Source organism: Fibrobacter sp. UBA4297 (assembly GCF_002394865.1).
Taxonomy (GTDB): domain Bacteria; phylum Fibrobacterota; class Fibrobacteria; order Fibrobacterales; family Fibrobacteraceae; genus Fibrobacter.
The window spans coordinates 35,656-150,998 of sequence record NZ_DGUZ01000013.1; the positions used below are offsets into that span (position 1 = coordinate 35,656).

The 115,343-nt window shown below is 47.7% G+C and carries 90 protein-coding genes and 4 tRNA genes (1 of these 94 running past the window's edge); 45 read left to right on the forward strand and 49 right to left on the reverse strand.

Annotated features, from left to right (window positions below; translation table 11 throughout):
• The 4 genes from B3A20_RS06990 to B3A20_RS07005 form a co-directional block, all read right to left on the reverse strand.
• On the reverse strand, nt 1-1,547 hold a 1,547-nt coding region (locus B3A20_RS06990; RefSeq protein WP_290763116.1), incomplete at its 3' end, for a glycoside hydrolase family 3 N-terminal domain-containing protein.
• A gap of 90 nt (nt 1,548-1,637) precedes the next feature.
• Nucleotides 1,638-2,132, reverse strand: a complete 495-nt coding sequence (locus B3A20_RS06995; RefSeq protein WP_290763118.1) for a type IV pilin protein — start codon at nt 2,130-2,132, stop codon at nt 1,638-1,640.
• Nucleotides 2,133-2,233: 101 nt separating this feature from the next.
• Nucleotides 2,234-2,307, reverse strand: a tRNA-Ile gene (locus B3A20_RS07000).
• Nucleotides 2,298-3,731: a glycogen synthase gene (locus B3A20_RS07005; RefSeq protein WP_290763120.1), complete on the reverse strand. Its 1,434-nt coding sequence runs from the start codon at nt 3,729-3,731 to the stop codon at nt 2,298-2,300. The genes B3A20_RS07000 and B3A20_RS07005 overlap by 10 nt, the downstream gene beginning before the upstream one ends.
• Before the next feature lie 157 nt (nt 3,732-3,888).
• On the opposite strand from B3A20_RS07005, the gene B3A20_RS07010 reads away from it, so the two are divergent.
• The gene (locus B3A20_RS07010; RefSeq protein ID WP_290763122.1) at nt 3,889-4,944 is read left to right on the forward strand and encodes a hypothetical protein; all 1,056 of its coding nucleotides are present in this window, start codon (nt 3,889-3,891) and stop codon (nt 4,942-4,944) included.
• A gap of 527 nt (nt 4,945-5,471) precedes the next feature.
• Here B3A20_RS07010 and B3A20_RS07015 read toward each other — a convergent pair.
• Nucleotides 5,472-6,605, reverse strand: coding sequence for a hypothetical protein (locus tag B3A20_RS07015; RefSeq protein WP_290763123.1), 1,134 nt, complete (start codon nt 6,603-6,605; stop codon nt 5,472-5,474).
• 162 nt (nt 6,606-6,767) lie between these two features.
• Between B3A20_RS07015 and B3A20_RS07020 the strand changes: the two genes are divergently transcribed.
• From B3A20_RS07020 to recF, 4 genes are read left to right on the forward strand one after another with little or no spacing between them, the layout of a single operon-like run.
• Complete coding sequence (locus B3A20_RS07020; protein ID WP_290763125.1) at nt 6,768-7,400, forward strand: LolA family protein; 633 nt, start codon at nt 6,768-6,770, stop codon at nt 7,398-7,400.
• Nucleotides 7,401-7,418: 18 nt separating this feature from the next.
• Nucleotides 7,419-9,047: a hypothetical protein gene (locus tag B3A20_RS07025; RefSeq protein WP_290763127.1), complete on the forward strand. Its 1,629-nt coding sequence runs from the start codon at nt 7,419-7,421 to the stop codon at nt 9,045-9,047.
• Nucleotides 9,044-10,087: a hypothetical protein gene (locus B3A20_RS07030; RefSeq protein ID WP_290763129.1), complete on the forward strand. Its 1,044-nt coding sequence runs from the start codon at nt 9,044-9,046 to the stop codon at nt 10,085-10,087. Before B3A20_RS07025 ends, B3A20_RS07030 begins: the two co-directional genes overlap by 4 nt.
• A gap of 8 nt (nt 10,088-10,095) precedes the next feature.
• On the forward strand, nt 10,096-11,319 hold the full coding sequence (gene recF / locus B3A20_RS07035; protein ID WP_290763131.1) for a DNA replication/repair protein RecF: 1,224 nt from the start codon (nt 10,096-10,098) through the stop codon (nt 11,317-11,319).
• A 180-nt stretch (nt 11,320-11,499) separates the two neighbouring features.
• On the opposite strand, the gene mscL is transcribed toward recF, so the two are convergent.
• Entirely contained in the window at nt 11,500-11,949 is a 450-nt protein-coding gene (gene mscL / locus B3A20_RS07040; protein WP_173564911.1) for a large-conductance mechanosensitive channel protein MscL, read from the reverse strand.
• An 88-nt stretch (nt 11,950-12,037) separates the two neighbouring features.
• Here mscL and B3A20_RS07045 point away from each other — a divergent pair, with 88 nt between their 5' ends.
• The 3 genes from B3A20_RS07045 to B3A20_RS07055 are packed head-to-tail and all read left to right on the forward strand — an operon-like array spanning nt 12,038 to nt 13,904.
• Complete coding sequence (locus B3A20_RS07045) at nt 12,038-12,907, forward strand: DMT family transporter (protein ID WP_290763134.1); 870 nt, start codon at nt 12,038-12,040, stop codon at nt 12,905-12,907.
• Between the two features lie 28 nt (nt 12,908-12,935).
• Nucleotides 12,936-13,568, forward strand: coding sequence for a dephospho-CoA kinase (gene coaE / locus B3A20_RS07050; protein ID WP_290763135.1), 633 nt, complete (start codon nt 12,936-12,938; stop codon nt 13,566-13,568).
• A 12-nt stretch (nt 13,569-13,580) separates the two neighbouring features.
• Entirely contained in the window at nt 13,581-13,904 is a 324-nt protein-coding gene (locus B3A20_RS07055; protein ID WP_088640469.1) for a DUF3392 family protein, read from the forward strand.
• A 76-nt stretch (nt 13,905-13,980) separates the two neighbouring features.
• Here the strand turns inward: B3A20_RS07055 and B3A20_RS07060 are convergent, their stop codons facing one another.
• On the reverse strand, nt 13,981-15,549 hold the full coding sequence (locus B3A20_RS07060; RefSeq protein ID WP_290763138.1) for a carboxypeptidase-like regulatory domain-containing protein: 1,569 nt from the start codon (nt 15,547-15,549) through the stop codon (nt 13,981-13,983).
• The gene (locus tag B3A20_RS07065; RefSeq protein ID WP_290763140.1) at nt 15,546-16,397 is read right to left on the reverse strand and encodes a DUF4423 domain-containing protein; all 852 of its coding nucleotides are present in this window, start codon (nt 16,395-16,397) and stop codon (nt 15,546-15,548) included. The genes B3A20_RS07060 and B3A20_RS07065 overlap by 4 nt, the downstream gene beginning before the upstream one ends.
• Before the next feature lie 402 nt (nt 16,398-16,799).
• Between B3A20_RS07065 and B3A20_RS07070 the strand changes: the two genes are divergently transcribed.
• On the forward strand, nt 16,800-17,810 hold the full coding sequence (locus B3A20_RS07070; protein WP_290763142.1) for a hypothetical protein: 1,011 nt from the start codon (nt 16,800-16,802) through the stop codon (nt 17,808-17,810).
• Between the two features lie 194 nt (nt 17,811-18,004).
• Here B3A20_RS07070 and B3A20_RS07075 read toward each other — a convergent pair whose 3' ends face one another.
• Genes B3A20_RS07075 through B3A20_RS07085 form a run of 3 tightly spaced genes read right to left on the reverse strand, consistent with a single transcriptional unit; the run spans nt 18,005 to nt 22,781 of the window.
• On the reverse strand, nt 18,005-20,926 hold the full coding sequence (locus B3A20_RS07075) for a glycoside hydrolase family 44 protein (RefSeq protein ID WP_290763144.1): 2,922 nt from the start codon (nt 20,924-20,926) through the stop codon (nt 18,005-18,007).
• A 40-nt stretch (nt 20,927-20,966) separates the two neighbouring features.
• Nucleotides 20,967-21,692, reverse strand: coding sequence for a ribonuclease domain-containing protein (locus B3A20_RS07080; RefSeq protein WP_290763146.1), 726 nt, complete (start codon nt 21,690-21,692; stop codon nt 20,967-20,969).
• A gap of 60 nt (nt 21,693-21,752) precedes the next feature.
• A complete protein-coding gene (locus tag B3A20_RS07085) occupies nt 21,753-22,781 on the reverse strand; it encodes an acyltransferase family protein (RefSeq protein ID WP_290763148.1) in 1,029 nt (342 codons plus the stop codon).
• A 173-nt stretch (nt 22,782-22,954) separates the two neighbouring features.
• On the opposite strand from B3A20_RS07085, the gene B3A20_RS07090 reads away from it, so the two are divergent.
• Together B3A20_RS07090 and B3A20_RS07095 are read left to right on the forward strand one after the other, a co-directional pair.
• Nucleotides 22,955-23,410, forward strand: a complete 456-nt coding sequence (locus B3A20_RS07090; protein WP_290763150.1) for a hypothetical protein — start codon at nt 22,955-22,957, stop codon at nt 23,408-23,410.
• A gap of 34 nt (nt 23,411-23,444) precedes the next feature.
• On the forward strand, nt 23,445-24,380 hold the full coding sequence (locus tag B3A20_RS07095; RefSeq protein ID WP_290763152.1) for a bile acid:sodium symporter family protein: 936 nt from the start codon (nt 23,445-23,447) through the stop codon (nt 24,378-24,380).
• 1 nt (nt 24,381) lies between these two features.
• Here the strand turns inward: B3A20_RS07095 and B3A20_RS07100 are convergent, their stop codons facing one another.
• The 15 genes from B3A20_RS07100 to B3A20_RS07170 all read right to left on the reverse strand — a co-directional run bounded on the left by B3A20_RS07100 (nt 24,382) and on the right by B3A20_RS07170 (nt 43,722).
• Complete coding sequence (locus B3A20_RS07100) at nt 24,382-25,116, reverse strand: acid phosphatase (RefSeq protein ID WP_290763154.1); 735 nt, start codon at nt 25,114-25,116, stop codon at nt 24,382-24,384.
• Nucleotides 25,117-25,175: 59 nt separating this feature from the next.
• The gene (locus B3A20_RS07105; protein ID WP_290763156.1) at nt 25,176-25,667 is read right to left on the reverse strand and encodes a hypothetical protein; all 492 of its coding nucleotides are present in this window, start codon (nt 25,665-25,667) and stop codon (nt 25,176-25,178) included.
• A 240-nt stretch (nt 25,668-25,907) separates the two neighbouring features.
• On the reverse strand, nt 25,908-26,609 hold the full coding sequence (locus B3A20_RS07110) for a M48 family metallopeptidase (RefSeq protein ID WP_290763158.1): 702 nt from the start codon (nt 26,607-26,609) through the stop codon (nt 25,908-25,910).
• On the reverse strand, nt 26,609-29,704 hold the full coding sequence (locus tag B3A20_RS07115) for a type I restriction endonuclease subunit R (protein WP_290763159.1): 3,096 nt from the start codon (nt 29,702-29,704) through the stop codon (nt 26,609-26,611). The genes B3A20_RS07110 and B3A20_RS07115 overlap by 1 nt, the downstream gene beginning before the upstream one ends.
• A 67-nt stretch (nt 29,705-29,771) precedes the next feature.
• Nucleotides 29,772-30,626 carry a helix-turn-helix domain-containing protein gene (locus B3A20_RS07120; RefSeq protein ID WP_290763161.1) on the reverse strand — a complete coding sequence of 285 codons (855 nt, stop codon included), beginning with the start codon at nt 30,624-30,626 and terminating at the stop codon, nt 29,772-29,774.
• On the reverse strand, nt 30,627-32,519 hold the full coding sequence (locus tag B3A20_RS07125) for an AAA family ATPase (protein ID WP_290763163.1): 1,893 nt from the start codon (nt 32,517-32,519) through the stop codon (nt 30,627-30,629).
• A gap of 10 nt (nt 32,520-32,529) precedes the next feature.
• The gene (locus tag B3A20_RS07130; protein WP_290763165.1) at nt 32,530-33,732 is read right to left on the reverse strand and encodes a restriction endonuclease subunit S; all 1,203 of its coding nucleotides are present in this window, start codon (nt 33,730-33,732) and stop codon (nt 32,530-32,532) included.
• Entirely contained in the window at nt 33,729-35,915 is a 2,187-nt protein-coding gene (locus B3A20_RS07135; protein WP_290763167.1) for a P-loop NTPase fold protein, read from the reverse strand. Before B3A20_RS07135 ends, B3A20_RS07130 begins: the two co-directional genes overlap by 4 nt.
• On the reverse strand, nt 35,905-36,900 hold the full coding sequence (locus B3A20_RS07140; protein ID WP_290763169.1) for a DNA-processing protein DprA: 996 nt from the start codon (nt 36,898-36,900) through the stop codon (nt 35,905-35,907). Before B3A20_RS07140 ends, B3A20_RS07135 begins: the two co-directional genes overlap by 11 nt.
• Nucleotides 36,897-38,930, reverse strand: coding sequence for a RecQ family ATP-dependent DNA helicase (locus B3A20_RS07145; RefSeq protein WP_290763171.1), 2,034 nt, complete (start codon nt 38,928-38,930; stop codon nt 36,897-36,899). The genes B3A20_RS07140 and B3A20_RS07145 overlap by 4 nt, the downstream gene beginning before the upstream one ends.
• Entirely contained in the window at nt 38,927-39,148 is a 222-nt protein-coding gene (locus B3A20_RS07150) for a hypothetical protein (RefSeq protein WP_290763173.1), read from the reverse strand. Before B3A20_RS07150 ends, B3A20_RS07145 begins: the two co-directional genes overlap by 4 nt.
• A gap of 5 nt (nt 39,149-39,153) precedes the next feature.
• Nucleotides 39,154-40,065, reverse strand: coding sequence for an ORF6N domain-containing protein (locus B3A20_RS07155; RefSeq protein ID WP_290763175.1), 912 nt, complete (start codon nt 40,063-40,065; stop codon nt 39,154-39,156).
• 6 nt (nt 40,066-40,071) lie between these two features.
• Entirely contained in the window at nt 40,072-41,625 is a 1,554-nt protein-coding gene (locus B3A20_RS07160) for a type I restriction-modification system subunit M (protein ID WP_290763177.1), read from the reverse strand.
• A gap of 2 nt (nt 41,626-41,627) precedes the next feature.
• Nucleotides 41,628-42,224, reverse strand: a complete 597-nt coding sequence (locus tag B3A20_RS07165; protein ID WP_290763179.1) for a restriction endonuclease subunit S — start codon at nt 42,222-42,224, stop codon at nt 41,628-41,630.
• A gap of 160 nt (nt 42,225-42,384) precedes the next feature.
• The gene (locus tag B3A20_RS07170) at nt 42,385-43,722 is read right to left on the reverse strand and encodes an ATP-binding protein (RefSeq protein WP_290763180.1); all 1,338 of its coding nucleotides are present in this window, start codon (nt 43,720-43,722) and stop codon (nt 42,385-42,387) included.
• Between the two features lie 131 nt (nt 43,723-43,853).
• On the opposite strand from B3A20_RS07170, the gene B3A20_RS07175 reads away from it, so the two are divergent.
• The 3 genes from B3A20_RS07175 to B3A20_RS07185 all read left to right on the forward strand — a co-directional run bounded on the left by B3A20_RS07175 (nt 43,854) and on the right by B3A20_RS07185 (nt 46,790).
• The gene (locus B3A20_RS07175; RefSeq protein WP_290763270.1) at nt 43,854-44,135 is read left to right on the forward strand and encodes an addiction module antidote protein; all 282 of its coding nucleotides are present in this window, start codon (nt 43,854-43,856) and stop codon (nt 44,133-44,135) included.
• A 296-nt stretch (nt 44,136-44,431) separates the two neighbouring features.
• Nucleotides 44,432-46,369, forward strand: coding sequence for a threonine--tRNA ligase (thrS, locus tag B3A20_RS07180; protein ID WP_290763182.1), 1,938 nt, complete (start codon nt 44,432-44,434; stop codon nt 46,367-46,369).
• A 127-nt stretch (nt 46,370-46,496) separates the two neighbouring features.
• Nucleotides 46,497-46,790 (forward strand): diguanylate cyclase domain-containing protein, encoded by a 294-nt coding sequence (locus B3A20_RS07185; protein WP_290763184.1) that lies wholly within the window; start codon nt 46,497-46,499, stop codon nt 46,788-46,790.
• Between the two features lie 53 nt (nt 46,791-46,843).
• On the opposite strand, the gene rd is transcribed toward B3A20_RS07185, so the two are convergent.
• The gene (gene rd / locus B3A20_RS07190) at nt 46,844-47,005 is read right to left on the reverse strand and encodes a rubredoxin (protein WP_290763186.1); all 162 of its coding nucleotides are present in this window, start codon (nt 47,003-47,005) and stop codon (nt 46,844-46,846) included.
• A gap of 68 nt (nt 47,006-47,073) precedes the next feature.
• Between rd and B3A20_RS07195 the strand changes: the two genes are divergently transcribed.
• Nucleotides 47,074-47,811 carry a 4'-phosphopantetheinyl transferase family protein gene (locus tag B3A20_RS07195; RefSeq protein ID WP_290763187.1) on the forward strand — a complete coding sequence of 246 codons (738 nt, stop codon included), beginning with the start codon at nt 47,074-47,076 and terminating at the stop codon, nt 47,809-47,811.
• Between the two features lie 35 nt (nt 47,812-47,846).
• Here the strand turns inward: B3A20_RS07195 and B3A20_RS07200 are convergent, their stop codons facing one another.
• Nucleotides 47,847-48,797 (reverse strand): glycoside hydrolase family 16 protein, encoded by a 951-nt coding sequence (locus B3A20_RS07200; RefSeq protein ID WP_290763189.1) that lies wholly within the window; start codon nt 48,795-48,797, stop codon nt 47,847-47,849.
• A gap of 24 nt (nt 48,798-48,821) precedes the next feature.
• A complete protein-coding gene (gene ybaK, locus B3A20_RS07205) occupies nt 48,822-49,325 on the reverse strand; it encodes a Cys-tRNA(Pro) deacylase (RefSeq protein WP_014546744.1) in 504 nt (167 codons plus the stop codon).
• Between the two features lie 144 nt (nt 49,326-49,469).
• On the opposite strand from ybaK, the gene B3A20_RS07210 reads away from it, so the two are divergent.
• A complete protein-coding gene (locus B3A20_RS07210) occupies nt 49,470-50,339 on the forward strand; it encodes a sensor domain-containing diguanylate cyclase (RefSeq protein ID WP_290763192.1) in 870 nt (289 codons plus the stop codon).
• A gap of 7 nt (nt 50,340-50,346) precedes the next feature.
• The gene (locus tag B3A20_RS07215) at nt 50,347-51,252 is read left to right on the forward strand and encodes a Gfo/Idh/MocA family protein (protein WP_290763193.1); all 906 of its coding nucleotides are present in this window, start codon (nt 50,347-50,349) and stop codon (nt 51,250-51,252) included.
• A gap of 120 nt (nt 51,253-51,372) precedes the next feature.
• Here the strand turns inward: B3A20_RS07215 and B3A20_RS07220 are convergent, their stop codons facing one another.
• Together B3A20_RS07220 and B3A20_RS07225 are read right to left on the reverse strand one after the other, a co-directional pair.
• A complete protein-coding gene (locus tag B3A20_RS07220; protein WP_290763194.1) occupies nt 51,373-53,847 on the reverse strand; it encodes a glycogen/starch/alpha-glucan phosphorylase in 2,475 nt (824 codons plus the stop codon).
• A 162-nt stretch (nt 53,848-54,009) separates the two neighbouring features.
• Nucleotides 54,010-54,633, reverse strand: a complete 624-nt coding sequence (locus tag B3A20_RS07225) for a GNAT family N-acetyltransferase (RefSeq protein ID WP_290763196.1) — start codon at nt 54,631-54,633, stop codon at nt 54,010-54,012.
• A gap of 294 nt (nt 54,634-54,927) precedes the next feature.
• Here B3A20_RS07225 and B3A20_RS07230 point away from each other — a divergent pair, with 294 nt between their 5' ends.
• From B3A20_RS07230 to B3A20_RS07245, 4 genes are all read left to right on the forward strand, one after another.
• Complete coding sequence (locus B3A20_RS07230) at nt 54,928-56,004, forward strand: histidine phosphatase family protein (protein ID WP_290763198.1); 1,077 nt, start codon at nt 54,928-54,930, stop codon at nt 56,002-56,004.
• Nucleotides 56,005-56,020: 16 nt separating this feature from the next.
• Nucleotides 56,021-56,743, forward strand: coding sequence for an NAD(P)H-binding protein (locus tag B3A20_RS07235; protein ID WP_290763199.1), 723 nt, complete (start codon nt 56,021-56,023; stop codon nt 56,741-56,743).
• Between the two features lie 194 nt (nt 56,744-56,937).
• Nucleotides 56,938-58,479 carry a sodium/proline symporter PutP gene (gene putP / locus B3A20_RS07240; protein WP_290763201.1) on the forward strand — a complete coding sequence of 514 codons (1,542 nt, stop codon included), beginning with the start codon at nt 56,938-56,940 and terminating at the stop codon, nt 58,477-58,479.
• A 332-nt stretch (nt 58,480-58,811) separates the two neighbouring features.
• A complete protein-coding gene (locus B3A20_RS07245; protein WP_290763202.1) occupies nt 58,812-59,561 on the forward strand; it encodes a transporter in 750 nt (249 codons plus the stop codon).
• Nucleotides 59,562-60,266: 705 nt separating this feature from the next.
• Here B3A20_RS07245 and B3A20_RS07250 read toward each other — a convergent pair.
• From B3A20_RS07250 to B3A20_RS07260, 3 genes are all read right to left on the reverse strand, one after another.
• A tRNA-Gly gene (locus B3A20_RS07250) sits at nt 60,267-60,339 on the reverse strand.
• Nucleotides 60,340-60,742: 403 nt separating this feature from the next.
• Nucleotides 60,743-60,815: transfer RNA gene (locus B3A20_RS07255), tRNA-Gly, on the reverse strand.
• Nucleotides 60,816-61,160: 345 nt separating this feature from the next.
• Nucleotides 61,161-61,233: transfer RNA gene (locus tag B3A20_RS07260), tRNA-Gly, on the reverse strand.
• A 92-nt stretch (nt 61,234-61,325) separates the two neighbouring features.
• Here B3A20_RS07260 and B3A20_RS07265 point away from each other — a divergent pair.
• Nucleotides 61,326-62,486, forward strand: coding sequence for a coproporphyrinogen-III oxidase family protein (locus tag B3A20_RS07265; protein WP_290763204.1), 1,161 nt, complete (start codon nt 61,326-61,328; stop codon nt 62,484-62,486).
• A gap of 82 nt (nt 62,487-62,568) precedes the next feature.
• Here B3A20_RS07265 and B3A20_RS07270 read toward each other — a convergent pair whose 3' ends face one another.
• From B3A20_RS07270 to B3A20_RS07285, 4 genes are read right to left on the reverse strand one after another with little or no spacing between them, the layout of a single operon-like run.
• The gene (locus B3A20_RS07270) at nt 62,569-63,732 is read right to left on the reverse strand and encodes a glycosyltransferase (protein ID WP_290763206.1); all 1,164 of its coding nucleotides are present in this window, start codon (nt 63,730-63,732) and stop codon (nt 62,569-62,571) included.
• Between the two features lie 9 nt (nt 63,733-63,741).
• The gene (locus B3A20_RS07275) at nt 63,742-64,758 is read right to left on the reverse strand and encodes a hypothetical protein (RefSeq protein ID WP_290763208.1); all 1,017 of its coding nucleotides are present in this window, start codon (nt 64,756-64,758) and stop codon (nt 63,742-63,744) included.
• 8 nt (nt 64,759-64,766) lie between these two features.
• Nucleotides 64,767-65,597 (reverse strand): glycosyltransferase family 32 protein, encoded by an 831-nt coding sequence (locus tag B3A20_RS07280; protein WP_290763209.1) that lies wholly within the window; start codon nt 65,595-65,597, stop codon nt 64,767-64,769.
• A gap of 23 nt (nt 65,598-65,620) precedes the next feature.
• Nucleotides 65,621-67,096 (reverse strand): oligosaccharide flippase family protein, encoded by a 1,476-nt coding sequence (locus B3A20_RS07285; protein WP_290763210.1) that lies wholly within the window; start codon nt 67,094-67,096, stop codon nt 65,621-65,623.
• 142 nt (nt 67,097-67,238) lie between these two features.
• Here B3A20_RS07285 and B3A20_RS07290 point away from each other — a divergent pair, with 142 nt between their 5' ends.
• From B3A20_RS07290 to B3A20_RS07300, 3 genes are read left to right on the forward strand one after another with little or no spacing between them, the layout of a single operon-like run.
• Nucleotides 67,239-67,751, forward strand: coding sequence for a hypothetical protein (locus B3A20_RS07290; RefSeq protein WP_290763211.1), 513 nt, complete (start codon nt 67,239-67,241; stop codon nt 67,749-67,751).
• 4 nt (nt 67,752-67,755) lie between these two features.
• On the forward strand, nt 67,756-69,675 hold the full coding sequence (locus tag B3A20_RS07295) for a UbiD family decarboxylase (protein ID WP_290763212.1): 1,920 nt from the start codon (nt 67,756-67,758) through the stop codon (nt 69,673-69,675).
• Nucleotides 69,676-69,684: 9 nt separating this feature from the next.
• Complete coding sequence (locus tag B3A20_RS07300) at nt 69,685-71,301, forward strand: hypothetical protein (protein WP_290763213.1); 1,617 nt, start codon at nt 69,685-69,687, stop codon at nt 71,299-71,301.
• A gap of 48 nt (nt 71,302-71,349) precedes the next feature.
• On the opposite strand, the gene B3A20_RS07305 is transcribed toward B3A20_RS07300, so the two are convergent.
• On the reverse strand, nt 71,350-72,162 hold the full coding sequence (locus B3A20_RS07305) for a sigma-70 family RNA polymerase sigma factor (RefSeq protein ID WP_014545470.1): 813 nt from the start codon (nt 72,160-72,162) through the stop codon (nt 71,350-71,352).
• 351 nt (nt 72,163-72,513) lie between these two features.
• Between B3A20_RS07305 and B3A20_RS07310 the strand changes: the two genes are divergently transcribed.
• From B3A20_RS07310 to B3A20_RS07335, 6 genes are all read left to right on the forward strand, one after another.
• Nucleotides 72,514-73,290 (forward strand): class I SAM-dependent methyltransferase, encoded by a 777-nt coding sequence (locus tag B3A20_RS07310; protein ID WP_290763214.1) that lies wholly within the window; start codon nt 72,514-72,516, stop codon nt 73,288-73,290.
• Between the two features lie 8 nt (nt 73,291-73,298).
• The gene (locus tag B3A20_RS07315) at nt 73,299-74,444 is read left to right on the forward strand and encodes a glycosyltransferase family 4 protein (protein WP_290763215.1); all 1,146 of its coding nucleotides are present in this window, start codon (nt 73,299-73,301) and stop codon (nt 74,442-74,444) included.
• On the forward strand, nt 74,441-75,451 hold the full coding sequence (locus B3A20_RS07320) for a lysylphosphatidylglycerol synthase transmembrane domain-containing protein (protein ID WP_290763216.1): 1,011 nt from the start codon (nt 74,441-74,443) through the stop codon (nt 75,449-75,451). The genes B3A20_RS07315 and B3A20_RS07320 overlap by 4 nt, the downstream gene beginning before the upstream one ends.
• A 151-nt stretch (nt 75,452-75,602) precedes the next feature.
• Nucleotides 75,603-77,816, forward strand: coding sequence for a UvrD-helicase domain-containing protein (locus B3A20_RS07325; protein ID WP_290763217.1), 2,214 nt, complete (start codon nt 75,603-75,605; stop codon nt 77,814-77,816).
• The gene (gene murI, locus B3A20_RS07330) at nt 77,800-78,609 is read left to right on the forward strand and encodes a glutamate racemase (protein ID WP_290763218.1); all 810 of its coding nucleotides are present in this window, start codon (nt 77,800-77,802) and stop codon (nt 78,607-78,609) included. Before B3A20_RS07325 ends, murI begins: the two co-directional genes overlap by 17 nt.
• A 102-nt stretch (nt 78,610-78,711) precedes the next feature.
• Complete coding sequence (locus B3A20_RS07335; protein WP_073423419.1) at nt 78,712-79,350, forward strand: hypothetical protein; 639 nt, start codon at nt 78,712-78,714, stop codon at nt 79,348-79,350.
• 117 nt (nt 79,351-79,467) lie between these two features.
• On the opposite strand, the gene B3A20_RS07340 is transcribed toward B3A20_RS07335, so the two are convergent.
• The 3 genes from B3A20_RS07340 to B3A20_RS07350 form a co-directional block, all read right to left on the reverse strand.
• Nucleotides 79,468-79,830 carry a hypothetical protein gene (locus B3A20_RS07340; RefSeq protein ID WP_290763220.1) on the reverse strand — a complete coding sequence of 121 codons (363 nt, stop codon included), beginning with the start codon at nt 79,828-79,830 and terminating at the stop codon, nt 79,468-79,470.
• Between the two features lie 163 nt (nt 79,831-79,993).
• Nucleotides 79,994-81,793 carry a hypothetical protein gene (locus B3A20_RS07345; RefSeq protein WP_290763221.1) on the reverse strand — a complete coding sequence of 600 codons (1,800 nt, stop codon included), beginning with the start codon at nt 81,791-81,793 and terminating at the stop codon, nt 79,994-79,996.
• A gap of 96 nt (nt 81,794-81,889) precedes the next feature.
• Nucleotides 81,890-82,831: a lysylphosphatidylglycerol synthase transmembrane domain-containing protein gene (locus B3A20_RS07350; protein WP_290763223.1), complete on the reverse strand. Its 942-nt coding sequence runs from the start codon at nt 82,829-82,831 to the stop codon at nt 81,890-81,892.
• A 245-nt stretch (nt 82,832-83,076) separates the two neighbouring features.
• Between B3A20_RS07350 and B3A20_RS07355 the strand changes: the two genes are divergently transcribed.
• From B3A20_RS07355 to B3A20_RS07370, 4 genes are all read left to right on the forward strand, one after another.
• Nucleotides 83,077-85,749, forward strand: coding sequence for a LamG-like jellyroll fold domain-containing protein (locus tag B3A20_RS07355; protein WP_290763225.1), 2,673 nt, complete (start codon nt 83,077-83,079; stop codon nt 85,747-85,749).
• Between the two features lie 76 nt (nt 85,750-85,825).
• Nucleotides 85,826-86,803: a glycosyltransferase family 2 protein gene (locus tag B3A20_RS07360; RefSeq protein ID WP_290763227.1), complete on the forward strand. Its 978-nt coding sequence runs from the start codon at nt 85,826-85,828 to the stop codon at nt 86,801-86,803.
• A gap of 113 nt (nt 86,804-86,916) precedes the next feature.
• Nucleotides 86,917-90,774: a DNA polymerase III subunit alpha gene (locus B3A20_RS07365; protein WP_290763229.1), complete on the forward strand. Its 3,858-nt coding sequence runs from the start codon at nt 86,917-86,919 to the stop codon at nt 90,772-90,774.
• A complete protein-coding gene (locus B3A20_RS07370) occupies nt 90,761-91,927 on the forward strand; it encodes a lipid-A-disaccharide synthase (RefSeq protein ID WP_290763230.1) in 1,167 nt (388 codons plus the stop codon). The genes B3A20_RS07365 and B3A20_RS07370 overlap by 14 nt, the downstream gene beginning before the upstream one ends.
• Here B3A20_RS07370 and mutL read toward each other — a convergent pair.
• Entirely contained in the window at nt 91,889-93,844 is a 1,956-nt protein-coding gene (mutL, locus tag B3A20_RS07375) for a DNA mismatch repair endonuclease MutL (RefSeq protein WP_290763232.1), read from the reverse strand. The two genes, B3A20_RS07370 and mutL, sit on opposite strands and share 39 nt — an antisense overlap.
• 101 nt (nt 93,845-93,945) lie before the next feature.
• On the opposite strand from mutL, the gene B3A20_RS07380 reads away from it, so the two are divergent.
• A complete protein-coding gene (locus tag B3A20_RS07380; RefSeq protein ID WP_290763234.1) occupies nt 93,946-95,244 on the forward strand; it encodes a hypothetical protein in 1,299 nt (432 codons plus the stop codon).
• A gap of 553 nt (nt 95,245-95,797) precedes the next feature.
• On the opposite strand, the gene thrC is transcribed toward B3A20_RS07380, so the two are convergent.
• Nucleotides 95,798-97,138 carry a threonine synthase gene (gene thrC / locus B3A20_RS07385; protein ID WP_290763236.1) on the reverse strand — a complete coding sequence of 447 codons (1,341 nt, stop codon included), beginning with the start codon at nt 97,136-97,138 and terminating at the stop codon, nt 95,798-95,800.
• A 415-nt stretch (nt 97,139-97,553) separates the two neighbouring features.
• On the opposite strand from thrC, the gene B3A20_RS07390 reads away from it, so the two are divergent.
• The 8 genes from B3A20_RS07390 to B3A20_RS07425 all read left to right on the forward strand — a co-directional run bounded on the left by B3A20_RS07390 (nt 97,554) and on the right by B3A20_RS07425 (nt 108,226).
• The gene (locus tag B3A20_RS07390; RefSeq protein ID WP_290763238.1) at nt 97,554-99,020 is read left to right on the forward strand and encodes a hypothetical protein; all 1,467 of its coding nucleotides are present in this window, start codon (nt 97,554-97,556) and stop codon (nt 99,018-99,020) included.
• A complete protein-coding gene (locus B3A20_RS07395; protein ID WP_290763240.1) occupies nt 99,020-100,261 on the forward strand; it encodes an OmpP1/FadL family transporter in 1,242 nt (413 codons plus the stop codon). The genes B3A20_RS07390 and B3A20_RS07395 overlap by 1 nt, the downstream gene beginning before the upstream one ends.
• A 22-nt stretch (nt 100,262-100,283) precedes the next feature.
• Nucleotides 100,284-101,570 (forward strand): DUF4912 domain-containing protein, encoded by a 1,287-nt coding sequence (locus tag B3A20_RS07400; RefSeq protein ID WP_290763241.1) that lies wholly within the window; start codon nt 100,284-100,286, stop codon nt 101,568-101,570.
• On the forward strand, nt 101,570-103,201 hold the full coding sequence (locus B3A20_RS07405) for a glycoside hydrolase family 57 protein (RefSeq protein ID WP_290763242.1): 1,632 nt from the start codon (nt 101,570-101,572) through the stop codon (nt 103,199-103,201). Before B3A20_RS07400 ends, B3A20_RS07405 begins: the two co-directional genes overlap by 1 nt.
• A 20-nt stretch (nt 103,202-103,221) precedes the next feature.
• Nucleotides 103,222-104,637 (forward strand): hypothetical protein, encoded by a 1,416-nt coding sequence (locus tag B3A20_RS07410; protein ID WP_290763243.1) that lies wholly within the window; start codon nt 103,222-103,224, stop codon nt 104,635-104,637.
• Between the two features lie 21 nt (nt 104,638-104,658).
• A complete protein-coding gene (locus B3A20_RS07415; protein ID WP_290763244.1) occupies nt 104,659-105,636 on the forward strand; it encodes a hypothetical protein in 978 nt (325 codons plus the stop codon).
• Nucleotides 105,637-105,757: 121 nt separating this feature from the next.
• Nucleotides 105,758-107,185, forward strand: a complete 1,428-nt coding sequence (locus B3A20_RS07420) for a hypothetical protein (protein WP_290763245.1) — start codon at nt 105,758-105,760, stop codon at nt 107,183-107,185.
• 21 nt (nt 107,186-107,206) lie between these two features.
• Nucleotides 107,207-108,226, forward strand: coding sequence for a hypothetical protein (locus B3A20_RS07425; protein WP_290763246.1), 1,020 nt, complete (start codon nt 107,207-107,209; stop codon nt 108,224-108,226).
• A 49-nt stretch (nt 108,227-108,275) separates the two neighbouring features.
• Here B3A20_RS07425 and B3A20_RS07430 read toward each other — a convergent pair whose 3' ends face one another.
• From B3A20_RS07430 to B3A20_RS07440, 3 genes are all read right to left on the reverse strand, one after another.
• The gene (locus B3A20_RS07430) at nt 108,276-108,572 is read right to left on the reverse strand and encodes a hypothetical protein (RefSeq protein ID WP_290763247.1); all 297 of its coding nucleotides are present in this window, start codon (nt 108,570-108,572) and stop codon (nt 108,276-108,278) included.
• 184 nt (nt 108,573-108,756) lie between these two features.
• The gene (locus B3A20_RS07435) at nt 108,757-109,440 is read right to left on the reverse strand and encodes a PD-(D/E)XK nuclease family transposase (protein WP_290763248.1); all 684 of its coding nucleotides are present in this window, start codon (nt 109,438-109,440) and stop codon (nt 108,757-108,759) included.
• Between the two features lie 261 nt (nt 109,441-109,701).
• Nucleotides 109,702-110,451: an MBL fold metallo-hydrolase gene (locus B3A20_RS07440; RefSeq protein WP_290763249.1), complete on the reverse strand. Its 750-nt coding sequence runs from the start codon at nt 110,449-110,451 to the stop codon at nt 109,702-109,704.
• 223 nt (nt 110,452-110,674) lie between these two features.
• Here B3A20_RS07440 and B3A20_RS07445 point away from each other — a divergent pair, with 223 nt between their 5' ends.
• Nucleotides 110,675-112,150: an amidophosphoribosyltransferase gene (locus B3A20_RS07445; RefSeq protein WP_290763250.1), complete on the forward strand. Its 1,476-nt coding sequence runs from the start codon at nt 110,675-110,677 to the stop codon at nt 112,148-112,150.
• Between the two features lie 133 nt (nt 112,151-112,283).
• Here the strand turns inward: B3A20_RS07445 and B3A20_RS07450 are convergent, their stop codons facing one another.
• Together B3A20_RS07450 and B3A20_RS07455 are read right to left on the reverse strand one after the other, a co-directional pair.
• Complete coding sequence (locus tag B3A20_RS07450) at nt 112,284-113,882, reverse strand: hypothetical protein (protein ID WP_290763251.1); 1,599 nt, start codon at nt 113,880-113,882, stop codon at nt 112,284-112,286.
• 558 nt (nt 113,883-114,440) lie between these two features.
• Nucleotides 114,441-115,343, reverse strand: the 3' portion of a protein-coding gene (locus B3A20_RS07455) for a valine--tRNA ligase (RefSeq protein WP_290763252.1). 1,860 nt of this gene lie beyond the right edge of the window; 903 of the gene's 2,763 nt are visible here — the last part of the coding sequence; the start codon falls outside the window, past its right edge; it ends in the stop codon at nt 114,441-114,443.

Sequence of the window (115,343 nt, forward strand, 5' to 3'; positions counted from 1 at the left end):
CCGGGGACGTTTTCCATGGTGCCTTGCCAGCCTAGAGTCCATGCACCGCATTGTAAGCCAGTGTTGTTGGCGTGGCTACCGGTAACGAAAATCTTGTCTGTTGTCTTAAGCGGGAGAACTTTTTTGTTTTTCAAAATGACGAGGCTCTTTTGCACGGCTTCGCGGGCGAGCTTGCGGTGCTCTGCACTGCCGATGTTCTTTATGACGCCAACGTAAGCGGCTGGGCCGCTTGGATTGTCGATTCTTCCCGCGCGGATTTTGGCGCGCAAGATTCTGCGGCATGCGTCCTTGACGCGTTCTTCGCTGATTGCGCCCGATGCGACGAGTTCCTTCATGCTCTTGACAAAGCTTTCGGCGGATTGCGGGACCATCGCCATGTCGAGACCTGCGTTGATGGCGTTCTTGATGGCGTCTTTCGAAGAAATTCCGGTGACGAGCCCGGGCGAGTAGTCGCCTGCGGCGCCTGGCGTTGTGGAGCTTTCGATGCCTTCCCAGTCGGCGATAACGTAACCGTCAAATGCAAGTTCGGTCTTGAGGATGCCTGTGATTTTTGCGGAGTCTACGTGCTGGTGGATGCCATTCACCTGGTTAAAGCTTGCCATGACGCTTAATGCGCCTTGTTCAATGCCGGCTTCGTAAGGCGGCAAATACTTTTGGCGGAGAACTTTGTCTGTCATGGTGGCGTTCCCGCGGTCGTAACCATTGTCTGTGGCGCCGTCGCCAATGAAGTGTTTGAGGGTTGTAATGACGCGCCATTCGGCGTCATTGTTGTCGCCTTGCTGACCGCGTACAAATGCGGCTCCGAGGTCAACGGCAAGTTCCGTTGTTTCACCAAAGCCTTCGTACACGCGGCCCCAGCGTTCGTCCTGCGGAACAGTGATGGCTGGTGCAAAGTTCAAGTCAATGTGTGCAGCCCACATTTCTTCGGCGACGGCTTGCCCGATTTTACGGACGAGTGCGGAATCTCGCGTGGCGCCGAGCCCGATGTTGTGCGGGAAAATCGTTGCGTTCTCTACGTCGGCGACGCCGTGGACGTTGTCCTTGCCGTAGGTGACTGGGATTTTCTGTTTCCACGCGTTGGCGTAAAAGTCTGCCGTGTAAGCGCCGCCGCCCTCGAGTGCGGACCCGCAGATACTGTTGCCGCATTTTACGGTCGGGGCTTTGGCTTGCGCCATTTGTGCAATCATGTCGTCGAGCGTCATTTTTGCCATGATGCTGTCTATGCGGTTTTCAATCGGGGCGCGCTTTAGCGTGATGTTGCCGTAATTCTTTTTGCCAGGAACGACGCTGAGCGTTTCGGGTAAAAATCCTGCTTTGCGTACGACGATGCTTTGGCCTTTCTTGGCGTTGCCCAAGCTGAATGCGCCGTTGTCGTTTGTGAGTGTTCGCGCGTTGGCGATGAGCTTCGGAAGCGTCCTGACGGTGACTGCCGCATTGTGGACGGGAGCGCCCGATTCGTCGACGATGGTTCCTTTGATGCTTGCCTGAACTGCAGTGACGGCCACTAAAGTCGAAAATGCAAAGATGCCGATTTTTGGAAAGCTCATAATTTACCCTTTTACAACATCAATCTATATTCGATATGGTAGCAGTGAGCGCGCGCACTCCTAATTTGCTGTGTACGTCTGGAAACAGCTTTAGTTTTTTCCACCGGGCGTTGTGATTGGGGTGGCTGTGTTGCTCAGGTGCTTGAAACTTGGGGTCAGTCCTTCTATGCAGTCGGTGACGTTGTCGCTAGATGCCCAGAATTTGATGTTGTGCGCCCCTTCACTAAGGGAGTAGTTGATAAACCACTTGTTGCCTTTGGGGCAGTCGTTTAGGCTTATGGTGGATTCAACGGACCAGTCGTAATAGAATCCTGTGGCGTCGTAGGTGAAGTTTGTGGTGCTTGCGATTCCGCGGCTGTTGCCGGCGGGAGATTTGTACCCGATGTCGTGCCAGTTCCCGCCTTTTCCATGCTCGAACGTGTAAGTTTCTTGCATTTTCATGTATGTGCCTGCGGCTACGCTGATTTCGGAGGCTTTGGATTTGTCAATAAAGCCGAATAGCTTAGGAACGGCTACTGCCGATAGGAATCCTAAAATGACGACAGTGACCATCAGTTCGATGATGGAAAACCCTTTTTGCTCCATATAGCTCCCTCTGCTTTTCCTTATAAAATAGGATAATTACAGTTGGAAATTATGGGAAAAATGTAAAAAAATAGCGTTACCTTGTTAGATAACGCTATTCGTGGGGCCTCCCGGACTTGAACCGGGAACCAACGGGTTATGAGTCCGTGGCTCTAACCGATTGAGCTAAAGCCCCAGTTCACCCAAAATTAGTAAATATTTCGAAATTGTCTTCGCCCATTCGTAGTGGAATCCGCTGTAGGCATTCACGACGCATTTGTCCCAATCTGCGACTTCCGTGTTGTACACGTTGATGGCGTCCTTGATGCGGCGAAGCATCTGATGCGGGGCGTTTGCGTCATCGACGAGGAATGCGTTGGCTTCGCCTGCGGTCTCGAGGGTGTAGTCGGTGAGCATGCTTGCGATGCCGACGTTACGACCTGTGAGGGGGAGTGTGCCAGCGGCCATGGCCTTGAGGATAATCGAGGCGGACGGCTCTTGCAAGTTTGCAGCAAACAGAAGGTCCGATGCGGCAAGCGTGTTGCGCAATTTTTCCCTGTTGTTCGCTTCTTCGGAGTCGAACTGGAGGATGCGGATGAAGTTGCCGTACTGGTGCGAGACATCCTGATAGTAGTTCCATTCGGGGTGTTCCGGCGAAATGCCTACGATGATGAGGACGTTTTCTTTCGCGATGTCCGAAAGAATTGTCGCAAGCGTTTCGGAGGCGTTGCCCGATTCCATGTCCATGTGGCTGTAAATGATAAACTTGTTCGAGAGGTCCATCTCGAACTGGCGACCGAGGCTTGCCTTGGCAATGCGCTTTGCTTCCTTGATAGGGCGTTTTGCTTCGTCGTTAAAGTCCCAGAACTTGTAGTTTACGCCGAACTGGATGCCGAGGAGCTTGCTGCTGTTGCGGTTCAAGAATCCGCTGAGTCCGCCGGGGAGGTTCGTGTTGAGCATGGCGTCGCGGTAGCCCGACGATGGGAACAGCACCTTGTTGGCGTACAGGATGCCCGCTTTGAGGAGGCTGACCTTGCCCCAGAATTCATAGCCGTCCATGTTGAAGTCCTTGCGCGGAAGGCCGATTTTTTCGATTTCGCTCGGCTGCACGTGGAAGTCGTATGTAATGTTATGGACGTTGAAAAAAAACGGGATGTTGTGGAATGCTTCCTGGTAGACTGTGTGGCAGAGCGCACCGACGAGGGCTCCGCCCCATTCATGGCCGAGAATGGCCTGGAACTGGATGCCGCTTTGTGCACTGTAAGTGAGCACCGCCGATGCGAACATGGCAAATCTCAGGTGGTTGTCGCTGTAGGGAAGGGCGTGCGGTGGTCCGTAAACGTAAGGTCTACCGAAGTATTCCTCGTTGTAGATGTAGGTGTGGAGCGGGTCGTCTTCGGAACGCCAGACCTCGAACGGCTTGTTTTGTAGCGCTTCGACGCCTTGATAAACACAATGATACTTGTCGGGATCGATAATATGGTCTTTATAGAACGGCGAACAGGTAATAACCTGGGAACCAGCGTTGGCAAAAGCCTGCGTCATGCAGTTGACTGCGGTTGCGAGGGGGCTCGGTACCTTCCAGTTCCCCGCTTCTGGAGTTACGACGAGTATATTCATTGGTTTTTATACACTCCAAATAAAAATTTACCTATAAAAATAGGTATGTATAAATTTATTTATTTAAATTTCAACTGAAAGGGTGAATTTTATTTTTTAACCTGATAAAGAGTCCTTTTCAATATTTTCTGTTAAAACTTCATCTGAAGGATACAAAATGAAGAAGATTTTCATTGCTGCTTTGGCTACTGCCGTCGCCTTGACGATGACTGGCTGTAAGGGTACTAACGAAAAGCGTGGTGACGAACACCTTAAGGAAGGTCGTTTCCGCAATGCTATCAACTCTTATCTTGAGGCAAAGAAGAAGGGCAAAATGTCCGATGAATTCTTTGACAACTTCACCCTCGCTCTTGTGCGTGCCGGTGATATGGAATCCAAGAAGGACTTGAGCAGCGACCTCATCAACAACTACTTTGAAAAGGCTGCATCCAACATCGGTAAGGTCAAGGAAGACGCCACCGTTGAAGAATATGTGAAGACGCTCGGTGAAATCGGTAAGCGCCAGGCCGCCCAGGAGGGCGTGGACTACGCAACGATCATCAACGCATTTGCAAAGATTGACTCTGCTGAAGTTGTCGCCAAGACCCGCCACGTTGCAGAATCTGCCATCAAGAGCATCCGCGAAGAAACTGAAAAGCTCTATGTCTCTCGCAACTTGCAGGAAGCCTTGGGCGAAGACGATCCGGTCGTGAAGGAATACATGCTCCTCCGCATGGCTGAAATGGCTCCGACGAATCAGGAAATCCAGAATGCTTTGAACAAGAGCCGCAAGGCCACTCGCGGTTACTTCCTCATTTTTGGCGAAAACGTTCCGGACTTGAGCGGCAAGCAGCGTGTGGACAAGTGGGGCTACGTAATGGCTCTCCCGACTATGAAGCAGTCCAAGAATGGTTTCTCTTGCGAACTCCAGTTCTGGGCATCTACGGGTAACAATACGGAACTCGACCCGTCCCAGATCAAGCTTGTTTCTACCGATGGCAAGGAAGTCTATGCCAAGGGTAATACGGGTTGGTGCGAAGCCGAAGTTCTCGTTGGCAAGAAGGGCGACGAAAAGATTGAAAAGAAGCAGAAGAAGTTCAAGGGCAAGGGCAAGTTGATGAACGAATTCCAGTGCTCTGTGAATGTCAGCTTCTCTTACCCGAAGGGCTTTGTTCCGGACTACATCGAATACAAGGATAACTTCGGCATTGGCCGTAAGTACCTCGGTCACTAATTCGTAACGGAATTAAGGAATGTGAAAGGCTCGCCGCGGATGCGCAGCGGGTCTTTTTTTCGTTATGCTGATGCTGGGGCATGGTTTGAAATGTCGTCTTGAAAGAACGGTTTATATAAACTAAAATGCTGTTTTCTGCTATTTTTACGTGAAAAGATGGATAAAACGAGTGCTTTTCACGTAATTTTAAATACAAACTAAATGAAATTGGCTGGATTTTAGTTTTTGGGGTTCCCTGAAGGAGTTCTTGAGTATTTTTTTGGGATAGTTTAGGTTGCCAAAAAGGTAATAAGATGTTTAAAGTCATCTTTTTTACGTGAAAAAGGGCAAAAGGGTTGATTGTTTCACGTAAAAAACGGCTTTTTTCAAAAATTTTGTTTTTTTACAGATGTGTTATGTTGTTTGCATCCCTGATTGCAAGGCTTCTTTGGATGAACAAAAAAATCCCCGGCAGTATTGCCGAGGAACTAATTACAATCGTCTAATAGCTATTGACCAATAACCAATGACTATTGACTAACCACTGACTAGAAATCTGCGTGGGCGCTCATGCCAAGGGAGAACTTGGTTGCTTCGCCGACGACCGGGTTCTTGTCCTTGCTGAAGTTGTAGCCGAACCAGAACGTGACATTCGTGTTGAGTGTCGGGTAGAGGTAGAAGTTCATGCCGAGGAACTTGAATTCGTCCTTGCTGATTTCGGAATCCGGATCGTGGTATTCAAAGCTTACGCCGAGAGAGAACTTCTTGGTGATGTTAAAGCTTGGTTCAATGGCGAAGAGCATCTGGTCATCCGTGAAAATCTGGTCCGCGGCTTTGTAACCTTCGCCCTTGTTGACGATGGCGTAGAAGTAATTGAGACCCAGGTTGAAGATGCCGTAGTTTAAGCTCGGCTCGACGAGGAAGGAGTGGACGGCGTCGCCTTTGTACGGATGGATGCCGTAAACGGCGTAGACGCTATAGTTCAGGATTTCAAGGCTTTTGGAGTAGTCGAGTTCTGTGCCGAAGAAGTAGGTGTAACCGCGGCCAACTTCAGAACCGAAGACCCAGTCCACGCTCGGGGTGATAGTCAAGTGTTCGTCCGGGCGGTTCAAGAGCTTGAGGGCGTAGGTTCCGAATACGGCGATTGCAGCCTTGCTGTCGTCGGTTGCACCGATGTAGAACTTACCGTCGCCGAACTTGTTGTTGCCGACTTCGACACCGAAACCGCGAACGCTCTGGTCACGGGAAATGGCGGCGTAACGGCTCGGATCGCGCCAGAAATAATAGTTGAATGTACCTGCGTTGTAGGTCAAGTCACCGAATACGAAGCTCACATCCTGGAACGGCTTCCAGCGGAGTTCCACGCCGTCGAAGTTGAATGCGGTGTAGCGGTCTTTGTCGCTAGTGATGGCGGTTGAACGCGGAAGACCATGGCGGATTTCAGAAGCCTGGTCGGAGTTCGTGATGTTGCTCTTGGTGTTCGTGAAAACGGTGACGGAGACATTTTCGTCGAGGTTTGCCGTCACGGACAAGTCGATGTCCTGGTTTGCGGCGTTGGTGGGGTCAAAATCCTTGTCGAAATAGCTGGCAAAGTCAAAATCGACGTTTCCGTGAATTTCGACGTCGGCGGCCATGGCAAAACCGGTGGCGGCAAGGGCAATCGGCAAAATGAGTTTACGCATACAATCCTTCCAAAAAGATTTGTTTGATTTTACGTGCAAAAGATAGAAATATCTTTATCGCAAGACCAATGTTTGGCTCCATCTTCCCTTAAAAATACGAATATGTTACGCCTTGACGGATTCAGTTTTGTAAATTTACAAGCGTCTTTAAAAGAGGTGGATATGAAATTCTCCCCCCGTTTTTTTGTTTTCTTATCGTTTGCCCTGGTGCAAGGTGTTTGGGCGTTGACGGCGGAACAGGTTCTGGACAAGTCCAAGGCTTGGTTCAAGTCGGGTAAGGCCTGGAGCCTTAACTTCAGAGCTCAGGTTTTTCAGTCGGATTCCCCGGATATCCAGACGCAGTCGGGCAGCCTCGTTGTTGCCGAAGGCGACAAGTTCAAGCTGGACTTGCTCGGCATCAAGTTCTTTAGCGATGGCGAAAGCCTTTGGCAGTGGAACGTGGAACAAAAGCAGGTGCTCATCAAGGCGGTGGAGGACTTATCTAGCTCGCTCCATCCGTCGGAACTTTTGTTCAAATACTTGAACTGCAAGGCGCTTGGCATGAGCGAAGGCGAATTTGCCGGCCAGAAACTTTGGGTCTTGAAGCTTGACCCGTCAAAGTATGCGGGGCAGTTTACCAAGATGGAAGTATGGTTATCCAAGAAGGATTTTTCCCCGGTGCGCCTCTTTACGGAGGACCCTGCAGGAAATGCGACCTGGTATAGCATTATCGACATGAAAGTGGTCAAGAAAATTTCTAATGATGATTTCAAGTACAAGCCTGTTGCAGGCGTTGACGAAATCGATATGAGGTAGCTTGTGAAAATGGGCACGATGAAAAAATTTATGGCGGGCCTCCTTATGGGGGGAGCGTTGTGTACAAATGCTCTTGCGGGCGAAACGCTGTTCAGTAACTACGTGTATGCTGTAGGACCGGCTGGGAGTACCGGCTCGTTGTGGGCTTTTTCTCGAGACAATTCCTATAGCGGAGTGACACTCCTGAATTTTAGAGTTACCGATAACGGTGTTGTGACTACGGAAAGTACGCGGCATGCGCAGGTCGAAACGGATACGCTGACTGCTGTGCAAGATGGAATTTTTGAAGACGCCCTTGCGGAACGTCGTCGAATTCCGGCCGTCTTTGCGGGGGGTGGGCTTGGACTTGTGCTTCCGATGTTTGCCATGGACGATAACGACCGTTTCCGAAAACCGGCTGGCTTTTATACCTTGCGCGATTTGGACAACGTTATTGAAAATCCGATTAGCATCCCCTCGGTTGCCGAGGACTTGGATACCTTGGAAAAAAATCCGATGATGTATGCCACTAGCGGCTTTGCTTACGATTCTACGGCGAAACGTCTTTGGGTGGCACGTGGCGCCTTGGGCGTCATGGTTCACGACTTGTCTGGAAAGAATGGCGCTAAGGATACAACGTTTATCCTAAATTCAAAGTCGGGAAAGCTTGAAGAACTTAAGAAAAGTACAGAACTGGACTTGAACGAAAATTTGGAAATTTTCGATGTTCGTTTGCATCCCGAAACTGGAGCCGTTTGGCTTGCGACGGCGAAGGGAATCTGGGTCCAGTCTTCGGGCGGTTTCAAGAATTTCTCGAAGAGTCTCAAGGATTCTCGCGTAACAGGACTTTGGATGGGCGGTGAGCCTCTTCAGGTGATTGCAGAGACTGCCTACAAGAAGAACGATGATGTTATCGGCGGTCTTTGGCGCATGAGCGGGAAGGCTGGCGATTTCTCGAAGGTGGATTTCTTGGATACTGCAGGCAAGGTGCAAAAGAAAGACCTCTATGACGAAGCCGATTACACGGTGGGCGATATCGCATTTGTCGGTAAGACTGCTTTGGTGCTTGTTCGCGCTGTGGGTGGCTCTATCAGTGGGTTTCTCAAGCTGGATTCGCTTGGCGCGCGTGCCTGGGAAGATGACGGTAAAAACAAGTGGCTGTATGGCTATGAAACAGGCGTGACAGACCGTAAGATGACGCTTATGTCGATGTGCACGTTCATGCTTTCGAAATCTCGTTTGGGGCTTGCTGTTGCAACGGAAGGCAACGGCATCTCCGTGTCGGCGGATTCTGGCAAGACATGGAATGTTGTTTTAAACCACGCCCGTCTTGATAATAATCTGGGTTCAGTCCGCATGGTGCCATCCGTGATTACACCGGGCGACGATGCTACAAATCAGTCCCTGGTTTCGTATAAGGTTGGCCGCGAATCCAAGGTTACGATTGAAGTGTTCAGTTACGACATGCGAAAGGTCCGCACCATTGTGAAGGATGCGGTTCGCTATGCAGACCCGTCCCGCAGTTCGAATCCGAAGGAAGACTTTTGGGATGGACGCGATGATCATGGCAAGGATTGTACGATGGGTGTCTATTACATCAGGGTAAAGGATAATCATGGTCACATTGGCTGGGGCAAGGCGATGACGCTCGGAGGTAACTTCAGATGATTAATTTTAAAAGTCTTATAGTTACAACGCTGGCCGTTGGTGCTCTTGCTTCTGTGGCGATGGCAGGACCTTTTACGAAGAAGTCTGAACTTGGTGGCTTTGACGGTTTTGTGGAACGTATGGGCGGCGGTGTCCGTGAACTTGGTCGTGGTAATACTGGTTCGGCCGATACGGCTGCAATGCCTGCGGCTTACTGGAACCCGTCTTTGCTTGGTTTCCGTGAAAATATTGGTATTACGGTGAACTTTGAAAAGCGTGACTTGGACCGTGTCGGTGGCGCCTTTGGTGTCGAAGGCAAGGTCGGAAAGCGCATGGGCGTTGGCTTCGCCATGCTCTACCGTGGTGATACGGACTTTAAGGTTATTGACGACGATGATGAAACGCTCGGCTCGGCGGAACCGTTTTTCTCGATGTTCTACCTTGGATTTGCTTTCCGTGCGACGCGACAGGATGCGTTTGGCCTTTCGCTATCGATGAGCTATGACAATATGGACATTGCGCAGTACTACGATGGCGTTGAAGAGGCGTTCCGTAGCCCGGTGACCATCAACTTGAGCTGGTTCCGCCAGTGGAACGATAAATGGTCCTCTTCTGTTATCATCCGCAACTTGAGCTTTAGTAAGAACTTGTCTGCAAAATGGACGAAAAACCCGAGCCGTGATAATACATTGAGCTCGACGGAAGGCGTGCGCCCGAAGGTGTTGCAGATAGGTCTTGGCTACCGTTCTAAGATTATGGGCAAGCCTGTTTATGCTTGGATGGAAGCGATTGACTATCAGGTTGCTGATACGCTTTTGGCTTTTGACCCGCAGCTTCATGTTTGGACTGGTCGCGTCGGTTTTGAATGCGAGGCTATTCCTAATGCGACGTTCCGCGTGGGTATGGACGATTTGAACTGGATGCTCGGTGCTGGCTACAAGTTTGAAATTCGCGTGGGTAGGAGAAGGTTCCCGATTGAAGTGAACTATGCGTTCCTTTACGAAACGAGTGCGGGAATTTGGTCTCCGTTCAGTCTTGGCTTGCGGGGATACATTCCTTGATCTCTAAAGTGTTCATTTCGAAGGTGCGCAGTCTAGAATCGATGGACTGCAACTTCGATGCTCACATCAATGTGATTTGCGGACCGAATGGCTGCGGCAAGACGACGATTTTGGAGTCGATTTATTTGCTTGCGCAGGGATTCTCGTTTCGGTCGCGTGATTTGCGTGAACTGATTACATGGAAGCAGAACGAACTGATTCTGCGCGGTGAATTTGAAGATGAGGGGCGCGAGCGGAAGCGAGCGCTTCGCGTGTTTTCTCGCGGGAGCGAGGTTCGTGAAAACGGTGAATCGCTTAAGTCTCCGACTGCGTTTTTCGGGACGTGCCCGGCGGTGATTATGCAGCCTTCGGACATTGAACTTTTGCGTGGCGGGCCGGAGGTTCGCAGGCACTGGCTCGATGAAATTCTCTGTTTCCGTTCTTCTGCAAATTCTTTAGTGTTGCGCAATTACAAGCGCGTGCTGCAACAGCGTAACAAGTGGCTTAAGGAATTTAAGCAGAAGGGTTCTGCGGTTGGTGGCGAAGACTTGTTCCGTGTGCTCACGCAACAGCTGATTGAACTTGGCGCAAAACTTTGGGTCGCGCGAATTGCACTTTCGAAAGAAGTCTCGGAAATTATTACGCGGTACTATCGCAAGCTTTCGGGCGGGGTGGATGAAATCACTTGCGCTTACAAAAGCTCGATTCTCAAGACGCTGGATGCGCTCGATGCGGCGGACCCGCTATCCGATGAGATGATGGATGAATTTCCGGCGGGTGCGATGAGTGCTAGCGGGGAGTGCGCGGAATGTTTTGCGGACGGTTCTGGGAATGTCGCCGGGAGTGCGGCGGACGGCTCGGATGTCGTGAGCGAAGACATGCTGCGGAATGCGTTTGCGCGAAAACTAGCGGATTTGGAATTTGTGGAACGCTTGCAGGGAATGACAATGGCGGGGCCGCACCGTGACGACTTGGCTCTGTGTGCGTCTGGTTACGAGATGCGTTCTGTCGGGTCGCAGGGGCAATGCCGTTCGGCGGCAGTTGCGATGCGTTTTGCGGCGGTCGATGTGGCGTCACGCTATTTGACGAAACCGATTTTGCTTTTGGATGATATTTTCGCCGAGCTCGATGTGAACCGCCGTGATGCGGTGGCATCGCTCATTCGCGAAAAGCAGTGTCAGGTCGTGATTGCAACGCCGCAGTCGGAAGATCTGCCATTTAAAGCAGATGCAATGTTTGAATTAAAGATTTAGTTAATGGTTGATAGTCATTAGTCATTAGAATTTATTTCGTATTACGAGATGGCGACCCCGCAACAGGTGCGGGGTGACAATGTAGCCGAGGCTGAAATCAGGGGGAGGCCTCCCCCTCCCTCAGTAAACAAAAAAAATTGCGATTGCTTTTCTGTCTACTTCCTACAGTCTACCGACTACTTATTTATTCTTCAGCAAATCACGAATTTCGGTGAGGAGCTTTTCTTCGGCGCTCGGTGCCGGAGGTGCTGCCGGAGCTGCGGCTGCTTCTTCAGCTTTCTTCTTGCGCATGTTCTGCATAAAGCCGAGGAATTTCTTCATCATGAGGAACACGGCGAATGCGACGATGAGGAAGTTCAGGACTTCACCGATGAACGTGCCGTACGGAATGGCGATGCCTTCGGAGGTCGTGTAGACGAGCGTCTTGATGCCTTCGCCTGCGTTCTGGCCGCCGCACTTGGCAATGACTGCAGTGACGAGCGGCATGACGATGTCGTTCACGAAGGAGTTAACGATTTTACCGAAGGCGGCACCGATGATGATACCGATGGCCATGTCGACGATGTTGCCCTTGAAGGCAAATGCCTTGAATTCTTCAATGAGTGAAGCTGCTTTGTTTTTGATTCCCATTTCTTTCTCCTTGTTGGGTTGTTTAACGTTATTAAATAATAGGAAAAACCTTTGATTATTGGCTAGCAATTTTTAAATTTGGCGCGTTATGTCATGGTTAATATTGGCTTTTGCTTCGGCGGTTTTTCTTGGCTTTTACGACTTGGCTAAGAAGAAATCGGTTCAGGATAACGCTGTCCGTCCGGTACTTTTGCTCTGCAGCGTTTTTTACGCGCTTTTGATGTTGCCGGTACTTTTGTCCGGGCATTGCGAGCCGCTGACTTTGCATGACCACCTGTTTTTGATGGTGAAGTCGGTGATTGTCGGCGGGAGCTGGCTTTTCACGTACAGCGCGATTGCGCATATGCCGCTCAGCATCTCGACGACGATTCGTGCGCTTGCTCCTTTGTTTACAATCATGATTGCGGTTGGCTTTTTGGGCGAGCGTCCGCAGGTGATGCAGTGGGTGGGTATTGCAGTTTGCGTTTGTTCGTACATCGGGCTATCGCTTGCGGGTCGCAAGGAAATGGGGCATTTCTTTAGCAACGGCTGGGTCGTGGCGATGCTACTCGGGACGATTTTGGCGGCTTGCAGCGGCATTTACGATAAGCTGATTTTGCAGCGCATGAATTTTGAACCGTTGACGGTTCAGGTTTGGTTCAGCATTTACATGTGCGTGGTGCAGTTCTTTACGACGATGTTCACGTGGTACCCGACGCGTAAAAAGACGACTCCGTTTCAGTTCCGTTGGTCGTTCTTGGCGGTGGCGGCGCTCTTGATCATCGCTGACCGTTGCTATTTTTTGGCGGTGAGCGATTCGGATGCGTTGATTTCTATCATTACGGTGCTGCGTCGCTCGAGTGTGTTCATCAGCTTCTTGGCGGGAATTCTTATATTCAAGGAACGCAAGAGCAAGACGAAGTTTTTTGCGATGTTGGGCGTGGTCATTGGCTTGTGCCTGATTTCGCTCGGACGTTGATTTTTAATGGTCGCGGAGTAGTGGCGTTATGCTAAAGATTGGAATTACGGGTTCGATAGGTGCAGGCAAGTCCTTTATGGGACGGTTGCTACGTGCGCGTAATTTCCAGGTGCTTGATGCCGATTGCAAAGTGCATGAACTTTACCGCGATTCGGCGGGGCTGCGCGCTGAAATGGCTACGTACTTTGGCGAAGAATGCTTGACGCCGACGGGCGTGAATAGTGCGCTGATTGCGGACCGCGTTTTTGCGGATGCTAATGCTCGCGTGAAGTTGGAGCAGATTGTTTACCCGTACTTGAACCGTGCCGTGGCGGAATTTTTTACAGGGGAGGCCGCGGACTCTTCTAGTGAAAGTGCCATGCAGTTGACGAAAGTCGCGGACAAGTGCCGGTTCGTGGAGGCTGCGCTTTTCTCGCGTGCGCCCGAGCTTGTAAAAATGCTTGACGAAATCTGGATTGTCGATGCGCCTGAATGCGTTCGCTTGGAACGCCTGGTGCTGCGTGGCCTCAGCGAAAGCGATGCTAAACGCCGTATTGAAAATCAGCGTGGCGCCTGTGCTCCGGAGCTTTTCCCGGGCAAGCGGATTCGCACGGTTATGAACGATGGCGATAAATTGCACGTGGAACAGCAGCTTGATGAACTGCTAAGAGACTTACACTAATTTATTGGAATTATGCAACCTTATATTCACCAGTTCGCGAATTTTTTGAGAGCCCATTTGAATTCAATTTCGGTCGGGCTGATTGCAACGCTTTTGATGCTCTATGGCGCCTGCATCAATAACTATTTCAAGCGCATCACGAAAAGCATCCCGTTCATCGGGCGCTTTGCGTTGTTCGTAGTGTTGTGCAGCGTGGGGTATGCGTTTGCGAGTTCACAGATGGTGCGCCTTTTGCGCATGGTGCTGCGCGAGCTTTCGGACCTCCCGTTGATTGGGGTGGTCGCGGGATGTTTTGTGCTGCTCGCCTTCCTTGCGAAAAGCGGGAAAGACATTTGATACTTAGTCAATAGTCAATGGACAATAGTCATTAGCTTCAACCAATAACTATTAACTAATGACTGATGACTAATAACTAGTTGAAATTATCGTGGTTTACTCCGTATAAAATAACGTCATCAATCCACATTTCGCTTTCGTCTACAATCCAGATGGTGAAAGTTGTGACGCGCGGCTTGACGAAATCCCATCCCATATTCCCGAACTCGCCATCGCCTTCGACAAAATCGCTTGGCGTAAAGCTGAAGCGTTTCCAGGTGGAATCGAGATAGTCCACATACTTTGTTTTTCCGGTCGGCTCGTCGAGAACTTCTACCGCAAAACCGAGCTCGCCCTTGCCTTTGGCGTAGAACGCAATGGAATCGATGCCTTCTAGGCTAGACGGAACGCGGCTTACGCGTGAGCCTATCATCGACCACTTGCCTCGCGATTTGGATGAACTCTTCCAATGGAAAACGTAGCCGCCACGTTCCTTGCTGGATTCAAAGGCGTCCTGGACGTTTTCGCTTGAGGGCACTGTTGTGACGTTTGTGTCTTGTGGATGGAAGTACCATTCGCGCGGACCGTCGCCGTAGTCAAATGCGGATTCGAGTTTTTGATTTTCGAAGTCAATCAGCGTGATGGAATGGATGGCTTTTACGAGCGAGTCGGGGAGGCTTGCCCAGATGTCGTTGCTTGCGCTTGCGTCGAGTGCTGCGGTTTTGCCCCAGTACATTTCGAGACTTTCGACGTTTGATGAGCCGTCGATGCGGATTTGGAATTCTGCGGACTGCGGAGTGTCTGGAGTGGTGCTGTTCCAGAAAGCTCGCTTGAATGCGAGTCGGTTCCCGCTTTGGTCGGTGAATCGGATGTCGTTTCCGTTGTCCATGGCTTCGCTAAAGTCGAAGTTCGTTTCGTTTAATCGCACAAAGACAACGGTAGTTTCTGCGATGGGTTTCATCCAATCCGAGATTGTAGAATCAAGCGGAATGGTGCGAACATGTGCCCATTGCTCTAATTGTTCATTTTCGAGAGTCGGTTTTGCTAGCGCTTGGATATCGCTCTTTTCGCCAGCAGAAATTGTAATGGAGGCTTCGCCGATGGTTTCTTGTTCGTCAGGCAAAATGGCGCGAATCTGGTAGCTTGCGGGCGGGAGTGAATCGAGTGTGAATTCGCCGTCTTTGTTGGTCTTTACGATTTTATCGGTGCCGTAAATCTGGACCCAGGCGTAGTCGGTTCCTTCAGGGAGCTCTGCCTTGCCGGTGACGGAACCGAGTTCTTCCATTTGCATGGTTGTTAATTTATTCTTCTTTAAGTCGCTAGAGGCAATAGCTTGGAAAACGCCGGAATTGCCATCAATGATTTCAATGTAGCCTTTATCGAAGTTGATGGAATCCATGACGATGTTGCCGAGTGAATCTGCGGCGACTTCTAATGTTGCGTCTTGTATATTATTTTGCGTGACGGCGGAATCCGATGAAACTCCTTCCACGTACCAAAGCGGACGGATCCTTGCGACGACGTTGGCAGCCGGTTTAGAATCGATGCTTACAACGTTGATGATGCAAGCGTTTTCGGTTTCAACGGTGCTAGCGCCTGCGAGATTCTTATCCGAGGAGCAGGCGAATAGTAATACACAGGATAGAGATGCTAATAATCTTTTCATGCTATCCTCGCTTTTTCTTTAGATGTTTCTTTGTCAGAAATGTCGGCGACGGGGTATAGCGAAAAAATGAACTGCATGACTTTCTTGGGCTCTGCAACTTCGGCAACGCGTTTTTGAACTTGTCTGCGAAATTCACAAGTCATCTCGACGAGGTCTTCAAGACATTCGTCATCAACGCAAGCGAGAATTGATGAAATGTTGCGCTCGCTTGGCGGAATGTTGACAAGTGCGTTTTGTGCAAGCGTAAGCAGTTGATTCTGGTAACTGCGAATGGCGGTAACTTTGGTTGCTCCTGCCGATGTAAAATTGACGGTCGAAACGGCGTAGCGCTCGGAGGCGAGCGGCGTAATCATCTTGAGTTCTTTCAAGACTCGAATGGCTTCTTTCACCTGGTCCTCGGAAACGGCGGGCGTAATCTGCTTAACCAAGGTGCGGACATCGGCCTTGCCGCCATTGATTTCGATAATCGAACGAACAACGGGTATCCACCAGCGGCTGAGGAATAAAATTTCGTTGGAATTCAGTTTGCGGAGGCTCACGTCTTGCAATGCGAGTGCCATCTTGTAAAGCTTGTCTTTTTTTGCTTTGGATTTTGTGCGCGATGCCGCTACCAAAATCTCAAAAAGTTCTCCATCGCGGCCTTTGAGCCCGAGCAATTTTTTGGAGAGCGGGATACTCTGCGCGGGGAGGTGGGATTCCTTATTCAATACACGGAAAACCTGGCTCGTTTCGAGTCCAAGTTTTTGTCCCATCATCTTATAGGAAAATAGCGGAAACTCCAATTTCTTCTGCACGAAGAAATTTTTCAGTAGATCTCTGTAATCGCCAATTTCGTCTATGTTTAGCATGGTGAACCCTCTACTATGAAATAGATTTTTTACAATGTCATGGGGACGTTTTTTTTGAAGTTTTATTGACGAATTGACAATATGGTGTATGATGTTTATCACGGATTATTTTTGTAAAAATGATGTTTTTCTTACATCGGTACGGTTCGCTCTCTAAAAATTTAATTTAAGAAACAGAAAACAGAGAGGTAGCTATGCAGAAAGAAGACATCGTTGTTTTACGGCAGGTTGTGATTTTTTCACTGATTGCTATTGTCCTTGGCTTTGTTTACGGCTAATCTTTAAGTAAAATTTGGTGTATAGGCATAAAGCTGGTGCGGTTGAGAGCTGCACTGGCTTTTTTGTTTATAAAAGATGTTATATTGTTCTAGCCTTAAAAAGATTAAAAAGGGATTGTTAAAAATGCCAGCAGAAATTAAAATTCTTGAACGTGCTGAAATGTATTTGCGAAAGCTTTCTTGTGGGGTGAATCCTTTGACTGAGGAATCTTTGCCGGAAGCAGATGTTTGTAAGCAGGAACGTATTAGCAAGTGTCTTGCTTATGTGGCGGATTATTTAAAGCAAAAAGTGATGCCGGTGATGGAACGCCTTGAAAAGCCGATTGCACCGAGGCCGCAAAAGGTTGTGAAGCCGCGTCCAGTTCGTGAAGTGGTAACGCAGGAACTCGTCTTCACGCCTGAAATGTTGTCCAAGTTCGAAATTTCTGTTGAACCGGTTTCTGTGTCGGGCGTTGTTCGTCGCCTAAACTTTTTGATTCCGCATGGGAGTGGAATGATGCCGCTTGTGTATGCGGATGTTGCTGAAGTGCTTTCGAGAGAAGGAATCCTTTTGAAAGAAGAAGGCGATAAGGGTAAGGACTTGAATTTGCCGACTCCGCGTGGTGAAGAACTTGGCTTTGCAAAGGTCGAAGCGGATATCCGTGGGCACCATTCGATTTACACAAAGTGCAATGCCGATGCTCAGAAGTTTATCTTGAATAATATTGACAAATGCGTGGCGCAGGCGAATGAACGCTTGGCTAGGCGTAAGACTCGTGCCGAATTGGGTGAGACTGGCCGTAGTGGTAAGGAAAAATTCCATGTGACCGAAGAACAGCTCAAAAATTATCCGACGGATGAATCTCCTGTGCCGGTCAGCGAAATTGCTAGACGCTTGAACGATTTGCTCCCGCAGGATTCGAATGTGGAAAAGATTTATTTCAAGACGATTCGCGACTGGTTTGTCGCTCAGAACATGCTTGAAGAAAAGAAGACCGCTCTTGGCAAGATTTATTTTGAACCGACGGAAGCGGGTGCTCAGAACGGCATAGTGACGGAATCGCGCGTGGGCAAGAATGGTGAAAACTATGATGCCGTCTTGTACAATGGTGCTGCACAAAAGCTTGTGCTTCAGCACGTGAACGAACTCGCGTAATTAGTCATCCTGGAGCCGAAGGCGATAGGATCCATAATATGAAAATCGCCGCCCCTGCTTTTCGCAAGGACGGCGTTTTCGTTATGCAGTCATCCCGGCCCTAGTGCTCTTTGACTACTTGCAGCTATGCTGCTTAGTAGTTATGATCCGCGAATGGGGACGGGATCGGTTTACACGTCTCGAATTGCGGGTTTTTACCGCAATCTGCGCAGGCCTCTTGGCATCGGGACTTCCTTACCATTTTCCCCGAGCAAGTAGATGTTGTCGAGGTTGATGAATCCCTTGCCGCTGTAGCGAGCGCGGAATGCGAAGTTCTTGATCTTGGTCGGGTCGAGCTGCGGAATAGTCTTGCCCCAACCTTCCTGCTTCATGTTTTCCCAGATGAGCGTGTCGCGAACCCAGTTGCCGCGTGTGTTCTTGAGGCGTACCATGAATTCGTCGTAGTCTTCGACCTGGCTCGACATGATTTGCAGTTCGATGTAGCCCTGCGGATTGTTGTGCGATGTGGCGTAATCGAAAACGATACCGACGGAATTTTTGATTTCTTCCGGCACGTTGTAGTAGGCACCGGAGTAGTTCGGCCAACCGAGATTAGGCGGTTGTTCAACGATGAAATCATGGCGGATGTAGCCGCCGAGAGGCGGGTTGCCGTTGAAAACCTTGGCGTCCATTGAGGTGGCGTTGTCTCCATTCACGACCGGGAACCACGATACGTTGTCTAAACCGTTATCGAAGTTCTGCATCACGCTTGTGGTGCGGTAAGCGCCACGGACGCGGAATGGAATATTGAACGATGTCTGTTTTTTGTTCTTGCCTGTGATGGTGACTTTAATTTCCTTATTACCGATTGAGACTTTTTCGGTGAGCGGAATTTGCAAGTGGAAACTTTCGATAGAAGAATTCCATTTGCCGTCATCCGGTTTTGCCTGAACTGTGAGCGGACCGTTCTTGTCCCATTTCTTAATTTGAACTTCTGCACCGGCGAGCTCACCACCTTCTTGCACGGCGGTTACAAAGAGGTCGAGCGTATCACCGACGACAAGGACCTTCTTTTCAAGTGCTGCGGCGAGAACTTCGGGTGCGCTGTTTTGCTGAGCCGGGTTCATGCGGACAACGACAGTTCCAAACGGCGGCACTTCGATATCGCGATTCTTGCCTTCGATGCGGCGGCCGCTCGGACCCATTTTCGGGTACGGGTAAGCGTCGCGCTGGTCTCCAATCCACTTGAACTGTTCTGCGCCAAACACGTCAACTTCTACGCGTGCATTGCTCGGCTTTTTCTTTTCGCTCTTGCGATCTACCTGCACAATTTGCTTGGTGTCGGTGAGGTTCACGAGAAGAACGTTGCAGCTGTTGCCTTTGCAAATGGCGTATGGCACGATGGATTCTGTAGTGCTCTTGACGGGAACGACGGCGTAACCGCTTTCGAGGAATCGCTTGAACGTCATGTAGACACCGTAATATTCGGCGGTGGGTTCAAGGCTTGCCCAACGGTTCCAGGATCCATCCTTGACTAGAGCTGTCATGCTGATGACGCCCCATGTGTGGTCCGGGCCTTCAAACACGTTGCCAAAGGCATCCCACGGGAGAGCCTGGAAACGGTCGCCAAAGCGGACGGCGTATTGTGCAAAAATGTTTGCCATGCCGGCCGCCTGCGGGTAGTCCATCCAAATTTGAGAGCCTTGTACGGACGTGCTGAATTCTGAGAGGAATACGCGGCGTTTGCCTTCAAGATATTTGTTCATCCAGGCATTGAGTGTATCGGCGTTGTGAGCGACATCGAGGCTCGCCTTGAGCATGTCTGCGGCATTCAGGTTGTTCGGTGCCCAGTACGGATAAGTGTGCAAGTCAACGACGTCGAGATAACGCTTGCCATCGGCTTTTTCTGCTTCACCAACGATGCGCAAAAATTCAGCCATCCAGTATTTGCCATCCATGAGACCTGCGCCTTTTTGCAACATCTTGTGTGTGCTGAGAAGCGGGCCGTGCAAGATGATGCTCGGATCAACAGCCTTCATGGCGCGGGCGTATTCGATAAAGCGCGCTGCATATTGCCTTGCCGAGAGCGGACCGGACTCTTCCCATTCTCCATCAAGTTCGTTGCCGATTTGCCATTGCTTGATGTTGTATTTTTTGACTTTGTTGGCGTAGCGCACCCAGGCGGCTGCTTCCTTAGAGGTTCCAGTGCCTGCGTTGACGCAAATGACGGCTTGAGCTTTTTGATCATTGACAAGTTTCGGGAGCTTGTTGATGTAGGTCATGAATTCTTCGAAATGCCATTTGATGTTGGTCCAGTCGGTGCGCGGCTTGTCGCCGTTGCGAGTGGACATCGCAAAGAACTTGTAGTCGTTCCCGGCGAGCAAATCGTCAGAGCCGCTATAAAGCTTCATTTCTCGGATTTGTACGCCTTTAGACGGTAAGTCGGTCGTCTTGAATCGGAGTGCTACATAGCGAGCGCGCGTTGTGGCAAACTTGTATTTTGTTTCGCCGCTTGTGACCTTGACCGTACCCCATCTCTTTAACTTGTTTTCGAGATTCTGGTGAACGCCCGGGTATTCGGCATATTCGTCCGTCCAGTACGAAAGTTCAAAAGACTTCGGACGGAGATTACCCCATTCGACGATGATGGAATCGAGGTCTTTCTTTTCGGGAAATTCTATGACGACCCAAGGTGGATCTTTCGGGTCCAAAATTTCGCCCCACCACATGGTGTTCATGTTGTTATCGGCAAGGTGACTGCGACGGATAAAACCATAGTTGTCCTTGGTCGTGCCACGGTAAATCGTTTCTCCGAGGAATCCTGGAGCCCAATCTGTGTCGCTTGGCGTCCAGAGGCCGGTGCTGTCGTATTTGCCGGCGCCGTTCCAGTGGTAGTCATTGCTCAAGCTCCCGTTCGGGAAACGGAAAATCGTGTAGCCGCCATCAACGAGGGCGGGCGTCATGTCGTAATAGCGCGTAGGCGGATTCCAAATGGCAAGATCCGCGCCCATCATGTTTTGCTTGTTGATGACAACGCCCGGATGCGCATCGTCAATCTCGATGATGTTCTGTGCTGCAAGCGCGGAAATTGTCGAAATTGCAAGTGCTGTGCTGCACAAACGTTGTTTGAAATTCATTTGACCTCCTCGAAAATGGGGTAGGGTGCACTGTTGAAATTTATTGGATTTCTAGCTTGCTAAAAGTTTCGTAATGGTCAGCGGTGTAGTAAATAACGCAATCGCTTTGATAGACAAGTCGCTTGGTGCCTCGGTTCTTGGTGGAGTATTCGATATCTGCTTCGTGGTAGGAGCCTTCTGGCAATGTTGCATGATAGTTGCTTGCGTTGGATGCGTAATTGTTGAATTTGTCACCACCAATCATCACGCCGATGGTTGTCCACGGGTTGAAATTCCACTTTTCAAATGTCTTGCCGGTCTTGGATTCGTAAAGTTGTTGGCCTTCGTCTTTGCCAACATAGTTGCTTGGCAACTTGTCGAACTTGCACAGGTATGCCGCCACGGAATCGCGAGTCGTGTATTTGCCTGATTCTTGAACCGCTTCGTAGATACTTTTGACTTCGACCGAAGAAGAACTCGCTACGCTACTAGACGAGATTGCTTTTGTACTGGAAGAACTTTTGGCTTGGCTGCTTGATGATGTTGCTTTGGAGCTAGAGGATTTTTCTGTAAAACTACTGGATGATATTTTTACGCTTGACGAACTTTGGGCTGTACTGCTTGATGAAATCTTCTTGGTGCTGGAAGAACTTGAAACAGGGCTGCATGAAGAGGAAGAGTTTTCTTCATATTCATCGTTGTCGGCGGGGGCCGAAACGCTGCAGGCGACCGTGGAAATGGAAATGGCGGTGACGAAAAATAATGTCAGGATTTTTTTGATTTTCATGTTTTAAAATGTACTAAAAACGATTTTTACAACATGGACTTTGCATAACCTCGAATGGCGTTAGGGCCTAATTCTAATGTTTGTTCTTCTTGACAAGACTTTTTTGTTGACGATGTACAATAGGTATGCCGCAAAAAATGAAATTAGCATGGTCAAAATGTTCGAAGAATCTTTATCGAGAAAGTCTATGAAATCAAAGAATAATTTGTATATAAATATGTGGCACAAATACAACTCTAATGACATTAATCCAAAGACGGTAAATATTTTATCGATTGTTTTGAATTTTTCAAAAAATTTTGCAAGGAGAATGCAAAGAACAGGCGTTATGATAATGTAGGGGAGGTAGGCGAGGGAACAGGTCTGCAGAGCGTAGAAAAAATAGGTCTGGAATATGAATAAAATAATCGTTGCGATAAACGCGGCAGCCAATCCGATTGCTTTTAGCTTTTTTGTGAGTCTAATGTTGCAACCGTCTTTTGCCCAGTGGCCAAAAATAGCGCCTATGAAAAATATCGGAATCCTTGCGTAAGTGAGGATGATGAATCCGCCGTAGTTCTTGTTGTTGTAGCAAAGAATGCAGGTTAAGGCGTAGATTAACATTAATGAAAGTCCTGCCCCGATGAAATAGAAGGATGCTTTAATCCCATATTTTTTGAACAGCTTAAAGTAAATGGGGTATATTGCGTACAAAAAAATAATGCATGAGATAAACCACGTCTCATCACGGTATCCAATCCAATAGCCTAATGTTGTTGCCTTGCATATCAACAAATAAAACGCTCTGGTGCTAAAATCCATTTGAGCTAAGAAAACGATGCCTGTCACAACCCAAAATTCGGGAATGATACGGAAAAATCGGCTCTTATAATATTTCTTTAAATCAAAATTTTTTCTGGATAGCGAATAGTAAAGACCGAAACCGGACAAGAATAAGAAAATGTCTACGCCGCCATAACCGACAGACCTGATAAAGTCAATGAGGGCTATGTCTGTGGGCACGCGTAAATGAAACAGCATCACCCATATTATTGCAAGCCCCATAATGGCGCTTCGGTGTTTTGATAACAATTGGAGTGTTTCGTTCATTTGAATCTCGTCCCTTCGCTGGTACAAATAAATCTAATTGCAAAAAGGAAAATGAAGTGATAATTGAGTGTAAAAAGTTTTATTTTAAGACGTAAATGGAATGATAAACTGGAAAATTGAAGAAAATATTTTTATTAAAAATTATATTTCATACGTAAAACAAGGAGGATTTTATGCAAATGAGTTACGTTGAATGGGTTTGCCCGGAATGCAAAACGAAAAATCGTGAATCGTGCAACAGTTGGATGTACGGGAGCCCGATTCGTGAGTGCAAGGCCTGCCGTAGCGAATATTTGGATCGGCGGTGGCGCGAAGTCGCTATAGACGGATTTGACCCGCGCAGTAATAACTCTAGTTTTTTTCTGAAAGGTGCTTTGGTCCTTTTGGCAATTGCGGCCATTTGTGGTGCCCTTATTTGTTTCCAATCGGGTGGGGGAGGCTTTTCGATGAAAATTTTGCTTGTGGGCGTGTTTAGTGCCCTTGGGGCTCTATTCTGCATGTTTAATTTTTTGCGAATCAAACTCGGTTTCCAAAGCAAGGATGACGACAAGTTTATGGCTGAATCCAAGGCTCGCTTGAGTGATTCGCTGTATGTCGAGAAATTGCGGAAGTATGGCTACAAAGTCTAGGGCGAAACTAGCGTAATTATCATAAGGTCTAAAAATGCGCATTCTTGAAAAAATTAGTGAATTTATCGGTAAGTGGATGGTGATTGTAGTTCTCGCGATTGCGGCACTCTCGCTATTTGTTCCGAAATCGACTCTCTGGATTGAGCTCAGTTGGGTGAATTACCTTTTAATGGTTGTGATGTTTGGTATGGGGCTTACGCTCAGGCTCAGCGACTTTGCGCTCGTATTTGCACGCCCGAAAGAAATCATTATTGGATGCGCGTCGCAGTTTGTCGTGATGCCAGCTCTTGCGTTTTTGCTTTCGAAGGCGTTCGGGCTTGATGCCGCGCTGATGGCAGGTGTCGTTCTCGTGGGCACATGCCCGGGAGGCACTTCGAGTAACGTCATCACGTATCTTTCGAAAGGCGATGTTGCACTTTCTGTTGGCATGACGAGCGTGAATACGCTGCTCGCTCCCGTGCTGACTCCGGCGATTACCTATTTGCTGCTCAGAACAACGGTCAATGTCGATGTGATGGCGATGTTCCTCTCCATCGTGAAGGTCGTGATTGTGCCGATTGCGTTAGGGTTTGTTATCAACAAATTCTTTGGCAAATGGACGGCGCGGGTGGTCAAAGTCTTGCCGCTCATTTCTGTGGTTGCTATTGCGATGATTGTTGCGGCTGTCGTTTCGCACAATGCAGCGAAGATTCTCTCTACGGGCGCTATCGTGTTCGCGGTGGTGATTTTGCACAATTTGCTCGGTTACGGTTGCGGCTTTGGACTTGGAAAATTGCTGAAATTCTCGACGCCCAAAACTAAAGCGCTTTCCATCGAAATTGGCATGCAGAATTCAGGGCTTGCCACAAGTCTTGCAGCGACCGCGTTCTCGGGCCTTGCCATGGCGACAGTCCCCGGCGCCATTTTCTCCGTATGGCATAACATTTCCGGTGCGATTCTCGCGAATGTTTACCGCCGTTGGGACAAGTAAGTTATTTCTTCTTTGCAGATAACTTCTTGAATTCAGTGCGGGCCTTTTTCATGTCGGCGAGGAAAGTCTCGTCATTATGCAGACTTGCAAATGCAGCCGACACGAGAACCTTCGAGGCATCAACATCGCTTTGCCAGTGGAACCCGGCAATCACGCGGCTTTGTCCCCATTCATAAGCGTACTTCAACAACGCATCTTGTGCGGATGGATTGATTTCAACAAGCAACATTGCCATGGACCATGCAAGAATCGTATGCCCTGACGGGTAAGAGCCATTCTTTCTTAAGAGTTCTTCATCTTTAGGAACGAGCGTCGGTTCATTGAAACGGTCGAACGGTCGACGCCTCATGTAGTGCTTCTTCGGGACTCGGCCTACTTGGCGGAGCGTTGCTATTCCGCGCTCAATTACGTTCATGATGGCGGGAGTCTTTTTTGCAGAAATCTCCAAGCCGAAAGGTTCGCTGAACATCCGAAGCATATCTTCTATATTGTGCGTCGATTGTGCAATTGCGAGTGCTGCACGTGCGGAATCGGCTCGCATCGCCTTGCCCCACATGTATTGCGAGATGTCGTACATGAACTGGACGGACGTTGTTTCGGGCGGCGCGGGGTAGAAATTGAGCGCGTTCGGAAGCGCGTCTGCCTTGACGTATGGTTTGACATCGGTTGCGAAACTGCAAAGAGTTGCTCCGCAAATGGCGAGGGCGAAGATTGATTTTTGAAGAATTCTAATCATATTTTAAAGATATATTTTTAAAAATCGCATGAACGCTTGTTGCTGCAATGAAATGCGCATTAATCGCGTTCGTAAAAAAGTTGCGTGTTGCGGTGCCAAGCCACTTTGCGGTAAACCGGCTCCAATAGTGAATCGTTTTCGTTCAAAAAGAACATGTGCCTTTTCGTGCACATAGACACTAATTGCACGCAATAACGCGCTGTCGCTTCTGTGTGATGCTTTCTGTGGAAGCACGAAAGCATCAGCAAGTGGTCGTTTTCCATTGCTTTTTCAATGGTGCCACGGTAAATGTGGGGGAGGTTGCAACCGCGAATCCAGACTGCAAATGCACCGTTCGCAAGTGCAATGTCCAAAATGCGACGTTCCGCATCCGAATGGAACGTGCCCACAAGGCACTGGTGGAACCGCCCTGCTTCTGCGGCCCATTGCTCCAGTCGATAATCATCTGCGTCAAAGTCTCTCGACGCGAAAACACCGATTTTCGTTTCTGGCCCATACCACAAGCGTTTCGCCCCTGCTGTGTTGATGCCAATAAGTTTGATTTTGTTCATATTTTTGCTCCCTTAAAAAATAAAGACCGCCCCGCTTGCGCGGACTGCGATCTAATAACATCACCCTTTCTGGTGCTGGGTGAAATATACAATTATAATTTGGGAAAAACAAGTGTTACAAATTATGGGTAAAACGGCGAGCGTATTTGCGAAGTCTCTTGCATCGGGCGAAAAGAACTGTAGCCAAAGACCGTTTTCAGAATTTCAAGTGGAGTTTGCATATTATCCTAATTATCGATATCACCCTTCCAGTCGTTTTTTCCGTTCTTCCCAGTCGGGCATGAACGTCGCTAGTTGCTGATAGAATTTTTTTGAATGATTCGGGTATAGGAAATGCGTAAATTCGTGCGTAACGACATATTCAATGCACGACACTGGCATAGCGATTAGTGCTGTATTGAATGTCACAAATCCCTTTTTCGGAGAACAGGAACCCCAGCGAGAAACCATTTCGCGGAGCTGGATTTCTGGGAACGCGACGCCATATTTTTTTACTTGTGGATAAACCTTCTTGCAAATAGCCGTTATTTCATCTTTGCATTTTTTGCGGAGCCATGTTTCAAGCACACGCTTTTTCAAATCGGCATCTTGCACATCCTTAACATATAACGTCACGTAACTTTCGTCTGATTCTACTTTACTGCGCGATGCATTCTTTATTTTGAGACGCAAGTTGCGGCCCAAGAACTTGACCGTTTCGCCATTGACAAATTTGTTCTCTGAAACAGTCTCACGGTTTTTGTCCTTGAACTTTTTGAGTGCGCGCAATATGTATGCCGATTTTTCCACAACGAATGCGTCAACCATCTTCGCAGCCACATCTTTGGGTGCCGACACATAAACACATTGGTCGGCACGGATACGCAGATTAATATTCTTGACAGGCTTTCGCTCAAGCGTATAACTTATCGCGTTGCCTTCGGCCTCAACGGTACGGAGCATCAAAATCTCCTCATGGCGACATTCAGTACGCTTTCTGTGATTTTGTCGATATCGTCAAAATCTACGGCAAAGCCCTTGTCGTTTTCCAGCTCATAGAACAAGTCGTCGATATCCTGCCTAATACGGTTGTGAATGTCGATATTCGTTTTCCAGTCAACGGTATCATGCGCTCGCACGATCTGCGTTATCTTCTGCGAAATAGTCGCGATGGTTTCAGAATCCATATTGTATTTTTCAGAAAGCACGGGCATGGTAACGCCATAAAATGCTTGCGCATCCAAATCACCCGCAATCTTTTCCGGGAACTTCTGTTTGGTATCGCCCCTACGGAAATCACCTAATACCTCAAACATCTGCTTGAGGTATTCCTTTTCCGAAAGAATTCGATTCTTGAATTCTTCCAAGACGGCGTTGATTCTCTTGGAGAAACTGTCGTAAAAGGCAGGGTCTTCATCGCGGTTCAGTTTTATACGTTTTGTAAGGTGCGATACAATCGCATCGGCCTTAGACCTGTCCGACGGCAATTTGTTAACGACCTTGTCGAAATCGCCGATATTCATAATATCAATCGGTTCGTAAATCTGCTGTACATCCTTCACTGACATGTAAGTATCCAGCAGGTTTCGCATTTGCGGTTCGTATTCCGAATTATCGAGCGCATCGGCATAGCGGATTTTCACGCTGCGGCGAATCTTCGAGAAAAATACGAAGGTATCGCGGAACATTTCGATTTCTTTGCGTTCGAACGCGGCAAAAGCCTTCACGGAGTTCATCACCATTGTAAAAGCGCGGCCATATGCGCAGAGAGCATCGTAAAATTTGGCACGGACTTCTGTATCTGCCAAAAAGATTTCAATCTCTTCCGTATCCTCCTTGTTCTTGACCGGTGCGAAAACATCCCATAGTTGCGAATAGGTCTCGCGGAGGCGCGCCACGCAAGTCATGACATCGACAACGACACCCTTGATGTCCGCCGAATCGTAATTTTCAAGTCCAGCACCGCTATACACTTCCATGGCGGCGTCCAACTTGCTAATTAGCCCTCGATAATCTACAATCAGGCCGAAATCCTTGCCTTCGTAAAGACGGTTTGTGCGGGCAATGGCCTGTAGCAGCCCATGATCCTTAAGTTCCTTGTCTATGTAAAGAACTTGCGTTCTCGGGGCGTCGTAACCCGTAAGCAACTTACTGCAGACAATCAAGATGTCTATTTCGCCATCGTAGAACTGGCTTTTCAGCGTATCTTCGTAGTCGTCGGCATCGTCATACTGCTTCATCATCTTGTTCCAGAAGCTTACAACAAGGTCATCGGAACTTTCGTCAACATCGTCATGGCCTTCACGCATATCCGGGGCCGAAATCACCACCTCAGTCCTGATGTCGCAAAGGGTATCGAAAATTTGCTTGTAGCGCACGGCATCACGTTTAAAATTACACGCCAGCATCGCCTTGAATCCCGATTCCTTGAAACCGTCCATAAAATGCTGGTAAATATCTATTGCCACACGCCTAATGCGAGAATCACTAGATGTAAGTTTTTGGATGCTGCTCCACTTCGCTTTCAGTTCTGCAATCTGCGATTTGTTCAGCTTTTTCGTCACCATCTTGAACCACAAATCGATATTTTCTTCATCGACTTTCTGGTCCACAAAGCGACCTTCGTATATCAGCGGGACAATCGCCTTGTCCTCGACGCCATCCTTAATCGTGTATTTGTGAATCAGCTTGCCGAACTTATGCAAGGTGTTCTTTTCGTTTTTCAGAAGCGGCGTGCCGGTAAAGCCGATGTAGCAGGCGTTCGGGAATACCGTTCGCATCTTGGTCGCGAGCGAGCCGTAGTTCGAACGGTGGCTTTCATCGACAAGGACAAAAATATCCCTAGAATTATTCTTGACGCCCTGATTATCTACCGTATTGAACTTGTTGATAATCGAAGTGATAACATCAGCCTTGCCTTCGTTAATCAGGTCGCAAAGGTTTTTGCCGCTTGTAGCACGGGCCGGCGTCAAGCGTGTGTGCGTAAACGTCTTTGCAATCTGCTTGTCAAGTTCCTTACGGTCGGTCACGACAATCACTTTGGGACTTACCGAACTCAGTTCTTCAAGAATATACTTGGAAACCATCACCATGGTGAGCGACTTACCCGAACCTTGCGTATGCCAGATGACGCCACTCTGACGGTTGCCCGCCGGGTCATTTTCGGCAATGGTCTTCATAATCGCCTCTACCGCAAAGAACTGCTGGTATCGGCAAATCTTTTTGATGTTGGCATCGTAAACGACAAAATACTTCGCGAACTTGCGCAAGCGTTCTTTTTCAAACAGCGAAATAAGCGTCTTGTCTTGTTCCGTCGGAGTGCGCCCCGCCACAATCTGATCGACAAGGTTCGTTTGCCATTCCGTGTCCTGCTCGCGCCATATATTCCAGAATTTTTTCCCGGTACCCACAGTCGCGTACTTGACCGCATTCTTGTTTGTCGCGACAATCATCTGCACGTATTTGAACAGTTGCGGAATATATTCCGCTTTTTGGTTGCGGATATTCTGCTCGACACCCTTTTCTTCAGAAATATCGGGAGCCTTGCACTCGATAACGGCAAAAGGAATTCCGTTCACAAACACAACAATATCGGGGCGGGCGTTTTTCTGTTTGTCCCAACTGTCGCAAGAGAATTCCTCCGTCACATGGAAAACATTGTTTTCGAAATTGTCCCAATCGATATAATTCAGGTTGAAACTTTTCGTTGTCCCGTCCACCAGTTTTTCCTGATAACTCTTGCCAAGCATCAATGCATCGTAAATGCGTTCGCTCGTTTTTACCAGGCCCTCGGTTAACGGGACATCAAGTTCTGCGATAGCCCTTTCGATATTCTCGGCGGAGAACTTGTATGCAATGCCATTATATTCAAACTGGTTTATTTTCTGGAGCTGTTTGCGGAGGATTTCCTTGAGCAATACATTGTATTGCGTGCCACGCTCTTGGGCCGCATCTTCGGGCGAAATGTAGGTATAGCCCAGCTTCGCCAGCACTTCGATTGCGGGGTACTTGCTTGCATTATCTTCAAGCATCAAGTCTGATTGATTTGTAAAACTCATAAACCTCGTTCCTTTTAACCTAATGTGCCAAAACAATCTGCCATTTTATCCGCCAAGCATAGTCTTACTAACGATCGCTTCGAAGATTTCCGTGCATTTCCGCGTAGATTTTTAAAGTTTGCTTGAATATTGCAACATCTTCAGAGTCTTCAAAATCAATAAAATTTGGACTTCCACAATACAGCCGTTCGTTCAACTTTAGGCATATTCCTCCACGGCCGTTCCACACCTCTTCAATAAACGATATCGGAATATCGATAGATCTATATCCATTCTGATCAAGGCGAATTTCATTTTCTGAATTATGGACCCATTCAAATCGCCATTCTATCTTGTTATTCGCTATTGGAGCAGGGTATACATTCACTTTTCCACCAGAAGGAATATATTTCTTTAACTTCAGATACATTGCCCTAGTTTTATTATCGACCATTCTCTTTTCAACCTCTTCAAATGTCATAAACTGATTGCCAAATTCCGTTCGATACGGGAAACTATATTGTCGCCGATCTCTATCTAGGCAAACACCGACAAGATTTATAGACGGTTCAACATTTATTGCTACAACAAGATTGCCAGAAACTTCAATCGGTACGACTTGAACATCTATTTTAGGGGAGATAATTTCAGAAATGTGTGTATGGACTGTCTTTCTGATTTCTTCAACATTTATGCCGGGAACAAAGCCCGAAGCAACTTTCTTTACTCCATCGGTTTTTTCCGCCACGCCAATTAGCAAAGTTCCACCAAATGTATTGGCGAAAGCTGCCAAATCAATAGCAAAATCTTCTGATTTTTTAGGGCTGAAATATTGCTTATAATCCCAATGAATACTTTCTGATGTCTCACCCAAACGAATGAGTCCTTCAAAATCCTGTGCTGTTTTAAATGGTCTGTAAAGCATCGTCTGACTTTTCTCCAATCACCCCATCTCCTCCAAACACAGTGTCGCATTTGCCAACTGTTGTGTCCAGAATGCATGAGCCATACCATTTTTATATGTCTGTTTCTGCATTCTTATTTGTTTTATATTCCTTATTGAGGTTGCTCGCAAATCATCAAATGCTGTTTGCATAGTTTGGTTAGTAATTTTATCCAAATAGCAAGCAGGAATTAAATGGGCCATTAAACGCCCTGGTTCACTATCCGGGCGAGCATCGTTAGCTATGAAAGATTGTTCCGAAGCAGGAATTGCAAACAAGTCTTTCAAATGAAGAGAATTCAAAACAACAAAACCCTTTTGGTGCGGCAATTCTCCCACAGGGATTTTGCAATCTTCAATTAGCAATAATTTTCCATCATCTTTAAGCAACCGTTTTAAATCTTTAAAAAGAGGAATCCATCTGTTATGAGGAATTTCGTGTAAAACATTACACATCAAAATTAAATCAAACGATTTATCGTCCCTCTTTGTCCGTAACGCTTCCATTGTGTTAAAATATCGAATTTCCGCATCACTATAGAAACATCCGATATTTTTAATACAAGTATTTTTATTTGCGTCATACTCATCAAATGCAACATAATCCAACATTTCTGTATTTATTCTTGAATTCTCTGACAAATTGGAAATCATTCGACCTTTCCCAGCACCATAATCAAGCAAGGAAATTTTTTCCTTACCGCCAGACCATATACTTTCAAGAATTTCTTTTAATTGTCCAAATTGCGGATCTGTTACGTCAGAATCTGCTACACCAGGAGGCAAAAGACATTCAAAAGCAAATCGGTTCGTAGCAAACTCATCCGGAAGATCTATGAACGAATGAAGGCGTTGAATATTTTCTTCATTGCCTAAAAGACCTTCTAAGACTTGTTCCGGTTTTCTGCCTGAATACGAGACCGATCCATCTTTAACATACCAAATACACGACGGATCAAAATGCGAGAGCAGGGCTATTGAATGGGTCGCAATCCAAATTTGTCCCTCAGGGTTCAACTCTCTGATTTTGTCTATCATTTCAATTACTGCTGATGGATGAAGATGTTTTTCAGGTTCGTCCATTACAAGAATATAATCAGAAATTTTAGCCCCTTGTGCATAAATTGCTACGCATAATTGCAAAAGTATTTTTTGGCCATCTGATAATTGCGCTTGTGCAATTGGTTTATCAAAAAGCGTTACTTCCCCATCTGCGTTTCTATCCAATGAAACTTCAAGAAAGCGTTTTACAATACCTTGTAATCGATTTAAATCTTCATTCGCGCGTTCTTTTTCACCATTTTCTCCGTGAAAATGCTGATGAGAAGTATTCCAATATCGATCATAGACATTTTGAATTAAAGAAAGAGATGACTCATATAGATTATGGCATCCCAACGCCTCTGCTTTTTTAGCATTTTGCTTCCATTCATATTGCGGCAAATTACGCCAATCTTTCAATTCTACACGTTTAGGCACATAATCAACTATTTTAATAGTTTCATTTTCCGATAATCCAATATCAATGGGAAAGGGCTTTTTATATTCTGATTCATAGTAACCTTTTTTCTGTGTTAAATTATCTATCTGTTCTTTTAATGCGACAAGGTCGTCTTTCTTTTCAGGGATCCGACTACATTGATCAAACATCTGCTGTAAATTTTGCACACTTAGAGCAGCATCCGTTATTTCTCTAGATAAATTTCGTCTCCTCGCAAAATAATTTTGCCGGTCATTCGCTTGTTGTCGTAACAGTTGCAAAACTCTCGATTTACCAGAGCCATTTTTACCAGCCAACAAAACAACATTGCCCAATTTGGACATTTTAAAAGCTTTTAAGCCCAACCTATCTTTTTCGTCGATATATTCTGTATTAAATTCTGTAATTTTCATACAGTCCTCCTTATTTCACTCGCCATTGACCGATGAGGAGTTTTTGCATCAAGCCTTGTTTCTGCTTTTTGTAGTTTTCGAGGATTTCCTGCAAAACAGCCATTTCCTTTTTTGTAGTTTGAACAAACTGCGCGATTTTCTTTTGCTCTTTTATATCTATTGGCAATCGTAACTTTGCTGACAAGAACTTTTTATTTGTTATGTTAATAGTATTTTTAGCGCCCTTTTGAGCGACCGGATGCAAGTAGTTATTCGCATTTATAGGACTAGAAAAATAGAAGTCCAATATTGCACCTAATTCAAAAGTTTTTGGAGTGAATACGCCATAAAGCGGAGACACAATCACATCTTCTTTAACTAGGCTCTGCTTTACTATTCCCAACGGAAAATCGCCTGTCGGACTTTTGGTGTAAACAATATCGCCATAGTGGACACGATTATAATTAGAAGTATCTTTAGCGGCGAATGATCGTCCCAAATGTTCGATCTGATTTACTAAGCCCTTGTGAACGGAAACAGAAAATACTTCTTCTTTGCCAGTACTTTTATCTCCATGTTCATTTAACACATCAGACAAGGCAATGGTGGACCAGTTCTCATTTTGTCTTTGTTCAGTCCGTCCAAAAAGTTCCTTGCCATATTCCGTTAGTAACGACTCCTTCGCGTCAATGAGTTTTTCCATTTTTTCAATGGCGGAGTCCCAGACCGAAAGCGTCGCTGCAATCTTCTTCTGCTCTTCAATCGGTGGCAAAAGGAAACTAAATGATGCTATTTGCTGGAAATTCAAGCCTTGTCTTCCGCCGCCAACTGATAATAATTCTATTTGTTTTTGAACATCTTTTGACAAAATAAGATTACATACATAACAAGCGTCAGCGCATTCTTTCAACCTTATTATGCAAACATGCTGATTCACATTTGCCGTTTTCACTGTTGCAGGGACAACGCAAGAACGACCAATAGATGCACCTGTAATATTCAATAAAATGTCGTTTGGATGAACCCATGTCCCTTTCATTTTACTATGCTGTTCATCTGAAATAAAGGCTACATCATTTAAATCAAGAAAACCGTTTAAAACATTCTGGCTTCTAATAATGGGAATTCCTGCGTTAAGATAAACTTCTCTTCCGCCTTTCGGAGTAGAGCCACTACCTATCTTATTGCAGATTTCACCTAACTTTATTTTTTTCCATCCATTAGGCAAACTCATTCGTCAGCCTCCTCGTTTACAAACAAATTTTTGAGATTTTCAATTTGTTCTATCTTTTCAATCATCTGTTTTAACGTAAAAATACTCGGCAAAGGCACGTCATGTTTTTGATTTACTCGTTTTAGGCAAGTTTCTTTTAAATCATCCAAAAACTTTTTCTCTTTTTTTAAATCATAATCCTTGGGAATATTCAAATAACGATGTTCCATTATTTGGAGTATTTCATGCTTCTTATAACTTTCAAGCAAACAGAAATTATCAACAAATTTTTTTACATCTACCATAAACCACTGGAAATCCGTTTCAGAGTGAGATATGTGCTGAATAGTATTACAAGCCTGGTTAAAAGCGTTGATATCCTCAGATGTCAAATCCTTGAAAAATTGAGATTCACTTTTTGCAAAAATATTTGTTCTTTCGTTGAAAATCGCTAGCAACCGATTTCTAAAAGAGTCCAGCAAAACTTTATCGTTTTCTTCAAGAGAATAATTTCGCACTAATGAATCAATGCTTATAATTTTTCCAAACTCTATTGCGTCAGAATGATTGTCTAAATATTGGTTCAATAATTGTTTGGCGTCAATGTTTACAGATGCTTCTTTTGCCACCAAATTCAAAATAGCAAAAAGTTTCATTAGTAAAGTTGGATCTTTAATCAGTTTTTCATTATCATTGTTCTCGCAATTCAACGATTCCTTTATTGCATTATAACATTCCGTCGCTTGTTCATCAGACAAGCTCCACCACGATTCACACATCAAACCAATCAAATATATTGGTCTCCCTGCAAACCAACTAGATGAACGGATATCATTAAAGGTTTTTTCTCTATCAAAATAATTCAGCATTAACCATTCCCGCATTGGGAATTCATCAATAGTATAAAAACTATAACATACCTTTACAAAACAATGCCAATTTGATAAAGAATTTTCCTTTGACGGAAATTCATGATTTTGCAATTTTAGGCCAGTCCAAGCAGGTCGGTTGTCACCGATTGTATTGGCATCTAAAATTCCAATAGTTGCGCCATACTTCATTATTAGAAAATAACGAAGAAAACGTTTAAGATAGCCCAATTCTTTTGATTTTGGAGAAAGAATTAATTCACCTAAAGTTGGTGCAAAATAACAACATAAATGATTAAAGTCTTTTATTGTTTGTTTTAATGCACGATAATTTCGATTAGGCATTTTCAGGACATATTCTTTCATCTGTTCTTGATCAAATCTATTCTGTTCCGATTGTTGTAAGGATAAGTCTTCTTCTATTTTTGAATATTTATTTTTTGCATTATCAAAAGCTGAAAACATTTCATATAGTATGCCCCGATTTTCCCACCATGCATTCTTTATTTTGGAATCAATTTCAAGGCATCCATTTTCAGGATTTAGCCATGCATTTACAACATCTTCTACAGACGTTTGTATTTGAAATTCTTTGCCAATGACCTTTTCTTTGGTGCTGGACAAATGATGAAGTGTAGATTTGTCTTCCTGACATTTTTGCGCTTCTTCCCATTTATCTTTGTCAGCGAGTAAAATGCAAGGAACATGTAGATGCTCTACATATTCGTTCAAATAGCCCAACAATTCAGGAAGTGGCATATCAGCACGTTCGACATCATCGAAAATGACAATCAACCTTTTCTTTTTATTTTTTATTTCATCGATAAAATCAGATGTAAATACATCTTTGTTCTTTTTTCTAGAGAAAAATTTTTTGAAAAAATTGCCAAGAGCGTTTCCTGTCGCAACCCCTGCTGGAACGGCATATGGAGCCACAGAACCTACCGTGGCTATTGTTGTCGTTGCGGCAATTGCTGTACCAACAGCTATTCCCGCCAAGTTACTCACTAGCGAAATTGCATCTGGCAAATATTCAAAATTTTTTGAATTTATTTTCGGATGTAGAATTCGTTCAATATTTTCATTTATATCATCACGATTTTTTGCTCCAAATAGGCTGACATAAACAACCGTATATTTCTCAAAGCCAGTCAACCAATCAAATATTTTAACAACATCTTTTCCCGCTGCACCATTTTTTTCTAGGAACTGTCTAATAAAATATGTCTTGCCAGAGCCCCAACAGCCTGTAATCAACACAGCATAGTCGGGAGACTGCTCCTTGTTCAGGTAGTAGTCTAAGAATTCTTCAATGTGCTTGTTGCTATTCTCCATCTCCGCCCCCAAATAAGTCTAGCGTTTCTGAATCTTTTTTCTTTTTTGTGCTGTATTTTGCCTTTTTCTCCGAAACATGCTGTAAAGGCGGAATAGTCTTCGCTAGTTCAATGATATTGTCTTCTATTTTTATGGGGATGCATCCTTTTTCTATAAGTGCTTTGTTAGCATTTTTTTCGTCTGCACCGGGCTCGCGGATAAAAATCTTCCTACCGCGTTTCAGACCTTCCATAACGCCAGACCACGTGCCACCACCATTATTCGATTCTGCAACATAGATTTCATCGGCCATGCCATAAATCAGCGTGTTTCTGTCCATCGCTAACCAAGTGGACCAAGGCATTTTCGGGGCATACGCACTTACCACCAGCACTTTGCCTTCTACGATTTGCCTGTAGTACTGCTTAAAACCGATCGAGAAAGTCAATATTCCTTGCGGCAATACGATTATGCTAGAGCCTTCCGCTTTGACAGCAGCATCCAATGCTTCGCGATCGACACCCTTGGCAAAGCCGCTTACAACAACCTTGCCTTCTTCGGCAACTTTTTTTGAAATTTTTCGAGTGAAGTCAATTGAAATTTCACTGGCTGCGCGGGCACCGACAACGGCTGCTGTCGGCTGGTTCAACAAAGCGATGTTCCCCTTTGCATAAAGCAAAACAGGGCAACCGTTCATTTTCAGGTTCTTCTTAAGTGTCTGCGGGAATTCTGGCGACATGGAAGGAATTAGCGAATACCCCTGATTGATTAGGTTTTCTGCCATAAAGGCGTTATTGGGCAGCTGTTCTTTTGCTCTCGAAAGGGCGTCAATATCCTTGATATCAAGACCGAGTTCGGAATTCCACTCAGATTCGTTCAGACCAAAAAAGTCAATAACCGTCTTTTTTTGCTTATGGCACCAGCTGAGTATATCGTTTTTTACCGCAGTCTTGATTGCAGCGTGGGCAAGGGCCATCCAGTAGGCATATTCGTTCAGATTGTTCATAAATCGCCTCCAACGGTTTTAGCGATAACTACCGGAGTTATGGTTGCAGCACCTTTTTCTTTCAACATTTTTGCAATCTCGTTCAATGTCGCACCACTATCATAGATATCATCTAGCAAAAGAACGTTTTTCCCTTCGAGTATTTCGGGCGAATCGAAGTCGAACGCATCTTCCACATTTTTTCTTTTCAAAATAGCATTCTGGGGAATCTTCTGTGCCGTTGTCTGTCTCATCTTTTTAAGATTATGGCATACGGGAACGCCCAACAATTCGCCAACTTTTACAGCCAAGTTCTTGACCAGGTCACCCGATTCAGTCGGCGGGACATAAAGCAGCATATCTATCTTGTTGCCCATCATCTTCTTTTGGATCATTCGCGCCATTCGCCGAACGATATCATCCGGGAAATCTCCCGCACCTTCGTATTTGCAATTATGCACTATCTGGCCTATTTCGCCATCTTCTAGGGAATAATTAGCCAACGCAAATCCAAGCTCAAGTTTGGAGGATTTCTTCTTTGCTATTTCCGGAAAATAGTCCTGCTTGAAATTACGCAGCTGGAGCCAAGTCTCTTCGGAATAGCGTTTTGGCATATAGTCCACCAGATTGGTGTTATCACAATTTTTAGAAGGTACCGTTATCGTGTCACCGAGATACTTGCGGAGATAATCCATGCGGGGAGCCGATGTTTCGATATAGCCCATCATGGCGTCCAAATCGTTCATCTTGGATTGACGAAGTTCCTCAAAAGATCTTGTATCAAGTTCAGGTGCGTCAAACCGATATTCGTATTTACCTTTTTCATTGCGCACGGCGATTTTCTGTTCGAGCAAGTCAGCAAGAATTGTCCTTACGGGAGTCTGCCTCATATTCAATTCGCGCATTACGTCCCGTTCGCCAAGGGGAGCATTTTTCAAGGCGTTTATAACGCGTCCGTAATCTGCCGTTTTGGGTTTTGCTCCGTTGATAAAACTGAGGGGCAACATTTTGTCGTAAGGAACTCCGTCTTTATCCACATTCTCGTTGTAAAACAGAATGATGTCTGAAGGCTTGCCGTCACGACCAGCACGACCGATTTCTTGGTAATAATGAATTGGGGACTGCGGCATCTGCGTATGGATGATGAATCGGATATCCGGCTTGTCTATGCCCATACCCAAAGCATTCGTTGCGACAATAGCCTTCCAGCGGTTTTCTTTAAGCCCCTGTTCTATCCGAATCCGGTCTTCGCCCTCCAAAGAGGCGTTATACATTTCAGCATTTATTCCTACAAACTTCAACCAGTCCGCATATATTTGCGTGTTGACGCGAGTTCCCGTATAAATAAGGCCAGAACCATCGCAATGCTGCAAGTATTCTGCAATGCGGATTTTCTTTTCGTTTTCCGATTTGACTTTAACAACAAACAGGCGAAGATTCTCTCGCAGGAGGTTGCCGCGCAAGACAGTCATGTTCTTGCCGATTTGCTCCTGGATATCGTTCTGGACACGCTCCGTCGCTGTTGCCGTCACAGCCAACACAGGGACGTTTTCAGGCAAGATTCTAACAAGGTCAACAATACGTCGAAAATCCGGGCGAAAATCATGCCCCCATTGCGAAATGCAATGAGCCTCATCAACAACGACCATGGCCACCTTGATTTCACGAACGGTTTCCTGCCATGAGAGGTTGCCTTGGCGTTCGGGAGCAATATAGAGAATCTTTATATTTCCATTCTTTGCATCTTCAAGAATCTGTTCGTTTTCTTCGGGAGTCTGGTTCGAGTTGATGCACTTAGCGACAATTCCTTTCTCATTGAGTGAATTCACTTGGTCACGCATCAAGGCAATCAATGGGGAAAAGACAATTGTGAGGCCATCAAGTTGTGTTGCCGGGAACTGGTAACAGAGAGACTTGCCAAAGCCAGTCTTTTGAATCATCAAGACGCGTTCATTATTTAAAATTTTTTTAATCGCCGCCCACTGTGCGTCGTAAAAATGGGCGAATCCAAAGATTTCCTTTAACTTTTGCTCAGCTTCTTGACGGTTCATTTTTTACTCCCATATTTTTTACCCAATGGCCATTTTTTCGCAAAAAGCCCAAACTTTTGGTTAAACGTATCGAATTCGGTACGTTTAAAACAGATGTCATCTGGTGAAGTCACAAATTGTGACTTCATGATCACCATATTGCCAATGCCGGCAAAATGGTCCCCAAATGTTTTGTTGACGCCAACAAGACATTCTCTTTTTTCGCACACAACCATCATGCTCTTTACACCTTCTCCAAAATATCAGCGATAAACTTGGAATCCAACAATTCAAAAGCAAAGCACTTCTTGCCCAAATCCTTCAGCGATGCTCCAATATGGTACAAAATTTTCCCGTCAATGATCATAAAACGGTCATGCATCTTTTCTGTATATTTCAAATCAAGTTGCGGATACTGCTCGTTGAATTTCTTCACATCCTGCTCTTTCAATTTTGCCTTTGAAGACGTGTAAATCTTTACCGTGACTCCTTCTTTTTTCGTCACGAGCCGTTCAAGAACAGACAAGTCAACATAGCCATCAATCAACACAATTTCTTTTTTTGCTTGAGCAATAAAATTTTCAAATTTTGCATACGCATCGAAAATTTGGCCTTGAAAAAAGATTCCTTGGGTATTATCAATTGAATATTTGTCCATTCGGCAAAACAGCTCGTTTATTTTCTTGTCTGATTCAACCTGACGCATTTCAAGTGAATCAAGGCGGTTAAAAACCTGTGCATTTGCCAACAAGAACTTCCGCATGGCAACAAAGGCTTTCATAATCTGGACACTAGCTTTCACTGCCGTTTCACTTTTCAACACCGCAGAAAGCATCGCGACGCCCTGCTCGGTAAAAACATAGGGCATATATTTAATGTTCGAACCACGTTTTTTTTCAATGTTCAAGGTCGCAAATTGCGACCTTGAACGATTATCGAAAGGCAATGCCGTTGTTTGCGACATTAAATCCTGAAGTTCTACAACTGACAGCTGGAAACAGAATTCTTTCGGAAAACGCTCAATATTACGTTTGACTTGCTCATTCAAACGTTTAGTTTCAACGCCATACAATTCTGCTATATCGCGGTCAATCATCACCTGTTGACCACGCACAGCAACAATTTTGTTCTGTATTACGGAGATTTCGTTTTCCATTTTCTCCTATCCCCGCTTAATCTCCTTCAGTTTTTGGGCCATCTGCTTACGGACTTCGGCGAGTTCCTTTTCAAGACGGTCGATATCCTTCTGCACCGCATCCACATCTATCGGGGCTTCTTCTTCGAAGGTATCCACGTAGCGCGGAATATTCAGGTTGTAGTCGTTTTCCTTGATTTCGTCGAGGGTCGCCACGTAACTGTACTTTTCTTCACCGCCAAAACTCAAATCTTCAAGATACGTCTTGTAGGTTTCTACAATTTTTTCAACATCCTGTTCTCGGAGAGCATTCTGATTCTTTCCCTTTTCGTAATGCTCGTCGCCGCTGGCATCGATAAACAGCACGCGATTGCTGGCACCACGACTTTTGCGGAATACTAGAATGCACGCAGGAATACTCGTTCCATAGAACAGGTTCGCCGGGAGTCCGATAACCGCATCCAAGAAGTTGAACTTCTCGATAATCGTCTGGCGAATCTTACCCTCGCTTGCACCACGGAACAGCACGCCATGCGGAAGCACAATGCCCATACGGCCCGTCGCGTCATCGAGGCTATGGAGGAAATGCATCACGAAGGCGTAATCACCCTTGGATGTCGGCGGAACGCCCCAGTCAAAACGCTTATACGGATCGAGGTCGGCGGACATTTTCGCCTTCTTGTCGTTCTCGGACGCATCGCCCAAGAAGCCGCTATCCCATTTGTCCAAGGAGAAGGGCGGATTGGCCACGATGCATTGGAATTTCATCAAGTGATCGTTTTCGATATTGCCTGGATTTGAGAGTGTGTCGCCCTGCCAAATCACGGCATCGTCAACTCCGTGCAAGAACATGTTCATGCGGCAGAGAGCCCAAGTCTGCATGTTCTGTTCCTGGCCGTAAATACGAGCCTTGCGGTTCTTGATTTGCGCAAATGCCTTGAGCAGCAAGCCTCCGCTTCCGCAGGTGCCGTCGTAAATGCGGTCGTTTTCCTTGGGCTTCACCAAGCGCGCGACAAGTTCAGAAACCTTGTTCGGGGTGTAGAATTCGCCGCCTTTCTTGCCCGCATCCGATGCAAAGTTTGCAATCATGTATTCGTAGGCATCGCCGATAATATCGGCATTGTCCAACTGCGACGGGCGCAAGTCAAGGTCATTAAAATCTTCAAGAAGGTTTTTTAATACGGCATTTTTTTCCTTAACATCACCAAGATTCACTGACGAATTGTAATCAATCGCCCGAAACACATTATGCAACTTTGCGCTATTACTGTTCTCAATTGCGGCTAATGCCACATTAATCTTTTCTCCAATTTTATTATCGTTTCTGTTCTTATACAGATAATCAAATGTAGAGGCTTCGTCCAATACAAAGCGCTCTCGGCTCATGGCGCGCGCCACTCGCTGCTTGTCGCCCTTGTACTGTTTCTCGTATTTCTCTCGGGTTTCCTTATATACATCGCTCAGATACTTCACGAAAAGCATCGGCAGAATATATTCCATGTAAAGCGAACTATTGATTTTCCCGCGGAAACTGTCGCATGCGTTCCAGAGGACTTTTTCGATGTTTTGTTTTGTCGTCATTGCTATTTTCCTTTACTTAAACTTTTGTACGCATTGACCATTATCGCCATGTTCAATTCCGCTTTCGCCCTCGCGAGTTCCGAAAGCAGGGCCTGTTCCCTTTCCGAAAGCTTCAGGATTGCACCGATCAACCGCTGCTTTTCTAGCGGGATGATGTCGATTTTCAAATCGTTGAAGAAACTGGAATTGATTGTGCCGAACGCGATGGTTCCGCTTACATTCTGGTAGATTTGCTTCAACGTGGATTGCTGGCGCAAAATCCACAGCACATAAGCAGGATCCACCTTCGACTTGTCAACTCGGATGATAGCGAAATGCGACGGCACCACATAGCTGGTCGATTCATTGCTGACCAAGGCCGCCGTGTAGGGGGCACTAAGACGAACCAGGATGTCGTCCTGCTGGGTCAAAAACTCCTGTTTCAGTTCGTCGTTGGCGGCGTAGGGTTCGGCAAGGCCCACGTCCAAGACGCCTGGCTCCTTGATGCAGCGCAGGCTGAGCAGGCGATATTCCCGAAAATCGCCGTTTTCGGGCCCTTTTGCCTGTTTTCGGGCCGTAACCAACCCTGTTCTTATATTCGAAACTTCCTTTAAAAACATTTTGCAACGGTTGTTTTGTGATTACGCAATGGTAATATAAGTTAATTCGGTCAAGAATGCAATAGTTTTTTTGAAGATTTTTTTGTTATGGAGGATTTGTGATTTATTTTGGGGCGATTGTAGCGAAAGTCTAACGCATTCCCCCACCAATTTATAAAAATCACTCCAGAAACATAGCCATGTAATACGGCAGTGTAACCATCTTGCCTGCAACACCGATGTTGTTTTCGGAAAGCTTGTAGCAAACCTTGGCTGCGTAGTTATCGTTATTCAAAACGGTCTTTGCCGACTTGGAACGTCCCGTTGTCGCCTTGACTTCAATAATGGCGAGTTCGCCGCCGACATTTTCTACAAAGTCAATTTCTAGCCCGGATTCTTTGCGGAAGTAGAACAGCTTGCGGCCTTGTTTAGAGAAACAATCTGCGATGATGTTCTCGTAGATGGCGCCTTTATAGAATCCCAAATCACCGCTTAAAATCTTGGCCGCGGTGCCGCGTTCCAGCATGGCGACAAACAGGCCGGAATCCTGCACATAAATCTTAAACGTATTCTCGATCTTGTAGCCTTCAAGGGGTTCTGCGATGTTGGTCAGGTTGTGGCAAATGTTGATTATGCCGCAGTCGTAGAGCCATTGGATTGCGGTTTGGTAATTTTCGGAACGGCCTTTCTTTTCTAGTTGCGAATAAACAAACTTGTTATTTTCCTTCGCAAGTTGGGCGGGAATTGAATCAAAAACGCGATTGATGCGGCCAAGAAGCGTGCGGTCGATTTCCTCATTTTCGTTCTCGTCAAGGTGCTTGCCAAAATCATCCTTGTATTCTTCGAGAATGTCCTGCTGTTCCTGCCAAACAACGTTCATGTCGTTCGTCTCGACAAATCGAGAAACGACATAAGGGAGCCCGCCTACACAAAGGTATTCCTTGAAATAGCGGAGCATGGCGTTGTGCGTCGCCTCGCTTACGGGTTCTTTTTTCTCGTAGCAGTCCTTCAGGTATGCGATGACGTTTTCGCCAATGCCCTTTGCCCACAGAAATTCCTCGAAATCCATGGGTTTCATATAAATTATTCTTTCAAAACCGGTTGGGACGCCTTTCCCTTTTTTACGATTGTATCCTTTAATGCCTAGCAGGGAACCGGTACAGATGACGTCGTAGCGACCGTCTTCCATAAAAGGCTTAATGCTTGCGCGGGCGTTTGCACATTCCTGAATTTCATCGAAGATGATGACGGTCTTGTTCTCGACAAAATGCGCATTAGGGAAAAGCGCGGAAAGGTCTATGGTAATCCGGCTCACGTTCAGGTCGCCCTCGAAAACCTTCTTCGCATTTTCATTTTCCTTAAAGTTGATATAGACGACGCTCTCGTAGTTGCTGCGGGCGAATTCCAGGACACTGGATGTCTTGCCGATTTGACGCATTCCCTTAACGACCAGGGCCTTCTGTTTGCCCCCCGAAATCTTCCAATTTTCAAATTCTTTAAGGATTTTTCTCTTGAACATACCCTAAAACTACACTTTTCCGACCGAATCGTCAATAATGAAACGCACTTTTTCAACCGAATTAGTGCATTAAAGTCGCACTTTTTCCACCGAAAAAGTGAAAATTTGCCGATTTTACGTAAATTTCGTCAATTTTAGTCAGCGAATCTGATGACCCCGCGCTGTTTCTCCGAGCCATCGGCCACATCGCGAGAAGCAAGGGAATGTCGCAGATAGCTGAAAAGACAGGACTCGGCCGTGAAAGTCTTTACAAGGCTTTAGACGAAAAAGCCCATCCGCGCTTTGAAACAATTTTCAAGGTGTTAAACGCCATGGGAATCCAGATGACGCTTGACCCTAAAATGAGGCTCAGAAAACGCAGCAAACAAACAGAACTTTGCGTCGCCGAGAAAAGGGCGCTATATAGGGTGTAGAGTTTTATCGGGGGTTTTAGGGGCCGGGCCCCTAGGCGAAAGGGTAGCGGAAAACGCCGAAGGCGGTTGAAGCGAGGGGAAGGCTTTCCCCTTTGTATAATCAGGACTAGATTCTTCGACTTCGCCCTACGGGCTCCGCTCAGAATGACACGTTTAGCCCCTAACGCTGTACTCCAGGGTGACAATCGGGACAGTATTATTTGCCGAAACGCAAGCCAAATGCTACATTTGCGCGCACCGCCAGATGTCGTATTTCTGGGGAACCGGGCGAGAACCGCCCACAAAAAGGATTAATTATGTCTCAAATCGAACTCACCTTCCCCGATGGCTCCGTACGTTCCGTAGCATCGGGCACCACCGGCCTCGAAATTGCGAAGGGCATTTCCGAAGGTCTTGCACGCAAGGCTCTTGGCGTTAAACTCGGCGAAAAGGTTTTGGACCTTACCCGTCCGCTCACCGAAAGCGGTTCCATCCGCATCATCACCCCGAGCAACGACGATCCGGATGCATTGATGCTCCTCCGTCACAGCTGCAGCCACGTGCTCGCCGAAGCCATCTGCGACTTGTTTCCGGGCACAAAGCTCGCTTACGGTCCGGCAATCGACAAGGGTTTCTACTACGATTTGATGACACCGACTCCGCTCAAGGAAGAAGACTTCCCGAAGATTGAAAAGCGGATGAAGGAAATCATCAAGGAAGACCGTCCGTTCACTCGTTGCGAAGTTAGCGCCGAAGAAGGCCTCGCTCGCACGGAAGGCGACAAGTACAAGCACGATAACGCTGAACGTGCTCTCGCTCGCGAAGGTTCGGATGGCAAGTTGAGTTTTTATGTAACGGGCGAACCGGGCAAGAACTGGGAAGACCTCTGTGCCGGTCCTCACGTGCCATCTACGGGCAAGCTTAAGGCTTTCAAGGTGCTTTCGATTTCCGGTGCTTACTGGCACGGCGACCAGAAGAGCGACCAGCTCACTCGTGTTTACGGTACCTGCTTTGCTGACAAGGAAGGTCTCGAAACTTACGTGAAGTTGCTCGAAGAAGCCGCCAAGCGCGACCACCGCAAGATCGGCAAGGAAATGGACCTCTACCACATCGAAGACCATTCTCCTGGCATGGTGTTCTGGCACCCGAAGGGTACCAAGATGGTGAACGCCCTCAAGGATTACATCCGTGGCAAGATCGACCATCGCGGCTACCTCGAAGTGATCACTCCGGAAATTGTGAACAAGACTTTGTGGATCAAGTCCGGTCACGCTGACAAGTACAACGAAAACATGTTCAAGACGATGGCTGGCGATGTCGAAATGGCTGTGAAGCCGATGAACTGCCCGTGCCACATTTTGATTTTCAATTCTCAGCTCCGTAGCTGGCGTGACCTCCCGATGCGCCTTGCCGAATTCGGTAAGTGCCATCGTTACGAACCTGCCGGTACGATGCACGGCCTTATGCGCGTGCGTGGCTTTGTGCAGGACGATGCTCATATCTTCTGCACCGAAGACCAGATTGCAAGCGAAGTGGCTGACTTCTGCCACTTGGTCAAGGAAATCTACCACGACTTCGGATTTGACGATGTGAAGGTGAAGTTCTCGACCCGCCCGGCAAAGCGCGTGGGTTCTGACGAAATCTGGGACAAGGCTGAAGCCGCTCTCGCCGAAGCAACAAAGCTTGCTGGTCTTGACTACGTGCTGAACCCGGGTGAAGGTGCCTTCTACGGCCCGAAGCTCGAATTCACGCTCAAGGATAGCCTCGGACGTGATTGGCAGTGCGGTACGATTCAGGTGGACTTCAACTTGCCGCAGCGCCTTGGTGCTGAATATGTCGGCAAGGACAACCAGAAGCACATTCCGGTGATGCTGCACCGCGCCGCCGTGGGTTCCATCGAACGCTTCCTCGGCATTTTGATCGAAGAATTCATGGGCGATTTCCCGCTGTGGCTCGCTCCGGTTCAGGCCCGCGTGCTCCCGATTTCCGAGAAGTTCGTGGATTACGCCAAGAAGGTGCAGGACGAACTCGTGGCTGCCGGCGTGCGTACTGAAATCGACGAATCCAACGAAAAGTTGGGTTACAAGATCCGCCAGTGCGAACTCCAGAAGGTTCCGTATCTCCTCATTGTAGGCGAAAAGGAAGCTGCAGAAGGTCTTGTTTCTGTCCGTAAGCGTAAGGATGGCGACAAGGGCCAGATGAGTGTCCAGGCATTCATCGACATGACTGCCGATGACCGCAAGGTTGTGCGCTAGTCGATTACCGAATACTATTCGCTAACGCAGGTTCCTCGTGAGCCTGCGTTTTTTTTGTGTTTGTCTGCAATATTATTTCTATGGTATTTCAACCATCTGGGTAGGGATTGCAGTCGGCTTTACGAGTATGGTTCTAGCCTTGCAAAATGAAAATATTTTTCTGGATAAACTTACAGGCCTGTTCAATCGTTATTATTTGGACCGAATTTCGCGCGAACTGATGGTGCACCCGAAACTTGCAATAATGATGATTGATATGAATGGATTCAAGGGGATTAATGATAACTTTGGTCATTCAGAAGGTGATGATGCCTTGGTCTCGAATAGCGTTGATGAAATTATGGAAGTTATTGACGCCCGCATGTACGAAGACAAAAAATCGTATTACGAATCCACGGGACACGACCGACGTAGACGTTGACGATAAAATTGCTTAGAAAAATGCCAGGATGCGTATTGCTCCTGGCGATGATTTTATTCTTCCTTGACGAACATGTCCTTGCCGACACCGCAAATGGGGCAGGTCCAATCATCGGGGATGTCTTCGAATGCTGTGCCGGGGGCGATACCGCTATCCGGGTCGCCGACTGCAGGGTCGTAAACGTAACCGCAAGCTTCGCATTTGTATTTTGCCATAGTATTTTCTCCTTGCTGAAAAACTCTTATCTAATCTATATAATAAGTTTCAAAAAGAGTGAGGCGCGATGAAAATTATTTTTAAGTCGTGCGAAAAATGCGAAATTTTTTATATTCGCGATATGGAACTTTTGACTCGAATCTACATTGCCGATATTTCTGCGTTGAAAGAGACATCCGTTTTTGAGCGTTTTTTGGGGCAAGTTCCCGAATATCGTCAAAAAAAGGCAATGTCGTTTAAGTTCCCTAAGGGCAAAATGCAATCGCTTGGCGTTGGCCTTTTGCTTAAGCAGGCATGTCGCGATGCTGGGTTTGATGGGGCGGACAATCATATTGCGTATGGCGAAAACGGCAAGCCGTATTTGCTGGATTTCCCGGATGTGCATTTTAATTTGTCGCATTCGGGCGAGCGCGTGATGTGCGTGATTTCGCCGTTCGAAGTCGGCTGCGATGTGGAAATTATCAAGGGCGACCGTGGCAAGCTCGCCGAGCGTTTTTTCAAGCCCGAAGAATCCGCATGGATCAAGCATTTCGAAACGCTTGAGGCGCAGTCCGAGGCGTTTTACAGACTGTGGACGCTCAAGGAATGTTATATGAAAGTAACGGGTCGAGGCTTGTCGCTCATGCCGGATATGTTTGCGTTGCACATGGACGAGCGCGAAAATGTTTTGCTATTTCACGGTGGTGACCGCTTAGAATATTCATTCCGGGAAATCGACCTGCACGACGGCTACCGCTATGCCTATTGCATCAAAAACGACGGCTTTATAGCTCCGTCCGAAATAAAGTGTGTGGATTTGCAGTAGCAGCAAACTTTCTACAGCTTACTAACCACCAACCACTAATCACTAACCACTCTAATGTAATCGACGAGCATTTCGTTCGGGAACTGCGAATCGTCTACTTCAAAACCGGGCCAGCTGCCTGCCACGGCGACATTTAGGATAAAGAATTGCGGTTTGTGGAACGCTTCTAGGCCGTCCTTTGCGCTCTCGATGTCAATTTCCTGATATTTGAATTCGTCAACGTACATCGCAATGAGCTTCTCGTTCCACACCATCTTGTACGTGTGAAACTGCGTGATGTCGAGTTCTTTGCTTGTTCCGTAGTAGTCTTTTGTGTTGTTGCCGTAGCTTGCGTGATTGCCGTTGTATTGCCAGTGGTGCGTTCCGTAGACAATGTTTTCGTCGTTGATGGTTTCGATGATGTCAATTTCGCCACAGGCGGGCCAGCTCACTTCGTTGATGTTTTGTCCGAGCATCCAAAATGCAGGCCAGATTCCCTTGCCGGTCGGGAGTGCAATGCGCGCTTCTACGGTGCCGTAAGTAAAGGCGAACTTGTCTTTGGTTATCATGCGCGCGGACGTGTACTTTTGGCCTTCGTAGTCCTCTTTTTGGGCGCGAATGTGCAAGACGCCGTCCTTGATGTAGGCGTTCTCTTTACGGCTTGTGTAATATTCCCATTCGTTGTTGCCCCAGCCGCCTGCGCCCGTTCCGATTTCGAAAGTCCATTTGCTTGTGTCAATTGTCTCGCCGTCGAATTCATCATGCCAGAGGTATTGTGCGGCGGGCTCTGCGCTGCTTGAAGAAGTTGTTTCGGCACTGCTGGAAGATTCAATTGTCATGCTGCTTGAAGATGCCGCGGAGCTTTTGATTACGCTTTCGCTAGAGCTCGAAAGGAGATTCCCGCTCGAGGCGGGAATGACATATGCCGATGGTGACGCATCATCGGAACATGCTGCCAAAGCGACGATTGAGGCGGCACATCCCATTACAACAAATTTATATACCATAAAACCAACCCCTTACTTTTCTAATTACTTTGCGTCTGGATCTTCCGGGTGGACACGTGCAATCACGCCAACTGTGGCTCGCGTTGCCTTAACCAAGTCCGCTGGCGCCACTTTCAACTGCAAACCACGTTCGCCTGCGCTCACGTAAATGTACGGGAACTGCATCGCTGTTTCGTGAATGAAAATGGGGTAGTTCTTTTTGAGTCCGAGTGGGCTGCAACCGCCACGAATGTAACCCGTCAGCGGAGTCAAATCCTTGAGCGGGACGGTGTCGATTTTCTTGTTGCCGCTTACTTTGGCGGCGCCCTTCAAGTCCACTTCGAGATTGCCTGGAACAACGCAAATAAGGTAACCAATCTTGTCTCCATGCACGAGAATCGTCTTGAAAACCTGATTGATGTCTTCGCCCAGGCTGTCGGCCACGTGCTGTGCGCCAAGGTCATTTTCGTCAACCTTGTATGGGATTAGTTCGTATTGAATCTTCTGCCTGTCCAAAATGCGGGCGGCATTAGTCTTTTTGATGTCCATAAATTCCTCAAAAACGGGTGTTTTGCCCTTGAATATTCCAATTTCAAATATAAATCTTTGAGGGTGCCGGTTGCAATAGTCCTTAGTGAAAGCTAAATTAAAATAGTCTAGTTGTATGGTGTTTCGGTGGAGAAGGAGTATTCTATGGACGTAATGAAGATTGACTATGACTTGTTCAAGAAAATCTTGAAAGAGATTCCATCGAATATTTTCTTCAAGGACACCGAATGCCGCTACGTTTTTTCGACGCATTACTGGCGCCACCTTCAAGGGGCCGAGGACCCGTCGTGGGATATTGCCGGCAAGACCGACCTGGAAATCCGCAAGGATAAGGAAAATGCAAAACTCGCGATGGAACAGGATCGCGAAATTCTCCGTACAGGCAAGGGAACGCAGTACGTCATTGAAATCAATCAGGATGGTGTGACTGAATTTTTGGAACTCATCAAGAATCCGGTTCGCGATGACGATGGCAATATTATTGGTATTGTCGGTCTTATCAACAATGTGACCGAAAAAGTCTTGCTCGAAAAGAAACTCGAAAAGTATGCCCACACCGACATGCTCACGGGCTTGTACAACCGTAATTATTTCGAAGAGTGGGTTTCGAGTCCTGTAAAGCCAGAGATGTGCCCGATGTGCGTGATTTCTGCGGACTGCGACGGTTTAAAGAAAACGAACGATACGTACGGACATGCTATCGGCGATGAACTGATTCGCCTGACGGCATCGCTGTTCCGCGTGGTGCTCCCGGAAAAAGCAATGATGTTTCGCGTGGGTGGTGACGAGTTCTTCCTTGTGCTCCCGAATACGACGCAAGATGAATGCAAAAAATATATCGATAACATGAATGAAGTTTCTCGTGCGTTGCTTTTGAAGGGCAAGCCGATTTGCGTTTCTTTGGGTTCTTGCGAAATTCCGTCGCCATCGCTCAACTTTATGCAGGCTATGGAAATTGCGGATAAGCGAATGTACATGGAAAAGAGTACAAAGTACTCTGAACCGAAAGAGTAGAAATTCCATGAAAAGAGATTACAAGGCCGTGCTGTTTGGCAATGGCACCATGGGCGAACGACATCGCAAATTTTTTGAATATTCCGGTGTACAGTTTTTAAAAATTTTTGACTTGGGAGATTTAGATGGCACAGGGAATGTGCGTACTTCGCTTGTCGATGAATTTGTTTCTAAAGATAAGGTTGATTTTGCCGTGATTGCATCTCCAGCGACATCGCATTACGAGTATGCAAAACTTTGTTTGGAACGCGAAATCTCTGTATTTGTAGAAAAACCGCTTGCAACGCTTGGTGCGCAAGCGCAAGAATTGGTGGATTTGGCTATCCGCAATAATGTGATTTTATTTGTGGCTCAGTCGGAATGTTTTAATTCGGTGTTCTTGAATTTCCGCAAACATTTTATGAATGAAATCGGAGCCGCGGGTTCGTCGTTCCGTTTGGAATTCCGTCGCGAACACAAGTATTCTGCACGTTGCCGCGATGTGAATGTGGCGCTCGATTTGTTGGTGCATGACTTGAGCCTTTGCCTTTCGATGTTCCGCTATGAAGATTTGAAAGTGGAAAAGTTCACGATTTCGAAAAACGAAGACCGTGCGCAAATGCAGATAAGCATTGTAAAAGGCGCTCATGCTGGGGCTGAACTCGACTTTATTGTAGACCGCAATAGCGATATCGATGTGCGGACAATTTCTGTGGAGTTCAGGGGCAATGGTGGCCCGGCTTGCGATTACTCAGTGAGTCTTGCTCCGCATAACGAAAATGGCGAAGTCATCCACATCTCGGATTCGCTCGAAAACGAACACAAGTTCTTTTTGAAGTTGATGGCAGGCGCCTGTACTGAATGGGGTAGGCGAGCCGCACAAAGCGCCGCGAACGCCGTCAAGCTCGCGACAATTACCACCGCGTCGTCCTAAACGAAACAATTATTCGTCACTAAAAAAGTCCGCGACTTTCATCGCGAACTTTTTAGTCTCGTCAGACAGCGAAGCTGTGATTATTTTACTAACCACGGCCTACTTCCTACTGTCTACTAATTACAGCTCAATGCTGCAAGGCTTGGCATTCCAGATTTCTTCGGCGTACTGCTTGATGGTACGGTCAGAGCTGAACTTGCCCATGCGAGCGACGTTGAGGATTGCCATTTCTGCCCAGTGCTTCTTGTCCTGGTAAGCATCGGCAACCTTCTTCTGCATATCCACATAGCTGCGGAAGTCTGCGCAGAGCATGTACGGGTCATGCGACAAGAGCTTTTCTGCAATGTGCTTGAAGGTTTCCGGATGATCCGGGCTGAAGAAGCCAGAAGCGATGAGGTCAATCACGCGGCGGAGATCATCGTCATGCTCGTAGAAGTCGCGCGGACGGTAACCCTTAGCGAGAAGGTCCGTCACTTCTTCAACGGTGAGACCGAAGATGAAGATATTGTCGTCACCGACTTCTTCCTTCATTTCCACGTTAGCGCCGTCGAGCGTGCCAATTGTGAGTGCGCCGTTCAAAGCAAACTTCATGTTACCCGTACCCGAAGCTTCGGTACCGGCGGTAGAAATCTGTTCGGAAAGGTCTGCAGCCGGAATGATCTTTTCGGCGAAGGACACGCGGTAGTTCTCGAGGAACACCATCTTGAGCTTGCCCTTGCAATCCGGATCAGCGTCGATGATAGAAGCCACGGCGTTTGCAAGACGGATAATCTGCTTGGCCATCCAGTAACCCGGAGCGGCCTTACCACCGATCATGATGGTGCGCGGCATGATTTCCTTGCCGTCCTTCACCTGGATGTAAAGGTGGATGGCATGGAGAATGTTCAAGAGCTGGCGCTTGTATTCGTGAATACGCTTGACCTGCACGTCGAAGAACGTGTTCGTGTCGACATCGACATTCTGCGTTGCCTTGAGGTACTTGGCAAGGCGTTCCTTGTTCTGCTTCTTGACTTCCATGAATTTCTTCTGGAAATCGGCGTCCTTGGCGAACTTTTCGAGCTTCTTCAAATCGTCCAAATCCTTGACCCAGGATTCACCAATCTTAGAAGAGATGAGTTTGGACATAGCCGGGTTAGCCTTGCGGACCCAGCGACGCGGCGTCACGCCGTTCGTCTTGTTGTTGAACTTTTCAGGCCACAGTTCGTAGAAGTCCTTGAAGAGCGTCGTCTTGAGGAGGTCGGAGTGGAGTGCTGCCACGCCGTTCACAGCAAACGAACCCACGATGGAGAGGTATGCCATGCGGACCATCTTGCAGCCGCCTTCTTCGATAAGGCTCATGCGGGCGAGACGGTTGTTGTCGCCAGGCCACTTCATGGAAACCATGCGGAGGAAGCGAGCGTTGATTTCGTAAATGATCTGGAGGTGACGCGGCAAGAGCTTTTCGAACAAGCTGACCGGCCATTTTTCAAGAGCTTCCGGCATGAGCGTGTGGTTCGTATAAGCGAACGTGTGTGTCACGATGTCCCAAGCTTCGTCCCATTCGAGGTTTTCGATGTCGAGGAGGATGCGCATCATTTCGGCGATAGAGATTGCCGGGTGCGTATCGTTCAACTGGATGGCGACCTTTTCCGGGAAGAGCTTCCAGTCGTTGTTGTGAAGCTTCTTGAAGCGCTTGATGATGTCCTGCAAAGAAGCTGAGCAGAGGAAGTACTGCTGCTTGAGGCGGAGTTCCTTACCGTTCATGGATGCGTCGTTCGGGTACAAGACCTTGGAAATCGTTTCGGAAAGTTCCATGTCCTGCACAGCGGCGATGTAGTCACCGTTGTTGAAGTAGCTAAGACCGAAGTCGTCAGCGGACTTGGCGCTCCAGAGGCGGAGGTTGTTCACCGTGTTGTTCTTGTAACCCGGGATCGGCGTATCGTACGGAAGGGCCATCACGTAGTCCTTCGTTTCCCAGCGGTTGCGGAGGCGACCGTTTTCGTCCATCCAGCTGACCACGTAGCCGTAGAACGGCACCTTGATGGCGTTAGCCGGGCGTGCGATTTCCCACGGGTTCGGGAGACGCAGCCAGTTGTCCGGCTGTTCTTCCTGTTCGCCATTCACAATCTTCTGGCTGAACATGCCGTATTCGTAACGGATGCCCATACCCGTTGCCGGAAGTTCGAGCGTTGCCATGGAGTCAAGGAAGCAAGCTGCCAAGCGGCCAAGACCGCCGTTGCCAAGCCCTGCGTCCACTTCCTGTTCGCGGAGTTCTTCGAGCGTCATGCCGATTTCGTCAAGAGCTTCTGTGACGGCGCTTTCGACATCGAGGTTCAACACGGAGTTGCCGAGCGTACGGCCAATCAAAAATTCGAGAGAGAGGTAATAGACGCGCTTGACGTCTTTTTCGTAATAGGTGTTCTGCGTCTTGATCCAACGGTCAACAAGACGGTCACGCACGGCGTAAGCCACAGCGAGGAACTTTTCGTGGTCCGTCACCGTGTATTTGCTGCGGGCGAGCGTGTGGTGGATGTGGTCGGTAAATGCCTTGCGGAAGGCTTCCGCATCGGTACCGAGCACGGTAATGTCACTTGCTTTCTTGGTAGTTTTAGCCATAAATCTAACCTGCCTGGTGTTGGTTATTTAATCCATGGAAAGTTTAGAAATTTTTACGAGATTTGCAATACGTTAATTCTGTAAACCATAGTTGTAAGCCTTTTCAGGATGTGTAAGTTTTAAATAAAAGTGCAGCCCGCATCTCGCGAGCTGCACTTTCGATTACAATTGTCCGGGGAGCACTAGCTTTTTCTTAGGCGGAAAGTTTGCTTCGTACTTCTCGAATTCTTCGGGCATTCGTTCGGTCACGAAATAGCCCTCGGGGTCTTTGTACGAACCCGTCACTCCGTCCAAGAATCCCTCGTCGAGTTCCTTGCACAAGAAGTATGGCGCGTCGCTGTTCGGGTCGTCGGCGTAGCGGATGCTCTTGGTGTAAGCGGGGACGAATCCGCTCTTGCCGTAGAATCCGATGTTTCCGACGATGAGCAGGCAACCGGCGCCCATTTGGCGCGCGAGTTCCATGGAATAGTCGAGGAGTGCCTTGCCGTAGCCCTGTCGCTTGTAGTCCGGATGGATGCTGATGGGCCCGAAGGTCATCATGCGGATTTTGCGTCCGTCGTCATCATCGATTTTCGACCACGCGTACATTACGTGTCCGATAATTTGTCCGTCAACTTCCATGACAAGCGAGAGCTTCGGGATAAAGCTTGGATCGTTCCTATAATGGTGGAGGACAAAATGCTCCACGCAGCCGGGACGGTAAACGTTCCAGAAGGCTTCTCGGGTGAGATTTTCGACGATTTTAAAGTCGCGCGGTTGTTCCGTGCGGATATTGTATTTTTTCATTGTTTATCTCCAAAATTTTTGTGTGAATCGGCACAAACACCTTGGAAGACCGCCTTGAAAACATTTGTCTTCCAAGGCGCTAAACAATGAACCAATATTTACTAGATAACATCCAGCCTCTGATAAAAGTGATGTACTAAATATAAATAGTTTAGCGAAGTTTGGGGTGAAAATACGTTTTTTTTGATGAATTGCAAATTTTAGGTGTTGTTATACAGTGTTTATGAAACTTTTACGAGGAAATTTTTCGGAAAAATCTAAATTTCAATGTTAGTATATAAGGATTTTTTGAAAATGAAAAATATTTCCGCTAAGTATCTTGTGAGCGCCCTTTTTGTGGGGCTTATGTTTGCCGGCTGTGGTGATGATTCTACCAGCACTTTCCCTGCCGCTCCGAATACGGGGGCTGTATCTTCGTCAAGTGTCGATCAGCCGCAAAGCCAGCCTGGTGATGCCCAGTCTTCTTCAAGCGAAAATATCGCTTCTAATCCGGTGTCTAGTTCGTCGGTTCTTGCGGAATTGGGATCGTCGAGTTCGTCTGTGGAAACTTCTACTCCGGCGTCAAGCGCTGGTGAAATTCCGCCCGGCACGGAATTCTATACATTCGAGACAACTCCGGGTGTTCTTGCGCTTGCTCCAGATGACGATGGATTCTATGATGCTGGCGATGTTTATAAGGCCGTTCCAAAGACTAGCAAGATTGCATTTGTTCTTCGCCATTCCAAGCGTTCCAAAAACAATACGGGTAAGGAGTCCCAGCTGACTCCGATTGGCGTTCAGATGGCACAGACGCTAGGAACAAAGCTTGCTGGCGATGAAACTTTCTACTATGCTTCGACGGACTTTGTACGTACGCGCGCGACCTGTGAAAATATTGCTACGGGCCGTGGTGAAGCTGATGTGAATGTTGCTACGTGGGACGGCATTAATGGTAGCTATTTCTTGACGGTGCCTAGCGATACGCTTGATGCACTTGTGGCTAAGCGCGGCGGCAATCCGCGATATATCGCTCAATACGCTTATGGCGTTCCGTATACGAATGCAGCTGTTGCTGCTGTTATCCCAGCGTATTTCCACGACTTTTTTCAACGCGGAAATCAGTTTATCAATGAGGTGATTGTTGCCAACATGCCTTCTTGGAAGCGTGTAAGCGTCCTCGTAAGCCATGATATGCTGGTAGCTCCGCTTATTATCCTCGTCTCGAAGAGAACGGTCGACTTGAAAATTTATGAAACGGCAAACCACTGGGTCAATTACCTCTCGGGCATTGCTGTGATTGTCGATGAGGCTGGCGTGGTGACGGCGCTCCCTGTCCGTGGCGATTCCGTTGGCTGGATGATTCCAAGAGAAGAAGTCGACGAAGGCGTTTAAGGCTTTTGAGGTTTCGATGAAGGTCGCACTCCTCGGTTCTACGGGCCTTGTCGGCAAGAATGTCGCCCGGCTGCTCGCTCAGTTGGACGAGGTTGATTGCGTTTTTTGCCCGGTGCGTTCGGTCCCAGACTTGAATGCGCTGGGCATTTTTAATGGCTCCTCGAAGTTCAATTTTGAGGCGGTGGATTTTGATGCCTTGCTTAGCGCAAAACCCGAAGAACAATGGGCGTCTAGTGTTTGCAAAAACTTTACCGGTTGCGATGCCGTGATTTGCTGCTTGGGAACGACGCTCAAGCAGGCGGGGAGTAAGCCTGCCCAGGAAAAGGTCGATTTGCGTTTGCCGCTTACGCTTGCTGCACTTGCGAAGCATCAGGGCGTCAAGCATTTTCTGTGCATCAGTGCCATGGGCGCAAATTCACACTCGCCGTTCTTCTACAACCGCTTGAAAGGTCAACTTGAAGAAGGCCTCACGATGATGGGTTTTGAATCGCTTACGCTCGTGCGTCCGTCACTGCTCTTGGGCAAGCACAAGGACAAGCGCTTTGGCGAAGAGCTGATGCAAAAGCTTTTCGGGGCGCATCCGGAATGGGTGCCGGCGCATTTTCGTCCGGTGCGTGCAGAAACCGTTGCCGCTCATCTCGTGGCGAACTTGCTCAAGCCTCCTGTGGACCACGTTTGCGCAACCGATGGCGTAAAAGGCAAGCGCATCGTCTATAACCGCCAACTCCGTGAACTGTAATGTCGTCATGCTCGTCATTTAATGCGAACGTGCCCGCTGTTTAAAGTTGTCATGTTCGTCTTTTAATTCTGTCATGCCCGCTGTTTAAAGTTGTCATGTTCGCCTTTTAATTCTGTCATGCCCGCCTCCGAGCGGGCATCTCCTTTTTATAGCAGAATATTTTTAATTTTTATAAAAAATTTAACGGAGGTCTCATGACGTTAGTCGTCTTTATTCTTTACTTGCTGATGATGCTTGGCATCGGAGCGTATTTCTCTCGCAAGGCGAACAGCCTGAACGCCTATTACCTCGGCAACCGCGGTATGAACAAGTGGGTGGTCGCCATGTCCGCCCAGGCGTCTGACATGAGCGGCTGGATGCTGATGGGCCTCCCGGGCGCCGTGTTCGTGAGCGGTTTTTCCGAAGCTTGGATTGGTATCGGTCTTGTTATCGGTACGTACTTCAACTGGAAAATCGTCGGTCGCAGGCTCCGCAAGTACAGCCATTTCTGCGGTGACTCCATTACTCTCCCGGACTTTTTCTCGAACCGTTTCCGCGACAATAAGGGTATCATCCGCGTGATAGCCTCGATTTTCATTCTCGTGTTTTTCCTGTTCTACACGGTTTCGGGCTTTGTCGCCTGCGCTAAGTTGTTCGGAACCATCTTTGGTATGAACTACACGACGGGGCTTATCCTTGGTGCGGTCGTGGTGGTGAGTTACACGTTTATGGGTGGCTTCTTTGCCGTGTGCTGGACAGACTTTATCCAGGCTTCGATGATGCTTATCGCAGTCCTCGTGATTCCGCTGATGATCATGAGCGGCTCGGGCGGTTTTGCCTCGACGATGGATGCGGTGAATGCCCAGAATCCGTACTTGATGAGCCTTTTCACGAACGCAACGACGGGCAAGTCCATTGGCCTTATCGCGCTGATTTCTAGCCTCTCTTGGGGCCTTGGCTACTTTGGCATGCCGCACATCCTCGTGCGCTTCATGTCCATCAAGAACGCCGAAGAAATCAAGGATTCCCGCCGTATCGCCATGACTTGGGTGATTATCTGCCTTGCCGCAGTCGTGATGATCGCTCTCCTCGGTCGCTATTACGTGACGGCTCACGGTATCACCGTTGATGACCCGGAACGCATTTTCATGATTCTCTGCCAGGCTCTTTGCCACCCGGCGATTGCTGCCATCCTTATGGCCGCCATTCTCGCCGCTATCATGAGTACCGCAGACTCCCAACTCCTCGTGTCTGCATCTGCATTCAGTAACGACCTTTACAAGCACTTGTTCCGCAAGAACGCAAGCAACAAGGAAGTGATGTGGGTGAGCCGTGGCGTGGTCGTGGTGATTACGCTTATCGCTGTGATTGTCGCAATGCAGGGCGCTCCGAGTGCCGACGGCGTGAAGCACGGCAAGAGCTTCCTTGATGTGGTGATGAGCCTCGTGAGCTTTGCCTGGGGCGGTTTCGGCGCAACGTTTGGCCCGATTATGTTGCTTGCCCTCTTCTGGAAACGCACGACTCTTGCAGGCGCTGTCAGCGGTATGCTCGTGGGTGGCCTTACGACGTTTATCTGGAAATTCTACCTCTCCGGTTTTTCTGCCGAAATCTTCCAGATTTACGAACTCGTGCCGGGCTTTATCCTCTCCTTCGTGACGATTGTCGTCGTGAGCCTTTTGACCAAGGAACCCTCTGCCGAAATCCAGCTGGAATTTGACCGCGTGGAAAGCACGAGACTTTCTGACATTAAACTATAAGTTGACAAATGCGTCAGGCGAGCGAAGCGTCAATGCTTGCATTGACATTTCCGAGCCTAGCATTTGGTACTTGAGCATAGCGAAAGTACAAAGCACTCGCCTGAGCGATATGAAGTTGTAGGTGAACAAAGGCGTAATCCTAACGCCTGATTGTTCAATTGTCATTATTTTGTGTAGGGCTGGTCATGAATGTGACTGGCCTTTGTTTTTTGTTTGTAATGGCTGTGAATTTATACAAAAAGACTTTTCTATTAGTAGCATGATTTTGTAGTTTCGCCGTCACATGATAATCAAATGATTTTCATTGCGAACAATTTATAAGGAGGTTTTGTATGTTCAAAAAATTAGTTCTCGCCGCTGCATTTTGTGCAACCGCATCTTTTGCAACTTGGGACAAATTCCCAGTCCTTGAAGATCACAAGGGAGAAATGGTTGTCGGTACTGAATTTAACAGGCGGGGAGAATTCGATCTCTTGCAGCTTACGCCTTATTTAGGCACTCGTTTTACGGTTTTGCCAAATTTGGAATTGGCCATGTTGCTCCCATACTATGTGAATTTGAACATGAACAACGATAACGGACTTTCAAATCCGAAACTTATGGCGCGATACCAGATTACGCCATCTGTGAACGTATTCTTGGATGCCTCAGTTCCTGTAAGTGAAGGGTACTTTATTTACAAAGCGTGGGTTTTCAATTTCGGTGCTCAATTTTCTCAGAACTTCGGAATTGTTAATCTCGGCGCGGAATTGGGCTTTGCTTTGAACACGGAGGGGGATAATGATTTTACACCTCCGTTTAGACTTAATTTTGGCGTTGAAACTGATTTTAAGCTAGGCGCGTTCACTCCATTTGTCGGTGCCGATGTTCTGATGTTGCTCGGCAAGTTCACTGAAGATGGAGAAAATGTTGGAAAAAGTTATACGGGGGAGTCCGTGGTCTATCCATATCTCGGTTTAAAGTATGCAATCACCCCGAATGTTAGCGTGCAAGCTTCCGCAAAGACTGCGTTCGGTCATGAGGATTTGACTGGTTCGGATACTCCGGTTATAGCCGACCTTAGTGTTAAAATGGCGTTCTAATAAATTAGATGGTGGGGGAAGTCTCCCCCTCGCTTCCATCGGCATTCTCAGCGGACCAAGGTCCTTGAGCCTGCCGAAGGGTCGCTACCCCTTCTAACGGGCTTCAGGCGCCAGCCCGTAACGCCTGGCTTATCGCTACGCGATAATTCCTAAATTCTTTCCACGGGCTTCGCCCACGAAAGAATTTAGTCGCACCTTCGACCCCGAGGGGTCTCGTGTCCAGTCAATTTCAGTATAAAACAAAAAAGACGTCGTTAGGACGTCTTCTTTGTTTTAGAGCGGGAAAAGGGAATGATGGCTGCACCAGTCACCTTGCTTACGCAAGGCTGGCTTGCCACCCTTTGGGCTTATCGCTACGCGATAATTCCTAAACAACTCGTATGCACTTTGTGCATCTCGTTGTTTAGTCGGCCCCTCTTCTCGGGTCCTCGTCCAGCATCTGACTACAAAACAAAAAAAAGACGCTTTGCAGCGTCTTTTTTTAGAGCGGGAACGGGAATGTCAAAGTCCAGTCCCCGCTTCGCGGCTGGACTTTGACCCTTCGGGCTTGCGCTCACAGCGTTCGCGTCAAGCGCAAAATTCGTCTCTTCGCACTTCGTGCATGAGCCGAATTTTGTCGCACCCTCGACCCCAAGGGGTCGAACATCCGACCCATATCAACACAAAAATAAAAGAACCACTCTGAAAGTGGTTCTTTTATTTTAAAGCGGGAAAAGGGACTCGGACCCTCGACCCCGACCTTGGCAAGGTCGTGCTCTACCAACTGAGCTATTCCCGCGGGTTGACCCAATTATAGAAATAAATTTTGTAGTTATAAAGGGGTGCGGGTCGAAAAAAGTGAAAAAATCTTTGTTTGGAGCGGGAACACGCATCTCGTTGTTTAGTCGGCCCCTCTTCTCGGGTCCCCGTCCAGATTACGATATAAAAAAGAAAACCACCTTTGTAGGTGGTTTTTCTTTTTCGAGCGGGAAAAGGGAATGATGGCTGCACCAGTCACCTTGCTTACGCAAGGCTGGCTTGCCACCCTTCGGGCTTATCGCTACGCGATAATTCCTAAATTCTTTCCACGGGCTTCGCCCACGAAAGAATTTAGTCGCACCCTCGACCCCGAGGGGTCTCGTGTCCAGTCAATTTCAGTATAAAACAAAAAAGACGTCGTTAGGACGTCTTCTTTGTTTTAGAGCGGGAAAAGGGACTCGGACCCTCGACCCCGACCTTGGCAAGGTCGTGCTCTACCAACTGAGCTATTCCCGCGGGGTGACCCAATTATAGAAATAAAATTTGTAGTTATAAAGGGGATTGGCTGAAAAAAGTGAAAAATTTTTGTTTAAGAGCGGGAGCATGTGTCTCGTTGTTTAGTAGGTGGTTTACTTTTAATAGAGCGTGAAAAGGGATTGTTGGCAATCAGTCCCCGCTTCGCGGCTGCTTGCCAACCCTTCGGGCTCGCGCTCGCAAACTCGCGTCGAGCGCATAATTTGTCTCTTCGCACTTCGTGCATGAGCCCAATTATGTCGCACCCTCGACCCCGAGGGGTCTCGTGTCCAGTCAATTTCAGTATAAAACAAAAAAGACGTCGTTAGGACGTCTTCTTTGTTTTAGAGCGGGAAAAGGGACTCGGACCCTCGACCCCGACCTTGGCAAGGTCGTGCTCTACCAACTGAGCTATTCCCGCGGGGTGACCCAATTATAGAAATAAAATTTCCAATTGTAAAGGGGCTGGGGTAAAAAAATTATATTTTTTTTTTGCGTTAAACAAGGTGTTTCATGTTCGGTATTTATATTCATGTTCCATTTTGCGCGAAGATTTGCGATTACTGCGACTTCCGCGTGATGCCTGCGAATGCTCGGCTGTTCGAAGAATATGCAGGCTTGCTGGAACGTGAAATCCGTGCTTTTGCGGCGGCGCATCCCGTATTACATTCGGAATCGTCCCAAAACGTTCTTTCGCAAGCGCGGACGCTTTATCTCGGTGGCGGTACTCCTTCTATTTTGCCGAGCGCGTGCCTGGAACGGATTTTCGCGGTGCTTGAGGATTGTGGCGTTCGCATGGATGCCCTGGACGAAGTCTCGATGGAATTTAATCCGGAATCGTGTACCGAAGAATCTGTGCAGACGGCGCTTTCATGTGGTGTACGTCGCTTTAGTCTTGGTCTCCAGACTTTTTCGCAAACGCTCTTGGACCGCATTGGCCGCAGGCACACGGTGGAACGTGGCTTTGAAGCGCTGCGGTTGTTGACCTCGCTTCCGCGGGCGAAAGTTTCGGCGGACTTGATGTTTAATTTGCCGGGGCAGTCGGTGGATTCTTTCTTGAGCGATGTGGACCGCTTGTCGGATTTTCCGCTTGGGCACTTGAGCTTTTATGGCTTGAATGTGGGTGAGCGGGCGCTTTTGGGCGGTCGCGTAGCACGTGGTGAAGAAGAAATTGATGAAAGTTTGTACGAGCCGATGTATTTAGGCGGTGTCGAAATTCTTGAAAAAAAAGGCTTTGCGCGTTACGAAGTCTCGAATTTTGCAAAGCCTGGCGACGAAAGCCTGCACAACATGAACTATTGGAATCGCGGCGAGTACATTGGCTTTGGACCGGGTGCGCACAGCTATTTTGATGGTCGCCGTTTTTGCGCTCCGGAAATCTACCCGCGCTGGCGCGATTACGTGAATGCGGGTTCGCCAGATTCCTCGCTCACGTATGACGACCTTGATGCTGACGACATCCTAACGGAACGCGTGTGGCTTTCGCTGCGCCAGCGTTCCGGGCTGGACTTAAACGCACTTGCCGCTGACGGAATTACTGTTTCGCCGGAAGGCTATGGGCTATGGGTCAAGAAAGGTTTTGCAACGCATGAAGGCGGAATCCTCAAACTCGTCGGCCGTGGCTGGATTTTTATGGATAGCATCGTGACTGACGTGCTGAACGCTTGCCGCTAGTGTTTTCTTAAAAAATGCCCCGTCGGAGCGGGGCATGACAAGTTCTTGCTTTGGGGAAAGGGGAGTACTAATTGCTCCAAACTCATTCCCCAAGGACAAACGCGACTGCTTTTTCGAGGTCCTCTTGCTGGCGTTTATGCACTTCGCCGTATCGTGCAAGGCCGCGGGATGCGTACATCGCGTAAATGTCCGGATCCAGCAATTGAATCATGCGGTTCTTGATTTCGCTCACGGAATAAGGGTCAAAATAAAGTGCAGCATTTTCGCAGACTTCGGGCACAGAGGTCGTGCCGCTCGCGGCCACGGGCACGCCATAACGCATTGACTGCACCGGCGGATAGCCAAAACCTTCGTTCAAGCTCGGGAAAATAAACGCATACGCATTTTTGTGCAAGAATTCGAGTTCCTTGGATTCCACATAGCCGAGGAAAACAAACGCATCCTTGTTGCGGATATGTTTGCGGTAAACTTTCACATTCGTTGCACCCGTAATCACGAGCTTCATATCAAACAAGTGATTTGTCGAACGCATCATTGTTACAAGTTCATCGAACGCCTTGACCGCACGCAGATTATTCTTTTCCCAGCGGGCACCGCTCGTAAGCAAAAAGAACTTTTTCGGCTTCACTCCTGGCGGCAAGAACCCTTTCGGTTCGTAATCCAGCATCGGGCTATAAAAAACCGGGATTTCTTTGTCTAGAAGCTCCGGAAAGAACGACTTGATGGAGGCTCTGCTATGTTCGCTCACGGTAATGCATTCGGCACGGCCATCGGCAATGCGGGCCGCCAAATCGCGGTACTTAGGCGCATAGAAATACTTTTTCCAAGAGTCGCGGTAACGCACCAGCGCTTCAAGCTTTTGCGCAAGCTTTTTTGCAAAGCCAACGCCTTGCCAGCTGTACTGCATTTCAAGGGCTCGTACGCCGTGCCACGTGAACACAAAACGCTTTACCTGAATTTGCCATTTGCTTTCGAGCGAGTAAAGCGGCGTGTAGAACGCATCAATCGCATTTTCGTCGATAATCTGCTGCGGCGTTTTTTGGGCAATGTCAAAAAGCGGAATGCCACATTTTTCGCAAGCCGCAATAATATCCGGAGCCAAATACTTTCGGCTATCGTAAACGCAACTGAACTTTGCACCACGTTTTACAAGCGCCCAGAAAATCACTTCGCCATAAGAGCCGCCACCGTGAAACTTTGCGCTGTGAATCGGCTGCACCGCCACAAGATTGAAAAGCAAATTCATAAACGCCCCCTAGAAAAGCTTGCCCAAGATTTCCAAAGGCTTCACGAGGAAAGGCATTTTCTTGTACAGCCAGGCGAGAGACTTTGCAAACGCATAACTACGGATAATATAAGCACCCGCAGCGCCGACTTTATTCGTCTGGTACATGAACGCATCCTTCGCATGCGCAATCACGTCATCGTAATACTCGTTGATGTGAATGGACTTGTCCGCATTTACCGTCACAGGGAGACTCTTCAAGTTCGTATAAAAGTCCTTGCGCAAAATCTTCGGCAAAAAGATGTTCATCGATTCCGGCACCTTGCGGCCACGCGTATCGATAATGCGCGAACCAAAGAAATGCAACACCTTCGCCGTCGGCAAGAATCGGTTGCCATAAGCCAGCTGGCAGTTCCAGCCGCCATCCATCTTCTTCGTGATGTAACCAAACTTATAGTTCGTCTCAGCAAGCGAAGCCATGTCATACGGGAAGTTCTTGGAAACGCAGTAAAGCCAAAGTTCATGCCACGTCTTAAAGAATTCGTGGGCTTCCGGCGTATCGGCGGCAAACATCACGCCCCCGTTAAAAATTTCATCGTTCAGAATCGGCGAAAAGCCCATCATCTTCGCGTTGTTCAAGACCTTCTTACGGTTAATCGCTTTCGACAAGTTCGTGTGGAAGTCGAGTACCGCATAAATACCGCCGCGCCATTCGTCCGGAATCGAGAGGTCATCGACAATCGCGATGTCCGAATCCATGTACAAGAAGTCGCCATCAACCACATTGCGCATCACCGTCTTGAGGTAACGCGAACGCAGCATCGGCGTGAACTTTTCATCAAGCGTCAAAACCTTGAGTTCATCAACAGCGTCCTTCAAGACCGCACGCGGGCCCGTCAGAGTTTCGGCCGTTTTGTCGTCCGTTAAAAGCGTCACGAACGCATTCGGGTTATGGACGCGCAGCGAAGCAATCGCCACAAGCGTCTGCTCGCAGAAAAAGTCCTTCGGGGAACTCGTCAACACAAAAAGATATTTGACTGAGGGCATAAAAATCCTTAAAATTCTACAGGCTTTTTCGACTCGTAGCTGTTGAGCACATCGTCCATCGTCTGCTTTTTCTTGAACATTTTCATGATGATAATTGGCAAACGCCTAAAGAAACGGCCAATCCGATGAGAAAGCGGTCTCCAACTGCCGCTCGTCACGTGAATCGCCACCGGCTTGTAATCCACGTCATCGCAGCTCGGCAAGAAAATCTTGCTCGGATAAATCGTCATTCCTTCATCGAGATGCTGCATTTTGTTCTTATAGACAAAACCAAAATCAATTGCGGTATGGGCATAAACGTAAGGAGAAATGTTCTCGATATTCAGTTTGCCGCCCGGCAAAATAAACTTTTGATTTTCATAATAGGACATGCACTTCTTGAGGAACGGATGGTTCGCCTCACCTCCAAAGATCGCAGCTTGGAAAGCAAGCCCCGGGAGCGGAATCAAGTCCCTGTTCTTTTTCGTGCCGTCTTCATTCAGCATTTTCCAGGACTTGTTTCTCTTGAAATGTGTCGTAAATTCGATATTCGTGAAATAGCGATTATCCAGGAACTCGTCAAAACTGCGATACAAATAGACATCGCTGTCCAGATAAATTCCACCTTCGGTCGCTACGGCATAAAGACGGATGTAATCGCTTGCAAAAGCCCATTTGGAAAGGCTCACGGCCTCGCGAACGAACGGAATCGAATCAATAATTTTTTGGCACCTTGCCATATCCCAGTGGATAATTTCGTAATCGGGACAATGACGCTTCCAACTGTCAATGCAAAGTTGAGCCAAGTGCGGAAGCGGGTCGTTAGAAAGCCAGATGTAATGTATTTTCTTAGGAATCATGCTATTAATCTATAAAAAAATCGTTAACTATTTCCTGATGAAAAATTCTTTTTCGCAAGTCCCTGTTTCCAGAACGTCAAAAGAAGGAGCAAAATCACGATTCCGTAGAACACGCCCTTGCTCACAAGAGTCGGAGAGATGACCGTATTCACGGCAATGTAAATCGTCACGAGCGACACAATCCAAATGCCCTGAATGATAAGGCTCTTTCGGTATGGCCAGTAACCCATCTTGCGGAGATACGCATTCATCCAGACGCACTGCAAAACTTGATACGACATGCAAGAGAGCGCAGCGCCCGCAATACCGAAAATCGGAATACAGATGCGGTTCATTGTCACCGCAAATACAAGCGACACGATGTTCATCATCAACATGAACTTGCTCTTGCCTAGGCCCGTCACTACGGCACCGGACAAACCGAAGAAGCCGTTAATCAAGTTCCCGATAATGAGGATTCCAAATACGGCCACCGGATTTTCTTTTGTGATAAACGATTTTCCGGCAATCATCATCGTCTGCTCCGGGAACAGCACAATGAAAAATCCAATCGCAAGCTGGATAATCGTCACCATCGATACGCAATACGAGAACACCGGCTTCAAATCCGTCTTCAAGCGTTCCCTGGACATTCCCGCCACAACGGGCTGTAAAATCGGGTCATAGCTGCTACGGATAGTCTTGAGACCGTTGGAAACCGTTACCATCACTGCATAAATGCCGACCGCTTCCGGTCCTAGCAGGGCTAGCACCATCCACATGTCCACGCGCAGCAAGAACGACGCGATGATTTCCGTGAAACCAATGGGAATAGAAAAGTCCAACAGTTCTTTCGGCACCCATTTACTCGTAATCCATTCTATCTGCGGGAACTGTTTGTTTATCAGGAATATATAAACGAATATACCAAGCATGTTCGAGACAAAGAAACCGACCGGAAGCGCTAATTTGTCATCAAAGCCGGTGTAATGGAGACAAAGGGCGATAATCGGCGCCAAGGTCATCACCACAAATTCGTTGATGAAAATCTTGTACTGCGGATGTCTATTGCCGTCAGATGCGCCCGCAAACAGGAGCAATATGGTAAACGGAATGATTGAAAGAGCATACAAAGAAATTTCCGCAGACGAAAGCATCGCAAGTCCGGTCGAAATGCTTTGCAGTCCAAAGTACGCACCGACCCAAATGACACTTGAAATCACAAGCGCAATGATACATGCCACCTTAAGCGATTCGATGATTCCTTCGTGAGCGGGACGGCCACAGACCTTATTTTGTGGTAAATGGCGAAGCAAGCCCTTGTCAAGACCGATAACCGATACACGGGCAAGCGTCAACACCAAAAGTTGCGTCGAAACGTATATACCGAAAATTTCCTTGCCAAAAACACGCGCAATAACGATGGTGAGAACCGGCGCAATGACCTTAAGCCCCGTTCCAATAAGCGTAATTAAGGTGCTTTTCTGTAAATATTTTTTATCTGCCTGTATTGAGTCCATATCACTAATAACAAAAAAAGTAGAACTCCAATTTAGAAAATACTATGTAAAATAGAACCCAGTCAAAAAGGCCTTCCGATGAAAAGACTTAAAATTTCGATGAATTGCGTAAAAAACAAAAAAATTTACTACATTATACGGCATGGTAAAATTCAGTCAAACTTCTTGGCAATACGGCACTCTTTCGGACACGCTTGATATTTTGCGTTATGCGCCAATGTCCTTGTCCGTCGGAACGAACGCCGTTCTATACTACACGTTGCCCAAGAACATTGAGTCTGGCGAGTTTATCCGCTACACCATTATGGCGGGTTTCAGAAAATTAAGTTGGACTGGCATCATTGGAGCGGTCACACCGGGCAAGACGAACAACGTCATCGAAATTGCTGTACGCCTTGGCGAAGGCCCATTCCGTGGTTTTACCGCTACGCACAAGTTTGATTCCGTCAAGGGAATGACGACCTGTTTTGATGATCTCTCGTTCCAGGGATGCAAGGATTTTGCAGAAGACACGTTCGCAATTGTCATGAACAGCGCTAGCCTGGTTTACGCCATGAAGGCTAGAGAAATGGCTCGCGAACAAATTGCTATTGTAGAAGCAAAGAAGAAGACGCAGGCTTTCGAAGCGTTGGATCAGTCCGCAACCGCCGGATAAAATCATGTACAAGTCCCTCGAACAGGCCCTGCTGGATTTGGAAAAAGCGGGAATGCTCAAACGTATTCACGCCGAAGTCGATCCGCATTTAGAAATGGCCGAAATCGCGAGGGAAAATTTTAGGCAAGGTGGCCCAGCACTTCTTTTTGAACATGTCAAAGGGAGCAAGTTCCGTGCCGCCTGTAACATTTTCGGAAGCGACGAACGATTCAATTATCTGTTCCGGGATGGTTTTGGGCAGACAAAAATCGCCGTTCAATTCAAATCAAACCCGGTCGATTTTTTCAAAAACGCCTTAAAACGCCCAACGCCTTCGGAACTGCTGCGATTGTTCAAAGCGGCTGGTGCAGGTATCAAATCGCTCCCTAGGCGTTCCGGTAGCATCAAGGACTTCGAGGAATGCAGCCTTAGCGACTTGCCACAGCTGGTCAGCTGGCCGCTAGACGGCGGAGCGTTCATCACGCTCCCGCAAGTCGCCACACGCCCGAGTGAAAATGCAAGCATCATGCAGACAAACGTGGGCATGTACCGCATCCAGATTTCAGGGAATGAATACATCCCGAACGAAGAATGCGGATTGCATTACCAAATCAAGCGCGACATCGCAAGGCACCACCAGAAGGCTCTTGAAGAAGGTCGGCCGCTCAAGGTGAGCGTATTCATTGGCGGGCCTCCATCGCACACATTTGCAGCCGTGATGCCCATGCCCGAGAACCTCTCGGAGCTCTTGTTTGCAGGCATGCTCGGCAACCGCCGTTTCCGTTACTTTGAACATGACGGTTACCTTGTCTCTAGCGATGCTGATTTTTGCATTCTCGGCGAACTTGAACCCGGTTTAAAACCCGAAGGTCCATTTGGCGACCATATCGGCTATTATTCCGGCAAACACGATTTTCCTTGTATGAGAGTCCAAAAAGTGCTTTGCAAAAAGAACGCCATTTTTCCGTTCACGGTCGTCGGTCGCCCGCCCCAAGAAGATACACTCTTTGGCAAGTTCATTCACGAAATCACAAAGCCAATGGTTCCCGCTTCGCTCCCGGGCGTTTACGGGATTCACGCAGTCGATGATGCTGGCGTACACCCGCTTTGCCTAGCACTCGGTTCTGAAGCGTTCCGCCCGTACACTCGCCCAGAAGAGCGCGAGCCGATGGAACTTTTAAAGACCGCAAACGCGCTGCTCGGATTCAACCAAGCGAGCCTCACCAAGTATTTGCTGATTGCCGCAAAAGAGGACGCTGCGGGAATCTCTGCTGACACGAAAGCCGTCGCAAATAAAACCGCCGCGAGCCTCGATGTAAACAACGTTCCCGCATTCTTCACGCACGTTCTCGAACGAGTCCACTTTGACCGTGATTTACATTTCCAGACGGCGACGACCATCGACACGCTCGACTACACAGGCACAAGCCTCAACCACGGCTCTAAAGTCGTTATTGCAGCCGCAGGAGCAAAGATTCGCGAACTCCGCAACAATCCGGGCGATTTAAAAACGCTTTCGCTCCCGCAAGGATTCAAGAATGCGACCATCGTGATGCCCGGCGTGCTCATGATCGATGGCCCGGCGCATCTCGAGAACGGCAACGAAACATTCCGCGAGTTCAAAGAAGCCCTCGCCCATTGGGAATTCCGCGAAAGCTATCCCTGGATTTCCATCATCGACGAAGGTGCCGCGAATGTTACCGCAAACAGCGAAGCAAGCTCGAGTAATATCTTGAGTGATTTTCTCTGGCTCACGTTTACGCGTTCCGACCCTGCCCAAGATATTTACGGTCTCGACGAAGCTGTCGAAAACAAGCATTGGAAATGCAAGGCGCCGTTGATTATCGATGCCCGCATCAAGCCGCACCATCAAAAGCAACTCACCGTCCCCGCCGAAATTACCGCCAAGGCAAGGCAAATCCTCAAAGAGGCAGGAGTTCTGTAAGTGCGCATCGTGTTACTACTTGTTGCAGTTGCTGTTGCCATGGCTAGCGCCTACGAAGGCGGTTGCGGAACATTAAATATTCTTCAGAACAAAAAAAAGAACAGGCTTACATTAACGGCGTCAACGCAGTACGATAGTTACAAGTGTCGCTACGAACAATATTACGATACGGTCTATTCCATCGAAACACCTCACATACAAGTTTTCTATGTGTTGAGTGGACCACATGCGACAACAAAAGCCTTCGCCGATAGCACAGCCCAAAGCATGGAAGCCGCCTGGAAATTTTATATCAACCAGATGGAAATGCGCTCTCCCAAAGGCCCTAAAATATCTTACCATTTCCAGCAGAAAGTAAAAGACGGCTTGTATCCCGTCGAAATCATTGATATTGGACAAATTCGCGATTCCGAAATAAATCAATGCCCTTCTTGCTATGGTTTAACGCTCCAGCAAGACAATAACGAAGCCACACAAATATTCATGGACAACGATTTCTTTTATGGTTCGTTCCAGCGTGACAAGAAAGATACCTTGTTTGTCGGTAAGGATACTTGCATTTATTATAAATCTCAAAATCCATTACGCAATAGCGCTCACAACTTCTCGTACACGGATGAATGGGCTAAAGGCATTCGGCTCACGTCGTTCCATGAATTTTACCACGCTGTACAACTTCGCTATCTCAACGTCGTTTATGACAATACCTTGTTTTGGTTCGAGGCGTCTGCCACAGGATTTGAAGAAGTCACAAACCCGGGCGTAGACGATTACTTTGCGTACTTGCCTAGTTTCTTTAGTGAGATGGGAATCCCTCTATACAGGCTCTCATCGACTAGCAATAATAAAATATACGGCACTTCGACGTTGTTTCTTTATTTGTACCATAAAATTGCAAAGGATGTAGATAAAAATATTTGGGAAAATTACTCAAAGTCTCCGACTCAAAGTTTTGAAACTCAGTTGGGAAAATCTCTTCAAAAGTATAATCTAGACGCCGATAGCGTGTTCCACGATTATTCCGTTCTGCTTTCGCTTTCTGGAAAGAGTAGCCTTTCGATTCCCAAAAAAGAATGGATTAACGAAGACCAAGTGGAATGGCCTTCTGCCCGGTTCTATATGGAAGATGAAGTAAAACCCGAAGTTGAAAGTTTGGCCTTTGAATTTTATCGCGCTTCACAAAATTCCTATACTCCGGATTTTACAAACTTTATCGGTAAGGCTTCGGTCATCACCTTCAACGACGGCCATGCGACCATTCATAAAATCCAAAACGCAAGGTCCATTGGCAGCTTAGCGTCTGCTCTTTCTTCAAGCGATTCTGCAATTTGGGTGTTCAGCCGTTTGGGAAAATCCGAAAGCATTCCGATTGTAACCAAAGATGCGCCCCCGCATGCGTTCCCTGTTCCGTGGCGTGAAGGCGCGCTCTGCTTTGCGCCGCTCCCTCGTGACAAGAAGTTCTTTGAAATCCGCAATCGGCGCGGTGATTTGGTGGCCCAGCAAAAATACGAAGGAACCTCGTTCTGCTTGCAAGAAGACCAAGTCAAAGCGATGATGTCCCCTGGCGTCTATCGATTCCGCGTTGGGAATAAGGGCAAAACGTCGAGCTTTATGGTGATTTATTAGCAAAAAGAAAAAAGGGGGCTGAGCCCCCTTTTCGTTGAAAGACTTTGACTACTTGTTAATTGCCGCAAGGAACGCGTCTTTCTTTTCTTGCAAGAAGTCCTTGCTGTTGTACTTGCGGATACGGCGGAGTGCCTGGTCACGCAGCTGACGTACACGTTCGTGGGAAATGTTCATGGATTCGCCCACTTCGCGAAGCGTTTGCGGAGCTTCCTGGTTGATACCGAAAATGCCGGTGATGACTCGGGCTTCGCGTTCCGGGAGCTGTTCCATGAGGTCGCGGGCCAAAGCTTCGACGCTCTGGATTTCGGAATCAGCTTCCGGGTTTGAGGCTCCACTGTCCGGGAGGACTTCGGCGTACGTTGCCTTGGAGTCTGCCTTGAGCGGACTATCGAACGAAACGCCGCGCTGACCGATCTGGATCAATTCACGGATTTCTTCGTTGATTTCCTTACCGCGGGACTGTTCGTGCAAAGCCTTACGCACGCGGAGGTGCTGGTTTGCCGGCAAGCGGATGAGGTTGCCCTGTTCGTTAATAGCGCGGGTGATGTATGCCTTGATCCACCAAACGCCGTAACTGATGAATTTAAGACCGCGGGTGTGTTCGAAAGATTCAATAGCGCGGACGAGTCCCATAGCGCCTTCGCTGACCAAGTCCGGCAGCGGAATCGGGCAGCCACGGTACTGGATGGCGACTTTGAGCACAAAGCGCATGTTTGCAGAAATCAGCTTTTTACGGGCGATTTTGTCGCCTTCTTTAGCTTTCTGGAAAAGAATCTGTTCTTCTTCGCGGGATAGGGGTGCGGTACGACGGATGTCTTCTAGGTATCTTTTGAGAGTAGTATCGGTAGAATCAATATGCATTTTAAAAACCTTGCCCTTATAATATCGCTTTTTTAAAGCAAGTTGCGTGCCAATTGTGTAAAATTTTCCAAATTTTTTACAAAAAGTCCTTTAAATGTCGGTTTTGTGGTTTTCGGAGCCAAAAAAGTCCATTATTTTTGTCGTAATTTTACAAAACTGTCGTAAAAATATAACAAATTTTTCAAAACGTGACAAGACGGACGTGACGATTGGCTCTAACCGAATAAAAAATGTAAAGCCCTGTGTTTCATTTTGGAATACACCGTTGACCAATGACTACTGACTAATAACCCGCTTCTAACTTCCTACTTCCTACTTCCTACTCTCATTTTTTCATATATTATCCCCGTTATGTCAATAAAAGAGCCTGATCAATCCGTATGGAACCGTTTTTGGCAGCGCAAGAACGACATGGACAAAGTCTATCCGTCTTCGCCGTCTATTATAGAAGCTATTAAGAAGAATTTTAAGCTCGAGGGCTTGAAGGTGCTGGAGGTCGGTGCAGGTACCGGCCGCGACAGTGCTGAACTTGCTCGTTTGGGCGCCGATGTCTATGTGCTCGATTTTGCCGACAATAGCTTGAAAATTGTCAATTCGCTCCGCGAGAGTGAAGGCCTCAAGAATTTGCACTTAGTTCGTGGCGACGCTTTCAAGTCCCCGTTCCCGGACAACACTTTTGACTTGGTGTTTCATCAGGGCTTGGCCGAACATTTCAAGGATTCGCTCCCGCTCTTGCAAGAAAACTTCCGCATCGTCAAGCACGGCGGTTGCTGCCTTTGCGATGTCCCGCAGACGGTCCACCCGTATACGATTATCAAGCATATTTTGATTGCGATGGACAAGTGGTTTGCCGGTTGGGAAAAACAGTTCACGATGGGTCAGCTCAAGAAGCTCATGCGTGACGCGGGCTTTGAATGTGTTTATGCTTATGGCGACTGGATGCGCCCGAATCTTTTCTACCGTATTTTGCGCGAACTCTGCTTCAAGTTCGGTATTGAACTCCCGAAGTATCCGCTCGACGGAACGGCTTACCAGAAGATTAAGGACAAAATTCTGGATAGCCTCCAGTCTGTGCCGGTGATGCACTACACGCAGCTTTGCATTGGCGTGATCGGTCGTAAGCCTTAGGTGATTGCTTGAAAATTCTCGTCGTAAATTACCGGGATCGCATGCATCCGGCTGCCGGCGGCGCCGAAAAGCATTTGCATCGCATTTTCGGAAAGATTGTAGAAATGGGCCACACGGTGGTCCTGTTTACGACGACATTTCCGGGAGCCAAAGAACGCGAAGTTGTCGATGGAATTCAGGTCATCCGCAAGGGTGGCGATTTGATGTTCCAGCTCACGGTAGCGCTGAATCTGAAAAAGCTTGACCGCGAATTCAACTTTGACGTTGTTGTTGAAGATTTGAACAAGTTACCGGTCTTTGCCCACTGGTTCGTCCGCAAGCCGCTCCTGGTGCAGATGCATCACTTGTGGCGGAAGTCGATTTTTGCTGAAGCGATTTTCCCGATTGCGTTTATGGTCTGGTTCTTTGAGCGGATTATTCCGTTCTTTTACCGCATGCAGAATTTTGTAGTGGTGAGTCCGAGTACCAAGAAAGAACTTGCCGAAATTGGCGTTGACGAAAGTCAAATTTCCGTGATTTACAATGGGTCGGAAAAACCTAAAGTTGCGGAGTGCGCGGATTCTTGTGAGATTATGACGAATCCTGCGATGAATGCCGCGAACCCTTATTTCATCTGGCTTTCGCGCGTGCACCGTTACAAGGGAATTTGGACGGCGCTTGAAGCGTTTGAAAAATTTTCGAAGTTGCACCCGGAAGTCAAGCTGTACGTTGTGGGCGATGGCCCGCTTTTGAAAAAGCTCCCGGCCTGGATCAAGTCGCATGGCCTGGATGGCAAGGTGGTTTTGACGGGCTTTGTGCCTGCGGCCCGCAAGTATGAACTGCTTTCGTCTTCGCTTGCGCTGTTGCAGACGAGCTACAAGGAAGGCTGGGGCCTCACGGTGATGGAAGCGGCGCAGCTCTGCAAGACGACGATTGCGTCGGATGTGCCGGGACTCTGCGATAGCGTCCGTGACGGCGAGACGGGAATTCTGTTCCCGTCGGGAGATGCGGCCGCGTGTGCATTGGCAATGGAAAAAATTTATGGCGATGCAGGATTGCGCGCGGCTCTTGGTCAGAATGCAAAACGTTATGCGCTTACGTTCAGTTGGGAAAATTCTGCTCGCGAAACTCTAGAGTTGTTGCAACGTACGGTTGAGGGTGGCGTACGAAAATGAAGTTGAATCCGAAGATAAAATCTGTACTTATTTTTTGTTTGAAACTGGTGGTAACGCTTGTTCCTGCTTACTTTGTCTATCGTAACATTGTGAGCGACCCGGAATGGGATGTTGGCGACCTCTATAACTTGTTCAAGAAAAACAGCGTTTTCCCGCTTGTGCTCGCACTCCTTTGCCTCGCGGTTTCGAACTTTACAGCTTGCCTTCAGTGGAAGCTCTTGCTCGAAAAGCAGGGCGTTCGCCTCAAGTACGGCAGGCTCCTCAAGCTTTATCACGTGGGGCTCTTCTTCAACAACTTCATGCCGGGAAACGTCGGCGGTGATGTCAAGAAAGTTTACGATATCCGCGTGCAGGGCGGGCAAGATACAGTTGGTGCTGGCTTTACGGCGACGGTGTTTGACCGCTTGTTTGGACTTTTCTTTATCACGTTGTTTGCTCTTGGCGTGGGCGCCTTGTTCTTTATTCACGATCCTGAACAGCGGGCGTTCATGTGGCCGTCGGTTTGGATTTTTATGGGCTTTTGCGTGATGTTTGCAGGGCTTTTGAGCCGTCGCATTGGCAAGTTCTTTTGCCGCATGGCAGGGAAGGTGTTGCCCGAAAAAATCGAGACACGCTTGTTGCGCATGTTTGAACGTTTCCAGAAGTTCCGCTCCAAGAAACTTTGGGTGAACATCGTTTGCCTTTCGACGGTCACTCAGTCGCTCCGCATCTTTGTGCACTTTTTCTGCGGAATTGCTGTGGGCGTGAACCTCTCGATGTCTTGGTATTTCTATTACATCCCGCTTGTCGCTATTGTGAGTGCGCTTCCGATTTCGATTGGCGGTTTTGGTCCGCGTGAATTTTTGGCACAGTCGCTTTTTGCGCGTGCTGGCGTGCCTGGACTTGAATCAGTTGTGATTCAGTTGCTCGCTTATTTTGTAAGTTTGATTTTGAGCTTGTTTGGCGCGGTCGCTTTTTTGGTGGGGCAGAAGCCCGTACCGTCAGAATTCGCAAAGAACGCTCAATAGTTTGCTATATCCGTTGCTTATATCCTTTGCTATATGAACCAGCGTTAAAAAGGAACGCTAAAAAGCTGAAATAATTGAAATGGAGATGCCCGCTCGGTGGCGGGCATGACAGCGATGGTGTCCATGCAATTTGAGTCGGCTATTAAAGAATATGGATGTAGAAAGTCTTTTGGTTGGGCTGAACTCCGACCAACGTGCGGCGGTACTCCACGATCATGAAAAGAACGGACAACTTTTAATTCTTGCAGGGGCTGGCTCGGGAAAGACCTCGGTCTTGACCAAGCGAATCCAGTACCGGATTATGTCGGGCGTTGAACCGGAGAAAATCTTGGCGCTCACGTTTACGGCAAAGGCGGCTGCCGAAATGCGGGAACGTGTGCAAAAGCTCTTCCCGAATGCGGGCGTGCGACTCTGCACGTTCCACTCGCTTGCGCTGTTTATCCTCAAGTCGAAAGTCCCGGCGTCGGACTCTTGTGGTTTTTGCTTTGCGTACGAACTTGTCGGATTCAAGAAAATGCCGGTCCCGACGGAATCGGCGGACAAGACTTTTATGCAGGAACTCGCGAAAGTCGGCGGTCGAAAATTCCGCTTTTCTCGCGAAGAGCTTTTCTCGGATGCCCATCCCGCGAAGCTCCTTAAAAAACTCGAGCCATTGCGCAATCGCATCTTGGAATCGGGTCAAGTCGTCTTCGAAGACCTCATCTACCAGGCGATAAACTTGCTCGAAAATCACGAGACGGCGCGCGCATATTTCCAAAATCAATGGACCGAAATTCTCGTCGATGAATACCAGGACATCAATCCGTCGCAGTACCGACTCGTCAAAGCGTTGCTGGGCGCGCGCAAGTCGCTGTTTGTTGTGGGCGATGATGACCAGGCCATTTACGGATTCCGTGGCGCCGACATCGGGAACATCAACCGTTTCCGTGATGACTTCAAGGAGAGCTCTCTGATTCGCTTGGAATGGAATTACCGTTCGGTCGCGAACATTTTACATTTTTCTAACCGCATTTTTGAAAACAAGCCTATCCACTTGCGGAAGGTCTTGCGTGCGGGTAATATGAATGGCTCGGGTGGCTCGCCGATTTTTAAGGAAAACCGTGAACCCGAAATCTGGGTGAGTGAAGACCCTGTCGAAGAAATGCAAAAAATCATCACGAGCATCAAGTTGCTCCGCGAAAGTTATGACCTCCAATGGAAAAACTTTGCAATCCTCGTGCGCTATAATAGGCAACGCCTATATTACGAAGAAGCGCTTCGCGATGCGCATCTCCCGATCGCAGGGACGGTCGTGTCGGAGGCGGGTAACGTAGAGGGGGAGGGCGAAGTCCTTGAAAATGGAATCCATGTGGAAACGGTCCATGCGTCCAAGGGGCTCCAGTATGCGGTGGTCTATTATGCGGGGATGTCCGAGGGACTCACGCCGGGAGAGTGCAAGGGTTCGCGAGAACAGCGCAAAAAACAGCTCGATGAGGAACGCCGATTGTTTTACGTCGGGGTCACGCGGGCTGAATCTTTTTTGGTTTTGCTATATTGCAAACGTAGATATTGGAAAGGGCGCCTGACGAAACTCAAACGGTCTCGTTTTTTGCCCAGGGAAAATTCAAAAACAGAGTGTAATATGCCAGTTATGTTATTTAGAATATATGGAGCGGCAAGAATTTTTGCGTTTATGCTCGAATATATTTTCAAGATTGCATTCATGTACATTTTCCGTCGCAAAGACCTGGATCCATGGCTTGAAGAAAAGGTGCAGGTATTTTCCCGCTTCTGCATGAAGGTCTTGCGTGTGGACTTGACGATTGAAGACCAGGCGCAACTTGCGAAAGTGGACTGGACTCGCCCGGTGTTCGTGATGGGCAACCACCGTTCGTATCTGGATATCCCGCTTGCGTTTTTGGCCTTGCAGCGTACCGTGGGCTTTATCGCTAAGACGCAGTTGCAGCGCATCCCGATTCTGAACTTCTGGATGCACAAGCTCGGTTGCGTCTTTATCGACCGCGAAAAAGGCGGCGGCGCCGCGATTATCCAAAAGGCTATCCAGTCGGGCAAGATGCCGAGACTCTTCGTTTTCCCGGAAGGTACCCGCAGCAAGCGCGATGGCATGGTCGCTTTCAAGAGCGGTTGCTTTAGACTTGCCGTCGAGGCGAACGCAATTATACTACCGATGGTGACTCGAGGTTCTGACTTGCTCTGGGAACACCGCAAGGATTCCAAGCATCACCCGGTCAACATTAAGATTCTCGAACCGATAGATACGGTTGAATTCAAGAAAACTCACGGTGGCGATGAAATGGACCCGCGCCACGAACTGCTCCCGTATGTCCGTAAAATGATGGAAGAAGCTTATGATCGGCGTCTTTGATTCTGGTTTTGGCGGGCTCACGATTTTGCAGAAGCTCCGCCACGTGCTCCCGCAGTACGATTACCTGTACCTGGGCGACAACGCCCGTGCGCCGTATGGCTCCCGCAGTTTCGAGACTATTTACCGTTACACGCTTCAGTCCGTGCGCGAACTTTTCCATCGTGGATGCCCGCTGGTGATTCTCGCTTGCAACACGGCGTCGGCAAAGGCGCTCCGCAGCATCCAGCAACAGGTGCTCCCGGTCGAGTTCCCAGACCGTCGCGTCTTGGGCATTGTCCGCCCGACCGCCGAAGAAATCGGGAACTTCACGAAGACGGGGCATATCGGCATTTTTGCCACCGCGGGGACGGTCTCTTCGAACAGCTACGTTCTTGAAATCAGTCACTTTTTCCCGAACTTGAAGGTGACTCAGCATGCCTGCCCGATGTGGGTGCCGCTTGTGGAATACGGCGAACGCGGGACCGAGGGCGCCCGGTTCTTCGTGAAAAAGGACGTGGACCAGCTGCTCGCGGCTGACCCCGAAATCGATACCGTTTTGCTGGCTTGCACGCATTACCCGCTCCTCGAAGAAGAAATTCGGGCCGCACTTCCACCGCACGTCCGCTTGGTGGTCCAGGGCGATATCGTCGCCGACAAGACTTTGGACTACCTCAGGCGCCATGTGGACATGGAAAATCGGCTTTCGAAGGGCGGTTCCGTGCGTTATTTGACGACCGATACCGCAGAATTCTTCAAAAAAGGCGCTTTTCGCTTTGGAATGGAGAATATTTCGGCGGAGTCGTTGACTTTTTAATAAGTAAATTGTATTTTGATAATTGTTACTGACGAACCGTACTCGGTCCGCTTGTACTCGTTTTAATTTTCGAACTTTAAACTATTTGAGTGGATTTATAAAATGCCGAAAACACAGATCAATCTCGAAGGTTGGCAAGACTACCGTGGCAACATGGCGGGTAGCCTGCTTTATGTCGAAACTAGCCATCAGTCCGAAATGCCTGTCCGCGACCAGCTGAATGAAAATGAAAAGGGTTTTCTTTACGAACCGAACTATGAAACCAGCACCTATGGTCTGATGAGCTGCTACAATGTGAAGGCTATCAACACGATTGTGAAGAGCAAGAGCCGTTACATTCTTTTCGGTACCCGCTACGAAGGCTTGAGCGATTCCGAAATGCGCAACAAGTACCTCATCATGGGTTACATGCGTATCGATAAGATCAAGGACGTGCGCACCCGTCACGTGCAGCGCTACATGGCAAACCCAGAAATGGAAGAACCGGAATGCATGCAGATGGAACACAACTGGGCTGTCTACGGTCCGATGCGTTTTGTTTCCCTCGACGATTCCTTCGTGGTGACCGACGAAATCCTCAAGGAATGGGGTTACAAGGGCCATGCCTCCCGCCAGCTCAAGACCGTGTTCTCCAAGGAACATCTCGAAAAGATTCTCGCTCACCTGGATTCCAAGCAGGATATGATTGACGAGTATATCGCTACCGTCGATGAATACAAGGAAGCCCTCGCTGAGGAATAATTCTTTTACAGAATGTGAAATGGCCCGCGGATGCGCGGGCCTTTTTCGTATGCTTACAGGTCCTTGCTTTGTCTTCCCCGACGATTCTTTTCTTGTCATCCCCGACCAGATCGGGGACTAGAACCTGACGGAAATGCCGAGGTGCGTGGCGAAGCCGTTGCGGAAGAGCAAGTTGGAGAGTCCACCTTCTAGGGAACCAGCTTTGTCTTTGTCGCCTTGAGCCCCCGGAGTGCCGCTGCCGTGATGTTGCGTTGGGCTTGTGCCATCTCCCGCGGCTGCGCTCTTGTTAGAATTCTGGTCTTTGTAGTCGATGTAGAACGGGATGATTTGTGAAACACCGTACACGAGTGCTAGGTTTACGGCCCCTTCTTTACGGATTTCGCATTCGAGGGACAAGACTGTTCCGATGGCGCTCAATTCTCTGAATGTCTTTTCTTTATAAGTGTTAATGGTGGCGAGGCGCGTTGTTTCGGTTCGCATGTCGATGCCGAGGTTTCTGTTGTACTGAGGTCGGCATCCACGCGGAAAGTCTTTTGTAAAAAGGCGAACGAGAGACCTTTGATGACCGAAGCGGGGAGCGCCCGGTTGGGCGCAAGCATTTGCAGCAAGCCCAATTTCAAGGGAAATTTTTTTGAGCTTCTCACTACCAGTCGATACTGCTACTGCGAGATTCTGTCTTAAAAATTTGCCAGAACTTTTCTTGTGTCATGCCCGGGAAAACACCGCCAACGGTGATATCGGGGAAGAAGATGAAGTTCTGCATTTCATCAAGCGTGTAGTTATAGAATTTTGCCTTTCTGTTGGTTTCTATTGCATTGGCTATAATTTCATCTGAAACTTTTCCGTTCAGCAAGCCTTGAATAGAGATTGTCTTGTTGCCTGCCGGGTCGGTAAAGTAGAATACGTTAGGAATATATTCGTCGTTAGGGATTGCGAACACCTGAACGCCATCTTGAATTTTGCAAACGGATGAATTCAGAGTTACCGGAGCAAGGGCTTTTAAGATGGAAATATCATCGTCGTAATAGGAGTTGTCTGTAGCTTCGAAAGTGACAGTGCAATTGGTGGCTTTGGCAAAGAAACATTGATAGCTGTATTGATCGCCGATTTTGGCATCAGCGCAGTATTCCGCAGTGCCCGCTGAATATCCACGTGTATATAAGTCACCGTAGAAGTAATCGATTTTTGTATTTTTTTCTATTTGTGCTCTTACGGCTTTGTTGATTTCAAATTCGGCATAAGAGTCTCCGCCCCAAAGTTGCGGTGCCCAATAGAAACCTTCTGCAGGAATGTTCCAAACGGAGTAGTCATTGAACTTGTGGTAGGGGAGGTAATCTTGCCAGCCGTCGGTAATCTCGAAGAATTTGGCTATGTTTACCGTAATCTTGGAGCCAGCCGGGAGTGTGATTTCAACACCGGTATGGAGTGCCTTGCGGTAGTGTTCCAAAGAGTCGATTGCTTTCTGGAAATCGCGTGCACTCACGTCGGACATTTCGTCATCACCGACAATGTACGGGTCATTCAATTGAGTCTTGATGCCGTTCTTGGATTCGTCGATGCCGTACTGGAGGCCGACTTCTACGAATTGAATGGCGGAATCCAGCAAGTTCGGGATGTCCCTATAGCGTGGTTTCCAACTGTCGTAAACGGTCGTGAAGGAGCTACCCTTGTCCATGAGGGAAATGATATGGTCTGCAAAAACCTTGGAATCGCCATCGTATTTGTCGACATCGTTCATCCAATCGTATTTGCCATTTGTGGAAATATCGATGTTAAGGCTTGCACCGAATGTCAAAACGGCCTTGGCAACGAACATGGTGGCAAGTGCTGGTGCAAATTCACCGCGGTCGAGCTCGAATGTCCTGTCTTCAATATTGTAATGGCAAACAAAGTTGTCGTCACCGACGATGTTCTTCAAGTAAATAATTGCAGAATCCAAAGACGGAATAGCTGCTGCCATGGCTTCTTGGCCCATGGTCGTAAGGTGCTTTCCGTTACCTGCAATCATGAGTCGGTTGAAATCGTTCACATCCATGTCGGCAAGATTCACCTTGTTGGTGACTGTATCGACGAAAGCCTTGATTTGGGTGTTGTTCATCAAGTCGGTGATGATGCTCAAGGCGTAACCGAGTTGCGCTTCGCAGTTTGCGGGGTATTTGTCCAAAACGGACTTGAATGTGCTCTTGGTCTGTGCACTAATAGCTTGAGCGTTCTTGAGATTGTTGTCGCCCAATTCTTCTAAAATATCCTTGATGCTTGATTTTGCACTCTCTAACTGGGCTGAAACTGCAGCGTCTGTGACTTCTTGGCAACTAAATGCGCTAAATGTGGGGGTGGTCGGTGTTTCGGCTGGTTGCGCCAAAGTGGGGTTGCTGTCGGAACATCCCATCAGGAATGAACATGCTCCAATGGCTAGGGTGACCAGTTTCTTGGCCTTTCTCATATAAACTCTCCTTCTTTTTGTGGAGATAATATACAAATTTTTTCTTACAGAACTAGAGTAAATGGGGAAGATTTTATTTTAGTCGCTAAGAACAGGTTATTTTTTGTGGGCCAAAAGTACAACTGCACCTTGTGCGGCCTGAAAAAGTAATGGTATATAACCTAACAATCCTGCAGACAAAACGACTGGAGCCGGGATTCCTAGAATTCCTGTGAATAATGCGACTTGCGTCCCCTCGCGAATGCCGATGCCGTTTAATGAAATGGGAAGCATCGAGACGACTATGGTTATGCTTGTGAAAACCACGAGGATGCTTATGTCAATGTTGACGTCGACGGCCCTGAAATACGCATAGGCGATGAACAAGGTCAGGAGTTGTAGCCAGAGGGAATCTAGCGAAGAAAGCAAAATTTGTTTCTTGTGCTTTCTGTAAATGGAAAGGCTTTTTTGAATTTTGGGAATGAATGATAGTTTGTTTGCTATTGCCTGCGGGACTGGAATTTTATCTGAAAAAAGGCAGAGCGAAATGAAAACGATGCAGGCGAGGCTTGCTACTGCCATGACTAGAGTGTAGGCCCACGGAATATCGACTTTGCTCATGGCGAAGGGGAGCGCGATAAAAAAGCAGAGGAACATCGCAAGCAATCCCTGGATGCGGGCGATTAGTACAGCCGAGACGGATTGGCTGGTCTGGTTGAAGTTTTTCCCGAAGGCGAGCGACTTGACGGCATCGCCGCCAAAGCCGGTAGGCAATAGGTTATTGAAGAAGTAACCCATGGCTGTGTAGGCGTAGTACGTCTTGAACGGGATTTCCGGGCCTTGGACCGAAAGTCCCTTCCAACGGTTTGCCTGTATTGCCATGACGAGAGTCGCTGCGACTAGCATCGCGATAATCCATGGCGTCATGTCGGCGTTCCAATTGCTGGCAACTTCGCTGAATGGAATTTTATGGAAAATATAGGCGAAACCGCCCACACTTACGAGTAATTGGATGATACGCTTAATTAAAACTTTTTTATTTGTCTTATCGCTTGCCATTGCTTTATATTATAGCATTTTACGCAAGTCATTGTGAAAGTTGTCGGAAATTGCGCACGCAAAAAAGGGGCCTTTGCTGTGCTTTCATGATACAATTTGTACTCTCATGATACTTGGTGTATTCTGATGATACAAATTGCCATATTCTGTCACAAAAAAGTGGGATTTTTTTAATAAAATATTCCAAAATGTATTGTTTTAAACTGAGAAATAGTTATTTTCTTAGTACCAAGAAAGGAGAAACTATGAAACTTAAGAAATTTGCTTCAGTTGCCGCGTTAGCCTCGTTTGGAGTGTTGGCGGGGTGCTCGGAATCGGATTCTTCATCGCCCATTGCAAGTGATGTTGAAGGCACTGTTAATGTGGGTGGCGGAGTCGTCGCTTCGAATACGAGCTTCAATGCTGCAAAAGTGAAGCTTTCCCGCTGCACCCACTCTGTCGTGGATCAGTGGGAAATGGATACCACGGCAACTGCACAGGAACCGGTTTCGGCTTCTGTGGAGTCTGTTTTAAAGGAAGGGGAAAACTTCGCCATTGAGGCTGACGTCGCAGTGGAATCGTCTGATGTCTATACCATTGCGTCTGCGGGTATCGGTAGCAATGGCTCGGCATGGAAGCTGCAGGTCGAAAATGGCGAAGTTGTTTTAAAGTGGCGTGAAAATCAAGAAGGAGATTGGAACGTCCTTAAGGCCGAAAAAGGTATCCATTTAGGGGAATGGAACGATGTTCGACTGGAACATGTGGACTCTTTGAGCGTGCTTATTGTGAATGGCGAAATTGTCGGCGCCTATCAGCATAATGTTCATTTGGGAAATTCTGAGGGGAATTTGACCATTGGTTCCGATACGACAGAAGATGAAGTTGGCAAAGGCCGTATTGCAGTCATCCGCGTTGAACACACCTATGATATTTATGTTGTTCCTGTTGAATCTTCTAGCAGCGAAGTTGTTCCTGATGAGACGAACACGACGCTCGGTGGCCGCGACTGGATTGCCGCTTGGGAATTCAATGATGCTTCTAATGTCGGTCGCGATTTCTCTGGAAACGGCCATACGGCTGTTATTGGCGAAGGCGCTGTTACCGTCGCCGATGGTGCTGCCAAATTCGATGGCAAGTCTGGCTTTAGCGTGCCGTTGACTCCGGACTTCAAGATTAACGATTTCGTCATCGAATCTCGCTTTAAACCGGCTAGCTCTTCGCGCTTCAATAACATCTTGGTTTCTGAACCTCCTGGACGTTATGGCGATGGCTGGATCTTCCGCCTCGGCTACGGAAAGCTGTATTTCAATATCCGTGACGAAGCCAATGGAACGGGTTGGTCTGAATTCGAAATCGCCTCTGTTCCGATGAACGAATGGACGGTTGCCCGTGTTGAACGCCTCGGTGACGAAGTCAGCTTCTTTATCAATGACACTTTGATGAAAACTGTTAAGTTCAAGGGCGATGTAAGCGACTTGACTTATAACTGGGGCCTTGGCTATGATGCTATGAACCAGGCTGTTCATCAGCGTTACTTTGATGGCGAAATTGACTACATCCGCTTTGGCGAAAATCTTGAAAGTGTTCCTGTTGAAGTTGTTCCTGTGGTCGATACGACGAAGGCCGACACTGTAAAGAAGGATGTTGAAGAGATGAAGCCGGAAGAACAGAATCCGGTCGAAGAAAAGCCTGTCGAAGATGTTGTTGATACGGCTGCAGTTGTCGAAAAGCCTGTTTCTGAAGTCGAAGGCGACTGGATTGCGGCTTGGGAATTCAATGATGCCGAAAATGTCGGTCGTGATTTCACAGGAAATGGTCACACGGCAAAGATTGGTGAAGGTGCGGTTGTCGCTCTTGACGGTATCGCTGGTTTCAATGGCAAGTCTGGATTCTCTGTGGCTCTTGCAAATGATATCAACATCAACGAATTTGTGGTTGAAGCCCGTGTAAAGCCGACGCAGTTTGGCACGATGCAGAACATCATCGTTGCTGAACCTCCTGGAAGAGGCGTTGATGGCTGGCAGCTCCGCATTGACGAAGGTGTTTTGAGAGTCCACTTGCGTGATACCGATAAGGATTACGATGACTGGAACATTTTCCCGGGCAAGAAGATGGCTCTCGGTGAATGGAGCACGGTCCGTGTTGAACGCAGCAATGATTCTCTCAAGGTCTTCCAGGATGGCGTACTGACGGTTTCTGTTGCCTATAAGGGTGACTTGACCCAGATGCGTTATGATTGGGGTATTGGCTACGATGCCATGAACCAGGCTTTCCACAACCGCTACTTCATTGGTGAAATGGATTATATCCGCTTTGGCAAGTTTGAAGGTTTCTCCGATATTAATGATGCCTCCTTGACCGAAGTGAAGCCGCTCGTCGCTTGGGAATTTAACGAACCGACCTTTGTGGGACTTGATGCTATGTCTAACAATTCTACGAAGTTCCACGTCGGGGCCCCGGTTGTTAAAGATACGACACTCAAGCTCGATGGCAAATCTGGCTTGCAGGTTTCTCTTTCTCCGACTTTCGCTCGCAATACCTTTGCCGTTGAAGCCCGTGTAAAGCCGACAAAGTTTGGCGGAATGCAGAACATCATCGTGGCAGAACCTCCTGGATACCGCGGCGATGGCTGGATTATCCGCCTCGATGATGGTGTACTCGATGCTTATTTCCGCGATGAAAATACGGATGGCTCTACTTGGAATTCTCTTTATGGAAAGAAGCTTGCTCTTGATGAATGGACTACGATTCGCGTAGAACGCAGCGCTGATTCCATCAAGGTGTTCCAAAATGGCGAAGTAACTGCCAAGGCTGCAACAAAGGGCGATGTCTCTCAGCTGGGCTACAACATCGGTATTGGTTATGATGCCATGAATCAGGCTATTCACGATCGTTTCTTTGTCGGTGAAATCGATTACATCCGTTTCTACGAACAGTAATCGCTTACTCTTGGTTTAATGTATATTTGAAGGGTCTCCTCTATTTTCGGGAGCCCTTCTTTTTTTTGGATAGTTTATGCTAATAGACGTTGGAATTATCAATTACAATAGTGGATCGGAACTTACGGAATGTGTCAAGAGCTTGAAAGCGCAATCAAGACCGATTCGGGTTTTTGTTTTTGATAACGCTTCGACCGATAATTCAATTGAACTTTTGAGGGACTCGGGACTAGATTGTTCCATTACCGAGAGCCCCGACAATTTGGGTTATGCGGGCGCCTGTAATGGGCTTTTGGCGCAGATGGATTCCGAGATTCAGGTGCTTTGCAACATGGATCTGGAATTCGACCCAGCTTGGGCGGAAAACTTGCTTGAGTGCTTTGAACGCCACCCGGAGGCGGGGGCTGTGGCAAGCCTTGTGATGGAAAAGAGCGGATTTGTGAATGCTGTGGGCGTGCAGCTTGGGGCGGACCTTTTTGCAAAAAATGAAGGTAGCGGCAAGAACGTCGCTGATGCGGATATCCGCGAGAAGGACGTCTTTGGCTGCTATGGTGCCGTGATGAGTTTCCGCAAGGCGGCTGCACAGGCGGCGGGCAAGATGGATGATAGCTTCTTCTTGTTCTTTGAAGAGACGGAATGGTTTTTCAGGTTCAATCTAGCGGGTTTCAAGACCGTCTTTTGCCCTGCTGCGAGGGTCTACCATGAACGCTCCCTGACGACGGTGCGCTATTCCCCGAAAAAATTATTTTATTCCGAACGAAACCGTTTGCGTTCAGCGATTCGCCTATTGCCGTTGAGGAGTATCCTGATGCTCCCGGTACGCGGTTTTGTGCGATACCTGAACATGGCAAAGGGCGGTGTTCCCGGCCAGTCTGGCGATGGGAAAAAGCTCTCGAAAGTCGCTATTTGCAAGGCGCTTGCGCAGGCCTGGCTACAGGCTTTGCTTGCATTCCCGAAGGAATGGGCTGTTCGCAAACAGTACGAACGCAAATATGGGAACGTAACGGGAAAAGTCCGCGAAATTCTCGCCAAGTATCCCTTGCAGAATATGTAGTTAAGAGTTCTAAGTTACTAGTTGCTAGAGAATTTCATGTCAAGATATTCTAGTAACTACCAACTAATAACTAGTAACTGCACCGAAGGTGCTCTATTTACTAAATTGCAGGCATGGCGTTCGTTCATTTACAGACTCATTCTGAATTTTCGATTTTGCAGGCTTCGGCCCGTCTTGATGATATTTTGGCGGCAGCCGCAGCAGAAAACGCACCTGCTGTTGCTTTGACGGACCATGGTGCCATGTTTGGTATTCTTGAAATCCAGACGCGTGGCAAGGAACTGAACAAAAAGCGCAAGGAACAGGGCCTCCCGCCGGTCAAGACTGTTTATGGCTGCCACATTTACGTGGATACGCCGAGTGCAAGCCAGAAGGATCCGACAACATTTGAACGATTGACGCTCCTTGTCGAGAACGAAAAGGGCTATTACAACCTGTTGCGCATTGTGAGTTACCGTTACGAAGACGGGGATCGTTGGGCAGAAATTCCGTCCGTGCCGCTCGAGACGATTAATGAATTTAAGGAAGGCATTATCGCCATTGCGGGCGATTATTTTAGCCGTTACGGCCAGAATGTGGCTTCGGGCAGGGATTCTCTTGCGCTCGAATACATGGACCGCTTAAACGAGATTTTTGACCACGACCACTTGTACATTTCGGTTTGCGATAACGGGATTCCGCAGCAAAAGCACGTGAACGAATTCAACGTGGAACTGGCGAAAAAGTACGGTCGTGAAGTCGTTGCCGTGGGCGATGTCCATTACATTAAGCCCGAAGACGCCACATCGCACAAGATTCTGCGCTGCATCTCGCTTAAGGTCACGCTGAACGGTTTTGAAGACAAGCGCTTCCCGACGGAAAAGTTCTATTTCCGCACCGAGAAAGAGATGGTGGATCTGTTCGGGCATATCCCGGGCGCCATCGAAAATACGGTGAAAATTGCCGAACGCTGTAACTTTACCGTGAAAACCGGTATCGGTGATGAGTTCTGGCCGCGTTTCAAGATTCCTGATGAATTCCTCGCTTCCGAGGAATACCAGAGCATCAAGGCGATTATGAAGGCGGAATACGATGCGGAATATCCGGTCGTCCGCGAACGAGAACTCAAGGGCGTCATCAAGGACCGCAAAAAGAAGGTCAAGGCAAATTACTGTGCCGAAAAAGGCATTGCCGAAGATGCGCTGACCGATGCGGACAATGCAGAAATCGACCGCCTCTCGCAGCCGGAATTCTTTGATGAAGATGACAACAAGGCTTGGAACAAGAACATCCACCGTTGGTGCAAACCCGGGGGTGATGCCGACATCTATATCACGCACCTTTGCAATGAACGCTTGAAGTGGCGATTCCCCGACGAAGATTTTAAGTTCCCGGCTCACGAAACGAACGTGGGCAAGCGCATGTACAAGGAGCTTAACTGTATCCGTAACATGAACGTTGCGGGCTACTTGCTCATTGTGTGGGACTTCATTAACTGGTCCCGTGAACATGGCATTCCCGTGGGCCCGGGGCGTGGTTCTGCTGCTGGATCCTTGGTCACTTACATTATCGGTATTACCGACATTGACCCGCTCACTTTCGACCTCCTTTTTGAACGATTCCTAAACCCGGAACGTGTGTCCATGCCGGATATCGATACGGACTTTGCAGACCGTGACCGCGGCCGCGTGATCCAGTACGTGACGGACAAGTACGGCAAGGAGTGCGTGGGCCAGATTATTACCTACGGTATGCTCAAGTCGAAGGCGGTGATTACGGACGTTGCGCGCGTGCTCGGGATTCCGCCTGCCGAAGCGAAGGCCATTACGAAGCTCTTCCCGCAGCGCACGTTGAACTTTAGCTTAAAGCAGGCCTGGACGGGTAAAGACAAGAAGGGCAACAACCTCGAAGACGGTTACAGCCCGGAACCTTTGCAGGCGATGATCAACAGCCGCGCTAGTTACCAGAACCTTTGGGACGTTGCTAAAAGACTTGAAGATTTGCCGCGCCAGACGGGCGTGCACGCTTGCGGCGTGGTGATTACGCCGACCCCGATTTATAACCTTGCTCCTTTGTACCGTGCTGCCCCGGAAGATACGCCGGTGGTGATGTACGATAAGCACTACGCCGAAGACATCGGACTTTTGAAGATGGACTTCCTTGGGCTTATCAACTTGTCCATCATTCAGGACACGGTGCGAATGGTCGAACAGAACCGCAACATCAAGCTTGTGATGAACAAGATTCCGATTGATGACAAGGCGACGTTCGAACTTTTGGGCAAGGGCCTTACGACGACGGTGTTCCAGTTCGAATCTCCGGGTATGCAGAAGTACCTGCGCGAACTGAAGCCGACCCGAATCTTTGACCTTATCGCTATGAACGCCCTGTACCGACCGGGGCCGATTGACCAGATTCCGCACTTCATTGCCCGTAAGAACGGCAAGGAAGAAATTGACTGCTACCATCCGGACTTGGAACAGGTGCTTGGCGAAACGTACGGCGTTATCGTGTACCAGGAACAGGTGATGAAGCTTGCCCAGATTTTGGGTGGCTACTCGCTGGGTGGCGCTGACAACATCCGCCGTATCATGGCGAAAAAGATGCCGGAAAAGATGGCGAAACTCGAGCCGGAATTCTTCCAGAAGTGCTTGGACAAGGGCTACGACAAGGCGATGATCCAGAAGGTCTGGGACGCCGTGCTCCCGTTCTGCGGATACGCTTTTAACAAGAGCCATGCAGCCGCTTATGCTTACGTGGCTTACCAGACGGCGTACCTCAAGACGCATTACGGCCCAGAATACATGGCGGCCTCCATGACCTCCAAGATGGGTAAGACCGAAGATACGGTGACCATCATTCTGGAATGTAAGCGACTCGGGATTCAGGTGTTATCGCCGAACATCAACACGTCTTTGGGCGTGTTCTCGGCGAACACGAAGGGACAAATTCTTTACGGTCTTGCGGGTATCCGCAACGTGGGTATCGCTGTTGTCGAAGACGTGGTTGCAGAACGCGAACGCCGTGGCATCTACAAGGACATCTTTGATTTTTGCAAGCGCGTGACGGAATACCAGGCGGCGCAGCCAGAAAAACGCCCGCCGCTCAACAAGAAGGTCTTGGAATGCCTAATTATGGCTGGCGCCTTGGACGATTTGCCAGGAAGCCGCGCCGTATTGATGGCTACTGTGGACCGAGCTTTGGAAGTCGCCTTGCGCAGTCAGGAAGACAAGGCCAAGGGCCAGGTCTCGCTGTTTGATCTGGGCGGTGCTGCCGCCATGCCGAATACCGCCGAAGTTCTGGAAGAAGCCGAAGATTGGACCGCGATGGAAATGCTCAACAAGGAGCGCAGCGTGCTCGGGCTTTTCCTCTCGGGGCATCCGCTTGACGAGTTCCGCCCGGAATTACAGGGATTTACGAGCTGCTCGCTCTCGGAAGATGAAATCACCCGCTATGTGGGCGATACGGTCGTCGTGGGCGGTGTCGTTATCCGCATGCGTTCCATTGAAACAAAGCGCGGTGATACGATTGGCTCTGGCGCTATCCAGGATTTCCAGGGTGAAATCGAAATGTTCTTCAAGAAGGACGTCTGGGAACGCTTGCGCGATACGGTTTCTGTCGATGACCGCGTGCTTGTGAAGGGTGTCTTGGAACAGCAGCGCGACCGCGATGGCTACCAGATTATCGTCGAAGAAGTGATTCAGCTTGACCGCGTGCGTTGCGACATGGTGGATTACATCCATGCAAATTTCACTGTCGGCATGCTGACAGATGAATTTTTGGACAAGCTAGATGTCGAAATGAAGACCAATTTGGCCGATGAGTACTGCCATGGGTGCCAAATGGTGTTCCATTTGGAGGCAGATTCCGGATTTGAACATGTCGTTGTCCTAAAAAAATGTAAAGTTGTATATACTCAGGAATTGTTGCAGTGGCTTAAGACAGAATTAGGCGCTCTGAAGGTTTGGGTATCGAATCGTGCAAAACGTTAACGAAGAAAATTCTCCTTATATCCTCTTCTGTGCAGGGGAGGATTCCGGCGACATGATTGGCGCCGAGATGGTGTCGACGGCTGTACAGCAGGGCTTTAAAGTCATTGGCTTGGGCGGTCCGTTGATGCAGGAGAAAGGGTTACAGCCCTTGTGGGACTATAACGAACTCCCGGTTTCGGGCGTGGGCGATGTGGTGCCGAAGTATTTCTCGTTAAAGAACGTTTTTGAAGTCTTGAGCGATGCCGCTGAATCCAAGAAATGCCTTGGCATTGTGGCGATTGACTACCCTGGTTTTAACATGAAGCTTGCGCGCCTTGCTAAAAAGTGGGGAAAGCCCATGCTTTATGTGGCGCCTCCGCAAATTTGGGCCTGGAAGTCCAAGCGGGCTAGCCTTTTTAAGCAGGCTCACAATATACGCTTGGCGGTGTTCTTCGATATTGAGGCCCAGGCGTATAAGCAGATGGGTGTCGAAACGGCCCGTATCAAGCATCCGATTGCAAGCTGGGTCTATGACCAGGTCGAGCCGCGTTCTGATATTTTGCTTTTGCCGGGAAGCCGCCGTGATAGTGCACTTCGTAACTTGCCTTCGTTTGTGACTGTTGCCGAAAGGTATCGCAATGTGTGGGCGGATCGCAATTCGGGACCACTACCGGACGTAATCGTCGTTGCTTCGCGCGAGCATTTGGAAGTGCCGCTTCTGGTGGCTCTGGAATCGCTTTACGAAGGACGCTTGCCGAGTTGGCTAAAAGTCGTCGTGGCGCCTAAGTTAATCAGCGAACGTTTGAATTTTTATTCAAGCTATTCGGCCGCGCTAACCTCGTTTGGTACAAGTACGCTCGAAATGGCGTGCGCTGGTATTCCGTTTGCGGCCTGCATTGTGCCGGATTTTCTCACGTACGCGATGGGCAAGTTCATGGTCAAGTCCGAATTTCTGTCGCTCCCGAATGCGATTTTTGGTTGCGGCGTGACTCCGGAATTTATCATTCGCCATAAGCTGAACGACCGTATGACCGATGCCATTGTCGATGCTTTGTTCCAGCAAGACATTGGCACTGCAGACGAAATCGCCCTCCGTCTCCGCAAGGCTCTGGATGTCGGTAAGACATCTAGCGAGCTAGTGTCTGAATTTCTTGCTCAGTTCCTCAAGCGTTAAGCGCATGAGCGTCGGACTCCCGAACGGGGACTTGAGCGGATCCTGCGTAATCATGAGCTGGCTTACGAGCGCCGTGATTTCTTCGGGCTTGAGCTTGTCACCCGCCTGGTAAGCGTTCGTCTTTGCCCAGGATTTTGCAATCGCTTCCTGGAACTTAACCATGTCATTCTTGGTGTCGTTTTCGTCGACATCATTTAGGAAATCGTGAACCGCTTTGGCGGCACGCGAAAGTGGGAGAGCGCTTGGAATCGAGCGAATCTGGTAGGTGTCGCCTCCGAACGGCTCGACGAAGAATCCGAGCTTGCGCAGTTGCTCATCGACGTTTCGGAAGATTTCTTTCTCTTGCTTGGAAAGGTCGATGAGTTCCGGGAACAGAAGTTCCTGGCTATCTTGCATGATGTTGTTCTGGAGCGATTCCATCGCTTGTTCAAAGAGCACTCGCGTGTGGGCGGCATGCTGGTCGATAATCAAGAGACCATTGGAATCTTCGCCGGCGATGTAGGTGTTTGCAATCTGGAAGAACGAGGGCGGCGCCCACGGCGTCTCGGGAGGCGGAGCGGGCTTACTGTGGTCGGGTTCCAGCGAAATAATCTTGCCGTATTCGGGGAGCGAAAAGAGGTCCTGAACGTCGTCGCTTACGTCGTATTTAGACTTTTTGTCCGAAAGCGTATTCGCGGCACTTGCGGGCTTTGCGTACGGTTTATTTGCCGATGCATTTGCCGGGGTTATGCCTGCATAATCCCTTTTTGCGAAGGGATTTTCCCACGGCAAGTCGTTTTGCGGCTGGGTCTGTGTAGCGAATGTCGGTTGCGCGGGTGTTTCGAAAACCGGTGCTTCGGGCATAGTCGTTGCCGAAGTCGCAGACGATGGCTGCACAGATGGTGCCTGCTTTCCCATAAATTCATCGCTCAAGTCGATGAAGGGGGAGTTTGCTTCTAAATCCTTAGTAAATGTATCGCGGATGGCGTGCGTGACGACTAGGAACACCAAGTTCCCGTTCGCAAAACGGACTTCACGTTTGGCTGGGTGCACGTTGATGTCGAATTCCATGTCCGGCATGTCCAAGAACAGTACCGTTACGGGCTTGCACTGCGCTCCATACGGCTCGTAAGCTTGCGAAACAGCCTTGCTCACCATCTTGTTTTCAATGGGGCGGTTCCTCATGAAAAGGAACTGGTGGTTGCGTTTGCCGTTTGTTTCGGTCGTGGGCGAGATGTAGCCTGTCACATGGACGCCTGCTTCGGTGTAATCGACAGGGAGCAAACTTTTGGCGACCTTTGAACCAATAGCTTCAGCGATGCGGCTGCGGAGTTCTCCGGGAACGCCGGTAAAGACCGTTCTATCGCCTACTTTATAGTCAAAGCGAATTTCCGGGTGCGAAATGGCGGTCTTTAATACGATGTCTAAAATGCGGGAGCATTCGGACGTTTCACTGCCGAGGAACGTGCGGCGCACAGGAGTGTTGTAGAACAGGTCTTCGACGAGGAATGTGGTGCCGCGGCTCGCCTGGACATCTTCTTTTTCAATAACTTCACCACCCTTTACGACGATGCGGCCACTTTCGCCTTCTTGCGTGGCGCTAGTGATGGTCAGCTTCGAAACGGCTGCGATGGAGGCGACTGCTTCACCGCGGAAACCGTTTGTCTGGAGGTGGAATAAGTCGTCTGCGTTTGTTAGTTTGGATGTAGTGTGGCGGAGGTAGCACAGGTCCAAATCGGCGGCCCCCATGCCCTTACCGTTGTCTGTGACCTGGATTTTTTTCTTTCCACCTTGTTCAATCTGGACTTGAATTCGGGTTGCTCCGGCGTCAATTGCGTTTTCTATAAGTTCCTTGACAGCCGATGCCGGGCGCTCAATGACCTCGCCAGCAGCAATTTTATTGATGATTTCATCGGATAAAAGGTGAATTTCAGCCATTTTCGCTTTTATATGTAGCTCTTTGTATATATTTTCTAATATTTGATTGCTATATTATAAATATAGCTAATGAATTTTTATGAACAAGTGAGGTGAGTGAAATGGTTTCAAATCTATTCCTTCAGCTAGCACACATTGAATTACTGATGTCTTACCCGGTCAAGGACATTCTGACCTTGGTCAAACGAGATTCGCGATTCAATGTGAAACTTCTAAATGATTTGTACTTCGAAGATTCATACGTAGATGAAAGCGCTTACCGATTCATAATGGACAATATCGTCGCGTGGTTGTACGAACGCGGTGAAAATCCAGATGAATTCATCGAACGCATCGTGAAGCGTTGCGCCGCTTTTGAAGCTGTTCCCGCTCGTAGCGTTCTCCGCTCTTACTTGCCGTTTGTCTCTTCGTTCTACTCTGCTGAAGACGCTCGTGAACTCTGCCTCGAAATCATTCCGAAACGCTACCCGTTCCTTACTAAGGCCAGTATCCTCCGTAACGAAGTTATTGACGGCAATCGCAGGGTGGACTTCACGTTCCAGTTCGAGACTCCGGGTGTCCTTGCTGCAAATCCCATGCGCTGGATCCGTAGCATGATCAACATCGGACCGCTTCTCTTGAACACGCCTGCATATGAACACATTAGCTACCTCGCCACGCAGACCTCGTTTATTGAAGCTCTTGAAAACAGAGTTCCCGCCGAAATGAAGGATGACGGTGGTGTGTATATCAAGGGTGAACTTGTTGGCCGCCATGCCACGTTTGAAGACTGCATTAAGGAACACAACCTTGAATGGAAGAGCGACGTCGAAAAGAGCATTGGCTGTGTGCGTTCTTTGGTCGACATCCGCGACCCGAAGACCGGTGCGCTCCTCATCGAAAAGGATTGCTACTACGGTGCTCCGGCTTACGTTCTTGAATTCAACTTCAAGGCTAACGTTAATGCTTCCGAACCGTTCCTCAAGCTCATGAGTTCTGTCGTTAAACAGGAATTCGCAGCTTGGGCTCCGATCCAGAAGGCCCATGAACAGCTCCTCGATGCGATGAACGATTCCGTCACAATCGTGTACTACAAGAGCGATGACTCCATCTCCGTGAACAGCAAGCACCTCATGCGTAACGTTCCGGCTCGAATCCTCCGCAACTTGCTCCGCGAATACACTGTGACTGGCCGTGAAGAATACGAGAACCGCGAATTCAAGCGCGACCCGGCTATTTGCATGGATCCGCTCCGCCCGAACTTCGAGAGCAGGTTGAACCGCGTCATTGCCCATATCAACGGCTCTGACGATCCGGAACATCCGAGCGAAGGTGTGAAGAAGTATTTCGAAATTGAACGCCATCGTCGCGGTGGTTTCCGCTTCGTTCCGAAGTGCAAAATTATCTTCCGCGAAGAATAAGATTTACTTTGTTCTTGCTGCTTTTTTGCGGATTGTAAAGTGAAGTTTATGATTGGTAGTAAAAGGTAAGAACGGTAAATTTTATTAAGTGAAGAAATAAGAAAAACGAAAGAATCGGACCCCTATCATTTTGGTATATTTAGAGTGTTGAGAATGGTTGGAAAGGTAAATCCTGAAACGACTTTATCATTGCTCCCCTCCTGATAGGTTCAAGGTTCTGGAAACCGCTCAATATTTTCTCCTTCTTAGGAAAGGGCTCTTCTAGAGCCCTTTCTCTTTTTTTATGCACTTTCATCCTGGCGCAAGCGCCAACCTTACGGCTCAGCCATGACCATACAAGTATGGTCGCGGCGCTCGCCTTTTAAGGTTGTGGCCGACGCTCTATTCTCACAACGTACTGCTTTTAAATTATTGATTGTATATCAGTCACGCTATTTATGAAATAAAAAAGCCCGCATCATGTGATGCGGACCTCTCTAATAACTAATGACTATTGACTAGTGACTAACCAGTAATTAGCGGCGGCTTAGGGCCATTGACTAATGCTTGCGCATTAGCGACGGCGGGCAGCCATCTCTTTCTTCAAGATGTCCATGACGGCGCCGATTTCGGCAGGAGCCTTGAACACCGGGTTTGCGTACTTGCTTGCGATGTTTTCGAGCTTCTGTTCGTGGTAGCCGACCTTGAATTCCGTGAACTTGAGGCCGTGTGCCGTGCTGATGACGACGACGTTTTCGTCCTTAGCAATCTTGCCTGCGGCAACGAGCTTTTCGAGAGCGCCGAGAGCGACACCCGTATGCGGGCAGCAGTAGAGACCGATGCGGTCGCCGCGGTGGGCTGCGTTTGCGAGTTCTTCTTCAGAGACGCTTACGACCATGCCGTTTGTCTTCTGGATAGCGCGGACTGCCTTCGGGTAGCTGACCGGGTTACCGATCTGGATAGCGGAGGCGAGAGTCTTCTTTGCCTGAACCGGAACGAGCTTGTCGAAGCCGCGTTCGTATGCCTGGTAGAACGGGTTTGCGTTTTCTGCCTGAGCAACGATGATGCGCGGAATGCGGTCGATGAGGCCCATGGCCTTGCAGTCTTCGAAGCCCTTGGCAAGTGCGCTCACGTTACCGAGGTTACCACCCGGGATAATCACGGTGTCAGGCACCGTCCAACCGAGTTCCTGGCAGATTTCCGGAGAAATCGTCTTCTGGCCTTCGACGCGGAGGCTGTTCATGGAGTTGGCGAGGTAAATGCGGTTGTCCTTTGTGACTTCCTGAACGATCTTCATGCAACCGTCAAAGTCGGTGTCGAGCGCAAGCACGATGCTGCCGTTAGAAATCGGCTGGATGAGCTGTGCGGTGCTGGTTTTGCCGGCCGGGAGGAACACGATGGAAGGAATGCCTGCCTTTGCGCAGTAGGCGCTGAGGGCTGCAGAAGTATCGCCTGTTGAAGCGCAAGCGACAGCGTCAATCGGGTGGATGCCCTTCTTGATGATGTGGTTCACCTGGCTTACGAGAACCGTCATGCCGAGGTCCTTGAAGGAACCCGTGTGGGAGTTGCCGCAGAGCTTCACCTTGAGGCTTCCGATGCCGAGTTCCTTGGCGAGCGGGGCTGCGTCAAAGAGCGGGCTCCAGCCTTCGCGCATGGTGACGATGTCTTCAACCGGAATATCCGGGAGCACCATTTCGCGCTTGCTCCAAATACCACTCATGTCTTCGGGCTTAAAGCTCATGCGGCGTTCGGCAAAGAGCTTCTTCCATTCTTCCGGGCTGCGGCTGGCGAGCGCTGCACGGTCGTGTTCGACTTCGAGCAGGCTACCGTCCACCTTGCTGCGGTAAATGACGTCGGTCAGCGGGTAGGTGTCGTCGCCGTTGATGTTTCTAAAATGAGCGTTAAACTGAGACATAATAATCCTCTTGAATTTTACGAGGCAAATATAGCAATTTAGTCTTTGGTCGTTAGTCATTAGTCGTTGGTCGTCAAGACAATTAGGATTTTGGAATTTGGAGTTCGGAGTTGTATAAATCGCGGCGAAGCCGCCAAATTAAGTAATTGTACTTTCGTTTTACTCAAGTACCTAATGCTGGGCTCGGAAATAGGCTTGCAAGCAATCCTGCTTCACTCGCCCTATGCATTAGTCCTAATTCCTACTTCCTAATTCCGAATTATCTAAGTTCTGCCAACTAAGTTCTACCGACTAAGTTCTACCAATTAAGTTCTGCCAACTAACCACCTCCTACTTCCTACCGCCTACTTCCGACTCTATGTAATTTGCTATATTATGGGCGAAATTTATTTACAAGTAATACTCGGAGTTCTGAGTGAAAAAGAAAAAATTTATTCTATTGCCGTTTATGGCGTTCGTCCTATCGTCCTGCTTATTTGATACGGATGACGATGGCTTGTCTAATTGGCTCTCGGATCAGGGAATGCCCAGCAGCTATAAAGTCCAGACGGTGACGGTTGATGACCTGAATCCCTTGTCTGTCGAAATTACCCGTGACACTCTCCCCGAAAACGCCGGAACTCGCGGATTGTTGGGCACTGTGCCCGGCATGTCTTTCGATGCCGTATTTGATTTTGCACTGGATAGCGCTTTCCTTGACACTCTGAGCTCTGCGGATTCCGTAAAATCATATGTGCATTTGTGGCTTTTAGATTCGTACTATGGTGCAAAAGATTTGCCGTCGGATTTTTTCCCGATTAAAGAAGACTTGCAACTGAATGTCAGCTGGATCCTTTCGGAAAAGCTGAGTGCGAAAGAATATAAGGATATTGAATCCATTAGCGATTCCGTCTGGTTCTACGAACTGGAATCCTGGAAACCGCAGAAGACGACGGACACCACTATTTCGGTCTCGGTAGTCTCAAAGGAGTCTATCCTGGCTATGGAAACCCCGATGACTCTGGATTTGCCGAGTGCTTTTGTGAACGATATCCGCAAGAACTCGGGCAATCGCCGTTTGCAGCTCCGCCTGTCTGCGCCCAAGGCCGCCCATGTATTCCGTTTCTATGGTGCATGGTCCCTGAAATACCATCCGCAGTTCTTTATGGTGGCAACGAAGAAGAAAGTCTTCCCAAAGATGTTTAAGCCTAAGCATGCCGCAACGATTTACTCAAATCGCGAAGATTGCTCGGACTGCCTTGTGTTGCACGGCGGCAACTACGATTCTCTTATCGTGGAATTCCCGTCCAAGCCTATCATGAAGGCTCTCTCGGATTTCTATGGCGATGAATTCCCGTACGCAGGTGGTGACGACGTGCGCCAAGCGGTTGTTATGGCTGAAATGACGTTCTTCAGGGACGATTCCAAGGGTAGCCAGGAATTGAAATTCCCAATGGTTGTTCTTGCCGGCAGTTTCTTGGATAGCGCTGATACAGTGATGCGTCGAACGGAAGGTTATTACAAGTTCAACAAGGACGTTGTTAAGGAACATGGTCACCAGAATCTTGTGTTCCATGAAGGCGATTCGCTTTCGTTGCAGGTAACGGACGGCATGCGTAATTTCATCAACAGGGCCAACGACGGCAGAACGTTCAAGATGATAATGAGTCTTGGCAATTCGATTGTCTTGGACAAGGATACTGTTTTCCGCGCTCGGGTAAGTACAAGAACCGATACGATTAAGACGGTGATTGCTTCGGGCGATACGTTGAAGTATGCGACCGGGGATACGCTTTACATGACGTTCCCGGATGTGGACTATGCCCGCTATGATTTTACCTCGATTAAAAATAAGCCCGCTAGACTCAAATTGTGGCTTGCCTCTAAGCGCGGGGAGGACTAATGAAAAAGTTTATCAGTGCTTTACTTTGTGTTTCGAGTTTTTCCTTTGCGTCGATGATTGGACTTGATGCTCTCGGTCAAGAGCAGATTGCAGGCGGTTCCACGGCTATGGCGGGGCGGGGCTTTGCTGGTAGTGCAAAGACTGGCGATGCCGAGGGTGTTTCTGTCGTGAACCCGGCGCGTCAGGCGTTTGATTCCAAGGTTTCGTTTAACTTGAACTTCCTGTTCGATGTCTCGTCGGCAGATCGTTCAAATTCTCATTTCACGAAGACGACCGTCTCTTTGCCGTCGATGAACCTCACGTTCCCGATGAATGATTTTGGATCGCTCGGTTTTTCGCTGTGGCAGCATTACGCATCTACGATGCGCGAGGACATTGAAAACGAAGAAGAACAGTGGAACGCCGAAATCGAGTACCAGAGTTCCATCTATGAACTGGTGCCGTCTTATGCCATTAGGCTTCCGTTCTACCGTGTCGTCTCTCTCGGTTTCTCGGCTCACTTTGTGATGGGCAGCTTTAATCGCGACCTCACGCTTGGCCCTAATCACGACGACGTTGACGAAGGCGACATCTGGGCTACAAACGATGCCGATGTTACGGACCATGTGACGGGCGACTGGAAAATCAAGAACTCGGCATATTTCACTTTTGCCGCTCAGTATCGTGGCCGCATGGCTTCGTACTTCTTCTCGTTTACGACGCCTTACACGCTCAAGAACGAACTGGAATACAACTTTAGATTTAGCGAGTTGGATACGCTTGCTCCGACCAAGCTTACTCGTCGCATCAAGGTCCCTGCAATGCTTGCAACTGGTGTCAACTACCGCCTCAACAAGCGCCATAATGTGATGGCCGATGTGGCTTGGCGTGCTTGGGACAATGATATTGAAAACGCTGCGGGAAGCTGGAACATGTCCAAGGTGACAAAGACCCAGAATGATTTTAATATTTCTGTCGGCTACCAGCGTGATGGAAGTGATATCTTTTACGATTCCTACTGGGATCGCATTACGTATAGAGCCGGTCTTTGGTACAAGAACTGGTATGTTGAAGATGTTTCTGAAATTGGTGGATCTATCGGTGCCGGATTCCCGCTTGGGCGTAAGGGCACGATGCTTGATTTCGCTATTCAGGGTGGGGTTCGCCTGACTGATGACGACCGCAACTGGAGCGAATCCTTTATTGGTATTCGTCTAGGCTTGGTTGGTGTTGGTAATTGGGGCAAGACCCGTGGTCAGTAAGATTTAATAGAAGGAGATCGAAATGACTACTAAGAAGAAAGAAGAGGATGTTAAGAAGACCGTTGCAAAGAAGACGGCTTCTGCGAAGGTTTCTGAAAAGAAGACTGTAACGAAGGTCGCTTCGGAAAAGAAGACGGCCGCAAAGGCTACAAAGTCTGCCGAAGAAAAGGCTACGAAGGCTCCGGCAAAGAAGGCTGCTGCATCGACTAGCAAAGTGACTGTAGCAAAGGCTGCCGAAAAGAAGGCTGTCGCTAAAAAGCCGGCTGCAACTGTTGAAAAGGTTGCTGCTAAGGCAGCTCCGGCAAAGAAGACCGTAAAGGCTAAGGCCGAAAAGGCTGAAAAGCCGGCTACAAAGGCCGCTGCAAAGACCGCCAAGGTTTCTGAAAAGACTGCAAAGTCTGTTGCCGCTGCTAAGAAGGTCGTGAAGGCTGCAACGAAGGCCAAGAAGGTCGATGTTGAAGTTGTAGAAACTCCGAATGGTTCGACAAGCTCACCAACCGGTACGGTTAAAAAGGCTTCCGCTCCGGAAGCTTTGCCGCAATCCTTTGATGCCGAATACCTCGTGCTCATGCAAAAGGATCCGAACTGGATGCAGGCCTTCTGGGAAGTATCCGAAGAACGTATCAAGGCTGCCAAGAAGGGCAAGGGTAAGCTTGTGCTTCGCTTGTTCGACATCTCGAACGACTTGACCGTGAAGCGTAACAAGAAGCTCAAGTTCCACGATATCGAAGTTCCGGCAGACGCCCGTAGCTGGTATGTGGAAAACAAGGCTACTCAGAACTGCGCTGCAGCTCTCGGCGTGGTTGCCGCTGGCAAGTTCGAACCGCTCGTCGAAGCAGGCCCGATGCAGACATTCACGCTCGAAGGTTCCGAAGTGAATACGGACAACGTATTTGTCCGTGCTTCCCTCGGCGGGGCAACTCTCGGTGGCTTTGGCAGCTCGGGACTTTCTTCGATGTCTGCAAAGAACTGGCTTGAATCGCTTTCGAGCTCTTCGGGCTCCATGTTCTCTGGCGCACTTTCCAGTGCCGCTCTCAAGAGCAACAAGCTTGAACTCCCGAAGGATTCCGTGAACTACGGCAAGGACTTCTTCTTGTGGGTGAAGACCCGCTTGATCGTCTACGGTGGCACGCGTCCGGACGCACACTTGCAGGTGCGTGGCGAACCGTTCCCGCTCAACCCGGATGGCACCTTCAGCTTTGAAGAAGACCTCCCGGACGTGACGAAGATTATCCCAGTCTTTGCGACCGATAAGGATGGCGATTTCCCGACGACAATCGTCCCGATCGTAGTGAAGCGCACGGAATAATGGCAAAGCCTGGTCGCGTACATCTTTTGCTTCACGCTCATTTGCCTTTTGTGCGTGAACCCTCTTTTGACCGGTTCTTGGAAGAGAACTGGTTTTTTGAGGCTATGGCGGAGACGTATTTGCCCATCATCCAGATGCTCAACCGTCTGGAAGAAAAGGGCGTGCCGGGCACTTTAAATTTTAGCGTTTCATCGGCGCTTTTAGCGATGCTTACGGATAAGCTTTTGCTTACCCGTTTTTCGGCGCATTTGCACAAACAGCTTGAACTGATTGAACGCGAAAAAGTCCGCTTCCAGGGCAATTCCGAGCTTATGGAAGTGGTGGATTTTTATTACCGCAGACAGCTTGCGCTCATCAATACCTGGGAGCGCGATTGCGGTTGCGAAATTGTCCCTGCATTAAAGCGCTTGGAGCAGATTGGAAAAATCAACTTGCTCACGTGCGTGGGGACGCACCCGTTTTTGCCTGCGTACCAGAACGATATTGATGCCATCCGCCTGCAGCTGAAGATTACAGTCCGTGCTTTTGAGGACGCTTTTGGCAAAAAGCCTCGTGGGCTGTGGCTCCCGGAGTGTGGCTATTTTGAAGGCTTGGATGCGATTCTTGCAGAATATGGATTCAAGTATTTCTTCCTGGAAACGCACGGCGTGCTCTTGGCAAAGCCTGCGCCGAAGTATGGCGTGTTCTCGCCTATCAAGACTCCGGCAGGGCTTTATTGCATGGGCCGCGAACAGAGCAGTTCCATGGAAGTCTGGAGCCGCAAAACGGGTTACCCGGGGCATCCGGAATACCGCGAGTTCTTTAAGGATATTGCTCACGAACGCGAAAGCGAGTATCTAGGCGATTACTTCTTGGCGGCGGGTGCACATATCGAAACGGGCCTCAAGTATTACCGCATCACGGGAAGTGAAGACAAGAAAATTTATCGTCCGTGGAATGCGCTCCGCTTGGTAGAAGACCACGCGCGACTTTTTGTCGCCAATCGCGAAGCGACTGTGTCGAGCTTGCTTCCGAACATGGATGGCAATAAGGTCTCGATTCTTTGCCCGTACGATGCGGAACTTTTTGGACACTGGTGGTTCGAAGGTCCGCTGTTCATCGAGAAGATGTTTGAACGCGCGGCAAGCTCGAGCGTGGTCGAGATGGCTTCTCTTGAAGATTCGATTCGCGAGCCTGCGGATAAAGACGTTCACAAGCCTATTTTCTCGTCGTGGGGCGAGGGCGGCTTTGGTGAAGTCTGGATGAATGACGAAGTCGCTTTCCAATACCCGATGTTCTTTAGAATGCGTAAGATGATGGACGATTTGAAGTCGCGCATTTCTAAAGTAGCAGGGAAGGCTTCTGGGAATGCTCATGGAGTGGCACGCGGTAAGGACTGCGCAAAGCCAGCGACGATGAAACGATTTCTTGCGCAGATGGCGCGTGAACTCGTGCTGTTCCAAGCTTCGGACTGGGCGTTCATGATTCATAACAATTCGGCGGCGGATTACGCACGTTCCCGCTTGAACGGACATTATGAAAATGTCTGTGCGCTTTATAAAGAAACGGTGAAGGCAAATCCCGATACCAAGTTGCTCAAGAAGTTAGAACAAAAGAATAATTTGTTCCCGTTCATTGCGGAATGTTTGTAATGGCCTAATGTAGGCTTTGTATGATAAAGAGAATTTGTCTTTGGGTTGTTGCGTTTGCGAGTGCGGTGCTTGCTAATGAAATTCCAGAGCGAGCAGAAGCTGAAGGTGGAACGGACCATATTTATTTTAACGGGAAAGAGTGCCGTATTGTAACTCATCCCCTCAATGAGTTTATCGCCAAACATTATGCGGAGTGGCCATTTAGACCATCAAGTGCTCGCCCTGCATACGGAAATCCTCCTTTGTACACGTATTTTATTCCCAAAGATGGTGGTGGCTATTTAGCTTATTGGAGCATTCGAGATTCTTCGCTTTATTTGGATAGCGTGACCATTAATTCCAAGTTGCGTGTTGTGCCTCTTATTCGCAATATTCACTATTTAAAGGGGAAAGACAATACAATTGTATCGGTAAGTATTCCTCCGCAAGAAATTGTATTGAATACATCTGCAGAAAAACGAGCTGTAAAAATTCAAAAGAGCGAACCGTTGTTTGCAAATTTTGTCAGCGACACGATTGAATTTGATTGTGGAAGGTCTCACGTTTATAAAAGTGTTGTGAGAGAAGGCAAAGTAATTTCGTTGCCTAAAGAATTGTCGTATGGAGAAAAACTTTATTATAAAAATAGTGATGAAAATCCTATCCCAAAGCCCTATCGCGAGTTTTCGTCTCCATTTGAAAACTATTATAAGATTTTGGATAGCCTTCGTATTGCGATAGATGTTATGAATAGTGAGGATAGGCTTGCGCAATTACGCGAGGATCCGAGGCTTAAATGGTTTGAAAAAATATTTAATATAAATGCAGTCGATTTTGATCGTGGTCATCCTATATATGCTAGTGATGAAGGACGTTCTTTCTATGTCACACCTAAAGGAGATACACCTTTTAAAGAGATTCTTTTGGGATTAAAACATAATGAAAATCCTATTGAAGCGGTCAAATTGTTTTTAAAAACGATTATGGTCATGCAGAAAAATCCTTCGTTCGAAAAATGGTTGCGGTATAAAATTCCTTTAATGAATTACTATCAAGTTTACCTTGAAAAACGCGATTCGTTATTTGTTCTTTGGGAATCAATTGATATAGACTCTCTTTGGAAAGATGTTGGCATGAATGGCGAGTATGTTGGAACGTTAAGCTTTATTAATGAGGCTGTCCCTCAGTATGAATTTATTTTAAGCGATAATGGGGATGTCCTTGTGACTTGGGCTTTTGTTCCTGAAAATGAAAATTTTTATAATATCGCATCTGACAATACGGATCCCTTTTTTGCAATGCAAGGAATAAAACTTGTTGCTCGTATGAAACCGTGCAATCATCCTAATTTTAATATTAAGATAACTGAGGCTAATAAGAATGCATTGTTTTTCGATTACCTCATTATCCGCAATGACGGTACAATCGAATACGGCCCGAAATCGGGGGATAAGTAAGTTTTGACGAGGGTGTTTTTGATGATAAAGAAAATTAGTTTTGTCGTTTGCTTATTACTTTTTTTGGATGTTTATGCTTGTAAATACACGCCTGGTCCTTGTGAAAATAAACTCATAAAGGTGGAGACTTGCCCTGGTATCCGTGATGATATGGCTTGTGCACGGCTTGATCCGAAATTTAAGGATTTTGAAAATTTTTTTGATGTTGAAAAAGTAAGATCAGATAGACGGTTTGATAGTCGTTGTGAAGATATTGGGAAAAATTTTACTTTTTATGTAACGCCTAAAGTTAAAATACCGCTTGAAAGTATAATTTTTAAATTCGAAATGACTTTTGCGGATAGTTTGTTTAAAAAATCTCCAATAGATGCTGTAGAATCTTTTAAGAAAATGGCGGCTGCTATCCATAAAAATCCATCTTTCGAAAAATGGTTGGAAAAAAATGCTAAGGAACGTCGTGCAGAGGAAAAAGAGTCTCATCCATTATTAGTTTGTAAAAATATTGCCGTGATAGACAATCAAGAAGGTATATACGTTAAGGGTTATGCTTGGGAACCTATCGAAAATATTTGGAATGAAATAGGAATGTCTGGTAAATATGTTGGTTCGTTAACTTTTTGCAAGGCTCCGGATTGTTGGTGTAATGTTAAACGTAAGATTAAAGTTGAACGATGTGGATCACTTGAATTCTTGTTAGGTGATAATGGGGATGTTTTCGTTCCTGAAATATGGAATATGAATTCTAAAAAGGAAAATATATTAGATGTTTCTTGGAAAGAACTCGACCGTTTTGCTGATGGGTTGAAACAATGCGAGGTTCAAAAATCTTCTAAAGGGATTTTATCATATGTTGAAGATTTTCTGTGCAATCATTCTTTAGTTTCAGAAAAACGTTGCACGGAATGGCGTTCAAAATACTATAAGACTGAATACTGTGATTACCTCATTATCCGCCACGACGGTACAATCGAATACGGTCCGAAATCAGGGGATTTGTAAGATCTTTTAATTTGGTACATAAAGCATCATGCCCGACTCATTTGCTCCTGTCCTACGCTGTCATTCCCCACTTGATGGGGAATCTCCTTGTAATATTTATCAGTTTTTATAATTTGTAATTATGATAAAGAAAATTTCGCTCTTGGTCGTTTTATTTGAGTGTTTAGTACTTGCGTATCAGACTCCTTTGATTGCGTATAAAGAAGGTGGGACGGACCATATTTATTTTAACGGAAAACAGTGCCGTATTTTAACGCATCCGCTTAACGAGTTCATTGCTAAACATTATGCGGAGTGGCCGTTTAGACCGATAAATGCATGTACAGGGCTTTGTAATAGCCCGATATTTGCTTATTTTGGTCCTGAAAATGGTGGCGGTTACACTGCTTTTTGGAGCTTTCAAGATTCAGCGCTTTATTTGGATAGCGTGAAAATAAATGCTTGTTCGCGCTCTTTATATACAAAGAGTGATGATCAAAGGGTCGTGTCGGTAAGTATTCCCCCGCAAGAAATTGTATTGAATACATCTGCTGAAAAACGGACTTTCAAAAGCCAAAACAGCGAACCGTTGTTTGCAGATTTTGTTAGTGATACCGTAAAATTTGAATGTGAATCAGGTTATAGCAGCTATGTAAAAGAAGGAAGGGTTGTTTCTAAACCCCGAAAAACAGTATTTGAAGGATGGCTTATAGGAGGTACAAAACCTATAATGCAACGTAATTCCAAAAGAATGAATGCTGAACCAGATTCGCTGAGTCCAAATCTTTACCAAGAAGGAAACTCTCCGTTTGTTGCTTATTATAAAGTTTTAGACAGCCTTCGCCAAGTGCTAGATGATAAGGGAATGGAAGTGTATCTTGAGGAATCGCGAATAGATCCGAGATTCAAAAAATTTGAGGATTTCTTTAAAATTAACGCGATAAGCACATGGTATTATGATTCAATGCATGAGGCAGATGATCGTTATGTTTTTTATGTATCGCCTAAAGGAAAAACTCCATTTAAAGAAATAATCTTTAGACTTCGCAAGTATGAAACATTTGAAAATGATCCGTCGGTGTATATTAAGTTGTTCTTAAGAACTCTTATCGCCATTCGTAAAAATCCATCATTTGAAAAGTGGCTGGATTATAAAAGGCCTTTCATGAATTTTCAGGATATTGCCATTGTTCGTGAAGATGAAATCAATGTTCTTGTAGAGCCAACTTCAAGGGTAAGGGAAAAAATCTGGAGTGATGTTGGAATGAAAGGCGAGTATGTCGCTACGATACGGTATCGAGATAATGATTTGCCTCAGTATGAATTTTGGTTAAGCGATAATGGTGATGTGCTCGTTACATTTGCGTTTGTTCCGAAAATGGAAAATTTTTTCAATCTTAAAAATGGGACGATAATTCCATATGGAGGGTTCGATAGAATCGAAGCTCGCATAGAACGATGTGAAGGGTTCGACTCGAAAAAGAATTCGTTTCGAGATGGCTATTGTAACTACCTCATCATCCGTAATGACGGTTCAATCGAATATGGCCCGAAATCAGGTGATTGGTAATTTTTGACGAGGGTGTTTTTGATGATAAAGAAAATTAGTTCTGTTGTTTGCTTATTACTTGTTTTGGATGTTTATGCTTGTAAATACATGCCTAGTCCTTGTGAAAATAAACTCATAAAGGTGGAAACTTGCCCTGGTATCCGTGATGATATGGCTTGTGCACGGCTTGATCCGAAATTTAAGGATTTTGAAAATTTTTTTGATGTTGAAAAAGTAAGATCAGATAGACGGTTAGATAGTCGTTGTGAAGATATCGGGAAAAGTTTTACTTTTTATGTAACGCCTAAAGTTAAAATACCGTTTGAAAATATAATTTTTAAATTCAATATGGCGTTTGCAGATAGTTCGTTTAAAAAATCTCTATTAGATGTTGTAGAGTCTTTTAAGACAATGACTGCTGCTATCCATAAAAATCCATCTTTCGAAAAATGGTTGGAAAAAAATGCTAGGGAACGTGCGGAGGGGAAAAAAACTCGTCAATTATTAATTGCTAATAAATTTTTAGTGATGAGCGATCAAGAAGAACTTATTTATGAAAATATTGCAGTGATAAAGAATCAAAAAGATATACATGTAGGGGGTAAATCTTGGTACGATTCTGACGAACCTATAGAAAATGCTTGGAATAAAATCGTAAAATCTGGTAAATATATTGGTACATTAGCTTTTTGTGAAGCTCCAGATTTTTGTTCTAGAGTTGAATACTGTGGATCACCTTATTTTTTGTTGGGTGATAATGGGGATGTTTTTGTTCCTGAAATAAGGATGTCGTTATGGAATTCTAAAAAAGAAAATATATTAGATGTTTCTCAGAATGAAATAGACGCTATTCCTGATACTAGATTGAAACAATGCAAGGTTCAAAAATCTTCTAAAGGAATTTTATCATATGTTGAAGATTTTTTGTGCAATCATTCTCTAGTCTCAGAAAAACGTTGCGCAGAATGGCGTTCAAAATATTATAAGACTGAATATTGCGACTACCTCATTATCCGCAACGATGGTACAATCGAATACGGCCCAGAATCGAGGGATATGTAATTTAGAAAGACCGCTTCCGGAATAAGTCCGAAGAAGCGGCTTTTGCTTTTTACTTTGGGGCGAGACGTTTCTGCCGGAGAGCTTCTAGCTTGGTTTGCATTTCCGCGATTTTTTCTTCGGATACGCCTAGTTCTTGCAAAACGGCTTTGGTGTCGGCTTGATTTTCAAGATGCTCTTGTTCGCGACCCTCTTCGCGGCCTTCTTTACGGCCTTCTGCACGACCTTCTGCACGACCTTCAACAAGGCCTTCATCATGACCTTTCGCGAAGCCTTCGGCTTTAGCTTTTTCGCTGGCGTTGATGACAAGTCCGATTGCCCAGCTTTCGTAATCTTCCTTCGTCGTCATGTTAGCCTCCTGTGCCGCTAAAAGTTCATCAGATGCGTTCGATTGCGTCCTGTATTATTTCATTGCCAAAGCTTGGAAGTTTCTTTCCGTCTTTTGCGTGATTCAGCAGATAGAGCCATTTGTCAATAGAACTGTCGATTTCTTCGATTGACTTTTTAAAGTTGGGAACGCTAAGAAAAATATACTAAGCCGAGAGTCGCAGCGGCAAGACCTCTTGCCGATATGACCGAGGCGACATATATTGCACTTTAGTGCCAATATACTTATTTTTCTCCGAAATAGGAACGGCTGCTTTGTTCTGCTCCGCCATCGTTTTCAGGGCGTGAGTACTGTAAATTCCCCATTCATCGCGAACTTCACCATTCGCATGAGGCAGGTCAAAATTACAGATCCATACTGAAATGCATTCGGGGAGTTCGTACCGGCGGTATTTCTTGTCCTTTTCAGAAAGAGCCTTGAACTCTTTTGAAAGTTCCATATCCTTGCGTCCTTTGATGATATGGAATGCCTTGTAGAGAATTGTCCTGTCGATAAAGAAATTATTTTCAAGACGTTGCATCTCGATGTTAAAAAAGCGATTGTTACCTGTCGTTGCGAAAATGTCAAAGACAACCTTCTTTTCGTGCGGTACGCGGAAAACTAGCGCCTTGTCAAAATTAAAACGGAGCGTCTTGATTTTGCCTTCGCCTTCCAAGCCCAAAACTCCAACGAGGAAATCTTTCAGCGCCTCCTCGCTATCGAACAAAGCCTTGAATGCTGGATCATAAGTTGGGTCGAGGTACATCTGTCCCTCGAACTTCTTGCGAATGCTTTCGATATCATTTGTTTCTGTTTCCGATTCAAAAAGAATTTCTTCGTCTATAGCCATTGCTTTATCTCCAAATTTGTTTCGAATGGAGAAATGCTCCCCATCCATTATATTAACACGCTTTTTTGGAGGTTTTGTCCTGAAAAATTTGTGAAAAAAATTTGCTACGATACGGCCCGAAATCGGAGGATTTATAAAAAAGGAGATGCCCGCTCGGTGGCGGGCATGACAAGTGTAAAGTGGCCGGGATGACAAGTGTAGAGTGGCTGGCATGACAATTTGTCTTGACGCGCTTTGTTGCAGGCGAGACTGCGGAACTTTCTACAGTTTCATCACGCGCTTCATCTCGAGATTTTCGTAGCCTTCGGGACAATGTGTCGAGAGGTAAACGGTCGGGTTGTTGGCGATAAATTCGCGGACGCGGTCGAGCGTTTCGCGGGCGGCAGCAATGTCTTCAAAAACGATGCTTAATTTGTTTGCCTTGAGGGCTGCATCGCAGTAGGTCACGTCGCCGTGCATCATGTAGAAAAGTCCTTCGTTTTCGGCGACAATGATGCTGTTACCTTTGGTGTGTCCCTTGGCTTCGATAAAGTAAATACCATCAGCGATTTTTTCTGCCTTTGGGAAATTGTGGTAAGGCCCGTCCTTGTAAGTGCAGCGCACGATGTGCGGGCCTTCGAGTTTCATGGCGTCGGCATCTTCGGGCGAGACGAACACCATCGCGTTTTTGAAGTACTGGATGGCGGCAGAATGGTCCGGGTGCTTGTGCGTGATGAGAATTTTAGTGACCTGGTCGGGCCTGTAGCCGAGTTCCGCAAAGGCTTTGGTGTAGTCCTTTAACTTTTCACCCATGTAAAGCGGTGCGCCGAGTTTCTTTTCGGGCGCTTCAAAGTCGTTGACGAACCCTGTATCGACGAGGATGACTTCGCTCCCGGTGTCGATAAGAAAGTTTTGCAGGCTGCTGCGGTAGATGATCTGTTCGTCAAACTTGTCCTTGCCTTCTTCACCGCCAAAGGCAAACGCCTGGTTCATGAAACCATGGTCAAACATGCGTACGGCTTTAATTTCCATATGCTTCCCCTTCTGAAAAATGTATGCTTTTATACCAATATATACTCAAAATTTCTCAAATCAAAATGGGGTGTTACTTCAATTTGGGGTGTAAGCAAAAAATATGGCCATTTCCGGGGCCGCTCTGCGGTTGAAATAAAAAATTTTCAGGTTTAGTCTTTGCAGATGGCTCAAGATTTCTATTTTTGTGTGTGGAAAATCCTTTTCTATCCAGGAGTCTTATATGGGCGGCTTTTGTGGTGTTATTTCCAAAGAAGATTGCGTTTGCGATCTCTTTTACGGAACCGACTACCATTCTCACCTTGGCACTCACCGCGGCGGTATGGCTGTTTTGAAATCGGATGGAGTTTTCCATCGCTCGATTCACAACATCCAGAACACTCCGTTCCGCAGTAAGTTTGAACACGATTTATCACACTTTTCCGGCAAGGTTGGCTTAGGCGTCATTTCTGACACGGACCCGCAGCCGCTCGTCATGACCTCCAAGCTGGGAACGTTCGCGATTGTGACGGTTGGTCTCATTACGAACATCGAAGATATTAAGAACGAACTTTTCCGCAACAACTGCATGCAGCTCCAGTTCTCTACAACGAGTGGCATGGTCGGTCCGACCGAAGTTGTTTCAGCGCTTATCGCGACACAGGATTCAATTATTGACGGTCTCAAGTACGTTCAGGACAAAGTTAAGGGAAGTTGCTCCGTGCTGATTATGGATAGCGCGGGGCGTTTTTATGCGTGCCGCGACAAGTGGGGCCGTACATCTGTCATCCTCGGCAAGAAGGAGGGCGCGATGATTGCCTTGCAAGAAAGCTGTGCACTCCCGAACCTCGGTTACGAATACGTCCGTGATCTTGGCCCTGGTGAAGTGGTCGAGCTCACGCCGGATGGCGAAACGGTGCTTGTTCCGCCGCGCAAGAAGATGGCGATTTGTTCGTTCCTCTGGGTGTATTACGGTTACCCGGCATCGAGCTACGAAGGACGTAATGTGGAAATGACTCGCTATCGTTGCGGTTCTGCTCTTGCGAAGCGCACCCCGACCGAAGCCGATGCCGCTTGCGGTATTCCGGATTCCGGCACGTCTCACGCTTTGGGCTACGCTCACGAAGCAGGCATCAAGTTTGCCCGCCCGTTCGTGAAGTACACGCCGACTTGGGCACGTTCCTTTATGCCGCAGGACCAGCGCCAGCGTGAACACGTCGCCTCGATGAAGCTCATCCCGATTCCGGGACTTATCAAGGACCGTCGCCTCGTTTTCTGCGATGACTCCATTGTTCGCGGAACGCAGCTCGGTAAGCAAGCCCAGAAACTTTATTCGATGGGTTGCAAGGAAACACACATGCGTATCGCTTGCCCGCCGCTCGTTTATCCGTGCAAGTTCATCAACTTCTCTCGCTCCAAGAATGAATACGATCTCATCACGCGCCGTTACATTCGCGACCAGGAAGGTGAAAACGCCGATCTCGACAAGTACACCGATCCGAATGGCCAGCCGTACAAGGACATGGTCGAATACATCCGCAAGAAGCTGAACCTCACGTCGCTTGCGTTCCAGCGCATTGACGACTTGATCCAGGCTATCGGCCTCCCGGAAGAAGACCTTTGCACTTACTGCTGGACTGGCAAGGACTACGCCGAAACGGGTGACTGCTATCATTGCCCGTGCCATTGCCACGACAAGGAAAAGGAAGAAGATAAGTAGTGTCATTCCCGCCAGAGCCTGTGCTGAGCGCAGTCGAAGTAAGCGGGAATCTCCTATTCGAGTCTTTTGAAATTGAAAATCCGACCTCATGCGAGGCCGGATTTTTTATATCAGGAGATGTTTATGGGACTTTTTAGTGGCGCTTCTTATTGTTGTTGGGAACCGCCGTGAAGGTTCCTCTGCAAGTGCCGCCGTTATACGGACCAATGGCCTGGATGTTGAAATTGTATGAGCCCTGAGCGGCCTGCATCTTGAATTTGAGGGATGCTAGCATTCTAGAAGCCTGTTCGCCAGAGACCTTGACGGAGCCTTTGTACCAAGAGGGCTGTTTGAAGTCGGCCCATTTGATGAATTTTGTCGTGCCTACAGTGCTCTTCGGGAGGGATACTGCCGGAAACGCGTAACCGATGGCGGCGTCCATTTCTTCGCCGAGGCTCATTTCGAGGGTCGGGGAAACTTCAGAATTGTACGTAATGCATACGCCTCCCATGCCAGCTGCGTCAACCTGTTCGAGTTCGCCATTTGTTGATTCACCGGCCAAAGCGAAACCTACACCAACGTATGGATTGTAAGTGATTGTTCCCTTGGAGAGGACAGCTGTTCCGCAAAGACCGCCGCAAGCGTCGATAATCGGATCCATGGCGTTGTCGCTGTAATCGTTTCCGGGGGGTACAGGCCAAACGATTACAGATGCGCCGCCGTCGACATCATCGCCGTAGCTGAACCAGTAGCCTGACGTTTCAGAGCCGTTGTCATAACCGGTTTGGATTTGGTAGATGTTGTTGTTGCCAAGCCAGGTTTCGAAATTGTTTGTAGTCGGTGCCAGAGGGTCATTCGGATCTGGAATGATTGGATCTGGCGGGTCAACCGGATTCGGTTCCGTTGTTGTAGGCAGGTAAATGGGGTATTTTGCGGCCTCGCAACCATCGTATGGACCGATTGCTGCAATGTTGAAACGGCCAAGGGTGCCATTGGCTCCTTGAAACTTGAATCTGAGCGATGCCAACTGCTTGGCCGCAGCTTCGCCTGACATCATGGTTGCTCCTTTGTACCAGCTAGGTTGCTTGAAATCAGACCAGGCGACAAACTTTGTTGTGCCTGTGTAGCTCTTGGGGAGAATAACGAATGGAACGGCGTAACCGATATTTGCTTCTGCTTCATCGCTCAGGCCCATTTCGAGCGAAACTGCCATTTCGGATGCGTATGAGACGCAAACGCCTCCCATGCTAGATGCATCTGCAATGCCTGGGGTTGCATCGAATGCTTCTCTATCGCCGACCAAGTGGAAGCCGATGCCGACATACGGATTGTAAACCAAAGTGCCTTTGTTAAGACTGTATGTTCCGCAAATACCGTTGCAAAGTTCGATGATTGGATCCATTGCGTCATCGCTATATTCGTTGCCTTTGTCTGTTGGCCAAAGAATTCTAGAACGTCCACCATCGAGATCGTCGGCGTATTCAAACCAGTAACCATATGTTTCAGTCTCGTTGCCGAAACCGGTCTGAATTTGCGGATAACCTTCATAGCCGTACCAGGTTTCGAATGGACTGTTCGGATGGTGTGTTGAAGATGAAACTCCAAAATGGCTTGAAGAACTCTTTGGATTGTCAATTGGCGGATTCTCGTGATCTGGCGGGATGAGTTCGTCGAGGTAACCGCAGCCGACAAAAAGCAAAGATGCTAACGCTGCCGTTAATATTGGTTTTTTATGGAACTTGTTGTATTTCATGATCTTCCTCCTTGATTGTTCTAGGATGCTTACAAACATAAATAAAATAATTTGAAAAAGATAACCCGTTTTTTGAATAAATGCTTGTGTATTTACTTTATTTGGTGTAATATGTTGTTTGATGATACAAAGTAAATTTTATTCGTTATACGTTGGAAATGTTGAAAAATAATAGTTTTTGCTTTATATAATACGGAATGTAAGACTTCTTTTGCTTTTTATGATACGCTTTTGAGACTGTTTCTTGTGAATGTAATTTTTTGTTTTCGTGAATGTGGTGCTGAAAAACGCAAAAACGCTCCGTGAGGAGCGCCATGTTTTCAAAACGAAATGATTCGTTTACGGATTGCAATTGGATTAAACGGAAAAATAGTATTGAAATTACCTTGTCTGTGTCATGCAGGAGTACCCATATGCAATACGGATTATGTTGAAAAAATGAAAAACAGGTGCTCCAAATGGAACACCTGTCTTAAAATTTTGATGTTTTAGGTCCTTCGACGGAGTTTACCCTTTGAGCGACTTTGTGCTCTTAGTGATAAAGATCCTGCTGAGAAATTATCGCAAGTCCTTCAGGGCAGCTTCATCTTTGGCGATAATTTCTCTTTGCGTTGCGAGCTTGGTGCGTTCGGCGTTCACGACAGCTTCCGGTGCGCCATTGACGAACTTTTCATTCGACAACTTGCGTTCGATAGAAACGGCGAATGATTTGGCCTTCTCGATTTCCTTTTCGAGGCGTGCGATTTCTGCAGCCGGGTCAAGGATACCTTCGAGCGGGATGTAGAGTTCGCCACCCGGCACCACGGAGCTTGCGCTGAACTTCGGCTTTGCGGCCTTCACGGCCACAGAGAACGATTCAAGTCCGCCGAGTTCGGTGATGATGGCCTGGCAGTCCTTCACGTTTGCTTCGGTTACTGCGTCATCGACGCTCACGACAGCCTTGAGCTTGGTAGCCGGGCTTACGTTGTAGCGACCGCGCACGCCACGCACGCTTTCCACGACAGCGAATGCCTGGTTGAATGCGGCTTCGATCTTAGCGTCGATGAGGCTCGTGTCTGCCTTCGGCCATGCACTGTTGATCACGCGTTCAGAACCCGGGAAGAGCGTTGCGTTCAGTTCTTCCGTGATGAACGGCATCACCGGATGCAACAGGTCAATCACGCCGCGGAGCACGTGGCTGAGGATAGCCATAGCGTTCTTCTTTTCGGCGGTGAGCGTTTCGCTGTTGATCACGGCCTTCTTGATTTCCAAATAGCTGGAGCAAACGTCATCCCAGACAAAGCGGTAGAGGAAACCGGCGAGTTCAGCAAAGTGGAACTCTTCCAGCATCTTCGTTGCGTCTTGGATGGTGGAGTTCAAGCGAGAGAGAATCCAGCGGTCTTCGAGAGCGAAAATCGAAGAATCCATCGGGAGCATTTCCTTGGAAAGGGCTCCTGCCTGTTCCAAGTGCGGGAACAAGAA

Excerpts from the sequence above, each read along its gene's own strand:
- B3A20_RS06995 (WP_290763118.1), bottom strand. The coding sequence starts at position 2,132 with ATGGAGCAAAAAGGGTTTTCCATCATCGAACTGATGGTCACTGTCGTC.
- B3A20_RS07005 (WP_290763120.1), bottom strand. The coding sequence starts at position 3,731 with ATGAATATACTCGTCGTAACTCCAGAAGCGGGGAACTGGAAGGTACCG.
- B3A20_RS07010 (WP_290763122.1), top strand. The coding sequence starts at position 3,889 with ATGAAGAAGATTTTCATTGCTGCTTTGGCTACTGCCGTCGCCTTGACG.
- B3A20_RS07015 (WP_290763123.1), bottom strand. The coding sequence starts at position 6,605 with ATGCGTAAACTCATTTTGCCGATTGCCCTTGCCGCCACCGGTTTTGCC.
- B3A20_RS07020 (WP_290763125.1), top strand. The coding sequence starts at position 6,768 with ATGAAATTCTCCCCCCGTTTTTTTGTTTTCTTATCGTTTGCCCTGGTG.
- B3A20_RS07025 (WP_290763127.1), top strand. The coding sequence starts at position 7,419 with ATGAAAAAATTTATGGCGGGCCTCCTTATGGGGGGAGCGTTGTGTACA.
- B3A20_RS07030 (WP_290763129.1), top strand. The coding sequence starts at position 9,044 with ATGATTAATTTTAAAAGTCTTATAGTTACAACGCTGGCCGTTGGTGCT.
- mscL (WP_173564911.1), bottom strand. The coding sequence starts at position 11,949 with ATGGGAATCAAAAACAAAGCAGCTTCACTCATTGAAGAATTCAAGGCA.
- B3A20_RS07045 (WP_290763134.1), top strand. The coding sequence starts at position 12,038 with ATGTCATGGTTAATATTGGCTTTTGCTTCGGCGGTTTTTCTTGGCTTT.
- coaE (WP_290763135.1), top strand. The coding sequence starts at position 12,936 with ATGCTAAAGATTGGAATTACGGGTTCGATAGGTGCAGGCAAGTCCTTT.
- B3A20_RS07055 (WP_088640469.1), top strand. The coding sequence starts at position 13,581 with ATGCAACCTTATATTCACCAGTTCGCGAATTTTTTGAGAGCCCATTTG.
- B3A20_RS07060 (WP_290763138.1), bottom strand. The coding sequence starts at position 15,549 with ATGAAAAGATTATTAGCATCTCTATCCTGTGTATTACTATTCGCCTGC.
- B3A20_RS07065 (WP_290763140.1), bottom strand. The coding sequence starts at position 16,397 with ATGCTAAACATAGACGAAATTGGCGATTACAGAGATCTACTGAAAAAT.
- B3A20_RS07070 (WP_290763142.1), top strand. The coding sequence starts at position 16,800 with ATGCCAGCAGAAATTAAAATTCTTGAACGTGCTGAAATGTATTTGCGA.
- B3A20_RS07075 (WP_290763144.1), bottom strand. The coding sequence starts at position 20,926 with ATGAATTTCAAACAACGTTTGTGCAGCACAGCACTTGCAATTTCGACA.
- B3A20_RS07080 (WP_290763146.1), bottom strand. The coding sequence starts at position 21,692 with ATGAAAATCAAAAAAATCCTGACATTATTTTTCGTCACCGCCATTTCC.
- B3A20_RS07085 (WP_290763148.1), bottom strand. The coding sequence starts at position 22,781 with ATGAACGAAACACTCCAATTGTTATCAAAACACCGAAGCGCCATTATG.
- B3A20_RS07090 (WP_290763150.1), top strand. The coding sequence starts at position 22,955 with ATGCAAATGAGTTACGTTGAATGGGTTTGCCCGGAATGCAAAACGAAA.
- B3A20_RS07095 (WP_290763152.1), top strand. The coding sequence starts at position 23,445 with ATGCGCATTCTTGAAAAAATTAGTGAATTTATCGGTAAGTGGATGGTG.
- B3A20_RS07100 (WP_290763154.1), bottom strand. The coding sequence starts at position 25,116 with ATGATTAGAATTCTTCAAAAATCAATCTTCGCCCTCGCCATTTGCGGA.
- B3A20_RS07105 (WP_290763156.1), bottom strand. The coding sequence starts at position 25,667 with ATGAACAAAATCAAACTTATTGGCATCAACACAGCAGGGGCGAAACGC.
- B3A20_RS07110 (WP_290763158.1), bottom strand. The coding sequence starts at position 26,609 with ATGCTCCGTACCGTTGAGGCCGAAGGCAACGCGATAAGTTATACGCTT.
- B3A20_RS07115 (WP_290763159.1), bottom strand. The coding sequence starts at position 29,704 with ATGAGTTTTACAAATCAATCAGACTTGATGCTTGAAGATAATGCAAGC.
- B3A20_RS07125 (WP_290763163.1), bottom strand. The coding sequence starts at position 32,519 with ATGAAAATTACAGAATTTAATACAGAATATATCGACGAAAAAGATAGG.
- B3A20_RS07130 (WP_290763165.1), bottom strand. The coding sequence starts at position 33,732 with ATGAGTTTGCCTAATGGATGGAAAAAAATAAAGTTAGGTGAAATCTGC.
- B3A20_RS07135 (WP_290763167.1), bottom strand. The coding sequence starts at position 35,915 with ATGGAGAATAGCAACAAGCACATTGAAGAATTCTTAGACTACTACCTG.
- B3A20_RS07140 (WP_290763169.1), bottom strand. The coding sequence starts at position 36,900 with ATGAACAATCTGAACGAATATGCCTACTGGATGGCCCTTGCCCACGCT.
- B3A20_RS07145 (WP_290763171.1), bottom strand. The coding sequence starts at position 38,930 with ATGAACCGTCAAGAAGCTGAGCAAAAGTTAAAGGAAATCTTTGGATTC.
- B3A20_RS07150 (WP_290763173.1), bottom strand. The coding sequence starts at position 39,148 with ATGATGGTTGTGTGCGAAAAAAGAGAATGTCTTGTTGGCGTCAACAAA.
- B3A20_RS07155 (WP_290763175.1), bottom strand. The coding sequence starts at position 40,065 with ATGGAAAACGAAATCTCCGTAATACAGAACAAAATTGTTGCTGTGCGT.
- B3A20_RS07160 (WP_290763177.1), bottom strand. The coding sequence starts at position 41,625 with ATGACGACAAAACAAAACATCGAAAAAGTCCTCTGGAACGCATGCGAC.
- B3A20_RS07165 (WP_290763179.1), bottom strand. The coding sequence starts at position 42,224 with ATGTTTTTAAAGGAAGTTTCGAATATAAGAACAGGGTTGGTTACGGCC.
- B3A20_RS07170 (WP_290763180.1), bottom strand. The coding sequence starts at position 43,722 with ATGTTCAAGAGAAAAATCCTTAAAGAATTTGAAAATTGGAAGATTTCG.
- thrS (WP_290763182.1), top strand. The coding sequence starts at position 44,432 with ATGTCTCAAATCGAACTCACCTTCCCCGATGGCTCCGTACGTTCCGTA.
- B3A20_RS07185 (WP_290763184.1), top strand. The coding sequence starts at position 46,497 with ATGGTTCTAGCCTTGCAAAATGAAAATATTTTTCTGGATAAACTTACA.
- rd (WP_290763186.1), bottom strand. The coding sequence starts at position 47,005 with ATGGCAAAATACAAATGCGAAGCTTGCGGTTACGTTTACGACCCTGCA.
- B3A20_RS07195 (WP_290763187.1), top strand. The coding sequence starts at position 47,074 with ATGAAAATTATTTTTAAGTCGTGCGAAAAATGCGAAATTTTTTATATT.
- B3A20_RS07200 (WP_290763189.1), bottom strand. The coding sequence starts at position 48,797 with ATGGTATATAAATTTGTTGTAATGGGATGTGCCGCCTCAATCGTCGCT.
- ybaK (WP_014546744.1), bottom strand. The coding sequence starts at position 49,325 with ATGGACATCAAAAAGACTAATGCCGCCCGCATTTTGGACAGGCAGAAG.
- B3A20_RS07210 (WP_290763192.1), top strand. The coding sequence starts at position 49,470 with ATGGACGTAATGAAGATTGACTATGACTTGTTCAAGAAAATCTTGAAA.
- B3A20_RS07215 (WP_290763193.1), top strand. The coding sequence starts at position 50,347 with ATGAAAAGAGATTACAAGGCCGTGCTGTTTGGCAATGGCACCATGGGC.
- B3A20_RS07220 (WP_290763194.1), bottom strand. The coding sequence starts at position 53,847 with ATGGCTAAAACTACCAAGAAAGCAAGTGACATTACCGTGCTCGGTACC.
- B3A20_RS07225 (WP_290763196.1), bottom strand. The coding sequence starts at position 54,633 with ATGAAAAAATACAATATCCGCACGGAACAACCGCGCGACTTTAAAATC.
- B3A20_RS07230 (WP_290763198.1), top strand. The coding sequence starts at position 54,928 with ATGAAAAATATTTCCGCTAAGTATCTTGTGAGCGCCCTTTTTGTGGGG.
- B3A20_RS07235 (WP_290763199.1), top strand. The coding sequence starts at position 56,021 with ATGAAGGTCGCACTCCTCGGTTCTACGGGCCTTGTCGGCAAGAATGTC.
- putP (WP_290763201.1), top strand. The coding sequence starts at position 56,938 with ATGACGTTAGTCGTCTTTATTCTTTACTTGCTGATGATGCTTGGCATC.
- B3A20_RS07245 (WP_290763202.1), top strand. The coding sequence starts at position 58,812 with ATGTTCAAAAAATTAGTTCTCGCCGCTGCATTTTGTGCAACCGCATCT.
- B3A20_RS07265 (WP_290763204.1), top strand. The coding sequence starts at position 61,326 with ATGTTCGGTATTTATATTCATGTTCCATTTTGCGCGAAGATTTGCGAT.
- B3A20_RS07270 (WP_290763206.1), bottom strand. The coding sequence starts at position 63,732 with ATGAATTTGCTTTTCAATCTTGTGGCGGTGCAGCCGATTCACAGCGCA.
- B3A20_RS07275 (WP_290763208.1), bottom strand. The coding sequence starts at position 64,758 with ATGCCCTCAGTCAAATATCTTTTTGTGTTGACGAGTTCCCCGAAGGAC.
- B3A20_RS07280 (WP_290763209.1), bottom strand. The coding sequence starts at position 65,597 with ATGATTCCTAAGAAAATACATTACATCTGGCTTTCTAACGACCCGCTT.
- B3A20_RS07285 (WP_290763210.1), bottom strand. The coding sequence starts at position 67,096 with ATGGACTCAATACAGGCAGATAAAAAATATTTACAGAAAAGCACCTTA.
- B3A20_RS07290 (WP_290763211.1), top strand. The coding sequence starts at position 67,239 with ATGGTAAAATTCAGTCAAACTTCTTGGCAATACGGCACTCTTTCGGAC.
- B3A20_RS07295 (WP_290763212.1), top strand. The coding sequence starts at position 67,756 with ATGTACAAGTCCCTCGAACAGGCCCTGCTGGATTTGGAAAAAGCGGGA.
- B3A20_RS07305 (WP_014545470.1), bottom strand. The coding sequence starts at position 72,162 with ATGCATATTGATTCTACCGATACTACTCTCAAAAGATACCTAGAAGAC.
- B3A20_RS07310 (WP_290763214.1), top strand. The coding sequence starts at position 72,514 with ATGTCAATAAAAGAGCCTGATCAATCCGTATGGAACCGTTTTTGGCAG.
- B3A20_RS07320 (WP_290763216.1), top strand. The coding sequence starts at position 74,441 with ATGAAGTTGAATCCGAAGATAAAATCTGTACTTATTTTTTGTTTGAAA.
- B3A20_RS07325 (WP_290763217.1), top strand. The coding sequence starts at position 75,603 with ATGGATGTAGAAAGTCTTTTGGTTGGGCTGAACTCCGACCAACGTGCG.
- murI (WP_290763218.1), top strand. The coding sequence starts at position 77,800 with ATGATCGGCGTCTTTGATTCTGGTTTTGGCGGGCTCACGATTTTGCAG.
- B3A20_RS07335 (WP_073423419.1), top strand. The coding sequence starts at position 78,712 with ATGCCGAAAACACAGATCAATCTCGAAGGTTGGCAAGACTACCGTGGC.
- B3A20_RS07340 (WP_290763220.1), bottom strand. The coding sequence starts at position 79,830 with ATGCGAACCGAAACAACGCGCCTCGCCACCATTAACACTTATAAAGAA.
- B3A20_RS07345 (WP_290763221.1), bottom strand. The coding sequence starts at position 81,793 with ATGAGAAAGGCCAAGAAACTGGTCACCCTAGCCATTGGAGCATGTTCA.
- B3A20_RS07350 (WP_290763223.1), bottom strand. The coding sequence starts at position 82,831 with ATGGCAAGCGATAAGACAAATAAAAAAGTTTTAATTAAGCGTATCATC.
- B3A20_RS07355 (WP_290763225.1), top strand. The coding sequence starts at position 83,077 with ATGAAACTTAAGAAATTTGCTTCAGTTGCCGCGTTAGCCTCGTTTGGA.
- B3A20_RS07360 (WP_290763227.1), top strand. The coding sequence starts at position 85,826 with ATGCTAATAGACGTTGGAATTATCAATTACAATAGTGGATCGGAACTT.
- B3A20_RS07365 (WP_290763229.1), top strand. The coding sequence starts at position 86,917 with ATGGCGTTCGTTCATTTACAGACTCATTCTGAATTTTCGATTTTGCAG.
- mutL (WP_290763232.1), bottom strand. The coding sequence starts at position 93,844 with ATGGCTGAAATTCACCTTTTATCCGATGAAATCATCAATAAAATTGCT.
- B3A20_RS07380 (WP_290763234.1), top strand. The coding sequence starts at position 93,946 with ATGGTTTCAAATCTATTCCTTCAGCTAGCACACATTGAATTACTGATG.
- thrC (WP_290763236.1), bottom strand. The coding sequence starts at position 97,138 with ATGTCTCAGTTTAACGCTCATTTTAGAAACATCAACGGCGACGACACC.
- B3A20_RS07395 (WP_290763240.1), top strand. The coding sequence starts at position 99,020 with ATGAAAAAGTTTATCAGTGCTTTACTTTGTGTTTCGAGTTTTTCCTTT.
- B3A20_RS07400 (WP_290763241.1), top strand. The coding sequence starts at position 100,284 with ATGACTACTAAGAAGAAAGAAGAGGATGTTAAGAAGACCGTTGCAAAG.
- B3A20_RS07405 (WP_290763242.1), top strand. The coding sequence starts at position 101,570 with ATGGCAAAGCCTGGTCGCGTACATCTTTTGCTTCACGCTCATTTGCCT.
- B3A20_RS07410 (WP_290763243.1), top strand. The coding sequence starts at position 103,222 with ATGATAAAGAGAATTTGTCTTTGGGTTGTTGCGTTTGCGAGTGCGGTG.
- B3A20_RS07415 (WP_290763244.1), top strand. The coding sequence starts at position 104,659 with ATGATAAAGAAAATTAGTTTTGTCGTTTGCTTATTACTTTTTTTGGAT.
- B3A20_RS07420 (WP_290763245.1), top strand. The coding sequence starts at position 105,758 with ATGATAAAGAAAATTTCGCTCTTGGTCGTTTTATTTGAGTGTTTAGTA.
- B3A20_RS07425 (WP_290763246.1), top strand. The coding sequence starts at position 107,207 with ATGATAAAGAAAATTAGTTCTGTTGTTTGCTTATTACTTGTTTTGGAT.
- B3A20_RS07430 (WP_290763247.1), bottom strand. The coding sequence starts at position 108,572 with ATGACGACGAAGGAAGATTACGAAAGCTGGGCAATCGGACTTGTCATC.
- B3A20_RS07435 (WP_290763248.1), bottom strand. The coding sequence starts at position 109,440 with ATGGCTATAGACGAAGAAATTCTTTTTGAATCGGAAACAGAAACAAAT.
- B3A20_RS07440 (WP_290763249.1), bottom strand. The coding sequence starts at position 110,451 with ATGGAAATTAAAGCCGTACGCATGTTTGACCATGGTTTCATGAACCAG.
- B3A20_RS07445 (WP_290763250.1), top strand. The coding sequence starts at position 110,675 with ATGGGCGGCTTTTGTGGTGTTATTTCCAAAGAAGATTGCGTTTGCGAT.
- B3A20_RS07450 (WP_290763251.1), bottom strand. The coding sequence starts at position 113,882 with ATGAAATACAACAAGTTCCATAAAAAACCAATATTAACGGCAGCGTTA.